Origin of the sequence: Streptomyces sp. PA03-3a, from assembly GCF_033792735.1 — a bacterium.
GTDB lineage: Bacteria > Actinomycetota > Actinomycetes > Streptomycetales > Streptomycetaceae > Actinacidiphila.
On sequence record NZ_JARAVM010000033.1, the window covers coordinates 1 to 92,013 of the forward strand.

Below are 92,013 nucleotides of genomic sequence, written 5' to 3' on the forward strand. Positions count from 1 at the left end.
AGTCGTTCCCATTCAGCATCGCTCAAGTCACCCCGCCCCATGTCCACATCAACGACGCGGACGGCGAGTAGTCACATGATCGTCCGGACAAGTCCTAGGTGGGCCTGCCGCCGCACACCCAGCGACCCATCGCCGCGATGGGGTGGCTGCACCAGGAGAACCGCTACGACCGCGTCGCCGACGGCGTGCACGCGTCACCGGCGTCGTTCCCCAGATGATCGAGGCGCTCGTCGCCGCCCGCAGAGAGTTCTACCTGGGCTGAACGACGCCGGCCGCCGGCCATGCCGCCGTGCCGGACCCGCGGCCTCCTCCGGCCTGCTTCGACGACCTCGAAGCAGGCCGGAACGGCATCGTGGGACAGGGCGACATGCCTGCTCAGAGGGGTACGGCACGGGGGGGCGCGTCGAGCGCCCGGCGTTTCATGCGGTGGGCACCGTGCTGTCTCCCAGGTGCGAGTAGGTGCTCGTATCATGGTGGGGACGTTCGGAGGAGACCATGACCGCAACACCTGCCACAGGCGACGCCCAGTGCAACAACCTTGCCCTGCGCAAGGCCGCCCGGTATTTGGGGGCGACCTACGACATGGCTCTAGCTCCGGTCGGTCTCCGCGGGACGCAGTTCAGCATCCTGCAGAAGCTCGCCGCCCGTGGCGAAATGACGATTTCCAACCTTGCCGAGACAATAGCCATGGACCGCACGACGCTGGCCTCGAACCTCAAGCCGCTCGCGAGAGAGGGCCTGGTGACCGTCGAGCCGTCCAAGTCCGACCGTCGCGCGAGGGTCGTCGACCTCACTGCGGACGGGCAGTCCCGGATGAAGGCGGCGCTGCCGCTGTGGCGGGAAGTGCAGTCCCGTTTCGAGGAAAGCTTCGGTGGCGCTGAGGCGGCCCGGTTGCGCGCGGCTCTCGGAGCCGTTCTCCAGACCGGCTTCGAGCCCTGGGCTGAGTAGGGCAGGTCGACCGTACCCGCGAGCGTTGTCCGACCCGCGCCGGACGGCACCCCTCCTGCGGACGGGTATCGAGAGGACGTGTGCGCGCCCGGCTCCGCTCAGGACTCGTCGGCGAGGAAGTGTCCGGCCAAGGGGGTGCCGGCGAACTTCTTGTGCATCTCGCGGGAGAACAGAAGCATCGCGTTGCGCGGCCGGTGGTTGACGACGAGCTTCTCGCACTCACCGGCGGCGTTGCGGGCAACGGTGACGACCACATGGAGCGTCTCGCCCCTGACTCGGGTGGTGTATTCCTCCAGGAAGCCGTTGTCGCCGTAGTCGCCGGTGTAGGTGAAGTCCTGGAACTCGTAGAGTTCGCGGGCGGCGGTCACGACCGAGCGGACGGCCTCGGGGCCCTCGATGGGGCCGTCGTCGATGAACGATCCCTGCCCGGTGACGTCGGCGGCCAGCCTGTCCAGCCACCAAGGGTAGTAGCTCAGTCCCCCGCTGTTGCCGTTCCCCGTGTTCACCATGGCGTACCTCCGTTGATGTTCCGGCTTCGGGCCGGGTGGTGGTGGGTGTGTGGGGTGGGTGGTGTCGATGCGGAGGTGTCCCGCGCGACATTTAGGAGCATATACACGTATCGGCAAAAGGCAAAGTAACCCGGATGGCATCGAAGGACCGGCGGCCGGGACCCTGCAAGTTCCGCGGCGGCGACAGGCCTGATCGCCTCGAGCGAGTCCGTGGCCTCGAAGCGGTGTACGTCGCGTGCGTCGGCGTCGGGACAGCCCAGTACGGCATCGGGGGTCTGCCCAGCGAACGACTCTGTCTCACATGTGGTGGTGACGGAGAGCTGTGAGGGTCGTTGACCTTCATGTGATGGATGTCAACCAGCTTGTGCCGATGGTGTTTTCGGGTCTGTCTCCGCTGGTCATGGAGGACGTGGCCGAGGAGGGTGACCGGAGCGACCTCGTCAGCCGGGCCGATGGGCAAGGCCGCCCATCTAGAGTGCGCCGCCTTCTTGTTCTCCGCACGCGGTGCGCCGAGAGGAGTTGTGGGCGCCTGCGTGCTTCGGGTCCAGGCCGCCGGGTGCTGGGGGTCGACTCGAATGCTAGTGGTTTGTCACGCAGCCTTGACCGGGTAATCGGTCCAGGTGCGGATCGGTGAGTCGGGGGCGAAGTTGGTCTTCGGGTCGGCGCGGGCGTTGCGCCAGCGGATGTAGGCGCCGATGGCGGCGTTCTGTTCGCCGTGGCTGCGGTGGTCGGTGCCGTTGAGGGCGAAGTAGCGCAGGGCCGCGAACTCGGATTCGATCCAGTTGAGCCACGATCCGTAGGTGGGCAGGAAGACCAGCTCGACCTGGTTGGCCGCAGCCCAAGCGCGGACGTTGGGGTGCTTGTGCGGGGAGAAGTCGTCGAGCACGACGTGCAGCTTCCCCGGGCCAGCGGGCACGCAGGGCCTTGAGGAGGCCGAGGAACTCCTGCCACCGTTTGCGCCGGCGGATCCGGTAGTAGATCTCCCCGGTGGCCAGGTCGAGAGCGGCGATCATGTGCATCACGCCGTCGTAGCGGTAGTAGGTGGCCCGCATCCGGCGACGCTTGCCGTGTGGCCGCCAGGCCTTGCCTTTGCGGGGTAACAGATTGAGCGGGCCGAACTCGTCCACGCAAATCACCCGGCCGTCGGCGGGTGGCGCGTCGTACAACTCCAGGACCCGGTGCATCTTGGCGATGAAGTCCGGGTCGCTGGAGGCCTTCCAGGTCGTGGTGGCCTGCCAGGAGACCTGACCCTCGCGCAGGATCCGGCGCAGGGTCTCCCGGCTGATGGCGGGCACGACCTTCCGCTGGACCAGGTGTTCGGCCAGTTTGGCCAGGCTCCAGGTGGAGAAGGCGGCGATGCCCCAGTCGCCGGGGGACGTCCGGGCGACCAGGCAGATGCGCTCACGCACCCGCTCACTGATCGCCCGCGGGCGTCCCCCGCTCCATTTTGGGTCCAGCGCGTCGAACCCCCGCTCGTTGAAGGCGTGGATGACATCGCGCACGTAATCCTCGCTGACCTGCATCAACGAGGTGATGTCCTTCACCGACTGGCCCTGGGCGGACATCATCACCACGATGGCCCGCCGCAGCCTGACCGGGTCCTTCGCGGTCCGACTTAGACCGACCGGCAAATGGTTGGCCGCTCGTCGGCTGAGGGGCACGGATGTGAGACAGGCACGGGCTCTGCGTGATCATGGAGTTCTCTACGCTCAGTGATCACACGGAGGACCCGTGCCTGCGGTGCCATCTTGCCTGCTCGAACCCCTGTGGGACCAGTTCGCCGCACTCCTGCCCGCGCGGGCGGCGTTCGTTGCCGACCATCCGCTGGGCTGCCACCGCCGCCGAGTCGCCGACCGGACCGTCTTCGAGCACATCGTGCTTGCGCTGGTCCACGGCTCCGGTTACGAGCGCATCTCCAGTCCCGGTGCTCCGACCGCACCATCCGGCGGCGTGTCAAAGAGTGGGCTGAACTGGGGATATCCGAGAAGGTTCATGCCCTCGCCCTGGAAGCCTATGACCGCATGATCCGGCTGGGGCTTACCGACATCTCGGTTGACGGCTGCATCACCAAGGCCCCGTCCGGTGGCGAGAAGGCGGGGCGGTCACCGGTGGACAGGGGCAAGCAGGGACTGAAACGCTCGGTCGCCTCCGACGCCTGCGGCGTCCCGCTCGGCCTCGTCTCCGACGGGGCCAACCGGCACGACTCACCCCTGCTCGGCCCGACCTTGGAGGCGGCCCGCACACAGCTCGGCGCGATGCCCGAAGACGTCAACGTCAACCGGGACCGCGGCTACGACAGCGCCAAGTCGCGGGCACTGATAACCGGTTTGGGCTTCACGGCCGAGATCGCCCGCAAGGACGTCCCGGCGCCGATCCAGGCCGGGAAACGCTGGGTCGTGGAGCGCACGCACTCCTGGATGAACGACTACGGCAAGCTGCGGCGCTGCACCGAGAAGCGCGGTGAGGTCGTGGACTTCTACCTCTCCCTCGCCGCCGCTCTCGTCACGCTCCGTATGCTCATCCGACGCGCGACCAAGCGCTACCGCTGGGACGGCCGCACGCAGAAGCGCTGTCCCGGCGGCTCGGACGTCTGGTGACAGCAGCCGAGCTCGGGCTACCGTCGGCAGATGGCGATCAGCACCGCCCACTCATCGCCGCCGACCCGGTGTCATCCGTCGTGGAACTAGGGTGCGTATCGAGTCGTGATCAATCCGCGGGATTCACCCTCGTAACGAAAGCTGATCACGCAGCGAACGGGCAGTCGCACTGGATGCCCATGCCGGTCAGCCTGTGGGCAGGCCGATCTGGTCGCGTTCGAGCCCGGAGCGCAGCTCCGAGAGGACTTGTACGGCGGCCAGTCCTGTGGGACCGCCGAGGACGTCTGCGGTCAGCTCAGCCAGTGCTTTGGTGAAGGTCGCCTCCGCCGCCTCGACGAGTTGCAGGCCTCCAGCGGTCAGGTCCAGCAGTGATGAGCGGCGATCCGATGGATTGGTTCGCCGTGCGACCCATGCCTGCTTCTCGAGGCGGTCGACGCCCTTGCTGGTCGCGCCGATCCCGATGGCGAATTCGGTGGCGAGGTCCGCCACCCGGGACCCGGGGTGGTCGCGCAGGAAGCGGAGGAACTCGAACTGCGAGGTGACGATCCCGTGCCGCTCGCGAAGGCGGTCGTTCAGCGCGTTGTAGAGGCGTGTCTCGCAGCGGACGAGATCGGCGAAGAAGCCCGGAAGGTCGATCGGGGCACGGCTTGACTTAGATGCCATGGCATATATTCTACCCTGCATGCCACGGAATTTAGTTCCTTGGCATGCACTTGCAATGGAGGCGACAATGAGCAGGCAACAGCGCGCGGAGATCGACGCGATGGTCCGACGGCCTCAGTCGGAGAGCCCTCGGTCGGTGGAGGAGCTCCGCGCCGGGTTCAGGGCGATGATGGGGGGAATGATCGTCCCGGCTGCGATCCGCACCCGGACTGCGACGCTCGGCGATCGGCGCGCGGTGCTCGTCGAGCCAGTCGACACTCCGAAGGCAGGGACGATCCTCTACTTTCACGGCGGCTCTTACGTGGTCGGTTCACCGGAGACGGCGATGTCGCTGACAGGGAACCTGGTGACCAGAACCGGGTTCAGGGCGTTCTCGCTGGATTACCGGCTTGCCCCTGAGTACCCGTTCCCGGCCGCGATCGAGGACGGGCTGAGCGCCTACCGCGCACTTCTCGACGGCGGCGAAGACCCGTCGGCGACCGTGTTCGCCGGCGACTCCGCCGGTGGCGGCCTCACTGTCACCACCTGCCTCGCCGCTCGCGACGCGGGCCTGCCCATGCCCGCCGCGATCGTGGCGTTCTCCCCAGGACTTGACGGGACCCGGACTGGCGAGAGCATGGACACCAAGGCGGGCATCGATCCGTTCTTCACGCGTGAGGGTCTGGAACACACCGGGGCCATGTATCGCGCGGGACAGGACCCCCACCAGCCCATGCTCAGCCCCGCGACCCTCGCCGACCTGACCGGCTTCCCCCCGATGCTTCTGCAAGCGGGCACCAACGACATGCTCCTGGACGACTCCACACGCATGGCCGTGCGCGCGAGAGACGCCGGGGTGGACGTCATCCTGGACATCACCGCTGACGTTCCACATGTCTTCCAGGCATTCACCGGCGTCTTGGACGAAGCCGACGAGGCACTGGACCGCGCCGCTCTCTTTCTCAGCCAGCACATCCGCACCAGGGACACGGCACGCACGTCGGCAGGCTGAAGCCCGCAGACGGTCTCATGCGGACCACGGTCCGTACCCCGAGCCCTGGCTCGCCGTTCCTAATCCTGGCGGCCTGCGCCCCACCTCGCCCCGAGGGCCGTTCAAGACCCCGGGGGTGCGTTCTCCGTGGGCGGTGGCTCACGTGGGGGTGCTAGTACTCCAGCAGGACTTCGACGTTTTGCCTGAATCAGAAGGCTGCGCGGTGAGCGTAGTGGGCTGGTGCCCGTCAGGGGCGGCCTTCCCGGGACCGCCCCTCGATCGTGGGCAGCCGGCGTTGGTCATGACAGCGGCGAGGGCAGCCTCCCGCCATGATCAACGAGCCTGCAGCCGAGAGCTGGGACCGCGAACTCGAAGACCTCTTCCTCCGCGTCGGCCACCGCTTCAGCCGCGTGGAGCCACGCCGACGAATGCGCGACTACGTCCGCGGTCTACTCGGCCCAGTCGGCCGCAAGAACGGCTGGCAACTGGCCGAATACGCAGGTCACACCACCCCTGACGGGCTGCAGCACCTGCTCGCCGGATCCCGCTGGGAAGCGGATGAGATCCGCGACGAGCTCCAGCACTACGTCGCCGAACGCCTCGGCGAGGACGACGGAGTCCTGATCATCGACGACACCGGCTTTGTCAAGAAGGGCACCACCTCCGCCGGCGTGCAACGCCAGTACTCCGGCACCGCCGGTCCCACCGAGAACTGCCAGATCGGGGTCTTCGCTGCCTACGCCTCCGCCCGGGGCCGTGCCCTGGTCGACCGGGAGCTCTACCTGCCCAAGTCCTGGACCGAGGACCGGGACCGCTGCCGCGCGGCGAAGATCCCCGACGACCGGGACTTCCACACCAAGGGCGACCTGGCCAAGGCCATGGTGCTGCGGGCACTCGCCTCCGAGCTGCCCATCGCCTGGGTCACCGCGGACTCGGCCTTCGGACAGGAAGGTCGCTTCCGGCGCCTGCTCGAGCAGTCCGGCGTCGGCTACGTACTGGCGGTGCCCAAGTCCCAGTTCAGCGTGGGCTGTCCACGCATCGACTGGCTGTTCGCCCAGGCCCCGGCCGAGGCCTGGGAACGGATCTCGTGCGGGGACGGCGCCAAGGGGCCGCGCGTCTACGACTGGGCGGCCATCCAGCTGCCCGCCGTGGCCGAGTACGACTACCAGGACGGGGCCCCGGTCCGCAGGCGATGGGCACTGGCCCGCCGCAGCCTGACCAAGCCCGACGAGATCGCCTACTACCTCGCGTACTCACAACTCGACACCACCGTCGAGCAGTTGGTGCGGATCGCCGGGACGCGCTGGGCGATCGAGGAGTGCTTCCAGGCTGCGAAGAACGAGTGCGGGCTGGACCAGTACGAGGTCCGCCGCTACACCGGCTGGATGCGGCACATCACCCTGGCCATGCTCGCCCACGCCTTCCTGGCCGCGATGGCGGCAGCCGCGGCATCAAAGGGGGCTGCAGAAACGGTTCCCGCACCCGGTCGACCTCACCGTGGCAGAGATCCGGCGACTCCTGGCGGGCGCCCGTTCCCACGACCCGCGTCCGCCACGGTGCTCGCCCCGCGCTCACGCCTTGAACCGGTCCACCTGGCGCCGACAACGCCAGGCCGTCGCCCGCCGCTGCCATTACCAACGCCGACTGCACACGATCGAGGGGCGGTCCCAGGAAGACCGCCCCTGACGGGCACCAGCCCACCACACTCACCGCGCAGCCCTCTGATCAGGCAAAACGTCGAAGTCCTGCTGGAGTACTAAGAATTGTCTGACCCCCGCCTGGCGTACTGGATACCGCTTCACAGACTCCGCATCGATCTCGAACCGGGTCACGTAACCGGGTCCAGAGGCGGACACGTTCCAGTCGCAAGCGATGCGCACCGCACAGTCCTCGTTCAGTACGACCTCGTCAAAGTTGGCGACCTGCGGGGTTTTGATCACTTCGATGCTCCGATCAGCTCGGCCAGGCCGAACCCATGACCCTCTCAACCATGCTGACGTGACGGAAACCGGGAATGAAGTGCACCAATACGTCCGAACTTATGGTGGCGTAGGTGGTGTCCGGGCGGTCTCTGGTTCCCTCGAGAAGGGCCTGCAGGAACCCGTTCTTGAAATCGCCGCGCGGATGAACAGCGGTGATCTCGTCTACCAGGCCGCGATCCAGCTCCTCCAAACCCACGCCCAGCACGTCGGTCAGCACGCCGTGGTTTGTGGCGGCGATCTCCGGGCCCATCCGGCCGGGAATACTCGGCGTGCTGTGCAGCGCGATCGCCTCCCAGACCACGTCGGCGGCCGTGGCCGAAAAGTCGCGGTCGAGCAGGAACTTGCGTGCGTGGTCGGCGCCATCGAGCTCGAAGCGCTGCTCCACGTCGGAGAAGGGCGTCAGCAGGCCGAGGTCGTGGAAAATGGCGGATAGGTAGAGCAGCTCCGGGTCCGGCCGCAGACCGACCTCGCAAGCATGAAGCGAGGCGAAGAAGAAGACGCGCCGGGAGTGATGGAAGATGAGGGGGCTGGTCATCCCCCGGATGTGGCGGGTGGCTTCGGCGACCGCCACCGTCTCGGGGACCTCCACCCCCGCGATAATTTCGGTCATGAGCTGTGCTCTTTCTGGTCTCGGCGCTGCGAGTGGAAAGTGCGTCCATCTGCATCAGGAGGTTGTGCGTTCGAGTTTTCTCGTCCAGGGGGACTTGGAGTTCGCCCGCCTGTTCTCCGAGCCCTGATACAGCCTCAGGTCGTGCATTCGACACGGATGGGGTGGGACAGCACCGGGTGATAGCAGTAGCCCAGGTCATTCCATGGGACGGTGTCGGGCTGGGTACGGCCCTGGTCGTCGGTGGCGCGTACCCGGATGGTGTGATCGCCGGGTTCGGGATCCCAGCTGAACTGCCAGCGTACCCACGCCCCCGGTATCTCCGGCGGAGCCAGGGACGCCTCCTGCCAGGAACCCTCGTCGATACAATATTCCACCGCTGTGACCTGGTTCTCTCCCGCGAACGCACGCCCCCGGATGACTTGCGGTACCGGCCGCAGCCTTGCTGGCCAGGTCAGTTCTACCAGGCTCGCCACCGGTATGCCGGTGATCGGCATACCGAGTGAGGGCGCCTGCGGAGGGTAGTCCGGACCGATCAGTACGTAGTCCTCGGTGTTCCACGGAACGTGCAGCGCATGTTCGGAGACTTCGATCCGGCCCACCCACTTGATGCTGGCGGCACCGAGCCATCCGGACACCACGACCCGAGCCGGGTACCCATGATCGAGCGGCAGCGTCTCGCCGTTCATGGTCAGCGCCAGCAGGGTGTCGTCGGCAAGTGCCTTGGCCAGCGGCATGGGCCGGCGGGCCCTGATCTCGTCGAGCGCTTCCGGCATGACCTCGCAGGCTCTCGGGGTGATCCCCGCCGGTTCGATCAGGTCGCGCAACCGGATACCGGTCCATTCGGCAGTACTGATCGCGCCGCGGCCCCACTGGGTACCTTGGAAATTATGTTTGTACTCTGCGCCGAACAGCACACGGCGGTTACCGGCGCACTCTATCGTTCGGACCATTGAGACCAGCGGAAAGTGATCCACCAAATCGGCGTAGGTGTAGGTGATCGGCTTCCGTACCCCGCTTCCTTCGATCCGGAGCGACCATCTCGCCGCGTCTAGATGGGGGGTCGGTGTGTGGCTGCGAAGGAAGAAGCGGTCGATAGGGGTGATGTAGCCAGGTATGCGGTCCGGCCGAATCCCGTAGTCTAGACCGGTCCCGGCGTCCTCCATGAGCTCGAGGGGAGTCGGCTTGACAACTTTTAGTTTTCTAACCCCCTCAAGTGAGGGATGATCAGGCTCGCTTCCGCGTAGGGGACCACTCAAGGCGCATCGCCTCCCAAGGCTGGCTTGAGTCTCTTCCCGAGGCCCCCACCTTGGCCTAACTTCTTATATTATTGTGCCATAGCGGATTACGGCTTGCCATTCGAAGAGATCAGAGACGGGCAGCGCGTCCGACTCCAGCGGGATACGGAAGACCGTCCATTGGGGTCCGGAGATCTCTTCAGGGAGCTCCGGCGGTGCGACGGGTTCCAGGGCGAGATCGGCGAACCGCACGTGGAAGGGGTGGCAGTAGACTTCCCAGGTTGTTGTGAGTGCTCTGAGCACGGGCGGCCTCAGGCATGAAGAAGGGGCGCCCCCGTCTCTTGGGGTACCCCTTCTGTCCAGCGCCTTCGCCGGCCTACTGCGGAGAGTGTGGGATTGAACCCACGGTGACATCGCTGCCACGACGGTTTTCAAGACCGCTCGCCGATCACGTACGAGAACAGCAAGGCGCAAGCCCTTTGGTCGGCTCGCCATAGGCACTTCCTGCGCTCGCACATGCTGGTCAGTCTCGGACGCTTCGTGTCTACCAAGCATTCCAGAGCCCGCCGTGACGGTGGCGGACCGGAGGAATATCTACGTCGTCAAGGTCGTGGCCGCCGTGGTGCAATCCGCGGATCCGCTGGGCTTCCAGTCGACCCTGGAGTCGGGCCCGGCCTTCAGCCGTAGCGATCTCGGTGGAGAATGAGCCATTTCTGCAGTAGAGCACCATCCACTGCCAGGAGGTGATCCGGCGCAGCGTCTTCGTCGGGGCAGGGCGACGGCCTTCGCGGGCGGCTTGGGCCAGTTCGGAGTGCGTGTAGCGCAGGTCGTACAGGGACATGGACTCCGAAGTGCCGTCTTGAACCCGGAGTTGCCTGGGAGTCGTGCGGACGGTTCGGGACATGGAGAGCCTCCGTAGGGCCCTCTGGGCTTTCCAGAGGTACCTACGGGGGGTGCGCAGTGGTCAGCACGACTCAGCCCCCTCGTCGGTCAGACGATCTACCAGCAGCACGGTAGCCGCGCGGAGGCGTGGGGGCCAGAAACTTCGGGACCGACAGCGGTCGTGCCGCATCCGTGCCAGAACGGACGGGGAGCCAGGGGGAATCGCGGTACGCAGGAGGAGTCGCCACTCACTACGTCCAAGGCCGGGAATCTGCAGGTCACACCACTGACCGCCCCACCTCGCTCCTTAGCTACGGAAGCTACACACAACCCCGGCCAAAAATCTCACCACAACCCAGAAAACCCCAGGCCAGCCCCCACCCCACCCGTCAAAAACCGATTCTCAATCAACAACCAAAACCCCAGCCCACACCCGACCCACCACACCACCTACCACCCCCTGGATCCACAGTAGTTCGACCATCACGCCGCGGCTCCTGCCCCGCCGTTCGGGGACGAGGAAGGTGGACTCGACCCATCGGCGCAGTCCGACCCGCATGCCGTTGCTCAAGACATCTGACAGCACCGCCGGACCGTCGAAGGCCCCCTTGATCCGGGCAGCCGTCTTCACGGCCTGTGACGCCGCGCCTCAGGACTTGGGACTCGACGCGGAATAGTCGCCTCGCCGCAGAGGGCACCCTGTCAGAACCCACCGCTGCACCTGTGGCGAGATGCAGACCCCGTAATCTCCAACCACCCCAACCACATCGCGCTCGCCCGCAGGCCCCATGACTTACCTGCGGTGGCGCAACGCCAACGCCTGAGATCCCAGAAGAACCACGAGTGGGAGGGGCAGTACGGCTGGCCAGTCGCAGCGTTTGACGGTGGGCCGAGAGGAGGCGCAGAACGGCGTAGGAATGGAGGCACCATCTGCACGCACTGGTTGACCGACACTAGCTACAGGCTTACAGTAGTGTCGCGCCCTGTGAGGAGGAGTGACTCGATGGCTCATACGCGCACTGACGTTGAATTCCGGGCGCAGGGGGATGTGACCCTGCGTGGTTGGCTGTATGAACCCGATGGGGTTGATTCGGTTCCGAACTCGCCCCCCGGACGAACACGCCTAAGCCATTGCTAGCCCTAGTAGCCTCTGCCGAACATGCGGCTCAGTGCGAACGGCTGTCGAAGTACGGAATTCTGTTGGCCTTAGGATCAACCTAAGTTGAGCGAGGTCTCACATGGTGCAGTGGATCGCTACAGAGCGAATTCCCGGACTGGTTCCGGCTCCAGGAGGATTGGCCTTTGTCCAGGACCTCTTGAACTCTTCCTCTGACGGCCTGGTAGGTCCCAGACACACTCACGATGATCTTCTGTCTGACATCGCATCTGCGCGGAACTGGCTGACTTCGGCGGGAAGGGCGCTGAGTGAGTCCTCCGGAATCGATTTCTCGCTGCCATCGTTGCCCGAGGAGGACCTCCCGGCTCTCAGGGAACTGCGAAGCGAGCTCCGACTACTCGTTTCCGGGCAAGCAGACGCAGACGCTGATCAATCCGCCCCTCCGTCCCGACTTCGCTCGGCCGCAGTGACAGTAGCGACGACATCGGGCCCTTCGTTTGTCGCCCTGCCGAACGGATACGGCTGGCACTGGGTAGCTTCTGCGGTTCTTGCGGAATCCTTCAATGCACAGAAGGAGGGTACGTGGCGACGGCTAAAAGCGTGCCGAAATCCCGCATGTGTAGCCGTTTTCTATGACCGTACACGGAACAACATTGGGGTCTGGCACAGCCTCCGGTCATGTGGAAACCCGGCTAACCTACGCGCCTCGCGGGCCCGCAAGCGGGCGTCCGCGGAAGATCATGCCATCTGAATTTCTAGGGTTCTGAGCAGGTCAAATCGCATATTCGACATCCGCTGCATCAGCCTCAAGACGTGTAGCACGCCCGGCCCACGGCATCACGTCAACCATAACCGTCGGACATATGGCTCGCCGGCCACGCCCTTGACGCCGGCGCAGCGGCATGAAAGTCCACCGTACATATCGCATGTCAACTGCGCGCCCCCATCGCCGCTCACCCACCCTGACCTAATGGTCCAAGGGCGATTTTACGCACCTTCACCTCGGCGCCAGGATCATTGGCGATCCAGATGCGAACCAGGTCCAGGACCATTCCACCTGTGCACCGCGCTTTTACTCATCGTGCGTCACCCGCTTCCGACTTTGCTATTACGCTCCTGGGTGTAAGTTGGCTATAGTTTCCATTAGTCAGGTTGGCGACTACGGCGCCCAGTCCTTCATACCTACTCCCTGGAGTAGTCCGAGCTCAGTGACCTTTCGTTATTGTCTACCTGCACGGATGACGTATGGAGGCCGCTGATCCATCTGGCTGGCTCGTCGACTGCGCCTCGTCGTCCGTTGTGTCGATTCCGACAGCGTTATTTGCTCGCATAGCTGTTGCGCCGTCGGCAGTCATCCCCAAAACCATCGATCACTCATTAAGAGGTAGTCATGTCTACAAACAGCGCTCTCGCGTACGAGGTTTTCACCGCCGACCCGATCCCGCTGAACGTTCCTGAACTCGTCCCCAACGGCGACCGGCGGATGTTCTCGCCCCTTTCCATCACACTCATCCACGGCGAGCACGACGCCGTACTCGTCGACCCGCCCATGACCACCGTTCAGGGCGAGGCGGTCGCTCAGTGGGTTGAGACCAGCGGCAAGAACCTGACCCATATCTTCGTGACCCACGGTCACGGTGACCACTGGTTCGCCGCCAACCTCCTGGCCGAGCGGTTCGGCGCCCAGGTCGTTGCGACGGAGGGCACGATCAAGCAGATGTACCACAACGTGGCGATCCGTCCGGGCTTCTGGGACAAGCTCCTCCCCGGCCAGATCCCCGACTCTCCCGTCACGGCTGTCACTGTGCCCAACAACCGCTTCACGCTCGAAGACCATGAGATGGTGATCGTCGAGGTCGGCCACACTGACACCGACGACACCTCCGTCCTGCATGTCCCCGACCTGGATCTCGTGGTCGCCGGCGACGTGATCTACAACGGCGTGCACCAGTTCCTGGTGGAAGCCAAGAACGGCGGCCTGGATGCATGGCGTCGCGCCATCGACACCGTCGAAGCCCTCCAGCCCCGGTGGATTGTCACCGGTCACAAGAACAAGGCACTCGACGACGACGCGACGCGCGCCATCAACGAGACCCGGCAGTACCTCAACGCCGCTGATGAGCTGCTCCCCCAGCACGACAGCGCTCTCAGCTTCTTCAACGCCATGCTGGAGCTGTTCCCCGAGCGCCTTAACCCCGGTGCTCTGTGGAACGGGGCGGCTGCACTTTACTCCTGAGCTCCTGGTCGCAGACAGCGGCCGCAGGAGTGCCATGACGTCCCGGCTTTGAGGTTGTCTCCTTCGGCCAGGCCAGCCAGTTGGTTGCGTGTTGACGGTCGAACGTCTGGTGCCTGACGGGCTGCAAAAGTTGCTCCAGCGGGTGGCGCCGGAACGGAGACCGCGAGGCGGAGAGGTGGTGGCCGCGATCACTTTCGGGGCCGCCACCGGCTGCACGGGCAGCCAAACGAACACGTCGGGCGTAGCGGTCGGTGCTCGAGCAGGCGTTGGTATTACCCGTCGTGATCGAAGCCGCGGTCGGCGAACAGTGGCCTCCTCGTCGTCGTCAGCGGCTGGCGCCGGCCACATCAGATGTCGCCGAACGCGAACAGCGGTGACCGCCTCGGGCTTCTCGCCGTTTACGCGCCGGCGCGACCTGGTAGGTCCGCTGATGGCCGCTGTCGTCAATCTCATCGACGCGCTTGCCATGAAGCAGGCGATCCAGGACTTCCACCGTGGTAGCCCGGCGTTCCCGCTCCGCCACGGCAGCCGTGCGTCCTTTCGCCAGCTCGAGCAGGATCTCCCACATACCCGTACCCGCGCCGACTCATCAGCCGCACGGTCAGTCCCAGCGCGAGCACCGCACCGGAGCCGATCATCGTGGCCGTCTCTCCGCCCATCCCCAACCCTACGGATGCGGGCGCGTTCTCGGCGTTGGGCGGCGAGGACGTCGGGGTGGCGTGCGTTGGTGTTGCGCCAGCGCAGGTAGGCGTGCAGGGCCCGGGTCTGGACGGTGTGGTTGGGGTGGTTCGAGTTGCGCCAGCGCAGGTAGGCGTGCAGGGCCCGGGTCTGGACGGTGTGGTTGGGGTGGTTCGAGTTGGCCAGGGTGAACTGCCAAAGCGGTCCGAAGTGGTCGATGGGGTTGGCCCAGGAGGCGTAGGTCGGGGTGAAGCACAGTTCGACCTTGTGTTTCTTCGCCCCGCGGCGGATCTTGGCTCCGGTGTGGGCGGACAAGTTGCCCAAGATGATGTAGATCGGGGCGGGCAGCGGGGAACACCTCGGCCAGCGCCCTCCACAAGCCCATCGCGCCGTCCCCGATCACCAGCTCGGGGTCGCGCATGCCTCGTCGGCGGCAGTCACGCAGCAGGTCGGCCCACGAATCCGTGGACTCCCGCAGCCCGTCGGCCAGTGCGACCAGCTCCTTCGTACCGTCCAAGCGGACGCCAAGCAAGACCAGCACGCACGAGCGCGCCTGGCCGAGCCGGACCTTGGCGCTGCTGGAATGCGGCGTGGTCGTCGCTCCACTGTTAGGTCAGCCGGGTCGCGGTCGCCGACGACAGGCCGGCCGCGCTGCCAAGGAACTGCTCCAGGGCCGGGACGAAGTCCCCTGACGACAGACCGTGCAGGTAGAGCAGCGGCAGCACCTCGGAGATTTTCGGCGACTTGCGGCACCACGGCGGAACGATCTTGGAGGAGAACCGCCTGCGTTCGCCGGTCTGCTCCTCGACGCGTCGGTCGTGACCCGCGGGGCCATCACCTCAACCGACCCGGCCGCGGTGACCACGGTCCGGGGCCGATGATGACCGTTGCGCACCACCAGGCGACGGCCGGTTACGTCCGTCTTGGCGGCCAAATCGGCTATGTACTGGTTGACTTCCGCTTCCAGCGCCGCGGCAAGCATGCGGCGGGCGCCCTCGCGAACGATCTCGTCGATCAGGGAGCCGGACTGGGTGGCGCCATCCTCGGTGACTACGCTGAGCACGGGCGTGCCTTCCCGACCCGCGCTGCGAACGCGGGCCTACTCGGTGACCATCACAGGATCAATCGGGAAGGTACGCCCTCCGCGTCCCTCCCAGGGCTGATCCACAGGTCCCGCCCCGATGCGACCGCCGCTCTCGCCTTCACTCCGCATAAGAGCCAGCAGCCCACAAACGTGTAGTCGTCGGGCCAAAAGATCTTGTGGATGCCGCAGGCCTTGTGCACTGCGTCCAGGTAAGGGGGCTATCCGCCATCGCTGCCCGGCATAGCCACCCGGCGCTCGGCTTGGTGCCCGCCGGAGTCTGAGCAGCCCGGGCCACCGAGGCTAGAGCGTGTCGTCAAACGATCTTGCCTGGTGGATCATGGTCTGGCGATACGTCGCCGTGAACTGTCGGACGCCGAGTGGGAGTTCGTGCGGCCGCTGCTGCCCCATGCCGAGACGGGGCGGAAACGGCTGGACGACCGGATGGTCCTAAACGGGATCGTGTGGAAGTTCCGGACCGGGTCCACCTGGCGGGACGTGCCCGAGCGCTACGGATCCTGGGCCACCTTGCACCCGGTTCCGCCGGTGGGCGGCCGACGGCACCTTCGATCGGATGCTGCGGGCCGCCCAGGCGAAGGTGGATGCGGCCGGTGCCGTCGACTGGATGGTGTCCGTCGACTCGACCATCGTGCGGGCCCACCAGCATGCCGCCGGGGCCCGAAGAGGGGGCTCCGCAACCCGGGGCTCGGACGGTCCCGGGGCGGCCTGACCAGCAAAATCCACCTCGCCTGCGACGGCCTGGGCCGTCCGCTCGGCTTCACGATCACCGGCGGCAACACCAACGACTGCACCCAGTTCACCGCCGTCATGCAGGCCATTCGCGTGCCCCGGGTCGGACCCGGCCGGCCCCGCATCCGGCCCTCGCACGTCATCGGCGACAAGGGCTCCAGCTCCAGAGCGATCCGCACCTGGCTGCGTGAGCGGGGCATCGCCCACACCATCCCCGAGCGGGCCGACCAGATCCGCAACCGGCTCCGCCGCGGACGCCGCGGAGGACGCCCGCCGGCCTTCGACAAGGCGGTCTACAAGCGCCGCAACGTCGTGGAACGCTGCTTCAACCGCCTCAAACATGGCGCGGCATCGCCACCCGCTACGACAAGACCGCCCAGTCCTTCCAGGCCGCCATCACCCTCGCATCACTGCTGATGTGGGCGTGACGTTTGACGACAGGCTCTAGATGGCCGGTCCGGGCCCGCCGGATCGTCGGGGTCGACCAGGTCGAGCCGATCGGCGACCTGGCCGATAAGGCGTCCGGTCTGCCTCCCGCTACCGCCGCCAGACTTGCCGCATGGACCGCGCTGATGGCCGGGATTGCTGCCTGCGACGGTGACGAGTCGCTACCCAGCGACCCGGCCGCACTGGGCGCGGTCTGGGTCCGCGATCACGGCCCCGACACTGTCGTCCTGGCCGAACACCACCACGCCCCCGGCATCCTCCGGCTCTGCCCGCCCCTCCCTTCCGAAGGTGGCCTCGGCCGGTTCGTCGGCAACGGCGCGCTCACCGCGCACGACGGCGCCTTCATCGAACCGGTTCGCAGGAAGCTAGCACCGAGGAAATCTCGTAGCAATACCTCTGACGCAAGCGAAGTCCGCCAAGCCCGTGGAGCGTTGGGGTGTCATGATCTTTGTAAGCAGTGTCGTTCCCGGTGTTGACAGCGCTCCCGCTTGTTCCTAACTTCACTTCACGCGAACCGGTTCGACGACCGGGCTGGTTCTCTCGAACTGGTTCGAAGAAGGAGCTCTTCGTGAACATCGGTGAGATCGCCCGGCGTGCCGGTGTCTCGCGGAGCACCGTGTCCTACGCGCTGAGTGGCAAGCGCCCGGTCTCGGACGGTACCCGCCGGAAGATCCAGCAGGTCATCGACGAGTTGGGCTACCGCCCGAACGCCAGTGCCCGCGCTCTGGCCAACGGCCGGACCAGCACGATCGGCCTGGTCTTCCCGCCGGCGGGCAACCACTACACCGGCATGCAGCTGGACTTCATCGGCAGCGTGGTCGAGGCCGCCGCGGCCTACGACTACGACGTACTGCTGTCGCCCAGCGGCGTGGACAGTGACCGTTCCTTCCAGCGGTTGCTGGGGGAACGGCGCGTCGACGGCGCCATCCTCATGGAGATCAGACTCGTGGACGACCGGGTCGACCACCTGGCCGAGCTGGGCTTCCCCTCTGTCGCCATCGGCCGCACCGCCAACCCGGAGAGCGGCTGGTGGGTGGGCCTGGACCACACCGCGCTGGTGGAGGCGTGCGTCCACCACTTGGCGGACCTCGGCCACCGCAGGGTCGCCTTCGTCAACCGTCCCGAGCAGCTGCTGCGGGCCGGATACGAGTCCGCCCACCGCGGCCTGGACGGCTTCACCAAGGCCGCGGCCGAACGCGGGCTGACCGTGCGGACGTACACCTGCGGGGACGACGCCGCCTCGGGGCAAGCGTGCCTGGAACGGATCCTGCGCGACGACCCGGCCACCACGGGGCTGGTCACGTTGAACGAGGCCGCGCTCGGCGGTCTCTACCGAGGGCTCGCCCAGGCGGGCCGCCATGTACCACGGGACTTCTCCGTCACCGGGGTCGTCGCCGGACGGTGGGCGGAGACGGTGACTCCGCAGCTCACCGCCGCCAACGTACCGGCGGAGGAGATGGGCCGTCTCGCTGTCGACCTCCTCGTCGAGCGGCTGGACGACCCCGGAGCTTCGGCCCGGAACCACCTGCTCGCACCGCCGATCTCCCTGCGGGCCAGCACCGGGCCCGTCCTTGGTACCTCCTGAGCCCGAAGGCGCCGCCTGCCGACTCCACACACTGCCGACCACGACCCACGGGCGCACAACCCACCACGACTCACGGGCACCTCCCTTCCAGCGCACCGAGCATCCGCATCCTTCACAGACGCCTTCAGCGTGCTCCGGCCTTCCCCGTCATCCCTGTCACGGCACATCCGTGCTCACAAGCGAAGGACCTGCCATGCACAGCACCTCCAGACAACGCCGTCTGACCGCCGTGGCCCTGACCATCCTGGCCGTGCACGTCAGCGCCACCGCCTGCTCCTCCGGCTCGGGCAGCTCCGGATCGGACGCCGCCGGCGGCATCTACACGGTCTGGGACCCGTACCCGCAGTTCGCCAAAGGCTCGGACTGGGCGAAGCTGCTGGACCAGTGCGGCACCAAAGCGGGCGTGAAGATCAAGAGGACGGCCTTCGACACCAGCGACCTGGCCAACAAGACCCTGTTGGCGGCCCAGCAGGGCAACTCCCCGGACATCCTCATCGTCGACAATCCGGTGGTGTCGACCCTTGCCGAGGCGGGTGTGCTCACCACGACCGACGACAACAAGCTCGACACCTCCAAGACCGATGCCAACCTGCTCGCAGCCGGCCAGTCCGGTGGCAAGACCTACGGCACACCGATCGGCGCCAACACCCTGGCCCTCTACTACAACAAGGGGGTGCTGAAGAAGGCCGGCGTGGACGCCTCCTCGGTCAAGGACTGGGATTCGCTGACGGCGGCGCTGGCGAAGGTCAAGAAGGCGGGGAAGAAGGGCATCACCTTCTCGGCGATCGGTACCGAGGAGGGCAGCTTCCAGTTCCTGCCGTGGTTCTGGGGCTCGGGCGCGAAGCTCACCGCACTGGACTCCGCGCAGGGCGTCACCGCACTGTCCCTGTGGAAGGGCTGGCTCGACAACGGCTACGCTCCGAACTCGGTGCTCAACAACACCCAGACCACCAGCTGGCAGGAGTTCGCCAGCGGTGACTATGCGTTCGGCGAGAACGGCACCTGGCAGCTCGCCAATGCCAAGAAGGCCGGCTTCGACTACGGGGTGATTCCCATCCCCGCCGCCAAGGGCGGCGCCGCCGCGGCCCCCACCGGTGGCGAGTTCGTGACCATCCCGGTCCAGAAGGGCTCCGCCCGCTACGGCACGTCCCAGAAGCTGGTCACGTGCCTGACCAGTGGCGATGCCCTCTACAAGACCGATACCACGCTGTCCTACGTGGCCCCCACCGGCGAGGTCCAGGCCAAGCAGGTGGCCGCGGACGCCGACCTGAAGCCGTGGGCCGACGCGGTCCGGGCGGCCAAGGGCCGTACCAGCGACGACCTGGGCACCAAGTACCCGAAGATCTCCGAGCAGATGTGGAAGGCCGTCCAGGCCGCTCTCAGCGGCTCCAAGTCGCCCCAGGATGCGCTGTCCGAGGCGCAGTCGGCCGTCAAGTAACCAGGGATTCGCGATCCGTAGATGAACGACACGAAACAGCGCTCGGACCGCCGGTCGGCGCTCGACCGGGTCGGGGCCGTCGCCGCCTCGACCCGGGCCGCGCGAGACCGGCGCCGTCCGGCCTCCCCGCAGTGGGCAGCCTGGGGCTTCCTCGCCCCGGTCACCGTCTATCTCGCCCTCTTCTACGCCTATCCGCTCTACCGCAACCTCGACCTGAGTCTGCGCGACTACACCGTCCGCTCCTTCGTCCAGGGTGACGCGCCGTTCACGGGCCTGGCGAACTACCGCAAGGTTTTCGACGACCCGGTCTTCGCCCCGGCCCTGCTGCACACGGCGGTCTTCACCGGCGTATGCCTGGTCTTCCAGTACGCCATCGGGCTCGCCCTCGCGGTCTTCTTCAATCAGAACTTCCGGCTCTCGGCCACCCTCCGAGCTCTGTTCCTGGTCCCCTGGCTGCTGCCACTGATCGTCTCCTCCTCCACCTGGTCGTGGATGCTCAACAGCGACTCGGGTGTGGTCAACGCGGTTCTGCAAGCCGTCGGCATCGCGCCGGTGCACTGGCTGACCTCGCCGTCCTGGTCGCTCATCTCGGTGATCATCGCGAACATCTGGATCGGCGTCCCCTTCAACCTGGTGGTGCTCTACAGCGGTCTTCAGTCCATCCCCGGGTCTCTGCACGAGGCCGCCGCCCTCGACGGCGCGAACGCCTGGCAGCGCTTCTGGCGCATCACTTTCCCGCTGCTGCGGCCGGTCTCCGCCATCACGCTGCTGCTGGGTCTCGTCTACACCCTCAAGGTCTTCGACATCATCTGGATCATGACCAAGGGCGGCCCGGCGGACTCGTCGACCACCTTCGCCTCCTGGTCCTACCAGCTCGGTTTCGGCAATCTCCTGCCGGCCTTCGGCCCGGGTGCGGCGGTCGGCAACCTGCTCGTGGTCGCCGCTCTGGTGTTCGGCCTGATCTACGTCCGTGTCCACCGAAGGCAGGCGCTGTCATGAGAACGGACGCTGTCACGAAGACAGGCTGGAAGACGGCCGTCGGCCTGCTGCTGACCGGGGTCATGCTCTTCCCGCTCTACTGGATGATCAACGTGTCCCTCACCCGCGACCAGGACATGCGCAAGAGCCCGCCGGACCTGTTCCCCACCCACGGCACCCTGGCCGGCTACCGCACGGTCCTCGACGAGCAGTTGCCCTACCTCGGCACCAGCCTCATGATCGCCCTCGGTACCGTCGTGCTGACCGTGGCCCTGGCCGCCCCCGCCGGCTACGCCCTGGCCAAGCTGCGTCCGCGCGGCGGGGGCCTGCTGAGCTTCGTCCTGCTGGCCGCCCAGATGATCCCCGGCATCATCATGGCGATGGGCTTCTACGCCGTCTACCTCCAGCTCGGCCTGCTCCAGTCCGTCCCCGGCCTGATCCTCGCCGACTCCACTCTGGCCGTCCCCTTCGCCGTGCTGATCTTCACCGCCTTTATGTCGGGCATCCCCGGCGAGCTGCTCCAAGCCGCGCAGATGGACGGAGCGAGAGCCCTGCGCACCTTCTGGTCGATCGTCCTGCCGATGAGTCGCAACGCCGTCGTCACGGTCTCGTTGTTCGCCTTCCTGTGGTCCTGGTCCGACTTCGTCTTCGCCAACACCCTCGTCAACGGCGGCGCTCAGGAGCCGATCACCCTCGGCATCTACCACTACATCGGCAACAACAACCAGGAGTGGAACGCCATCATGGCCACCGCCGTCGTGGCGTCACTGCCCGCCGCGGTCATTCTCGTCCTCGCCCAGCGCTATGTGGCGGCAGGTGTGACCACCGGCGCCGTCAAGGACTGAGCCCCCCGACCTGCCACGGCGACCGGCGCCCTCCCGCGCCGGCCGGCCGGAACCCCCTGACCGAGAAACGAGTCACGCCACATGACCGCCGCACTGTCCGGCCCGGCATTCTCCGTCCACGACATCCCGTTCAGCGTGTACGGGTCCTGGTTCGACATCTCGCCCGTAATCGCGGAGAAGACGTATGCCGAGGACCTCCACCTCGTCTCGCACCAGAACGGCATGCACGGCGTCCTGCGCCTGGTCCCCCTGGACCCGGTGGGAGGAGGGCGGGCCGAGACCCGCGTCGAGGCGATACCGGGCCTGCTCAGCTGGGTCGGAGAGAGCGGGCGCGTCGAGCTCGCCTATGAGGCCCCGGACGCCGTACGCCTTCGGGGCAGCGGTCTGGACTTCGGCGTCCTCGCCGCCGTACGGACCCTCACCCCGTTCAGCGGAACGTACTTCTTCCACGACCCGGCCGCCAAGGCGCACGTCTTCACCTCGTACGAGACCGGCCGCCGCTACCGGGTCACCGTGCTGTCCGGCACCCTGGCGGACGCGCCGGGAGACCAGGCCCTGGGCAGTAGCGATCGCGGTGTCACCGTGACCGCGCAGGCGGACGGCGGCTGGGAGGTCGCGGTCGAGGAACTCGACACCGCTCGCCCACCCTACGCATCCTCGGCGTCCTTCGACGACATCGCGTCGTCCGCACGGGGAGCGTTCGCGGCTTTCGCGGACGCGGTGGCGCCCTGGCGTTCGGAAGCCACCCCGGCCGCCGAACTCGCGGCCTACGTCGTCTGGTCGGCGGCCGTAGCGGCGAAGGGCCTGGTCACCCGGCCGGGCGTGCTGATGTCCAAGCACTGGATGGACAAGGTCTGGAGCTGGGACCACTGCTTCAACGCCCTCGCCCTGGCGCCGGGTGCGCCGGAGCTGGCCTGGGACCAGTTTCACCTGCCCTTCGACCACCAGGACGAGAGCGGCGCCCTGCCGGACTCGGTCACCCACTCCGAAGTCCTCCACAACTTCGTCAAGCCGCCCATCCACGGCTGGGCCTTCGGCCATCTGCGGCGCAGGCTGCCAACCCCCCTGAACCGGGCCGAACTGACCGAGGTGTACGAGCGCCTGGAGCGCTGGACCGGCTTCTGGCTCACCGTGCGGCGCGCCCCCGGCGCCGAACTGCCCTACTACCAGCACGGCAACGACAGCGGGTGGGACAACGCCACCACCTTCGACCCCGGCCGTGTGGTCGTCACCGCGGACCTCACCGCCTTCCTCGTCCTCCAGCTCCGCGAACTCGAGGCACTGGCACGAGAGCTGCACAGACCGGACGAGGCGAGCCGGTGGGCCGGGCTGGCCGAGGAACTCCAGGCGGCGCTGCTCGACCAACTCTGGACCGGAGAGAGGTTCGTCGCGCGATCGGCCGGTTCGGGGGAGACCTGGAGCAGCGCCAGTCTCCTCGACCTGATGCCCATCGCGCTGGGCGAGAACCTGCCCGCCGAGGTCACCAGCGCGCTGGCCGACCGCATCAAGGCCCACCTGACCCCGTACGGCCTCGCCACCGAGCTGACCACCTCCCCGCACTATTCGGCCGATGGCTACTGGCGCGGCCCGATCTGGGCCCCCGCCACCGTTCTCATCGAGGACGGGCTGCGCCGCGCCGGCCACCTTCGGCTGGCGGACGACATCAGCGCCCGCTTCCGCGCCCTATGCGAGACCCATGGGTTCGCCGAGAACTTCGACGCCCTGACGGGCACGGGACTGCGCGACCGCGCCTACACGTGGACCGCGAGCAGCTACCTCCTCCTCGCCCGCGACCACCAGCTCCGCCTTGCGGGCACCGGGACCGAAAACACCGTCGCCTGATTCGAAAATCCCCCGTCCCGTGTCCGTAGCCGCCGGTCAGGTAGCTCCTTCTGCTTGGAGGGTCACTTGATAACCGAGTTGGTTGAGCTGGCTCACCAGACATCGGGTCTGCCTGGCCCGGCTGGTGTGTTCGAGGAAGTACTGGCCGCCGAGGTCGGTGTATTCGGTGTCGTGGGTGAACATGTGCCAGACCGCGATGAGGATCGAGTGCTCCAGGGCGACCAGGGCACTCTTTTTGCCGCGGCGGGCGACGGTGCGCCGGTAGCGGGCGGCGAGGTAGGTGTCCTTGGTCCGCGCGGCGGAGACGGCGGCCTGGCTGAGGGCCGCTTTGAGCCAGGGGTCGCCGTGCCGGGTCTTGCCGCTGCCGGTCCGGCCGCAACGGCCGATGTCCGCACCGATCTCGGCGAGGATCACCTGCCCCGCGCGGGCCTGGACGCCGGCGATGGTCACGAGCAGCTCGATGCGGCGGCGAAAGGGCTGGAGCATCACCTCGATGTGCTCGCTCAGGCGGGTTTCGGTGGCGGTGCAGGCGTCGATCCGGTCCAGCATCGCCCGTGCCAGGAAGGCGTGGTGGGCGGTGAAGTTCCCGGTCAGCGCCTCGGCCAGGGCTTCGGTCTTGCGTCGCATGCTGCCCTTGGCCAGATCCGCCAGGACGTGCGGGTCGCGTTACGCGCCAAGGCCAGACGACGTCCGCCGGACGACCACACGCCGATTTTCACGCACACAGGGTGTCGCCGTCAGGCGACCGGATGACTGACCCGCACAGCGGACCACCGCCTGACGACTTCGACCGCATCGCGGGGGCCTGCCGAGAAGGAGCACGGTCGCCCTGCCGGGACACAACGCTCTTTCAGGTCGCAGGCCAGTCCTGGCCTGCTGTCACTTCGCGTGCGATACGACGCCACTGGTCCTCCCCGCCAGGCAAGGGCCAGGCCCAGGTCGGCTGTTCCACGGTGTCCAGGTCGTGGAGGAGACGAACGAACTGCGGGCCGGCGGTGGCGGCACCGTCCGGCACGCTGGGACCGTGGAGGGCGCGGAGTCCGGCGAAGCGTGCGAGTTCGTTCTCGTAGAACTGCACGGCCTCGTTGATGCGCGCGACGCGGTCATCGCCCGGCACCGTGCGGTGCAACTGCAGCAGTGGAGGCTCGACGGACTCGGCGATCGCCGCGGCGAGCCGCGCGTGACCGTCCAGGATCGGATGGCAGTCAAGGCCACTGACCCACCACAACAGAACGGGCGGGAGCGTCCCTTCACGGGCCTGCTTGCGGTACGCCTTGACCCGGCTGTCGTCGACGCCGGGCATCGGCCGCAGCGGAAGAATCTCCGGCTCCGGGGCCCCGCGGCGGCATGGGCGGCGCAGGTCCGCGGGATCCGCCAGATCCGGACCACCGAAAATCCGCGGTATGGCGGTCATGTAGAGGCGGCGATCGGCGCGGATGCGGGTGCAGTCGATGAGCGTCGGGGCCCGGTAGGTCCAGCATGCCGGCCCGAACGGTGATCCCGCTTCTGGACGAAGCCTCAGCCGTCGGGGAGGTTGTAGATCTTGACGCGGATCGCACCTCCGCCGGATGAGTAGTCGTGCGGACGGACACCTTGATCTGCTTCGGCATCGCGGCGAGCGGGGTGAGCGCGTCGATGATGGCGACGGCACCGGGGCGGGCTGCTCATCTGCCGGTCGACCTCGCGGGCCAGCTTGATTTCTTTGCGGATGATCTTCGCCATGCCGGTGAGAGACATGCCCTTGTCGCCGGCCGCGCGCTGCGCGCCGAGCTCACCACAGCCTCCCGCCGCGCCGCGGTCCGCCGCTACACCGACGGCATCCACCCCTGGGGCCGCGGCTTCCTCGACTCCTCGCACGAGTCCGCCCGCTACGCGGCCACCTAGGCGCAGGTCCGAGGGGCGAGAGGCTGTTTCCGGCCGCCGCGATGGCTTGTTAGGTTCGTAACCGGTTTCGGGGGCGGCGGTCGGTGACTGGGAGGGTTCTGATGGAGGGTGCTGCGCCGCTCGATCTGGTCGGGGTGGACTCCGAGGCGGAGAAGGCCTACCGCCACCTGCTGGCGCGCGGCGGCGGGACCGTAGACGACGTGGCGGCCGCGTTCGGGGTGACGTATTCCGAAGGGCTGGCGCTGCTGGAGCGGCTGCACCGCTTCGGGCTGGTCAGCCGCCGCACCTCGGGGGAGTTCCTCACCGTCGACCCCCGGCACGCGTTGCGCGCGCTGGTGGAGTCACGCGAACGGCAGCTGGCTTCGGTGCGCGACGCGGCGGGCGCGCTCGGCGCGCTCTTCGACACCGCGAAGCGGGCCAGAAACGGCGGCCATGGGACCCGTGTGATCAGCGGGCCGGAGACGGTCGGCGACCGCTACTACCGGCTGAAGCAGGATGCGCGCGCCGAGATCTGCTGCCTGGACCGGCCGCCTTTCCTGCTGGTCCCCAACGCGCCGATCGACGAGGCGGCGGTGGGCCGCGGCGTGCGGGTCCGCGCCGTCTACGCGGCCGCCAGCTTCGTCGCGGACGGTGACCGGCAGGAACTCGGCAGCCTGGTGTCACGGGGGGAGGAGGCCAGGATCATCCCGACGCTGCCGATCAAGCTCGCCATGGCCGACCGGTCGGCCGCGATGGTGTCGCTGAGCCTGGACCCCGGGAACACCGAGTGCCTCTACACTGAGGCGCCCCCGCTGCTGGAGGCACTCGCCGAACTCTTCGAGCGGTACTGGGCGGCCGCCTCCCCGCTGGCCGGCACCCCCGGTCCCGGCGAGCCGCCGCCCTCCCCGGCCCCTGCCCCGGAGCGGGAGGAACGCAGGCCCACGGATGAGGAACGCAATCTCCTCGCGCTGTTCGCGGCCGGTGTCAAGGACGAGGCGATAGCCCGGCAGTTCGGGATCTCGTCACGGACACTGCGCCGGCGTATTCAGGACCTCTACGCGGAATTGGGGACGACCAACCGTTTCGGCGCCGGCGTCGCGGCCGCGCGCCGCCACTGGGTCTGAGCGCGGCAGCGATTCCTCCCGTTCCCGCAGCTCAGACTATCTACTCAAACAACTTTTCGCACCTGGAGCGGAATTGACGACACGTCATTCCGAGGCAATATGTTCGTAACAAAGCGCGGGAATTGCCGTGGAGGAACCGGCTCCTGGCCAGTTGAGGCCATTGGCAGTCAAGGGACATGGCCTCTTCTTTACAACAAGGCAAAAGGATGGCTGACTACACACATCTTTCGCACGCCTAGCCTCTTGAGGTTCCCTTGCGCACACCTCCGTCCCACAGACGCGGGCTGACCGTCGCGGTCTGCGTCCTCGTGGCGCTGACGGCGACCGGGCCGGTCGCTTCGGCCGGGACCCGCACCTCTCCCACGCCGGCCACCGCGCCCAGCGCCGCACGCCCCGACGCGGCGGGCACCGTCACCCTGATCACCGGCGACAAGGTCGAGGTGACCGTCAGCAATGGCCGCACCACCGCGACCGTGTCCGATCCGCAGGGCAGGCCGGGCGGCGCCCATGTCATGTCGGTCGGCCCCGACACCTACGTGTACCCGGACCAGGCGCTGCCCTGGATCGCGTCGGGCGCGCTGGACGAGCGACTGTTCAACGTCAGCGAACTGCTCAAGGACGGCTACGACGACGCCCACAGCGACGGGCTCCCGCTGATCGTCACGTACACCGACGCCGCCGCCCGCGCCCGCAGCGCGAAGACCCCGGACGGCGCGCGGAAGACCCTGACGCTCAGCAGCATCCAGGGCTCCGCGATATCCGCCGAGCACGCGCGGGCGAGCGACTTCTGGTCCTCCCTCACCGGCGCAACCGCCAAGAGCGCGGCGGGTGCCCAGCCCTCCGGACGGCTGACGGGCGGCATCGCCAAGGTGTGGCTGGACGGCAAGGCCAAGGCGACGCTGGCCGACACCACCGCGCAGATCGGCGCGCCCGAGGTCTGGCAGGGCGGCGACACCGGGCAGGGGGTGGACGTCGCCGTCCTGGACACCGGCATCGACGCCGCGCACCCGGACTTCGCCGGCCGGATCGCCGCGTCGCAAAGCTTCGTACCGGACCAGGACGTCACCGACCGGAACGGCCACGGTACCCACGTCGCCTCCACGGTCGCCGGCACCGGCGCCGCGTCCGGCGGCACGGAGAAGGGCGTCGCCCCCGGGGCCTCGCTGCACATCGGCAAGGTCCTGGACAACGACGGCAGCGGCCAGGACTCCTGGATCCTGGCCGGCATGGAGTGGGCGGCCCGCGACCAGCACGCGAAGATCGTCAGCATGAGCCTGGGCGGTGCCCCCACCGACGGCACCGACCCGCTCAGCCAGGCCGTGAACAAGCTCAGCGCGCAGACCGGGGCGCTGTTCGTCATCGCCGCCGGCAACTCCGGCCCTGTGCCGTACTCCATCGGCGCGCCGGGCGCGGCCGACGCCGCCCTGACGGTGGGCGCGGTGAACGGCCCGGGCAAGGGCGTGGACCAGCTGGCGGAGTTCTCCAGCCGCGGTCCGCGCGTCGGCGACAACGCCGTCAAGCCGGACCTGACCGCCCCCGGTGTCAACATCCTCGCGGCCCGCTCCCAGTACGCCCCGGAGGGCGAGGGCGCGTACCAGACGATGAGCGGCACCTCCATGGCGACGCCCCATGTCGCGGGCGCCGCCGCCCTGCTGGCGGCGAAGCACCCCGACTGGACCGGGCAGCAGCTCAAGGAAGCGCTGGTCAGCACCACGTCGAGCACCCGGAGGTTCAGCCCCTACCAGGGCGGCAGCGGCCGGCTCGACATCGCCACGGCCGTGAAGGCCACGGTGATCGCCTCCGGCGCCGCGTTCGCCCAGGTCCACTACCCGTACACGCCCGGCCAGACGGTCCGCAGGGACGTCACCTACACCAACACCGCCGCCCAACCGGTCACGCTGGACCTGGGCCTGATCGCGGACGACATCCCCGCCGGCATGTTCACCCTCACCGACAACCGGCTGACCGTGCCCGCGCACGGCACCGCCACCGTCGGTGTCGTCACCCACCTCGACCTGGCCGCGGACAACGCCGCCTACACCGGCCAGCTCACCGCGGCCGGCCCCGACGGCGCGGTCCTCGCCCGTACGCCGATCGGCGTGAACAGGGAGGGCCGGCGCGTCAAGCTGTCGGTCACCGCGAAGGACCGTAAGCACGCCGGGCTGCCCGGCATGCTCGTGCTGAAGGACGTCGACCGTGACACCGACCCCAAGGTCTACGCCGTCGACTCCTCCGGCTCCCTGGACCTCAGCCTGGTCCCCAGCACCTACGCGGCCTGGATGTACACCGACGTCCCCGGCATCGACGGCACGCACGCGCTCGGCCTCGGCCTGTTCTCCGCGCCGCAGATCGATTTGAGCAAGGACCGCTCGATCCGCTTCGACGCCGCCGACCTCCGCAAGGCCGCGGCGTTCACCCCGCAGCCGACTGCCAACAGCTTCCTGCGGGTCGACCAGTACCGGTCGAACGGCGACCTGTTCCCGTTCGTGGACAGCTACATGCCGGAGTACTGGCGGTACGACAGCCTCTGGGCGGCCCCGACGTCCAAGGTGACGCACGGCTCCTACACCTTCGCCACGCGCTGGCGGCAGATCCAGCCGCCGCTGACATTCGCGTCGGGCTCGCAGACCTATGACGGCGTCACCGTGCAGGCCCTGTCTCCCGTGGTGCCCGAGGGCAGCCGCACGTACCGGGCGCTGTGGGCCGGGGACGGCACGGCCGCGGAGTTCGCCAAGGCCAAGGTCCGCGGCCAGGTGGCCGTCGTCCGCCGCAGCGACTCGGTGTCCGCGCCCGACCAGGCGGCCGCCGCCGCCAAGGCCGGCGCGAAGCTGCTGCTGATCCTGAACGACGGCTACGGCAAGCTGGACGCGTGGGCCGACCTGCCCGACGCGGCCCCGCTGCCGGTGGCCTCGCTCGGCACCGACGACAGCGTCCGCCTGCGCGCCCGGCTCGGCCGGGCCGGAACGGCGACGCTGAAGGTCGTCTCGCGCCCCCACCCGCGCTACCTGTACGACCTGGTCCGGCACTACAGCGGCGCGATCCCGCGGACGCTGACCTACCGGCCCGGCCCGGGCGACCTCGCCAGGATCGACGAGTCGTTCCGCGACACCAAGCAGGGCGAGGCGGTCGAAGGCCGCGACGACATGTCCATCGACGCCCGCTGGTCCATGCTCGGCCGGTCCGTCCCGGTCGCGGCGCAGGGCGCGCTCACCTCGTGGGTCACGGCGGGTCCCGGTGTCAGCTGGGTCTCGGGCGCGGGCATGGCGGATCTCGGTCAGGGCGGCGCCCCGCGCTCGTACAAGGCGCGCGGAACGTACCGGGAGACCTGGTTCTCACCCGTCCAGCACCCGCGGCTCCTGAACGACGCGGTCCACACGGCCCCGTTCCGGGTCGGCGACGTCATGAGCCCGTCGTCGATCAGCGCCTGGGGCGACTCCGCCGGCCACGCGGGCGTGGTCTGGGCCGACGGCGACACCTCGAAGGTCTCGCTCTACCAGGGCACCCAGCTGCTCGGTGAGACGGCCAACGACGGGATCTTCTCCGTCGAGGGGCTGCCCACCGAACGGCTGCCCTACCGCCTGGTGGTCGAGGGGAACCGGAACCTGCCGGGTCGGCCGTACTCGACCCGCACCCGCACCGACTGGGGATTCACCTCCGGCACCACGGACTACACCGTGCTGTCTCCCCTGCCGCTCATCCAGCTGGACTACGCGGTGGCCACCGACCTGTCCGGCCGGGCGGGCAGGCGCTCGGCGGTGTCCGTCACCTCCTCGCACCTCAAGGGCGTGACCGAAGGCGGCACGATCCGCACGGTGACCCTGGACGTCTCCTACGACGACGGCGCCACCTGGCACCGGACCACATCGCGCCACAAGGGCGCGGCCTGGACGGCGTCGCTGAACGCCCCGCCCAAGGCCCGCTTCGCGAGCCTGCGCACGACCGCGAAGGACGCCAAGGGCAACACGGTCAGTCAGACCGTGATCCGCGCCTTCGGCCTCAAGTAGCGCCGCCGGTACGACCCGTGGGCCCCTGTCCGCCACCGTGCGGGCAGGGGCAAGAGTCATCTCGGGCTGCGACTACCAGCGGACGTGACACCCGCGAACCTCTGCACCGCAGTTGGCCCCGCTGGACGACTCCGGTGCACAACCGCAGCCCGGTTGCTCAGAACAGGGAGTCCATAAGGACCGTTTCGGGGTCGGGTTCTTCTGGGTGGAGCATGCAGCGTCTGCAGCGCAGGAGTCCTGGTTCGTTGGTGCCGGAGGCGGCGCTCATCCACGGCAAAGGGCCTCCTCCATGGCGTGTGCGCGCTCGTCGTCGGCGAGGGCGTCGACGGTTCGGCGGAGCTCCTCGGGTGCGGATTGGTCGGTGAGGCAGAGCCAGGCGATCGCCGCCGCCAGGCGGGTTTCGGGGGCCTCGGTCCGGTCGTGCCACCGTTCGCGCAGCCACGTGACGGTCGGCGGGTGCGGGTGTGCCCGGGTGAGCTCGGCGGTGGCCAGGAGCAGGGCGGCACGGACCATGGCGTCACCTTCGGCGGCGATCCGCCTGCCATGGCGGTCCGGATGATGTGGTCGGCGGCGGTCGCCAGGGCATAGGCGGCGTTGACGCGGACGGTGGGGTCGGAGTCTGCGAGCAGGAGTGCGGAGGTGTTGGTGGTGATCGCGGCTCGGGCGGCGGCCACCGACGAGCCGGCCGGGTAGCCGGTCACCTCGTATCCGTAGTCGTCGTGGGTGTCGGGGGCGTGGCGCCGGGGATCGTTGCGGTGGAGGAGGAGTGCCTCGCGGGAGGCGACGCCTTGGTGCCGGGCACGGGCGGGGGCGGAGAGTACGGCGAGGGCGGCGGCGCGGTGCGGGTGGTGGGCGTCGATGGCCAGGGGGATGAGGAACGGCACGGCGAGGGCGGCATCGGCCCGGCTGTCATTGGCGCACAGGCCCCACAGCACACCCGTCGGGTCCACGCCCGGTTCGCCGTCAGCGCGCAGGAGGCGGACGACCTTTCGGACGTCGTGCCCATGGGCGAAGTTGCCCCACGGGACGGCATCGAGGTCCGAGCCCGGTCGGGGTGCTCGCAGGATGCCGGCCACCACCGCCCGCACGTCGAACGGGCCGCCCGAGAGCAACGCCAGGTCTACCCCGCCCACCACTTCCCGGCACATCGCGAACGTCGGATCGGTCCGCCAGTCCTTCACAGCACACCCCCACCGGTCAACCACCGGAACTTGATCATGACGGGCCCGGTGGCCCACCGGAAGCCGCTCGCCCTACCAGTTCGAATTCTCACGCTGTCGGCGTGCCTCCCGAACCGATGGGCAAGTGCTGTCCCTACTCGTGGACAGAGCCGGTTCTTCCACAGCGCCCCCGGTGGCGATCTGGGAACGCGCCCGTACCCACACGGACCCTGACGGACCTTGGTCGTCGGCGGCGGCACGGATCATCGGCAGGGTCTGCGGACGCAGGTTCGACCGCGTGCGGGTCAGCCGCCCGTCAAGAACCGGTCGGCCTGCAGCAGAGAGCCCATCACGGACTGGTTCTGGTGCCCGGATGTGCTCGAGCGGGTCGCCCGCGAGGCGCGCCGGGCACGACGCTGGCTGATCGGTCGCCGACTGTGACGAGAGTGCCAGGAATCCCGGGCCGAGCAACTACACCCCGTCACTTCTGCCTCGTGGTCGTTCCTGCGGCCGCAAGCCCACCTGCCTGCGCCTGGTGATCAAACTCGGCGTGGCAGCGAACGACTCGCGCGGACTCGGTGTCCACAGGAAGCGGGTCGAAAAGACCGCGGAGCGGAATCGGGGGCACGAGGCGATCACTGACACACGGCCGCAGCCAGCACGGGCCCGGGGGCACCTGTGGGCCAGCGGGGCAGAGTCAGGATGTTCGGGGCGCCGACGCACATGCAGTAGGGGTACGGCTCCCACCGGACGGGTCGTACCCGGCACAGGTAGTCACAGTGCCGCCCAAATCAGATCGAGCTGAGGCTGATCTCAAGCGGGAAAGGAACTGCGGTCTTCACGATATCGGTGAAGACATCGCCGTCGCGGTAGAGCCCCGCGGCTGGATCGAGCACGTAGGTGTACACCAGGGGCACTCCGTTGGCTGTCTGCTCCACACGCCAGTAGAAGGAGATCCCAGCCTTGGCGTACTGCTCCATCTTCACGATCCGGTCGGTTGTCTCCGAGCCGGGCGAGACCACCTCCACGACCAGGAGCACATGCTCCGGCCTGGTGGGGGTGATGTCGATCGTGTCTGCCCGGTACACCACGACGTCCGGACGGCGGTTCGTCAGCGGAACATCCTGCAGGCGGACATCGACGTCCGTGTCCGCGTTCCATTCGGGCGACGCCGCAGCATCCAGGGCATTAGCCAGAAATCGGGCCAGGCGATTGTGGCGTTTGGACGCGCTCGGACTCACCACGACCATCCCGTCGACAATCTCGATGCCCCTGCACTGCTCCGGAGACCAGGAGTCGTACTGTGCCGCGGTGATCGGTGTGTGCATCCACTCCGGAGCAATCATGTCAGCAGTCACGGCGTACCTCCCTCGAAGCAGCAACGGTCCTGAGGCGACCACGCTCAGTCTATGAGACCAGCGTGTACCGCTGTCCATCGTTGCCGACACCACTCCAAACGAAACTCGGCAGGTCCAGGCACCAGGCCCGCGCTCCGGCGCCGCCGGCCACCGCGCCGGGGGTGCAGCCGGAGCCCGTTCGTGCCGGCGACGCCTCTCGTGCCGGCGGAAAACCGGGTTGTCAGGTGTCTAGGGTCGCGGCCATGACGAGGCAATCGGTGCGGTCCATCACGGGCGGCGGCTGTGGAAAGGTGCGGTTGCCCTCCAGCCAGACGCCCGCCATACACCCGTAGCAGCCGCATGACGCGCTGGGCCGGACTCCCCCGCTGGTGAGCCCGGCCCGGTCTCGGGCGGTGGTAACCCACGGACGCCGCGTCGCAATCCCGCCCCAATCCTTGATACAAGGCGGCACACGGCCGCCTAGGACTGGTGTAGCCCGGTCTGCGGCGACATGGCGCTGCGGCAGTCGCCTCAGCTGCCGCGGTTCTCCTGCCTGGCTCCTAAATCCCATCTCGGACGCCAGGAAAACGAACCCGAAGGGGCCCGGGGAACCCGGGCCTCTTCAGGTCAGTAGGCGACGGACCCGTAGTCGAACCCGTCAGCGAACTCCAGGTAGAACTTGGTGCCGTCCTTGACGTCGGTCGCTGCCAGCCCCCATTCCGACCCGATGTAGCGCCAGCTATTGCAGGAGGTGCCGCCGCCGCTGGGCAAGAAGCAAGTGCGCACATCGCTTCCGTAGGTGCCCTTGACGTTGATGTCGTTGCAGTTGGACGTGGTGGTGACCGAGCCGGACGCGGGCCACCTGCTGTACTGACCGACGGGGGTGGTGCGGAATGGCTTTGCGCTGCCGAGGCAGGACTGGACCGCAACGGGTGCTGCAGTGGCCGTGGCAGTGGTTGCGGCCGTCAGTCCACCAGCCGTCAAGGCAGTAGCCGTGAGAACCCGGATGGTGCGTGAACGGATATGCATGCATCCCCCTCTGAGTGAAGTGATGTGTGCTGATGGTGTGACGTGCCGCACATGGTTTTGGTTGTGCTCTGGAGTCAGTGATTCCCAGTGGTGTTTGTCAAGGGTTTCGGTGACGTCTGGCGATCAGGTCATGCTGCTGCGGGTTCGCGTTGGGGTGGCTCGGTGGTGAGGTGCGTTGGTCTCGGATGAGGGCCCGGAGCACGTCGAGTCGGTGTCGGGCGAGGGCGCGGATTGCCTGTTTTTGGCATGTGCCCCTCGCTTCGTTCGCGCTGGTAGAAGGCCTGGGACGTGGGGCAGCAGCGGGCGGCGGCCTGGGCGGAGAGGTAGACACGCGCAGCAGGCGGCTCACCCTGCAGCCACAGTCCGGCCCGTACGGCGTGGCCGTAGCGCGGCGGCGGGCGCGGTATCCCGTCCGGATCGGTGAGTGGGGTCGCCTCTTCCTCGAGGGCGGTGAGTTCTGTCGGGGGCGTCAGCGTCGGTCAGTTCCCGGCAGTAAGCGGCCAGCGCCGCCTCCACGATGCGGTGGTCCAGGCCCAGGGCGCGAGGCATGCCGCGGAGGGTCTGGGCGAGGTGGCGGCAGGCCTCGGCGAGCAGGTGCTGACGACGGAACCGATCGTGCTGCATGACCGCCACCACGCCGGTGACGTATGCGGCCGCACCGGCAGCGTCCACCACGACGTCGCGCAAACGGCGACGACTCCTGCAGGAGCTCGATCGCGATGTTCCCGGACGAAGCACCCCCGCACAGTCGGGGACGACCGGATCCCGGGGTTGTCGGCGACGCGTGGATCGGATTCAGGCACGGATTCCGTGAAGTTGATCAATGGGCGTTACGGTCTGTCCTCGATGGCTGAGACTTCCTCGGGCGGCTGTGCCGAGCAGGCCCAGTGGGACAGAATGCTCGGCATGACGATGTGAAGAGCGCCGGCCGAGAGGCAGCACTGGCGCAAGACCAGGACCGACTGGTCCGTTCCGGACGGCGAACGCCGAGTCTGCGCTGCGTGCGGGACCCCCGTCCGCTCGTACCAGTACCGCTACTATCCGCCCACGTCCTCCATGTTTCACCGTTGCATCGGGTTCGCCTGGTGCTCAACCTGCAGGATCTACTCCGGACACATGGTCCACGTCCCCCGCAAGCGGGTTCTGGTCGATGCCCTCGCATCCCTTCCGCCCGAGCAACGCGAACAGCTACTCCGCTCGGAAACGCGACTGATCGAGTTCCTCGACCGCCAGACCCAAGGCCTGGATGGACAACCCTCCCCAGGCAAACACCCATAAAAGTCGATCAAGGACTCCTTGGCCCGGTCCCTGGTCAGCGGCCGGCGGCAATCAGGTGAAGCCGCTTGCGCGGAAGCAACGGGCTTCACTCGGCGGAACATGCCGGGGCGCGGCCGGTGAGTGTAGATCTGGGGCGGCACCGTCCCACGCACGGTCACAGGCCGCCGGCTGGCAACCCGTTACGCGCCGGTCGGACCACCATCGCCAGAACCGGGGACTCCGCCGACGGCCGGCAGGCGCCTATCCGCCAGTACCCCCACGACTTGTAGAGCCCCCAGCACTTTCCCACCCCTCGCGGCAGGGTTCACCATCAGCGACGTCCACGGCAGACCCGGGTAGCCCAGCCCGGGGCGTCTGAGGAAAGTTCGCGTACGGTCTGTCGAATTCGCGGCGCCTGTGCGACGTAGAGGCGTACCGACCTGACCCACAGCCAAGGAGAGCATTCATGGCCCAGTACGCGATCCTCATCTTTGACGACGCAGCGGCCGGCGATTACAGCCCCGAGCAGCGGGCGGCGAGCAAGCGGCACGCTGACGACCTCATCGACTCGGGCGCCATGATCGCGGCGTATGCGCTGCAGTCCACCGACACCGCCACCTCGCTGCGCGGCGACGTGGTCACCGACGGCCCGTTCATCGACTCCAAGGAGGTGATCGCCGGCATCTGCGTCATCGAGGCCCCGGACCTGGATGCCGCCCTGGAGTTGGCGCGTGGTAACCCCGCCGTGCGGTGGGGCCGCGGCGGGGTCGAGGTGCGGCCCGTCGCGGGCGGCATCGCGCCCATCTCCCGATGACGGCCAAGACGGACGCGAGGGGGGCGGTCGCCGACGCGCACCTGCGCGAGTGGGCCTTCGTGCTCGCCGCGACGGTGCGCGTCGCCCGCGACCTGGACCTGGCCGAGGAGTGCGTACAGGAGGCGTACGCTGCGGCGCTGTCAGCCTGGGAACGTGGCGGGATCCCCGGCAACCCCGCAGCGTGGCTCACCACCACGGCCAAGCGGCGGGCGATGGACGCGATCCGCCGGGAGCGGACGTTCCGCTCGAGGCTGCCGCTGCTGGTGGAGCCCGAAGAGGCCGTCGACGAACTCGCCCCGGCCACGTTGGGCGAACACGGAGAGGGCGAGGCTGTGGACCTGGAGGATGTCGTACCCGACGAACGATTGCGGCTCATCTTCACCTGCTGCCATCCCGCGCTCGCGCAGGAGGCACAGCTTGCGCTCACGCTGCGGCTGGTGTGCGGACTGCCCACGCCGGATGTCGCCCGGGCGCTGCTGGTGTCGGAACAGACGATGGCTGCCCGAATCACCCGGGCGAAGAAGAAGATCTCCGCCGCCCGCATTCCCTACCGGATGCCGCGCCCCGCGGAGCTGCCGGACCGGCTGACATCCGTTCTCGGCGTGCTCCACCTGCTCTTCACCGCCGGGCACACGGCCCCCTCAGGCCCTGTGCTCATGCGCACCGACCTGGCCGATCGCGCACTGCACCTGGCCCGCACGCTGCGCGCCCTCATGCCCGACGAGCCCGAAGTTGGCGGACTGCTTGCGCTGCTCCTGGTCACCGACGCCCGGCGCGCCACCCGGACCGGCGCCGACGGCCGGCTGCTGCGACTTCAGGAACAGGACCGCTCGCGGTGGGACCGCACAGCGCTGGCCGAGGCGTACGAGCTGATCGTGGCCGGGCTGCGCGGCGGCCGTGCGGGGCGCTACCTGCTCCAGGCAGCGATCGCCTGCGTGTACGCGCAGGCACCCACGTACCAGGAGACGGACTGGCCGCAGATCGTGGCTCTCTACGACAGACTGCTGTCGCTATGGCCTTCACCGGTGGTCGCGCTGAACCGGACCGTACCGCTGTCGATGGCCCAAGGACCGGCCGTCGCGCTGGCGCAGGTCGAGGCCCTGGAGCAGGACAGCCGACTCTCCGGGTACCAGTACCTACCGGCTGTCAAAGCCGACCTGCTGCACCGCCTCGGCCGGAGGGAAGAGGCGTCGGCCGCCTACCGGCGGGCACGGGAGCTGACCCGCAACGAGGCCGAGCGGGCGTTCCTCACCGCGCGCCTCACCGAACGAGAAACCCCACCCGCGTAAGGAATCCCGTAAACGCCGGCGCAGGGATCCGGTACGACCCGACGCCCGTCACAAAGCCGCGACGGGGGTCGTTTCATGGATGAACCGGACCCCGCTGGGGGCGAGGCCCGCCGAGTACGCGCCTGCGTCGTGGCACGACCTCGCACATGTGCACACTTATGTAAGGTAGCGTGCATGACGCAGACGACGTACTCGATCGTGGAGGCCCGGGCCCGCCTGGGTGCCATCGCCCGCGAGGTCAGCGCCACCCGCGAACCGGTCGCCATCACCGACCACGGCCAGACCGTCGCCATACTCGTCAGCCCCGCCGACGCCCTGGAACTGCAGGAACTGCGGGCCCTGGCGTCCTACCGGGCGCGCCAGGCCCGGGGTGAGGACGCCGGTGTCCCGCACGACGAGGCCTACCGGCGGATCTTCGGCGAGGGCACGGCGTGAGCTACGAGGTCATCTGGGAGCCCGAAGCCCTCGCCCAGGCAGAACGCCTCGCCAAGGACGACCCCGACGGGGTACGCCAGGTGTTCGCCGCCGTCGACCATCTCGCCGTCGACCCACGCCCCGACGGCGCATTCGGCAGCGCCGACCTGCTGCGCATCCACATCGGCGCCTACCGCGTGATGTACGAGATCAGCGAACAGCAGGTCCGCATCACCGTCATCCACCTCGGACGCGTGCGCTGACCGAGGACCGGCCAGGCGGCCACGCCCACAGCCGGGCCGCGCCGGGGCCGGTGTGGGGCGCCGAAGGCGGCTCGGCGCTGAGCCACCCGGACCCCGCCCCCCATCGCGGGGCGGTTCGCCGGCCGTGGACCGTCCGCGCGTGGACGAGACGGCGGACCAGGAATGGGAGCACTGGGTGGTGGTCCCCGCGCCGCCGCAGCACAAAGAGCAGGCGTGAGATTCGTGCAGCTACGCGAGCATCAGGTCGAGGCGCAGTCCCGCATCCGTACGTGGGTGGGATTTCCCGCACGCTCCCCCGTGCCCGCGCAGGGGGCGCGGGCCACACTGGTGTCCGCTACCGGGTCGGGCAAGACGATCACCGCTGCCATGGCTGCACTGGACCTGTTCCGGGACGGCCGGATCCTGGTCATGGTGCCCACGCTCGATCTGCTGGTGCAGACCGCGCAGGCGTGGCGGCAGGTCGGGCACCGCGGGCCGATGGTCGGCGTGTGCTCGCTGGAAGGCGACGAGGTCCTCGAGCAGCTCGGGGTGTGGGCCACGACCAATCCGGTCCGGCTCGCCCTGTGGGTCGGGGTCGGGCCGGTGGTGGTCCTGGCCACGTACGCGTCGCTGGTGGACCGCGACGACATCGACGACCCATCCGGGCTGGGGCGGGTACGGGGTCCGTTGGAGGCCGCTCTGGCGGGCGGAAAGCGGCTGTACGGGCAGCGCATGGACGGCTTTGATCTGGCGGTCGTCGACGAAACCCACGGCACGGCCGGGGACCTGGGGCAGGCCTGGGCCGCGATCCACGACAACACCCGCATCCCGCGTATGCACCGCGCCCTCGCGATCCTGGTCCGGCTGGCTGCGGCCGCGAACACGCCTCGGGTAACTGAGCCGCCGGCCGCTGCGTCCGTAGCGGCCGCCGGTCTCCCGCCCGGCAACGGCGCGGAAGGCGTGGCTGAGGTCCTGCACATCGCACTCCGGCTGTTCCGGAACCTTGTCGGCCAGGACTACGCCGGTACAGAGCTCGAGTCGTCCCGTGAGGTGCTGGGCGCGGCCCTGCCGCAGGTTGTCCGGCGCGACTACACGCAGAGGCTGGAGTCCTTCGCCGCTCAGCACCAGGAGCGTCTTGAGCAGCGCGACGGTGATCCCATCGATCGTGAGTCGCGACGCGATACGCGGTCGAGGTGCGCGGTGACGTCCACGGTCTCCCCGGGCTCATGGCGAGCGTGGCACGCAAGTTCATGCTTGTGGCACTGTCCTTCCAGTGCTCCACCAACGGTTCGCCGACGTCGTGCCCGGACGGGTATCACGGGCGTACCCCCATCGGCCTGGCACGGTCCGGCTGCCCGGCACGCTCCCGCCCCACGGAATGACGCCTGCCCCGGCCGGACCGGCGTCTAGGGTGGCCCGCATGTACTCCACACAGGTCTCGTGCCGCGTGCGGGCGACCCCCGCCGCCGTGTACCGGGCGCTCCTTGACCCGCGGGCGGTGGCACGGTGGCGCGTCCCGGACGGTATGAGCGGCCACGTCCACGCCTTCGAGGCCCGCGAGGGCGGCCGCTTCAGGGTGTCCCTGACGTACGACGGGCAACAGGGCGAGGGGAAGTCCGGCGCGCACACGGACACCTACCACGGGCACTTCGCGCGCCTCGTCCCGGACGAACTGGTCATCGAGGTCATCGAGTTCGAGACCGAGGACGCCGCGTTGCACGGCACGATGACGATGACGACGTCGCTCACCGCGGTGGACGGCGGGACCGACGTCGTCGTCGTGCACGAGGGCATCCCCGATGTCGTGCCCCGCGAGGACAACGAGACGGGCACACGGATGGCCCTGGAGCACCTCGCCCGGCTGGTCGAGGGCGCAGGGGGAGAGTGACGGGGCCGCCGGGCCGTCGTGCGCGGCCCGGCGGGATCAGGCGCCGGTGCCCGCCTGCAGCGGGCCGAGCCGCGGCACCGAGGCCTTGCCGGTGTTGGAGACCTTGCCGCCGTTCCACGGCACGCGCAGGGACGTGCGCTCGTCCGGCGGCGTGACGAGTACGGCCGCCGGGACCACCGTGGTGACCCCGGTGATGTCCGGGTTGCTGAACGACATCGGCGACCAGGCGCTCGCGCCCGGCGCCAGGGTGACCCGCCGCTTCGGCAGGCCGGTGTCCCGCTCGGGGTCCACCGTCACCTGCTGTCCCGCGCTGTTGACGAACGCCAGGCCCGGGAACCCGTAGACGGTGCAGGTGCGGGAGGACCGGTTGGTGAGGACCACCGGGAAGTTCTCCTGGCCCGCGCCCGGGTCGTTCGGGCCGATGGCGGCGCGCAGGTCCGCGGTGTGGCAGCGGTCGGTGCCGGCCCCTGTCGCGCCGGTGCCACCGCTGCCGCCGTTCGCGGTGGTCGTCGTGCCGGACGTGCCGGGCGTGCCGGTGCTGCCTGTGGCGCCGGTTGCGGGGGAAGCGGTGGTGCCCGGCGCCGCGGCGGAGGACGTGTCCGCCGGGGCGGAGTCCGTCGCGTCGCCGCTCGCCGGGTTCGCCGAGCCGGGGAGCGTCCGCGGGGCGCTCACGTCGCCGCTGCCGCCGCCCTTCGCGCAACCGCTGAGGACCGCCGTCGCGAGGGCGGCGCCCAGAAGGACGGGGATACCGGTCCGGCGTGCGCGGCGGCCGGCGAGCGCCGGGCGGCCGCCGTGCTGCCCCGCCGGGGATACGTCGTGGTGCTGGTTCGCCACGTCTGTTCCTCTTTCCGTCCTGTGGTGCGGCCGCGACGCCTCGCGCGGCCGGCGGGCCTCGGAGTGGAGGGCGACCCTCCTCATAGTGGGATGCCACCGGTCCGGCAGAAGTTCACGGTCCTTCCGCGTGATGATCAATCGACGTCGAGGCCGCCGAGGACGGTGTCGGTCATGTCGGCGCCACCGTCCTGCCTGACCTGGACGTACACCTGGGGCTGGTCGGCGCCGTCACGTCCCAGGCTGATCTCGTCGATCGACCCGCCGGCGGTGCCGCACCCGGTCCAGTGCCGGACCCGGCCGCGCCACTTCGTGCCGTGGTAGCCGCGGGACTCCTGGCGGCGGCAGAGGTCGTGCCGGACGGCGCCGACGCGTCCGGCGAGGTCGCCGTGCTCGCTCAGTCCGACGAAGACGCCGTCGACCCGCGCCTCCAGGTCCGGCCAGCGGGAGGCGTCCGCGGCGATGACGAGCCCGGGCTCCTGGGCACCGGGCAGCCCCAGCGCCTTCGGGTTCCACCCGCCCCCGACCAGTTCGCGGCTCCACGCCGCGGGCACCGTCACCGTGATCCGCCCGGTGGCGTCGCTCACCGCGACCGTCGCCGGGGTCCGGGGCGGAGCGGTACGGGTGGCGAGCAGGCCGGCGCCGGTCGCCGCTGCCGCCAGCACGGCGCACAGCGCGAGCACCGAAGCGCGCCGGTGCTCCCCGAGCCGCCGCAGTGCCCCGCCGGTGACGGGACGGCCATGACGTGCTGCCAGTGCCTCCAGTTCGGCTGCGAAATGCCCGGCGTCCGGCCAGCGCTTCCTGCGGTCGGTCCGCAGAGCGCGTAGCACCGCCCGCCGTACCTCGGCCGGCAGGCCCGGGCGGAGCCGGTCGGGCCGGGTGATCCGCCCCGCGGGGCCGGGCACCGTCCCGGTCAGCAGGTGGTAGAGGACGGCCCCGAGCCCGTAGACGTCGGCCCGCACGTCCACGCCCCCGTCGGGGGTCGCCTGCTCCGGCGCCATGTAGCCGGCCGACCCGGCGACCATCGTCAGGCCCGACGCCTGGGCGAGCGCCTTGGCCAGACCAAGATCGGCCACCAGGATCCGCTGCGTGCCGTCCCGTGCGGTGCCGATCAGGACGTTGGACGGTTTGATGTCCCGGTGCACCACGCCCGCCTTGTGCAGGGCTGCCACACCGCGGGCGGCCTCCGCGGTCAGCCGCAGTGCGTCGTGGAGGGGCAGCGGGCCGTCGGCGAGCAGGTCCTCCAGCGTGCCCCGGTCCGCGTACTCCATTACGAAATAAGGGCGTTCGTCGGGAAGTTCTCCCATGTCGAAGACCTGCACCAGGCGGCTGGAGGCGGCCTTGCGCAGCAGCCGGGCCTCGGCGAGGAAGCGCTCGCGCAAATCCATGCGGTACGCCCAGTTCTCCGCCATCACCTTGACCGCGACGGGGGCTTCCAGGGTGTCGTCGTGCGCGAGCCACACCATCGCGAACGCCCCTGCTCCGAGCGGCCGCACAAGCCGATAACGGCCGATCTGATCAGGTGGGGGCATAGGCATATCATGCACCGGGCGCCCACCGACCTGAGGAGGACCCCCGTGACGTCCGACCAGGGGACAGAGGAACTCGCGGCGCGCGCGGCGGCCGGCGACTCCGCGGCCCTGGACCTGTTGCTGGGGCGGATCCGGCCGGAGGTGCTGCGGCGATGCGGCCGCTTCCTGGTGCACCGGGAGGACGCCGAGGAGGCGGCACAGGACGTCCTGTTCCAAGTCGCCCGCAAGATCGGCACCTTCGAGGGCCGCAGCCGGTTCCACACCTGGCTGTACACGGTGGTCGCCAACTGCTGCCGGCAGAAGTACCGCGAACTCAAGCGCCGGCGCGGTGAGCAGTCGCTGTCCGTGACGGACACCGACACGCCCGATCCGCGCCGGACGAGCGTGATCGCCGGCACGCGCATCGACCTGCTGGAGGCGCTGGAGCGCCTGGAGAGCGTCAGTCCGGAGCTCGTCGCGCCCCTGGTGTACCGCGACATCTGTCAGATGGAGTACCGGGAGATCGAGGAGCAGCTCGGCGTCCCCATGGGCACGGTGAAGTCCCGCCTGCACAACGCGCGGCGTCAGGTGCGGGGCTGGCTGGTGGACCCCGGCTGAGAGGGTCCGGCGGCGTCCGGAGAGAATTTCCCGAAGAAATATCGAGAGTTCGGTGAACTTTTCCGGTCCGCCACGCAACTCATTGATCCAGGGGCGGTGTGTGCCGCCGCGCAGGATGTACACAGGAGTTGTGATTTGTCCATATTGAACTGGATCACTCCGCGACGGGGGCGACGGTCGCCCTCCCGTGCGGGGACGGCCAGCGTGACGGTGATCGCCGCGCTCGCCGCGCTGGGCGCCGCGGGACCGGCTCCGGCGGCCGCCGCGGAGTCCGCCCTTCCGGCCCCGAAGGCGTCCGCCCGTACCCAGCCGGGCCACGTCGAGCCGCTCTGCGGACCGGCAAAACCGCATGAATTCACCTGTTTCGGCCTGCGACGCACCGACGTCCCGGCCCGGAAGGGGTTCCGGACGGCCGGACAGGCCCCCGACGGCTTCGGGCCGTCCGAACTGCTCAGCGCCTACGACCTGCCCGCGAACGGCGGCGCGGGACGCACGATTGCCATCGTCGACGCCTACGACAACCCCAACGCCGAGGCCGACCTGGCCGTCTACCGCGCCCAGTACGGCCTGCCCGCCTGCACCACCGCCAACGGCTGCTTCACCAAGGCCGACCAGCGCGGCGGTACCGCCTACCCCGACCCCGATCCGGGCTGGGCCACCGAGATCTCCCTCGACCTCGACATGGTCTCCGCGATCGCCCCGAACGCCCGCATCGTCCTTGTCGAGGCCGACACCCCGACCAGCGACGACCTCGGCGCCGCCGTGGACCAGGCCGTGGCGCTCGGTGCGCAGTACGTCTCCAACTCCTACGGTTCCAACTACGCCTTCTACCCGGAGGACCCGGCCGAGTCCGCCCTCGACGTCCACTACGACCACCCGGGCGTCGCGATCATCGCCTCGTCCGGCGACTCCCGCTACGGCGTCGCCTACCCCGCGGCCTCCCCGTACGTCACGGCGGTCGGCGGCACTTCGCTCACCAAGGACGCCACTACGTCCCGCGGCTGGACCGAGTCGGTGTGGGACCACGACGGCGGCGGCGCCGGCTCCGGTTGCTCCCTCCACGAGCCCAAGCCTGCCTTCCAGCAGGACACCGGCTGCCCCGGCCGCACCGTTGCCGACGTCTCGGCCGTGGCCGACCCCGCCACAGGCGTCGCGGTGTACGACAGCTACGGCTCCGGCGGCTGGGGCGTGGCCGGCGGTACCAGCGCCTCGGCGCCGATCATCGCCGGTGTGTACGCGAACGCCGGCGCCCCGGTCGCCGGTACCCACCCCAACGTCTACCCGTACGCCGCGGGCGGCCTGAACGACGTCACCGAGGGCAGCAACGGCCGCTGCGCGCCCGCCTACCTGTGCACCGCCGGCCCCGGCTACGACGGCCCCACCGGCCTCGGCACCCCCCACGGCCTCAACGCCTTCCGCATGGGGCCGCACGGCACGCTCTCCGGCACCGTCACCGACCGGTCCTCGCACGCACCCGTCGCCGCGGCGACGGTGAGGAGCGGCCTGTTCTCCACGACCACGGACAGCACGGGCCACTACACCCTCGCGCTGCCCGCCGGCCGCCACGAACTCGCCGTCACCGCCTACGGCTACGCGCCGGGCACGGCCACGCAGGTCGACGTCGCCGACGGCGCCTCGGCGACCCGGGACCTCGCGCTGCTCAAGCTCGCCACCCACCGCGTGTCGGGCGCCGTGACCGACGCCTCCGGGCACGGCTGGCCGCTGCACGCGAAGATCACCGTCGACGGCGTTCCGGGAGCCCCCGTGTGGTCCGACGCCGTCACCGGCGCGTACCGCCTCGATCTGCCCGAGAACCACACGTACACCCTGCACGTGGTCGGCGACGACCCCGACTACCTGTCCCTGACCCGCACGGTGGACGTGCGCCGGACGGACCTGAAGGTCGGGCTGGGGCTGCCCGCCGACACCTGGGCCACCGACAACCCGGCGTACCGGCTGCGCGTGGACACGCTGGGGACCGAGCCCTTCGACTCCACGTCCGGCGCGCCCAAGGGCTGGAGCGTGACCGACCTCGCGGGCACCGGGCACGGCTGGTCGTTCGGCGACCCGGGCGGCCGGGGCAACAACACCGGCGGCTCGGGAGGGTTCGCCGTCGCGGACAACGACCACGCCGGCTGGGACGTGGCCATGGACACCGTACTGACCGGCCCGGTCTGGGACTTCGGCCGCGCCGGCGATCCGGAACTGGCCTTCAGCACCGACTACGAGGGTTCCGCTGAGCAGAGCGGTGACGTCGAGGTCACCGCCGACGGCGGCAGGAACTGGACCACGGTGTGGCACCAGGACCAGGGGTGGGGCAGCGGACGGGTGGAGATCCCGCTGACCGCCTGGGCCGGCGAGCGCGCGGTACAGGTCCGCTTCCACTTCACCGGTCCCGGCCAACTGTGGGCCATCGACGACGTGACGGTCGCCGAGCGCGTCCTGACCCCGGTCCGGGGCGGGATGCTCACCGGTCTCGTCACCGACGCCAACACCCGGCGCGGGCTGATCGGCGCCCAGGTACGGTCCGGTTCCGGCGACGGACCGGTGGCTCCCACCCTGGCCACCGCGGGTGACCCGCGGGTCGGCGACGGCCTGTACCGCCTGTTCGTCCCCGGCAACGGCGGCCACAAGGTGGCCGCCGGCAAGCCCTCCTACAGCACGGCCTCCCGCACGGTCGCGGTTCCCGCCGACCGGACGTCGCAGGCCTCGTTCGCGCTGAAAGCGGGGCGCCTGTCGACACACGTCACGGGCATCGACGCGACCACGACGCCCGGCGGCACGGTCACCCGGAAGGTCACCGTGCGCAACACGGGCACCGCTCCGCTCACCCTCCGGCTCGGCGAGCGCACCGGCACCGGTCCGGACACCGCCGCGCCCGGCACCGCCTGGCGTTCCCTGCCTGACCTGCCGGTCCCGGTGATGGACAACGCGGTGGAGAGCCACGGAGGACGGCTGTACTCCGCGCTCGGCACGGGCGACGGCGACACCCCGACCGGCGACCTGTACGTCCTCGACCCCGCGGCGGGCACCTGGAACCGCGGCACGAGCGCGCCCGAACCGCGCCAGGCCACCGCGCACGGCTTCATCGGCGACCTCCTGTACACCGTGGGCGGCTGGGGACCCGGCGAGCAGGTCAGCGCGACCACCCAGGTCTACGACGCGGCGCGGAACACGTGGTCGAAGGGCCCGGACATTCCCGAGGGCCGCTACGGCGCCGCGGGGGCCGTGCTCGGCGGCCGCCTCTACGTGGTCGGCGGATGCACCAACACCGACTGTTCCAGCACCGTATCCGTGCTGGACCCGGCCACCGGCACGTGGTCCCGGGCGGCCGACTACCCGCAGACCGTCAGCTGGGAGTCGTGCGGCGCGATCAACGGCAAGCTGTACTGTGCCGGCGGTAACCACGAGTACGTCGAGACGGGCGCGGCCTACGTCTACGACCCGGCCTCCGACAGCTGGCAGCCCGTCGCCGCGATGCCCACGGGCCTGGCGACCGCCTCGTACGCCGCCGCCAACGGACGGCTCCTGGTCTCCGGCGGCTTCAAGCGGGTCGGCATCAACCGCGTCCTCACCCCCGAGGGTTACGCCTACGACCCTGGCACCGACACCTGGACCCGTCTGCCGGACTCCCCCACCGCGCTCTACCGCGGCGGCGGGGCCCCGGGGATGTACCAGGTCGGCGGCAGCAACCAGAGCCGCTTCCCGGTCCCGGTGGCCACCGCCCGGCAACTGCCGGGCTGGGACCAGACGGAGACCGATGTGTCCTGGCTTTCGGAGAACCCCGGGTGCCTGACGCTGCGCCCTGGCGCGAGCGCGACGTTCACGGTCACGCTCGACGCCCGCGGCCTCCGGACTCCCGGCGACTGGACGGCGTCGGTGATCCTGCGCACCGACACGCCGTACTGGGTGCCGCCGATCCCGGTCGCCCTGCACGTCAGGAACTCCGCGGGCCACTGACGCGGTCGTCCCGCAGCACCGGGCCTCTCGGGCAGGTCACCCGACCTGCCCGAGGGGCCCCGCCTGTGTCGTCTCCGCCGTTCCGGGGCGGGCGAATTGGTCCGGACTTCCGTCGCGGAATGGACCGCATCGGCACGCCGCCGCGCACGTACGGTCGGCACCATGACGTCGACCGTTCCCCCCGCCTTGAACATCAGGGTCTTCCTGTCCGCCGCCGACCTCGACGAGCGTTGGACCCGGCCGGCCCGTGAGTTCGCGGAACTGCTCGGCAGGGGCGGCCACACGCTGGTGTGGGGAGGGTCCGACGCCGGGCTGACGAAGGTCGTCGCCGACGCGGTGCGCGAGTCCGGAGGCCGGCTCGTGGGGATCTCGGTCGGCCTTCTCCGCCATTGGGCCAGGGAGGACGCCGACGAGATGGTGTTCGCCGCGGATCTCACCGGACGGAAGGCGCTGCTGCTCGCCCGGTCGGACGCGGTGGTGGTGCTGCCCGGCGGCCTGGGAACGCTGGACGAGGTGTCCGAGGTCCTGGAGCTGAGGAAGCACGGACTGGACGGCAGGCCGGTGGTCCTGCTGAACATGGGCGGCTTCTACCACGGTGGTCGCGCCCTTCGGGGAGCAGCGCAAAGCCGCCGCCTGAGCCGAACACGGCGGGAGCGCTGTCGGGCGCGTCGTCGAAGGTGAACTCGGCAAGCGAGGCGAAGGGATTCGGCCCGGGCGCCTGGACAGCCCGGACGACGTCCCCGATCCCCCTGCAGCGTGACGGCAGGGCCGCCGAGCAGTACAGCATTGACGGCAAAAAGGTGGCCTCCCCAGCAGACAGCGGAGACGGGTCCGGATTGCGGTCCAACTCCACGATTTCCTGCGGCAGCCACTCCAACCCGCGTGTCCGCAGGGCTTTGCAGATGTGCTCATCGACACGCCGGACCACGGCCGGCACCAAACGCACGAGCCGTCCGGAATCGACCTGCCGGTCGGCGATCCTCCCGGCCCGCGCCTCGGTATCCTCCGGGCCCGTGGCGGCTTCCGCCGGCAGCGTGGACTGTCGGCAGAGCCGGCTGCGTTCCGGCCTTCGCGTCATCCGATTGCAAGATGCCCGGCACAGCTGCGCCACGCTGCTGACGGCGGCCGGCGTCGCGCCCCGCGTGGGCCTGTACCGGGTAACGTCGCAAGCCAGCAGGGGTTTAAGGTGCCGCCATGAAATCCATGCCCTGGGCCGTTTTCGCCGCCGCTCTCAGCCTGATCACCGTCGCGCCGACTGCCCTGATCCTCCGCGCCGTTGTCATCGTCGGTGACCGAATCGGTCCTGCTGAAGTCATTCCCGCTGCGATCATCTTCGGCCCCATCACTGTCGGGCTCGGCTTCGGTGCCCGCAGCGCATGGCGAAGAGCCCTGGGCCGTGGGCCTGCCCCGACGCAGCCTGACCCGACGCAGCCCGGCCCCATGCGGAAGGTTCTGTGGATCCTCCTGGCTCTGTTCCTCGGTTTCAACGCTCTTGGCGGCCTCATCGCAGTGTCCAAGGCCACCGATGGGCCCAGACTGATCGGCAGCCTCGTCTTCAGCGGCCTTCTTATGTGGGGTGCAATAGCCAGCTGGCGCAAGGCTGACGGTCCCGCCCACCCACTGGCCGCCCATACCGAGCGAGGGCAGTGGCAGCCATGGGGGCGCAAGCAGTAGTCCGCTGGAGACTCGTCCGGCAGCGCGTCCACTGGCCCGGTTGGTCGGGCACCACTCGGTGATTCCGGCCCCGCCCGCAGCATCAACGGCACCTCGGTTCCGCAGAGCGGACGCGCCCGCCAGTTGCGCCAGTCACGGCGGCTCTCGCCTCGTGCTCCGGTTCGTCCTCACCGGCGCGGCGGACGACTGCGCCGAGCGGGACGGATGCGGGGACCTGCTCCAGGTGCCCTGAGTCACCGGGCCCGGGAGCCTTCGCCACGTATGTGCCACAGCGACCCGCAGAAACCCGGTGAGAGCCGACAGCGCCGGACCCTACCGCGATCACAGTGACCAGCGTCGTTTTGCATGGGGCCACACATGCCCTCAGCAGCCGAAAACCCCCTCCCTGGGGGAGAGGCGTGCGGTGCCCCCAGGACTCGAACCTGCGGCCAAGCGCTTACTGATCGTTTCAGAATGGGATCGGCGCGTCGGCTGGCAGTCGGAGATCTTCGTCGGCAGGGTCTGCGAGGTGTCTGATGATCTTGTCCCCGATGACCTGTGGGAACGCATAGCCCCCTCTGCTGCCGCAGCAGCCCGCCCGAAGGCATAGGAACCCAAGCCGGCTTCGGGTGCCTGACCGTGTTGCACGTGCGGGCATCGTCTATGTACTGCGCGAGGGTGTGGTCTGGCGGGACATCCCCGCCGGCGTGGTGGGCTGCTGGGGCGTCACCGCCTGGCGCCGCCTGCGGGACTGAAACGAAGCCGGAGGCTGGCCCCGGCTGCCCACGGAACTCCTCGTCGAACTACGCAAGGCCGGCTTGCTCGAGATGGACCACTGCGCGATCGACGGCTCCCATGTCAGGGCCCCCAAAGACATCTCAGGGGGCTAAGAAGTCAAGCCCACCCCCGCTCGGTTGGGGGTGACAGGAGCGGTGCGAAGGCGGGCCGTTCGTCGAATTGCTGTCGGGTCTTGAGGCGGTAATAGAGCTGGCCGAGGAAGCGGTTCAGCAAGTGCCTTTGTGCGGCGGCATGCCAATCACCATGCGCGCGTCGGCGCCGGTAGTGCGCGTTCGCTCCCGGCGAGGCGGTGAGGGCGGCGAAGGCCCCGAGGAAGAGCGTTGATAATCGATTGTTCTTGACGAACCGGCGGCCGACGAAACGCTTCTTGCCGGAGGCCCGGGTGATGGGCGCGGATCCCGTGCTCGGGGCCCGCGTGCTCGCCGAGCTGGGCGACGACCGGGCACGGTTCCCCGACGCGAGGGCGCTGAAGTCGTATGCCGGATCTCGGGCCGCACCCCAGGAGACCGCGAGCCAACGTACATGGCTGCTGAATCCTCCGGGCCGCCCGCCCATCCGGCCCCGGCCCGCGCCCTGCGCCCTGCGCCCCACGACCTGTTCTGTCCAAGTCCGTCTCGATGACGCACACTTCGCGCACCCGGACTTGCCGATGTCTTGACGATACGTTCAATGGCCATTCAACCGACCGTCCCTGGCGGGGGCCCACATCCTCCCTAAGGTCCATGGGCGTTGAGGAAGAAGGGACTCATGGACACACTCCTCGCGGTCCGTGCTCGCGGAATCACGAAGTGCTTCGGGGACGTCGTCGCGCTCGACGGCGTCGACCTCGACGTGACACAGGGACAGATACACGGCCTGGTCGGACCGAACGGCGCGGGCAAGACCACGTTGCTCGGCCTGCTGCTGGGCCTTGCGGTCGCCGACGGCGGCGGTCTCGAGATCCTGGGCACGCCGGTCGGGCGGGCGCTCGCCGCGCCCGACGGTGTCGCCGGCTTCGTGGACGGGCCCGGCCTCTACCCGTCGCTCACCGCCCGGCAGAACCTGGCCGCGCTGGCCGCGCTCCGCGGGCAGGACGCGCGGACGGCCGGGATCGACGACGTACTGGCCCAGGTCGGCCTCACTGACGTCGCCGACGACCGGGTCCGCGGGTTCTCGCTCGGCATGCGCCAGCGGCTCGGGCTCGCCGCCGCCCTGCTCACCAGGCCCCGGCTGCTCGTGCTGGACGAACCGTCCAACGGCCTGGACCCGGCGGGCAAGAAACACGTTTACGAAGTCCTCACCCGGCTCGCGGACAAGGGGACCGCCGTCGTGCTGTCCAGCCACCGCATGGATGAGCTGGAGGCGCTGTGCTCCGAGGTCACCATCCTCGCCACCGGGCGGGTCGTCTTCTCGGGCCCGCTGGGCAAACTGGCCGCCGAGAACCGTGAACTCGACTACCGGCTGCTCACCTCCGACGCGCACGCCGCCCGCGAACTGGCCCTCGCCACGGACGGCGTCCGCGTCGTCGACGACGCCGGCCCGCGGAACGACGCCAATGTGCTCGTCGTGCGCGCGCTGGTGCCCGCCCTCGACGACCTCGTGGTGGCTCTCGTGCGGGCGGGCATCGCTCTGCGCGAACTCGCACCCGTCGTCTCCCCGCTCGAGGCGGCTTTCCTCGCCCTCACCCAGCCGCAGGAGGCCGGTCGATGACCGCCGCGACCGTCGTCGCCGACAACGTTGTCCCCACCCGCCGCGTCCCGGTGTCGCGCGGCTACCGCTTCGAGCTGGTCAAGCTGGTCTCGCAGTGGCGGATCCGCCTGCTGGTCCTGGCCTGCTGGATCGCGCCGGCGCTCTTCGTCGCCGCGGTGAGCCAGCAGGGCACGCTCCCCGTCGACACCCTCTTCGGCCGCTGGATGCACGCGACGGCATGGGCCGGGCCGCTGGTGGTGCTCGGCTTCGCGGGCACCTGGGCGCTCCCGCTGCTGACCTCGTTGGTCGCCGGCGACGTGTTCGCCTCCGAGGACCGGCTCGGCACCTGGCGCCACCTGCTGGTGGCGGTCCGCTCGCCGGGCCGGATCTTCGCGGCGAAGGCGCTGGCCAGCCTCACCGTCCTGCTCCTGCTCGTGATGGGGATGGCCTGCTCCAGCGCGGTCGGCGGGGTCGTGGCGGTCGGCAACCAGCCCCTGGTGGGTCTCGACGGCCACCTGCTGACGCCGTCCGACGCCGCCGGGCAGGTCTTCCTCGCCTGGGCCTGCGCCCTCGCCCCGACCCTGGCCCTGGCCGGGATCGGACTGCTCGGCTCCATCGCCCTCGGGCGCTCCCCGATGGGGCTGTTGCTGCCCGCGCTCGTCGCCCTCGCGATGCAGCTCGCGCAGATGATGCCGCTCCCCGTCGCCGTACGCCTGGCCCTGCCCGGATACGCCTTCATCTCCTGGAACGGCCTGTTCACGGGCCCCCAGCAGCTCGCACCGCTGCTCATCGGCATCGCGGTCAGCCTGGTGTGGGCCGTGACCGCGACGGTCCTGGCCTATCTGCTCTTCCTGCGGCGCGACTTCACCAACCTGACCGACGACGGTTCGGCGCGCCGCGCGCTCCTCGTCGGAGCCCTGCCGCTGGCCGGGCTGCTTGCGGCGACGGTCGCCGTCGTCACCGTCGCGACCCCGGCCACGGGCTCCGGGATCGAGCAGGAGAAGGTGCAGCGCTCGGTCGCCACGGCCTTCGCGCACCTGTACCGCATGCAGACCGACCAGCTCAACCGCCCCGCCGTCACCGAGAACCAGCTCAAGACCACGGCGGCGTGCACCAAGGGCGGCGTCGCGAACGGCGCCGAAGGCGCCGGCAACGACTGGCGCTGCGTCGTCTCCTGGCACCTCCCCGACGTCGCGACCACGGGCCAGGCCATCTACCAGCTCGACGTCACTCCGGACGGGCGGTACGTCGCCGACGGCGACGGACCGAAGGAAGTCAACGGCTACTTCCTGGTGCGGACCCCCGTGGGGGACGCGCCGAACCCGCTCTGGCAGTTCGACGGCAACGTCGAACTGCTCGCCACCTCCCCGAAGGGATAACTCAAGATGCAGGTCACTCGCCGCCGCCGCACGGGCGCCGAGAGGGACACCCACGCCCTCCTCGGCCGTCGGTTCGGCAGCCGCAGAAGCCTCACGCTGGCTGCCGCGACCGCCGTCGTCCTCGCCACCGGCACCGGGATCGGGTTCGCGCAGACCACCCAGTTCGACCACGACCAGGTCGGCCAGGTCACCGACCGCGGTCAGGTCGTCTCCAGCGACCAGTACATCGCCCCGTACGGTGAGCGCCTCGTCATCGACAACGGCAAGATCATGTCGTCCTCGGTCAGCCCGGACGGCACCCACCTCGCGGCCTCGGTCACCGACGGCGGCGTGGCGCTGGCCGTCGTGGACCTGAAGAGCTGGAAGGTCCAGCAGCTCGTCGGCAACTCCGCGTCCGCGAACCTGCGCATCGCCAGCAACAGCGTGGGGCAGGAGGGACCCACGTACTCGCCCGACGGCACGCAGCTGTGGCTGGGCCAGACCGACGGCTACACGCGGTTCACCGTCAACCCCGACGGCAGCCTCGCCAACCCGACGTCCGTCACCATCCCGGCTGACGGCTCCAAGCACGCCCTGGTGGGCGAGCCGGTGTTCTCCTCCGACGGCTCCACCGTGTACGCGGCGGTCAACGGCCAGAACCGCGTGGTCGCCATCGACGCGGCCACCGGGACCGTCAAGCAGAGCTGGGCCGTGGGCAACGCCCCGCGTGACATGGTCGTGGTCGGCTCCAAGCTGTACGTCAGCAACGAGGGCGGCCGGCCGGCGAAGCCCGGCGAGACGACGATCAACTCGTACGGCACCCAGGTGCCGGCCGACCCCAAGACCGGCGCGACCACCACCGGCACAGTCAGCGTCATCGACCTCGCCGACCCGGCGGCCGCCGTCGCGAGCATCGACGTGGGTCTGCACCCGACCGCCCTGTACGCCAAGAAGGGCGCGCTGTTCGTCACGAACACCGCCACCAACGACGTGTCGGTCATCGACACCCGCAAGAACAAGGTCGTGCAGACCATCGCCACCCAGCCGTGGCCGGAGTCGTCGGTGGGCTACGAGCCCAACGCCGTCACGCTCACCGACGACGGCCACCTGCTGGTGACGCTGGGCCGCGCCAACGCGGTCGCCGTATACCGGTACGACTCCCCTCAAGAGCCGGTCAGCTACGTCGGCCTCCTCCCGACGGACTACTTCCCCGCGGAGATCGCCACCGTCGGCGACCAGGTCGTGGTCTCCAACACCCGCGGCATCGACGCCCGCCGGCCCACCGGCAGCGCCGGGCGCGGGACCCACGACACCACCTCGAGTGTCCAGCGGTTCACGCTGCCGAGCGAGAAGGTCATCAAGGCGCAGACGGCCAAGGTCTTCCAGCAGAACGGCTGGACCAACGGCTCGGTCAAGCTCGCGAAGGACAAGGGCAAGGACAAGGGCCACGCGAAGCCGGTGGCCGTCCCGAAGCGGCTCGGCGACCCGTCGACGATCAAGCACGTGTTCATGATCGTCAAGGAGAACCGGACCTACGACCAGGTCTTCGGTGACATCCCGCAGGGCAACGGCGACCCGTCGCTGGCGGAGTTCGGCGAGAACGTGACGCCGAACCAGCACGCGCTGACCCGGCAGTTCGGCCTGTACGACAACACGTACGACATCGGCACGAACTCCGCCGAGGGCCACAACTGGCTGATGCAGGCCGACAACCCGGAGTACACCGAGTCCTCCGCCGGTGAGTACGCGCGCAGCTACGACACCGAGGACGACGCCCTCGGCCACCAGCGCACCGGCTTCATCTGGAGCGGCGCGCAGGCGGCCGGCAAGAGCGTGCGGGACTTCGGCGAGTTCCACCAGTTCCTCACCAAGCCGGCCGGCGCGACCTGGCAGAACCTGTACTGCGACACCAAGAACATGCGGGCCACCGGGCAGGACACCGCCTACAACCTGGTGTCGTCCTCGCCCATCCCCTCGCTCAACAGCGTCTCGGTGCCCGGCTTCCCGAAGTTCGACACCAGCGTCCCGGACGTCTACCGCGCCGAGATATGGAAGCGGGACTTCGAGAAGAACGGTCCGGCGAACCTGAACATGTTCTGGCTCTCCAGCGACCACACCGGCGGAACCGCGGGCCCCGCCGCCCAGGTCGCGGACAATGACCTCGCGGTCGGCCGGATCGTCGACGAGATCTCGCACAGCAAGTACTGGAAGGACTCCGCGATCTTCGTGGTCGAGGACGACTCCCAGGCCGGCCTCGACCACGTCGACGGCCACCGGGCCCCGATCCAGATCATCAGCCCCTGGGCCCGGCACGGCACCGTCGACAGCCGTTACTACTCGCAGATCACGATGATCCGCACCATCGAGCAGATCCTCGGGATCCACCCGATGAACCAGAAGGACAGCGCGGCCACCCCGATGTTCGGCGCGTTCACCAAGAAGGCGGACTACACCCCCTTCACCGCGCTGCCCAACCGGACCCCGCTGACCGACGGCGTGAAGACCGCACCCGCCTGCGGCCTGGACACCCCGGCCCCGCAGGACCCGAACGCCGCGGCCGTCCCGTCGACGAAGGTGCCGGCAGGCAAGAAGGCCCTCGCGGAGCAGTGGGAGGACTGGCAGTCCCGGCAGCGACTGACCGGCCCCGACGCCAGGCCCGACTTCGCCAACCCGGCGCAGCTGAACCACCTCACCTGGTACCGGACGCACGCTTGGACGGAGCCGTACCCCGGCGAGCACGAGATCTTCGCGCCGGACGACGTACCGGGCGCCTACATCCCGTCGGCGGAGAACGACGGCTGAGGCACGCGGCCCGCACGTACCGCACGCGAGGGGCCTCCGGCCGGCACCGCCGCCGGCCGGAGGCCCCTTGCGTTCCCCGGGTGGCACAACAGGACGAGCATCGTCCGGCGGCAAGCTGCTTCGTCCCGGCGTGGTACAGGGTTCCACATCCCTGGTCACCGCCGGGCTGGCTTCATGACGCAAACACGACAACCTTTGTGTCCATCTGCTTGACCTGCTGCTGCACCTGCTCCAGCTCGGCCAACAGCGCCCGCTCTCGTGCGCCGACCCGTGTGCGTGCTTCGGTCCGTTTGACGGTCTTGCCGACGTCGTGGTGCTTGGCCCGGTGCTTGTTCTTCGTGCCGGGAGGCCGTCCTGGGCCCGGCTTGGACGGTTTCGGTGCGGCTGCGGGACGGGCTGCAGTCGTGCGGACGTTGCGAAACCCCCTCCGTGCTATGGCGGGGGTGAGGCGGCGAGGCTCGGCGGATCGCTCCCAGGGTCGGCGCAGGTCCACAGTGAGGGGGCGGGCGAGGCGGAGCTGAGTGTGGGCGGCAATGACGAGCCAGCTCCACAGATCAGCGCTGTCGGCGTGACGGTGGCTCAAGCACGACTCCCTCTTCCGCAAGGCGAACGAGAGCTGGCGGCAGTGCATGCTCACCAACCGCGTCCAGGCCGAAGACCCCCTCGACCTGATCAGAGCCTTGCCGCCCGACGCGGACATCCGCGCCCACCCCGCAACCAAGGCGGCAAGCAGGACACCGGATACCTGCGCACCGCCTACGCCAGACTCGCCGTGATGCAGCAGCGCTGGCTCGACGATCACCCCGACCTGCTCAAGGACCGCAGCGCGCTGCGGGACAGGCAGCTGAGGATCGCCCGCCAGGTCCTCCAGGGGCAGACCGGCTGAGGAACCCGGCGCACCCGATCTGCCCCGGCCCGGCGGCACCGGGTCTCACGGCTGGGTGCGGTAGCGGAGGTAGACCACGCCGCTGGTCAGCCGGCGTTCGTCCAGGAGCTCGAAGCGGAGCCGGGCCCCGTCGGGGAGGAAGGGCTTGCCGCCGCCCAGCACGGCGGGGCCGACGAACAGGTGGTACTCGTCCACCAGCCCTGCGGCGATCGCGTGGGCGGCGAGGGCGGCCCCGCCGACGGCGAGGTTACGTTCGGAAGATGCCTTCAGCCGCCGAACCGCCTCGGGGTCGAAGTCCCGTTCGACCCGGGTCCGGGTGGTGCAGGCCGACTCCAGCGTCCTGGAGTACACGACCTTGTCGGCCGCCTGCCAGATCCCCGCGAACGCCCGCGCCCCGGGCGACTGGCCCGCGATGGAGGGGTCGGTCTCCCAGACAGCCATCATTTCGTACAGCCGGCGCCCGTACAGGTAGGTCCCGACCGGCCGCAGCACGTCGTTGATGAAGGAGTAGTACTCCTCGTCCGGTACCGCCCAGTCGAAATTGCCGTCCGCGTCAGCGATGTAGCCGTCCAGGGACACATTGAACATGTAGATCAACTTGGCCATGCGAGCCTTCTCCCAGGTTGGGGCTACCTGTGGGTCCCGCAGCACACTAGCCCGCGCCTGTGACAATGCCCGGCGACGGCACGGTCATCGCTGCGAAGGGCTGCGTCTGGGACTGCCGCGGCTCCGGCGGTTCCGCCCGACCGGTTCGCGGACCCGGCCGCGCAGCCGGTGGTGCAGCTCGGTGACCAACGCGCCGTCGCGCCAACGGCGGAAGAAGGCATACCCCTGGTCCCACGCCGGGGAATCTGCGGGCATCGCCCGCCACTTGATGCCGTTGTGGACCAGATAGAACACGGCATCCGGCATCTCCCGGTGGCAGTACCCCTCCGGGCGGCCACCGCGGCCTTCCAGACAGGCCAGCACCGACAGAGCCGTGCGCACCAACGCCCACTCGAAGTCCGTTCGATCCGACGGATACCGGCGCACCCGCACCGGATGGTCGCGGCGGCATTGCCGAACGGTGCGCGAGATAGTCACACGAGCGCGCCGAGGAGTCGGACTCCACGGGCCCTGGTCGCGCTGGTGTACCTACGCAAGCACGACACACTCGCGCAGATCGCAGCCGGCTTCCGGATCAGCGTCGGCACAGCCCACGCCTACGTGCACGCGGTCATCGACCTCCTGGCCCACCGCGCGCCAGGCCTGACCCGCGCCCTGCGCGAGGCAGACACGGAGTACCTGCTGGTGGACCGCACGCTCGCCGAGTGCGACCGGGTCGACGACGGACGCGCCGACTACTCCGGCAAACATCGCCGCCACGGCGTGAACCTCCAGGCCATCACCGACCCACAAGGCGAGATCGTGTGGATCTCCCGCGCTCTTCCAGGCCGCACCCACGATCTGACCGCGGCCCGCACCCACCGCATCGTGGCCACCTGCGTCCGCCTCGGCATCCCCGCTCTGGCCGACCTGGCCTACCTCGGCGCCGGCGGCACCTTCACCACGCCAACCCGCGCCCAGCCCGCAAAGAACACACCGCCCGGCAAAGATCGCTGAACCGGGCGCACGCACGGCTCCGGTATCCCGTGCGGCATGGCCACCCCCAAGCGCTGGCGCATCTTCCGTCACGCCCGCTGCAGCCCCAACCGCCTGTCGTCAGCAGCCAAAGCCATCCTCACCCTGGAAAGCAACGCTGAAAATACTCACTGATCCTTTCAAAATTAGATCAGCGTGTCGGCTGACAGCTGATGATCTTCGTCGGCAGGGCCTCCGGGTCCGACGTCTTGTCCCTGATCACTTGTGGAAACGTATGGCCCGTTGCTGCCGCCGCAGCCCGCTCGAAGGCACCGACACTCAGGCCGGCCTCGGGTTGTCCGTGCGGCGCAAGAGTGTGGCCTCGGTGGGACGTGCCCGCCGGCGTGTGGGCAGCTCGGGCGTGACGGCCTGGCGCCGGCTGCGGGACCGGACCCAGGCCGACGTCTGTCCGCGGCTGCACGCGGAACTCCTTGAACTGCGCAAGGTCCGTCGTGCCGGCCTCTCCCAGGATGCGGTAGCGGTGGGCCCAGCGCTGGGCGGTGGTGGGCCAGACCCGGAAGCGTTTCGGCGGGGCCCGGCGAAGCGGCCAGCCGCTCTCGACGACGCAGCGGGCCAGGCGCAGCCGTCCTGTCTCCGTCGGGGTGCCTTACGGCGTGGCACGAGGGCCTTTTGGTCGCCGGTGCGGAAGTGGCAATCCACACCAGGCCAGAAGGCCCTCAACCATGCCAAGATTCTTCACCCGAGACCTGCGTCACCCGTCCATACATTCCCGAGACAGAACAGCTAGCCCTTGAGGCCGGATCGGGAGACTCCTTCGATGACCCAGCGTTGGGCCACGATGTACAGCAGAAGGACGGGGACGCTCGCGATCACCGCTCCCGCCATCAGCAGGTCGTAGTGGATGTTGTTGGCGTTCTGGAAGTTGGCAAGGCCGGCGGGCAGGGTCAGCGACTCCGGGCTGAGCAGCACGTACAGGGGCCATAGGAAGTCGTTCCAGTTGGCGAGGAAGGCGAGCATGCCCAGCGTGGTAAGTGCCGGCTTGGACAGGGGCAGGACCACCCTGACGAAGATCTGCCAGCGGTTGCAGCCGTCGAGTTCGGCTGCTTCTTCCAGTTCCAAGGGCACGGTCAGGAAGAACTGGCGAAGGAAGAACACGCCGAACGCGCTTGCTGCGCCTGGCACGATCACCGCGGGGAGGCTGTCCACCCAGGCGAGCTCGTTGACGATCAGGAAGTTCGGGATCAGCAGGACCATGGGGGGCACGAACAGGGTGGCGACGATCGACGTAAAAATCACTCCTCGCCCCCTGAACCGCAACCGTGCGAGTGCGTAGGCGGCGGGGGTCGCCGTCACCAGGACCAGGGCGGCGTGCGCTGTGGCGGCCAGGACGCTGTTGAACAGCCACCGCAGGACGGGGCTGTCGGTGGCGCCCAGGACGTCCTTGTAGGCCTGCACGGTGAAGGGGGAAGGGATCCACTGGGGATCCGTCGACCCGGCGGCTTCGCCGGTCTTGAACGAGGTGACCAGCATGTACAGGAGAGGACTCAGGTACAGGGCCGCCACGATCGCCAGGACGAGGTGGAGCAGGGAGCGGCGCATCCGACGGGCCGCCGGGGACGGTGTCGCGGAGGGCCGCTCTCCGCCGTACTCCGTGTCCACCGCCCGCCGGGTTGCGGTCTGGCTGTTGGTCATCGGTCCTCCTGGCGTTCGCGGAAGACGCGGAAGACGACGGCACTGGCCGCCATCAGAGCCAGCGCCAGGATGAAGCTCATGGCGGACGCCGACCCCATCTCGAAGCGGCGCAGACCGGTCTCCGCGATGAGGAAGATGGCTGTCTTGGTCTCATCTGCCGGCGCGCCGCCGGTAATGATGTACGACTGGCCGAACATATTGGCCGAGGCCAGCAGGGTGGAGTTCACGACGAACAGGGCCACCGGTCGCAGGCCCGGCAGTGTGACGTGCCGGAAGCGTTGCCATGCGTTGGCCCCGTCGACCCGTGCGGACTCGTACAGCTCCGCCGGGATGTCCTGCAGACCGGCGAGGTAGATGACGGAGTTCAGTCCGAGGGTCCACCACACGGTCACCAGCACGAGTCCCCACCATGCGGCCGGCGTGTCGGTGGTCCACTGGACGTCGTCCGGCAGGCCGAGCACGCCCAGGTAGTGGTTGACCAGGCCGATGTTGCCGTCCAGTAGGAACCGCCACAGAAGTCCCACGACGGCCACGCCGAGCACGTACGGTGCGAAGTAGACAGCCCGGTAGAGGTTGCGTCCGCGGAACCTGCCATTCATGAGCATGGCTGTGAAGAGCGGCACGATGAGCAGCAAGGGCGTCGAGAGCAGGGTGAAGATGCCGGTGGCGCGCATGGCTTGCCAGAACCGGGGGGCGTCCACGCCGTCGGGGTCGAACAGCTCTCGGTAGTTGTCCAGCCCGACGAAGGGTTTCGCCGGCAGGTTGATGTCCCAGGCGTGCAGGCTGATCCACAGTCCGAAGCCGATGGGGGCCACCACGAAGGTGATGAAGAGCACCAGGTACGGTGCCATGAACACGTAGGGCGTCCACCACTGGTAGGACCGTGAGACGGCCCGGACCGCGGTGCGGTCCGGGACTCGCGGTTCACTCGTGCTGGACGGCGGGGTTTTCAGCCGTCGCACCCGGATCGCCTCACTTCGCGTACTTCTGCTTGTTCTCGGCCAGGATCTTGTTGGCGGTCTTCACGCCGTCGGCAAGGGCTTCGGCGGGTGACTGATGCCCCAGGACGGCCTTTTGGACAGCCAGTTCGAGGGCCTTGCTCTGCACGTCACCGAGGCCGGGAAGCGCCGGGAGGAAGCGGAAGACGTCGACGTTGGCGGCGAGTGGCGTCTGGGGGAGCCGGGCCACCTCGGCCTGGGCGCGCACACTGTTGCGCGCGGGGATCATGCCGGCCTGCGCCCACTCCGTGGAGCGCTCGCTCATGTAGTCGATGAAGAACTTGGCGGCCTGGACCTTGTTGTCGTCCCGTCCGGCCTGGGAGGTCAGTACGAAGTTGTGGCTGGCCGTCCACACGGCGGGAGTGGACCCGATCGTGGGGATGGCGGACATGTCCCACTTGATCTTCGATGCGGTGGACTTGAGGTCGTTGATCTGCCAGATGCCGTCCCAGGTGAAGCTGACCTTGTTGTTCTTGAAGGCGTTGTACTGGGAGTCCTGAGCGACCTGGGCCGGGCTGTAGCCCTTGCGGATCTGTTCCACCATCCAGCCCAGCGCCTCCTCCCCCGCGTCCGAGCCCCACAGCGCGGAGGTGCCCTCCTGGTTGTAGAGCTCGCCCCCGAACTGCCACAGCAGGCTCATGAACATCAGGTGCGCCGGCCACTTGTTCGGCATCCAGAACGGGTGGTCGACCCCTGCGGACTGCAGCTCCTTCAGGGCCCCCTCGTAGCCCGCCCGGTCGCCGGGGGCCTTGTCGAGTCCCGCGCGGGTCAGGTGGGAGCTGTTCCAGTAGTCGGCCAGGCAGTGCACGTCAAGCGGGACGCTGTAGCGCTTGCCGTCGAAGACACCGGCCTGCCAGACCGCCGGTATGAAGTCCGACTCGGTCAGTTTCAGGGCGGACACCACGTCGTCGAGCGGCATCAGGGTGCCGCGTACCGCGAAGGTCGCGATCTGGTCGTTGTGGATGACGGCGACGTCCGGGCCCTTGCCCGCGCTGATGGCCGTGGGCAGTGCGGGGTACAGGTCCTCCCAGCGCCGGGTGGTGTTCTTGACGGTGATGCGGCCCTCGTACTTCTTGTTGAACGCGGCCACCATGGCCTGCATGTGCGGGCCGTCTCCGCCGGTGAAGCCGTTCCAGTACTCCAGCGTGACCTTGGGCCCCTTGTATTCACCGCCGCTGAACGTCGGGGCGTTGCCGGCCTTGTTCTGGCCGGCGCCGACCTTCGTTCCGCCGCCGCACGCGGTAAGGAAGCCGGTGGCCGCCACTCCGGCGGCCGTGCCGAGGAAGGCTCTCCGCTCGACCGGGCGGATGGACGAGGTAGTGCTGCGCATTCTCTGCTCCTTGGATTCGGGCCCGCCATTGGACCCGTGGACAGCGGTGTTGGCTTCGCTTAGGCAGCGGTCAGGCGGATCATGGTCCAGCTCACGGGCGGCAGGTCGGTGCTGAGCGCCAGGTCGTCGATCCTGGTGCCGGCCACGTCGACGGGCTGCACACGGTCGGGAGCGGCCTCGGTGTTCGTCGCCGAAGGGTCAGCGTCGTGCAGGAGCACGTGCTCGGCGACGCGGTGCCTGGGGAAAGCCCGCAGATCGACGGCGAGGGCCAGGTTGTCGTGCCGGCTGCGGTTCACAGCGAACAGCACGACCTCCCCGGTCTCCTCGTCGTGGGTCGCGGTGGCCCACAGGGCGGGCACGGGTCCGTACTTGGCCGTGTCCACGAGGGGGGACTGCGGTTCCACGCGCAGCACCGTGCCGCGGGCGTGGCGCGCGGTGCGGGCGAAGGGGTGGAAGATCGTCTGCCGCCAGGCCGGCCCCTGGGCACGCGTCATGATCGGCGCGATGACATTTGCGAGCTGCGCCTGGCAGGCTGCCCCTACCCGGTCGGCGTGCCGGAGCAGGGTGATCAGCAGGCTGCCGACCACCACCGCGTCGGTGACGTCGTAGACGTCCTCGATGATTTCGGGGGCCTCTCGCCACGCAAGCGAGGACTCACCGCCGAATCGGCTCTGGTACCAGACGTTCCACTCGTCGAAGGACAGCTTGATCTTCTTGTCGCTGCGGACCTTCGCCCCGACGTGGTCGGCGGTGGCCGTGATCGCGGAGATCATACGGTCCATTTCCTCGCCGCTGGCCAGGAACGAGTCGAGGTCTCCGTTCTCGGGCTGGTAGTAGGCGTGCAGCGAGATGTAGTCGACGAACTCGTAGGTGTGCTCGAGTACCGTCGCCTCCCAGGAGGCGAAGGTGTCGATGTAGGCGTTGGAGCTGCCGCAGGCGACGAGCTGGAGGGCGGGGTCGAAGCGCTTCATCGCGCGGGCCGTTTCCGCCGCCACCCTCCCGTACTCGTGGGCCGTCTTGTGGCCCATCTGCCATGGTCCGTCGAGTTCGTTGCCCAGGCACCACATGCGTACGTCGTGCGGCTCGGCCACACCGTGGGAACGGCGCAGGTCGGACAGCGCGGTGCCCGAGGGGTAGTTGCTGTACTCCAGCAGGTCCAGCGCCTCGGCCACCCCGCGAGTGCCCAGATTGAGCGCCATCATCGGTTCCACGCCGGCCTTTGTGGCCCATGCCATGAACTCGTTGAGGCCGAAGGCATTGCTTTCCAGGCTGCGCCAGGCGAGGTCCAGCCTCCGGGGCCTGTCGGACACGGGCCCTACCCCGTCCTCCCACCGGTAGTTGGACACGAAGTTGCCGCCCGGGTAACGCACCGTGGTGACGCCGAGCTCGCGGACCAGCTCCAGGACGTCGGTCCGGAAGCCCTGCTCGTCTGCTTCAGGGTGTCCGGGCTCGAAGATGCCGGTGTAGACCGATCTGCCCATGTGTTCCACGAAGGAGCCGAACAGCCGGCGGTCGATGCCGCCGACCTGGAAGGCCGGATCGAGGGTGAGACGGGCAGTGACCATGCGGGTTGCTCCTGGATCTTGCAGGTGAAGAGGCCGAGTGCCGCCCGCCTGGCGGCTGGTGGGGACTCCAGCCCGGAGGCGGACAGCGATAGCGCGGCGAGGCGCGTCTTCTGTGAGGAGTACGATTACATCGTTGAAACAGCGTCGTAAAGTCTTCGTAGGATACTTTTTCGCATCGCGACCTCAACCAGGTGGTCAGCGGTTGCCGGCCCCCGGGGGCGCGATGTGCCAGTGTGGGCCTCGGCGCCCTAGCGACAGCGCCTTCCGCGGCGTAATGGAGGTGACTTGGTGGGAGCCAGTCTCAAGGACGTCGCGGCCCTGGCCGGAGTCTCGGTCAAGACCGTGTCGAACGTGGTCAGCGGAAACACATACGTCGCGCCGCCGACGCGGGAGAAGGTTGAACTCGCCCTGGCGGAGCTGAACTACCGCCCCAACCTCTCCGCCCGGAACCTGCGCCAGGGCCGTACCGGGGTCATCGCCCTGGCACTGCCGGAACTGGACGCGCCCTACTTCGCGGAGCTGACACGCTTTGTCATCGACGCGGCGACCGAGCAGGGGTGGACCACCATCATCGAACAGACCGACGGGCGACCGGAACGCGAACGCGAGGTCCTCCAAGGCATCCGCGAACAGCGCATCGACGGCCTCATTTTCAGCCCCATCACGGTGGGAGCCGACGAGTTGGCCGACCGCACCGACACCACCGCACTCGTGCTGCTCGGCGAACGCGTCATCGACGGTCCCACCCACCACGTCGCCATCGACAACCAGCGAGCCGCGCGGGAGGTCACTGAGCACCTCATTTCTCTAGGGCACACCCGCATCGCCGCGATAGGACGCCAGACGAACCCCAGCGCAAACACCGCCCACCTGCGGCTCGCCGGATACAAGGAAGCTCTGACGGCAGCCGGCCTGCCCTACGACGAAGCCCTTGCCCCGCCCACCGACTCCTACCACCGCTCCGACGGTGCTGAAATCATGGCAAGCCTGCTCGCCACAAATCCTCCCCCACAAGCAGTCTTCTGTTTCAACGACCTCCTGGCACTGGGAGCCCACCGAACCGCGCTCGCCCAGGGCCTGCGTATCCCCCAGGACATCGCGATCGCCGGCTTCGACGACATCGAGGACGGCCGGTACAGCACGCCAACCCTCACCACCGTCGCGCCCGACAAGGCACAGATCGCCCGGGCCGCCGTACAGATGCTGGACCAGCAGATCCACGGCCGGCGTGGCACGCGAAGGTATGACTTGCGCGAAGTAACCGCCGCCCATCGGCTCCTCGTCCGGGAGAGCACGACGTCTTCACGAACGAGTGAGTGATTACGTGTCTCGGGTGACGGTGAACGACACGACTTCACACCAGCGCGCCGTCGACACATCCTCCGCTACGTCCCGCCGCCCGCCCAAGGTACGGGCCAACAGCCATGAGCAGCGACCTGGACACATCACCAGCCGATGATCTGCTACTCCTGTTGCGACGCGCCGCCGACATCACCACCCCGGAAGCGATCACCACGACCGACCCCGAGTTCGACCGGCGGGGTGGTTTGGCAATGCAGTCGCTACCCGCGCGTCAACCTGCGGTGGCTCAGTTGAAAACGACAGGCACCGGTACTGATCGTTGGACGGGCATGGACGACACCACGGCTACGCCAGGACCGCCCACCGCTCCACCCCGCACCATTCAGCCTGACGCCGGACGAACTCATCACCGACCGACAACATCCAACCCCGGAATAGGGCCATCCCCGCAGACGCGAGGAGCAGCACCAGGCCGTCCAACCCCAGTTCCTGATCCTGGGACCACCCCCGCGAGCGCGAGGAGCGGTTCGCATCGAGAGCCGCCGCCCCTCGCGGCAGTCCGGGTCGCCGGTGTGCGGCCTCATGAGCAACCACACCCACGGCTCCAGCACCACAGCCAGTAGCGCCGCCCGATCCCACGCATCCAGGCCCCTGACGCCCGCGTGCGGGGAGCCGACAGCCTTGATGCGCGCGGCGGCCACACAGGTGGCAACTGTCGGCGTAGCCGCGAAACATTCCACGCTTCGTCCCGACCTCGACGAGCAGCGCGTACCTGGCAGGGGCCGGTCAGGTCGACCTCCTGAGAGGTGGCCGCGGTCACGAGGTGCTCGTCTTCAGCGGTCTGTGCGGTCGGGCCGGCCGGGCCGTCGGCGGCAAGTCGGCAGGGTGGGGAACAGGTCGGCCAGGCAAGGTCTCCAGCAGCGCTGGGAAGGCGGGGGCCCTCCCGCGGTAGCCAACGCAGGCCTCAGTCGGCTGGGACAGCTTCAGGCAGCTCTGCCGGCACATCGCGCACGCCCATACGCAGGTGCTCGACGTGGTACAGGGCCTGGTCGAGGAGCTCGGCGACGTGGTTGTCGTAGAGGGTGTAGATGATCGACCGCCCCCGCCGCTCGCCGGTGACCAGGCCGAGGTTGCGCAGCAGGCGCAGTTGGTGGGAGCAGGCTGAGGCTTCCATGCCGGCCGCTTCGGCGAGGTCGCTTACCGAGCAGGGGCCTTCCCTGAGCCGGGCCAGGATGTGGAGCCGAGACGGGGTGGCGAGGGCTTGGAGGGTGGCGGCGACGTCGGCGGTGCCGACGGCATCCAGGCGCTCGCGAGTGGTGGCTCTGCTGGTGTCGTCGCGTCCGTGGCCCATGGCGCCATCATACTGATGACACATGAAGACCTCTTCATATGTTCCTGTATGGTGAATGTGTTGCCCCCTCCGCCCGTGAAGGGTCTCTTTGTCATGCCTTCTGTTCTGGATCAGCGGCCTGCACCGGCCCTCCCCGAATCTCGGCCGGCAGCCCCTGTCCGCCGCCGCACCTGGGTCCTGGCGCTGCCGGAGGCCCGGTGGGCGCTCGCCGCGCTGGTCCTGTTCCTGGTCGCGCTGCTTCTGTATCTCCTGGGGGCGCCGACGTGGCTGTGGGGGTCGCTGTTCGCCGCCACCTACGTCACCGGCGGGTGGGAACCGGGCTGGGAGGGCTTGAAGGCCCTCAAGGACAAGACGCTGGACGTGGATCTACTGATGGTGGTGGCGGCGCTGGGTGCCGCCGCGATCGGCCAGGTCCTCGACGGGGCGCTGCTGATCGTCATCTTCGCCACCTCTGGTGCCCTGGAAGCGGTCGCCACCGCCCGCACCGCAGACTCCGTGCGCGGTCTGCTCGGCCTCGCCCCGTCGACCGCAACCAGAGTTCTGGCCGAGGGCGGCGAGGAAACCGTCGATGCGGGACGCCTCATGGTGGGAGACACCATCCTGGTGCGTCCGGGCGAGCGGGTCGGCGCCGACGGGCAGGTCCTGGAAGGCGCCAGCGACGTCGACCAGGCCACCATCACAGGCGAGCCGCTGCCTGTCGCCAAGCAAGTCGGTGACGAGGTGTTCGCTGGCACCACCAACGGCACCGGCGCCCTTCGGGTACGGGTCGAGCGGGACCCTTCGGACTCGGTGATCGCCCGGATCGTGAAGATGGTCGAGGACGCCTCCGAGACCAAGGCCCCGACGCAGCTTTTCATCGAAAAGATCGAGCAGCGCTACTCGATCGGCATGGTCCTGGCGACCCTGGCCGTCTTCGCCGTGCCCCTTGCCTTCGGCGACCACCTGCAGTCGGCGCTGCTGCGGGCCATGACGTTCATGATCGTCGCATCGCCCTGCGCGGTCGTACTGTCCACCATGCCGCCCCTGCTGTCCGCGATCGCCAACGCCGGCCGACACGGCGTCCTCGTCAAGTCAGCCGTCGTCATGGAGCGCCTCGGCCAGATCAACACCGTCGCCCTCGACAAAACCGGCACCCTCACCGAGGGCACGCCCCGCCTTAACGACATCCGCCCCCTGCCCGGCAGCGCTCTGGATCAGGCCGCCCTGCTGCGTCTGGCAGCGTCGGCCGAGCACCCCAGCGAGCATCCCCTCGCCCGTGCCGTCGTCGACGCAGCCCGCGAGCGCGATCTCGTCCTGGCCGCCGCCGACGATTTCGCCTCCATGCCCGGCCAGGGCGTCACTGCGATCGTCGACGACTGCATTATCCAGGTCGGCTCCCCCGCACGGCTTCTCGCCGCCCTTGGGCCTCACACGGAGGTCATGACCGAACTGGAGAACGCCGGGAAGACCGCAGTGGTCGTGCTGCGCGACAGCTGGCCGGTGGGCGTCCTGGGCATCGCCGACCGGCTGCGCCCGGACGCCGCCGTAACCGTTGCCGCCCTCAACGGCCTGACGGGCCGCACCCCGGTCCTGCTGACCGGCGACAACGAACGCGCCGCGCAGCACCTGGCAGGACAGGTGGGCATCACCGACATCCGCGCCGGGCTGCTGCCCCAGGACAAGGTGTCCGCCGTCCAGGAGTGGGAGGCCGCGGGGCAGCAAGTGCTGGTGGTCGGGGACGGAGTCAACGACGCCCCCGCACTGGCCGCCGCCCACTCCGGGATCGCCATGGGCAAGGCCGGCTCGGACCTCGCCCTAGAAACCGCCGACGCCGTCATCGTCCGCGACGAACTGGCCACCATCCCGGCCGTCATCTCCCTCTCGCGCACCGCCCGCCGACTCGTCGTCCAGAACCTCGCCATCGCGGGGCTGTTCATCACCGCGCTCGTCGCCTGGGACCTGATCGGCACCCTGCCACTGCCCCTCGGCGTCGCCGGCCACGAAGGCTCAACCGTCATCGTCGGACTCAACGGACTGCGCCTGCTCCGCGAGACCGCCTGGCCCCGCCACACCGACCGTCCCGGCACGTCCGCGGACACCGCCGACCTCGAAAGTCAGGACGCCGCATGACCCCCGAACCGAGCCCCCAGCCCATACCCACCGACCTCCGCATCTGCGGGCTCGGACTCATCCTCAGGGAATGGCACGACGACGACCTGCCCGCCATGGTGACACTGTTCGACGACTCCGCAGTGGACCGCTTCACCCCACTGCGCTCACCGTTCGACCTCCAGGCCGCCCGCGCCTATCTCACACGGGCTCGCCAGCGCCGCGCCGAGGGCCGCGTCCAGCTCGCCATCACCACCGACGGACAACAACCGCTCGGCGAGATCCTGCTCTTCCCGACGGACACCGGCCCCACCGACGCAGAACTCGCCTACGCCGTCGGCCCACAACACCGCCGCCAGCGCCTGGCCACCCGCGCCGTCCAACTGATCAGCACCCACGCCCGCACCCACCTCGGCGTGCACAACGTCATCCTCCGGATCGCCGCACAGAACACCGCCAGCTCGGCCGTCGCACGCGCCGCCGGCTTCCACCTGACCGCCACACCGCCCACCACCCGCGAAGGAGCCCAAGACCCCCTGCACACCTGGCAGCACACCCGTTGAGCATCCCTCAACACAGGTCCCTCACCGCTCTGGAGACGGATCGACGCGCGGGTTCAGGCGCTTACGGCTTCAGGAATTCGCGAACCCACGCGGTTCCAACCGGTCCACGTCGGACCAGGACGTTGCCGGGTGGCTGCCACCGTACACAGCCGCACGCTGCCGGTACCTGGCCGACTGGGTGACGGTGAAGGCACGCTGGCACCTGGCGGTCGACGACACGAACGCGGCGCCTTGGTCCGCGAAGCCGCAGTGTGTCCGGACGTACCGATCGTCACCACACCCGCGGACACCCGCTGCCGAACTGACCCTGGCAGCGCAGAGCAGCCATCTTCCGACCCCACGCCCATCAGCGCTCTTGCCGCCCGGCAGCGCCCGCTACCGGTGCCAGACATGGCCACCTCGGCGGTCGCGGCGATGGCCTCCGCCCATCCCGGCCGTGGCGGCATCCGCGTCGTCCCCGACCATCATCAGGCGGTTCGCGCCTTCCTCGACCCGCTGCCGGTCGGTGACCTGTACGGGTTGGGGCCGGTGCAGGCGGCGACGCTCAAGCAGTACGGGCAGAGGACCGTGGGCCGACTGGCCCACCAGCCCCTACAGACCATCCAGCGGATCCTAGGCGGCCGGGAGGGGCGGCTGGGGCACGAGCGGGCACGAGGCATCGATTCGCGCCCGGTCACCCCGTCCGAGCTGCCGCAGAGCATCAGCGTCCAGCGGATCCTGGACCGCGACACCTTCGACCCGTACCTGGTGCGCACCGAAATCCTCGACGCCGTGGTGGACCTCGCCCATCAGCTCCGCGAGCGCCATCAGGTCGCCCAGGGCATCACTCTCGGCGTGTCCTGCTCCGGTGGCAGCAGCGTGTCCCGACCCCCGGACCCGGGCCGAGCCGAGCGCATTCCCAGACGACCTACGGGACACGGCGATGGCAGTGGTTCGAACCTCTCGGACTGGAGCGGGCCCCGGTGCGCACTCCATCCCGCTCTCCGTGCATGCGCCCTCGGCGGATTGCAAAGGTCGCATGGCCATGCGTGCCGTATCCGGTCGGTGAGCCGCGGTCACCCACCCGGGTGACCTCCGGTGGCGATCAGGGGCAGCTTGGCGCGGCAGATTGATCCACTGCGAACTGTTGCCTTGACTCCGTGCACGTGGTGACCAACGGTTCTTCCCGTACGTCGCAGCCTCTGGGGGCGGCACTGGACGGTGCGGCGATGTCGCGCCTGCACATGAGGTTCTGGCTGCTGGCCGGGCTGGGGATCCTGCTCGACGGGTTCGACTTCTTCATCATCGCGGTGGCGAACCCGCTGATCGCCAAGGACTTCGGAGGCAGTGCAGCGGAGCGGGGACTGCTGTCGGCTGCGGCGATCGTGGGGGCGGTGTTCGGTGCGGCGCTGCTGGGGCCGCTCGGCGACCGGATCGGGCGGAGCCGGATCTTCAAGGTCGACCTGTGGCTGTTCGTGGTCTTCTCGGTGGCGTGCGCGTTCGCCTGGGACATGTGGTCGCTGATCGCGTTCCGGCTCCTGCTGGGTGTCGCGGTGGGGTTGGACTACCCGATCGCGGCGAGTTACGTGGCGGAGATCCTGCCGTCGCGGAACCGGGGGCGGTGGCTTGTCGGCGCGTTCAGCCTGCAGGCGGCCGGGATCCTGCTGGGGGCGGTGGCGGGGGTGGTGATCCTGCTGGTTCTGCCGGAGACGGGGTCATGGCGGCTCATGCTGGGCTTCGGGGTCCTGCCGGCGCTGCTGATCATCGTGCTGCGTCGGAACGTACCGGAGAGCCCCCGGTGGCTCGCGCAGAACGGGCGCGAACGCGAGGCCTGCGAGATCGCGGAGGCCATGACCGGGCGGCGCTGCCATGTGACAGAAGCGGACCGTGCACGGGGCGAGCCGCCGCCGGAAGGCCTGACGGCATTGGCGCAGCCCCGATTGTTCGCCAAGCGGCTACGAAGGCGGACGGTGTTCACCGCCGTGCCCTGGTTCCTCATGGACATCGCAACGTACGGGGTGGGGATCTTCACCCCGACGCTGCTCGCAGGGCTCGCGCTGGGCGGCGCGAACGCCACGTTCATCGCCGAGGACATCGCCTCGACCGAGGGCACGGCGTTCCTCGACGTCTTCCTGGTGCTCGGTTTCGTGCTGGCCATCCTGCTCGTGGAACGGGTCGGGCGGGTACCGCTCCAGCTCGCCGGCTTCGCCGTGATGGCCGTGGCGCTGTGCCTGCTGGCCGTCGCCGAGTCGCTGCGCGGTGGCGGCGATGGCCATCTGCCCCTGGTCTTTGTGGGCTTCGCTCTCTTCAACACCTTCATGAACCTGGGCCCGAACGCCACCACCTTCGCTCTCCCCGCCGAGGTGTTCCCCTCCGAGGTGCGGTCCGCAGGCCACGGCTTCGCGGCCGCCTGCGGCAAGCTCGGCGCGGCGCTCGGCACCTTCCTCTTCCCGGTGGCGCTGGACGCCGTCGGGACCGCCGCACTGCTGTACGCCGTGGCCACCACCAGTGCACTGGCCTTCATCGTGACGTGGGTCTTCCGCATCGAGCCCCGCGGCCGCTCTCTCGAGGATCTCTCCGGCGCCGACACGGCGACGCTCGCACCGCGCGTCACCCCGCCATGACGGCCGGGGCGCCCGGTGGCAGCAGGAACCTGCATGCCTCCGTGCGCAGCTTGTCCAGTTCCACGGGCATCGATGAGGGCACCTCAAGCACTGCAGTCAGCCTGACCTGGACAGGACATCGCCGCCAGCCCAACGTGGCACACGTGTGGCTGGATGAACCCAATGCTCGTACTCCTTGCTTTCCCTGGGCGGTAGGAGGGGTGGACCCTGTCGCGGCAAGCCGCCCTGCAAGGCATTCGACTTCGCCCGAACGGACCGACACAGGTCGCGTCGCCCGGCGCCACCTCTTGGGATGGCAGGAGAACTCCCGTTGACAGTCCTGCTGAGTCCCCGCCCGCCCTGTGAATTGAGATGCGATGGCCGCCGACGGCAGTACCTCCGGACGCTGTGAGACTGAGGAAGAACGCGCGGACCGCAAGTGGGCCGACCTCATTCAGGAGGTGCGCGTCGCCCAAACGGGGGTTCAGATCTTGTTCGGCTTCCTACTGACTGTGGTGTTCACTCCGCGCTTTGCGCAGCTGGAGAACGCGGACAGAGTCATCTACATCGTCACTGTCGTCCTAGGAGCCTCGGCCACCGGCGCCCTCATCGGGCCGGTGTCGTTCCACCGCTTGGTGTCGGGGCTGCACATTAAGCCGCAGACGGTGCGATGGGCTTCCCGCCTGACATTCATCGGTCTGTTGCTACTCCTTCTGACAATGACCGCGGCGCTCTTGCTGGTGCTGCGCGTGGCCACGCACGACTCCTTCGTCCCCTACCTAGTCTGCGCGGTCCTGGCCTGGTACTTCCTGTGCTGGTTCGCGTTGCCTTGCTGGGCGCGGGTTCGCTTTGCTCGTCACCGGCATAAGTGACTGACGCAGACCACGGCCTTCCTCGACCAGTGAGTGAGCCTTTTCAGCGTTGCCTCTCCAGGGTGAGTACGGCTCTTGCCTGGTGTACCTGCGCAAGCACGACACCCTCGCCCAGATCGCGGCCGGCTTCCGGCTCAGCGTCGGCACCGCCAACTCATAGCAGCACTGGACCTCGACGAAGAACTCCTCGGTACCGCCCCTCACATGCTGGGTCCGCACAACAGCGAGCGCCCCGCGCGGACGCAGCGCCTTGGCAGCCTTCGCCATCGGCCGACCATTCCTGAAAAGGGACCGCGCCGGTCACCAGCGCGGCGACAGTGAAGCACACGGGCGCAGCGGCGCGGCGGTACAGCCCCATCGCGTGGCGGCGCTCCCGACAGGTGCCTGCGGTGCCCGCATCTCCGCAAGGTCGGAGAGGACGGCGCTCGAATGGCGGTGCAGAGGCAACGCGGCGCAGAGGCAACACGGCGCAGGCGGCGATCACCGACCAGGTGAGCTCGGGAGGCAGCTCCAACTCGCAGCTCATCATGACCTTCCGCCAGTGGTTGTCGACGACCTGCGGCCACACTCCGGTCAGGTCGAAGGTGTCCGAGACAGGAAGGGCCGACGCCTCCCGGCTCGGCCGTGCACTGCCCGCGAGGACCCGCGCTGGCGTGCATCCGAGGGGCCTCGGTACCGAGCCGGCCTGCCGAACGACCCGCTACGGGTCCCGGGCGGCCCGATGCTGAGCGGTGCGGGCCCGTGCTGTCCGCCGCTGCCACGGTTTCGGACCGTCGGAACATCAGGCCGACCGGCCCGGATCGGTCAGGACGCGACCACTCACGAGGCCTCTGGCCCAGGCTGCGACGCGTTGTCCACACGGTTCCCACGTCGATGCCAAGTGCCGCTGTCAGCATGAACGGCAACGGGGGACCGATTCGCTCCAGAGCACGGTCGTCCGAGTACATGTCTACGAACGGAGAATCCCATGAACATCGAGATCGCTTACGACGACAACATCGACCTCCTCGAGGCCCTGACCCGTCTGCCCGAGGAGCGCCCCGAGGAGACGCGGGCCATGCGGTCCTGCTGGAGCAGCAACCTCAGCCGCCGCTGGACCATCTGACCCACCGCAGTCGGCTCGTTGGCCCTCCCTGATGGGAGGTCAACGAGCCGAACCGCACCGCGGCGGAATGTCGGGCGGACCCGAACGCCGGGACCGCCCGTCCCGAACCTCCGCCCCGTCTTCGGCCCTCGGCCCAGGGTGTGCACCAGTGCCGCAGCCCGCGCGTACGGCCCGTCATAGGCCCGGCTGCTCCAGCAGCTCCGTTGCGGAAGGCGGTGCGGGCTTCAGCGTGCTCGTTCCACTGGGCGCTGGTCCGGCCGCTGTCCTCGGTCTCGATCAGCTCTTGCAGCATGCGCTCGGCGACGTTGCGGACGAGTCGATCCCGTCCCCCGTGCGTAGTGGCTCCAGCAGGCGTTGTCGGTCAGTCTGGGGCAAGGCCATCGGGCACCTCCAGGGTTGAACTGGCCGTTCACCAGGGGGATTACGCGGCGGCTTGCCTCATGCGCAGGGAGCGGAGACGGTCAGCGGGCACCCGCCCGCGCACACCCGCACAGTGATCGCCTACGCCACCACGTGCGACGTCATCTCGGCGCACCCTGACATCCCGGGCGATCACGTCATGCGGCGGACCGGGACGCGATGGGCGCGATTCCACAGGGATGCCATACCGCTGCGATGGCTCGTGGTGACACTGGATGTCGTACCCGGACCAGGTACCCGGCGTTGTCTCCCCGGTGGGCCAGTACCGGGCATGCCCCCCACGGAGAGTAGGACCGCAATGAAGAGCGACGGAGAGCACATCAGCGTGTTCGCGAGCATCGTGGACGACGTGCTGGGTGACGAGCGTGGTGGCTGGGAGACTCACGACGGTTCGCACTGGTACGAGCTGACGCCGTCACACTCGCCCCGCAGGCTCCAGGGCTGGAAGATCCATCTCTCGGCTGAGCCGGGCAGCGCCGAGGAGGTGCTGCGCCGGGCCGCCTCCATCCTTGTGGTGGAGCGCTGCGCGTTCAAGTTCACCCGGGATCCGTCCGCGTTGCGCCGCTCGTTGGGCCGCGGCTTCGACCGGGCCGGAAGCGGCAAGTTCCTGACGGTCTACCCGGCGGATGACGACCGCTTCCGGGTTCTGGCGAAGGAGCTTCACGAGGCGACAGCCCGGCTCTCGGGACCGCGCATCCTCTCGGACCGCCCCTATGCGCCGGGCAGTCTGGTCCACTACCGCTACGGAGGCTTCTCGCCCGTCTCGGAGGTCGGTGAGGACGGCATGCGCCGCGACATGCTGGTCCGGCCTGACGGAACGATGGAACCGGACCTGCGCGTACCGTGGTTCCGGCGCCCCGATTGGGCGCAGGACCCGCTGGAATCCACCGGAGAACCACGGGCCGCCAGGGAATCGCCCCCTTCCGTCCTGCTCAATGACCGGTACCGGGTGACCGGGGCGATCCGTCACACCAATCGCGGCGGCGTCTACCGAGCCTTGGACACCGCGGCGGGCGACGCCCGCGTCATCATCAAGCAGGCGCGCCCGTACACCGACATGCAGTCGGACGGTCGCGACGCCCGGGAGATGCTCCTCAATGAGGCGGCCGTCCTGACCGGTCTCCAGGACATGGGTCTGTGCGCCCGCTTCGTGGAGGCGTTCACGATCCACGACGAGCAGTTCGTGGTGCAGAGCGAGGTGGACGGTCAGACGCTCGAGAACTGGGTGCTGGACAGGACGGCGCAGGGCGACGAACTGCCCCTCGACGTCTCACTTGCCTGCGTCGACGCGCTGCTCGAACTGCTGGGGCGGGTCCACGCCGCGGGTTTCGTACTGCAGGACTTCTCGCCGGGGAACGTTTTGCGTCGCGCGGACGGGAGCCTGACGCTGATCGACCTGGAGACCGCCACGCGTGTGGGCGAGCTCGGCGGCGACCTGATGACTCCCGGGTTCAGCGCTCCCGAGCGGCGATCGGCCCGGCACCGCGGCGCCTCCCGAACGGCTGAGTTCGCGGATGACCTGTACAGCCTCGGCGCCGTCATCTGTTTCCTCGCGGTCGAGCAGCCCCCCTTGCTGGTTCCTGACCGGGGAGCGGCGACGCGTCCGGACAGTCGGCGACTGAGAGGCTGGCTGGACGCGGCGGCGGCGGCCGGGCGGCCGCTGGCACGCCGGGTGCGCGCCGTCGTCGAGGGATTGACCCAGGAGGAACCGGGTGAGCGATGGGGCATCGACCGGGCGCGTTCCGTCCTCTTGTCCGGGGCGCAGGTCGCGGACGTAGCCGCCGACGCCCCGGGACCCGAGAGCCTCCTCCTTGGCACCCTCCGGCATCTCCTGGCATCCGCGGGCGCCCACGGACGCGAGATGTGGCGGCCGGACCCTCGCATCGACGGCATCGTGCCGGGAACGGTCATGCACGGCACGTCGGGCGTCGTGTCGGTGCTCCTGCGAGCCTGGTCGCACCGGGCATTCTTGCCCACCGCCGATCGCGAGCGGCTCGAGCGGGCGCTGGAGCGCGCCGACCGCTGGTTCGACGCAATGCTGACGGCGCCGGGCCCGGCCCATGCCGGCCTGTTGGGGGGGCACGCCGGCGCCTTGTGGGTCGCCCATGACCTCGCCCGGGTCGTGGGCGACCGGACCAATCAGGAACGAGCCCTCGCCATGGCGGCGCGGCTGCCCCTGGACGGGAAAGTGCCCGATCTGTACCACGGGGCGGCGGGCACGGGAATGGCGCTTATCCACTTGTGGCGCGTCACGGGTGACGAGCGGATGCGGGCGGGCGCCCTCGCCTGCGCAGATGCCCTTCTCCGGCAGGCGGTCACCGTGGGTTCGGCACCCGCTTGGCCTACGACGTCGTCCGGGGGGCACACGCCCGGTTCGGGGGGAGCGGAGAGGATGTACCAGGGCTACGCCCACGGAAGCGCGGGAATCGGGGCGTTTCTGCTGGAGGTGGCGTCCGAGTGGGACGACCCGGCCTGCCACGGCGCCGCGATGGCGGTGGGGGCGTCACTGGTCGACAGCGCCCACCTCGTGGAGACCGGCGCGGGACAGGCGGCGTGGTGGGACATGGAGGCCGAGCGTCCCGGTGAACGTCAGTCCGGTTGGTGCCAGGGCTCCGCCGGCATCGGATCGTTTCTGCTGCGCCTGGGGGAGGCGACCGGGGAGAACGGCTTCCGAGTTCTCGCGCGGCAGGCGGCGGCGGCGGTGGGCCGGACGCTCCCCCACCTGGGGCCGGGGCTGTGCCACGGCTTCGCCGGCTCCGGCCATTTCCTGCTGGACATGGTGGCCGCGGATCCCGGCGACGCCCGGATCAAGGAGGCGGCACAGTCCGCTCTGCCGTGGCTCGCGGTCCGCGGTACGGTCACCGACGGTGACGAGTACGTCCTCGCCGGAGAGGCCACCCAGGACAGCCGGGGACAGGTCCTCGGCGTCGGTTTCGGCGTCGCGGGTGATCTCGACTTCCTTCTCCGCTCTGTCCACGGCGGGTCCGGCCCCTGGCGCCCCTGACCACCGTCGGGCCTGCCGCGTCGGGTGTTCGCGCGCGGCCGGGCTGCCCAGGCACGTCGAGACCTACCACCAAGAAGGAATGCCACCCGTGTCCCACCACGATATTCATGGCCGCTCCCAGGGCGACGCACCCGTACCGCTGTCGGTTCTCGATCTCCTGCCCATCGGTGCCGGCCAGTCGGCCGCGGACGCGGTGCGGGCGAACGTCGCCCTCGCGAGGCTGGCCGAGTCCCGCGGGTACCACCGCCTTTGGATAGCGGAGCATCACAACTCGCCGGCGATGGCCAGTTCTTCTCCCGCGGTGCTCCTGGCCCACCTCGCGGCTCACACCAGCACGCTCCGGCTGGGCTCCGGCGGCATCATGCTGCCGAACTTCGCACCGCTCGTGGTGGCCGAGCAGTTCGGTACCCTCAACGCCCTGATTCCGGGCCGGGTTGATCTCGGTGTCGGCCGGGCTTTCGGCACCTCGAAGGGAGCTGCGGCGGCACTGCGCCGTGATGGCAGGCCGCAGGAGGGAAACGACTTCCCCACCCAGGTGGACGAACTCATCCGCTATCTCGACGGTGAGGTACCAGATGTCTGGCGCGATGTCGACGCGCGAGCGGTCCCCGGACCGCACCGGCCCGGGGGCGGGCCGGGACAGCGCCCTCCCCTGTGGATTCTCGGCTCCTCGGTCGGCAGCGCGCGGATGGCCGCGACCCTCGGTCTGCCGTACGCGTACGCGCACCACATCGCTCCCGAGGACACGCGGGAGTGCCTCGCGGCGTACCGTGAGTCGTTCCTCGCATCGGACTGGCTGACCAGGCCCTATGTCGCGGTCGCACTGACGGCGTTCGCGGCTGAGGACAGGCGGCGGGCCCTCGCCCAGCTCCTCACCGGCGCACTGGCGACTTTGTGGTGGCAGCGCGGCAGGCTGGAACCTCTTCCCACCCCGGAGGAGGCGGCGGCACACCCCCTCACGGACGAAGACAAGTCGGCGCTAGCGGCCGCCCTGCGACATGCCGTCTTCGGGACCCCGGAGGAGGTCCGCGCGGGGATCGACGGGTTCGTGGACGACACCGGAGCGGACGAGGTCCTGCTGACGTCGCTCGTCCACGGAACCGATGCCCGGCTGCGCTCGTACGAGTTGATCGCGGACGCCTACGGGTTTCCCAAGGAGCGAGCGGAGACCCGCTGAAGGACGGGAGTTGGGAGCCCCAGCCGGCGGGAGCCTCCGAAGGGGGTTCGTGGGCCGCTCTCGGGGTCGCCCGCGATCTTCCGGGCCCGGGTCCCTCGCCGCTATCGCCGGACCGGCCACCAGAATCAAGAGGACGGGTCAGTTCCCGGAGAAGCCAGCCTCCCCGCAGGTCTCTTCGCGCACGAAGTGACGTTCTGCCGGCTCCGTCAGCGGGCCGGACGCCTCCGCGACGGGGCGGTCGGCCGCCGACGGCGCGGCGGAACCGGCCGTGGAGCTTTCGTCACCTGGGTTGGAGACCCGGACGAGAGGCTGTCGCACCCGGCGGCTCGGCGACGTGAACGACGTCTCGAAGAGTCGGTCCGGGCTCAGAGCGCGATCCTGCGCCCGCCCGAAGCGGGACGCGCGCAATCGCGCGGCGACGGAGCGGAGCGAGGGACCGGAGTCGTCGTGGGAAAGGTAGATCGCGACCGTGAGGTTCAGGGGGATGCCCCCGCACAGTTCGAGGATCGCGCGTGTCGCCGGCAGGTCGTTCTCGACGCGGCGCACTCCCAAGTGCCGCACCAGGAATTCGCGGGCCTCCGCGTCGGTGAACGGCCGCACGTACAGGGGCTGGATCTGGTAGGCGGTCTCCACCTGCGGCAGTCGGGTCTGGCTAGTGATCAGGGCGGATGATCCCGGGGTGCCGGGGATGAGATCGGTCACCTGGTGTGAAGCCGCCATGTCGTCGAGCACCACCAGTATCCTCCTGCCCGCCAGCAGGCTGCGGTACAGACTGGCGGCCGCGTCCTGGGTGGGGGGCAGACGATCGGGGCCCACTCCTAGCGCCATCAGAAAGTCGTTCAGCACGGATTGGACGGACCTCGCCTCACCATCCCGGCCGAGGGAGCCACGGAAGTCGGCGTACAGCTGGCCATCGGGAAAACTGCCGATCATCCGGTGCGCCCATCGCAGCGCCAGAGCGGTCTTGCCGACGCCCGGTACGCCCACGAGGAGTCCGACGATCGGCTGCGACGGGGCCGGGCCGACCGTGGCGTCGAGGCGCTCCAACATGGTTGAGCGGCCGACGAACGTGTACGTGGGCGCCGGGAGCTGCATCGGTCTGATGGACGCGGTCTCCTGCTCGGGAGACTCCCCGCGGGAGCGCGCGCCCATGCCCGGCGGCAGCGACTCCTCGTTCCTGAGGACGCGCAGATGCAGTGCCTTCAGTCGCGGAGTGGGGTCCAGACCGAGCTCACTTCGCAGGCGGTCCTGCAGCTGGACGTACACCTCCAGCGATCTCGCCTGTCGACCGGACTGGTGGAGCGCGAGCATCAGCAGCTCATGCATTCCTTCGTGGAGAGGGTGGTGAATCACCAGAGAGGCCAACTCGGCCGCTGCTTGTCCGGCATGACCGAGCGCCAGCAAGCATGTCATCCGCCGTTCGGTGGCGGCCAGCAGGAGCTCCCTGTGCAGCTCACGCTGCTGCTGCGCGAAGGGGCCGGGCACGCCGACCAGCGCCTCCCCCGCCCCCACCTCCAGCGCTTGCTCCAGTAGGCGGAGTTCAGCGGCGGTGTCCGCGGTGTCGCGGGCGGCAACCGCTTGCGCGTTGAGTTCCTCGAAGCGCCAGGTGTCGACCTCCCGGACCGCCGAAAGCAGGTAACCGCCGGGGATGGAAACGATGTTCGGACAGTACGGGGCGAAGACTCGGCGAAGCCGGTACACATAGCTGCGGACGGATGTGCCGGCGGCGGAGGGCGCTTCCTCGCCCCATACCGCACTGATGATCCTCTCCATGCTCACGGGCTTCCCGCGGGCGAGGAGCAGGGCCGCCAGGACCGCCTTCTGTTTGGCGCCGCCGAGCGGCAACTCTCCATCTGGTGACCAGGCTCGCACGGTTCCGAGAACGGCGAATCGAATCTGCATGTGCTGTTCCACTTCAGTTCACAAGACCCCGGGAGCCGATCACAGCGCCCCGAGGGACGATCGGAGAGCCGGCCGGGGGCGTTCATGCACTCCGGTCGGCGGTGTTCGCCGTCCTATGGCGCCGCACCTCGGTGCGCGCCCCTTCACGGGCGGTTTGAGGGCGACAGGGCCTGGCGTTTCCGAACGGAAGCGAGCGCCTACGGGCGTCGCGCCTCGTATCCGTTCGGATGCCCGGGTCTCACACAGCAGTCGGCACGCTCCCCCCGCCGTCCGCCGTTGCCGCGGGCTCCGCCTCCGGGTCCCAGTTGCCGACGAGCTCCGCGTAGCGCGGAGACACCGCCATCAGGTGGTCGTGGGAGCCCGCAGTGGTCGCGCTCGCGTCGATGACGAGGATGGAGTCCGCTCGCAGGGCGGAAGAGATCCGGTGGGCGATCACCAAGAGGGTGCCCGGACGCTCGCGGAAGGCCGCTTCGGCCGTCTCCTCGACATCAGGGGCGACGTTGCTCGTCGCCTCGTCAAGGATGATTACCGAAGCCTCACTGAGATAGATCCGTGCCAGGACGAGTATCTGCTGCTCACCCGGTGCGAGCCCCTGACGGGAGATCTCGGCGTCGAGCCCTCCCAGGCGCGTGACCGTCTCCGTGGCACCGACCGCGTGAACCGCTCGCCACACCTGCTCGTCGTCGGCGCCGGGGGCCAGATAGCGCAGGTTCTCGCGCACTCGGCCGGCGAAGATGTACGGCTCCTGCGGGACGACCGCGATCTCCTTCCGCAGGCGGCTGCTGTCGAGTTCGGCGAGCGGAACGCCCCCGAGGGTCACCGACCCGGTGGTCGGGCGGAGAAGCCCCGCGATCAGGTGTGCCACGGTGGATTTCCCGGCTCCGCTGGTGCCGACCACCGCCAGATGCGTGCCGTAGGGGATGTCCAGGGTGAGGCCGTACAGGACGGGCGCCGCATCAGGGCGGTAGCCGAAGCCGGCCTCCTCCAGCCGGACATCGCCACGCCGGGGCACCCTGACGCCCGTGGCCGCCGCGGGTGCTCCCCCCGCGGTCGACCACGAGCTGAGCCGTCTCATGGCGGCTCCCAGTGGAGCGGCGGTGCTGCTGGCGCTCTGGGACAGCGCTCTCAGGCCCGGTACGAGACCGGCGTTCACATACGTCACGAGCCCCACCACCCCGCCGGCGCTCAAGGTGCCGGCGGAGGTCAGTGAGGGCGCGAGCAGGAGAACGAGGAGGAGCGGGCCGTATCCCCCCACCGCGACGACCAGGCCGCGCGCGACTCCCGACCGTGCGAGATCCCGCAGTACGGAGGCGTTGTCCGCGACCGCGCCGTGGAGGTCCCTCTTGGCACGTTCGGTGGCGCCCGCCGCCAGTACGTCGCGAAGCGATTCGGTGACAGCACCGGTGAGACGGGACAAGGTCTCGTCGGTGCCGAGGACGCGGTCGTTCACGGCCGCCAGCGGTCGCACTTGCCACCGCAGCAGCGCCACGGCGCCGATCGTCAGGGGGAGGCACAGGACGAAGGCGGTCACATTCAGCAGAGCCAGGCCCGCCATCGCGGACACCAGGCTCAGTGTCGCGTTCAGGCCCGATATCAGCAGCGCACCGGCCAACCTGCGCAGCGACTCGACCTGGGACACGAGCTTCGCGACGACATCGTGGCGAGTACGGTCACCGCCGTTGGCGACGGCCCCGCTGACAGCCGCCGTTACGACTTTCACGGTGGCGAGATGGCGTATCGCCTCGGAGACCTCGGCCTGGTACCGGACCGAGTACGCGTTGGCGAGCACGCGCAACGCCAGGGCTGCCAGGGCGGACAGCAGCCAGCAGAACCCGACGGCGGGGCGGTGGGCCAGGAATCCCTCGTCCAGTGCCTTGGAGACCGCGTACCCGGACACCAGCACGGGCGCGGTCTCGGCGACGGACCCCAGCAGGAGCCTGATCGCAGGGCCGCGCTCCGCTGCCAGTTCGCTTCCCGTGAACAGCCGGTTCACTCAGCACCTTCCTTGCTCGCGAGTACCTCGGCCACGCCGAACAGCGCTCGGTATTCGGGATCGGGCCACAACTGCCGGTGCGGGGCCAGAGCCCGGACCTTCCCGTTCTCGAGCCACACCACCTGGTCCGCCGCCGCGGCGATCATCGGTCGCCGGGCGATCAACAGGCGGATCCGCCCGGACAGCGCGGCCCCGAGTTCCCTGCTCACGTCGACCTCGGTAGCCGCGTCGAGGCTGGAGAGCGCGTCGTCCAGTACCACCACCCGCGCGTCCTGCACCAATGCCCGCGCGATACCCAGTCGCTGGACTTCTCCGCCGGACAGCCGCACATCAAGCAGGGGTGTCTCGTACCCGTCCGTCAGTTGTTCCACGAAATGTGAGGCGTACGCCGTACCGGCCGCCTGCTCGATCCGCGCCAAGGGCGTGTCGGGCCGCCCGTAGGCGAGGGCGTCGCGAATGGTGGTGCCGACAAGCCCCGGCCTCTCGAAGGCGAACGCCGCATCACCCGGTCCGACCCGTACCCCGCCGAGGCAGACCGATCCCGACACGGGCTGGAGCAGACCGCCGGCGACCAACGCCAGTGTGGTCTTCCCCGATCCGGGCGCTCCCACGAGAGCGAAGGCCCGACCCGGCGGCACGCGCAAGGAGACACCGGTCAGTGCGGGGGTATCCCCGCGCCGCACGCTGACGTCCGTCAGGACGAGTCCCGGCTCCGCGGCCGCGGCGGCCTCCGCGTCCGCGGGGCGCGGCACCGCCGGGCTGAGGATCTCGGCGACCCGAAGGGCGCTGGCCAGGATCTGCGGTATCGCCGCGAACCCGGCCGCCTCACTGAAGAAAGGGATTCCCACGGCCAGATAGCCGGAGGCCGTGACGAGCGCACCGGACTCCAGCCTGCCCGCAGCCACCGCCGCGCCGGCCACGGCGAGCACGGCGACCTCCGCGGCTCCCGCGACCGCGAAGGCCACCCGCCCGGCCCGTCCCATGGCGACCCAGTTCTGTCGTCCGGTGACGCCCAGTTGTTCCAGGGGGTCCAGGACGCGGGCTATTTCCCGGTCCCTCGTCCCATTGGCCCAGATGGTGCGGGCACCGAGCAGAGCGTCCGTGAGACGCCCGGCCACGCCACTGAGCGTCGCCTGGTAGTCCTGGTATCCCTGGAGGGAGCCCATCGAGATTCCGCGCACCACCACGGAAGAGAGCACCAGGGCGCAGAGGAAGATCACGGCCAGCGGCCAGTAGAGGAGCAGCAGCGCCACGGCGATGTAGAGGGAGCCGATCGCCGCGATGGCCGTCGCGATGGCGTCGTAGGACGCCCGTGCCACGTCCATTGTGGAACCGATGAGCCGCGCCGTGAGGTCACCGACGGCGAAACGCTCGTGGATCGCCAGTCCTTCGTCCAGGACGCGGTCCACGACTCGTCCGCGGAGCCACCGCGCTGTCTCGCCCACCGAGCGGTTCCTGGCGTAGCTGGCGATCATCGTCGCACCGGTGTTGACGACAAGGACGGTCAACAGCAGCCCCCAGGAGCCGACCCGGCCGTGCTCCATCACATCCTGTACTAGCTTCCCCAGGAGATAAGGCAAGGCCAGAACGGTCAGGGTCACCAGGCAGGACGCCAGGGCCGCAGTAACATTCCAACCGGGACAGACCAGTACGGACTTCCGCAGGAGCGCCCAGGCGGCGGCTCGTTCCTGCCGCCGTTCCGATTCCCTCTCCCGGAGGGCCGTGTCTTTCATTCGTTCATCCAGTCATCGCAGTAGGCACGGTCTGCTGGCCGCTCGAAGCGGGGCGATGGTCACTACGGAACCGATGCGCCGACCCCGTGCCTGCCCTCGGCGGGCGCGCCGACCAGGGCCATGAAGTGCTCCCAGTCCCAGCCGTCGGCCGGGTCCCAGTGCATGCCGGACACGGTCGCCGACGACGGGCCGACAACGTTGTCGTAGCCCACGATGTGCTGCCGGTCCAGCGGGATGACGGCCACCGAAACCGCGACAACCAGCGCATCGGCCGCGGCCGGCAGGCCGGTCCCACGTCGCTTGGCATGCCGGCGGGTGGATGTACCTGATGTCATCAACCATCCCAACTCCTGAACGACGGCCTGCTGCGTAGCACGCCGTCAACCAACGCCCCGACCTGCAAATCACCTTCGCCGACGCCTTGAGCCGCTGCGAGACCCCGCCTTCCGAACCGCCCATGAGGTTCGTTCCTGTCTTCGTGTGCGGATGATGATTCGGCACATCGGATCTCGGGTCTCGTTCGACGCTCAAGCCCGATGAACGGCAGGCCAAAACCGCATCGAGGAGCCTACGCATCACCGCATGGCCGGGCATGAGTCATATGACCTGTCTGCTGCGGGGCAGCTACCGTCATGTTTCCCTCGGTGAACCGCACTTGTGGCCCTGGAGCCTCGCCGAAGCAATGGGAGGGGCGGAGGAGGCGGCGGGCGACGAGAAGCATCCGGGGCACCGAGGTGCTGGGGACGGGCGAAGTCCGACAGCTGCCGTCGGCTTTCCGCGCGCCACACCAGACGGTTGAGGGGGCTGAGAAGCTGTTGTCTTTCCATAGGCGATCTCCGCGTTTTTGCTGGTCAGGCATGATGTTGGCGGCTCGGCGGCAGGGATGACGTGTCGTGTCGTCTCTTCGATGGGGGTGCCGGATGCCGTCGGTGATGCGTCTGTTGGAGGAGCGGGAGCGTGCTGCCCGGCAGCGGGTGGAGGCGCTGCAGGCAGAGTTGCGGGATGCGGAGGCCGCGCATGGGAGCGGTTCGTGATCGCCCGTGAAACGGTCGGCAGGTCCTGACGGAACCAAGCGGTCGCGGATGGCGAAGCCCCAGCGGCGCGCGATGGCTGCCACGGTCTGCCCCGCCGCAAGGTCAGGGCGTACGAGGTCCCTCTGGCAGGCCTCGAGCCGCAGGCGCTGGATCCACCGGCTGACGGAAATGGGTTCGCCCTGGAAGAGGCGATAGAGGTGGCGGACAGGGATGTTGTGCGCCGCCGCGACGGACGCCGAGAAAGGTGGGAGGTCATGGAGGTGAGTGCGGATGTAGGTGCGCAGGCTCAGCAGCAGGGCTGCCTCCACGGCGGACGTGGTCGCCTCCTCGACGTCGTTCCCCTCCAGCACGACCAGGGGCGTCAGCACGCAGATGATCCCTCGCCTGGGGAACCCACTGCGCGGCACCGCACTCGACGCGGATTCCACTCGCTTGGTCGTCGGACGCCTGGTCGGCCTGGCGGTCAACGAATCGGTGGCCATGGTCCGCGAGTCCGCCCTGAACTCGATCAGCGAGGCGTTCAACCACCACAGCCTGCCCCTGGACCTTGTCGAACCGCTGGCCGCCGCCATGCCGACGATGGCACGAGAACTCCTCGCGCACACCGTCTACATCTTCGGCGCCATGCACGATCCGCAGGCCCACCCACTGATCGAGCCCGGCGGCCTGAACCGGCCGGGTCGGTCGTCCGTCGACTCCGGCGGTGCCGCGGCCACGAAATGCCACGGCGCGAGGTGCGCTCGGGTCGGTAGCCTCTGCCCGTGCGAAGCATCGAGCTACTGGCGCCGGCCGCTCGGCAGGTCGACGCCGCCGGCCTGCGCGAACTGGACGCCGACGAACTCGCCCGGTACGTGGCCGATCCGGCCCACCCGTGGTGGCGGCGCGAGCCGTGCGTGCGGGCGCTGGCCGGTCGAGTGCCGGAGGGGCGGGTCGCCGAGCTGATCGCCCGCGTCCAGGATCCGGACGACACGTCCGAAGTCCGCATCGCGCTGCTCGACCTGCTGGGGACCCGGGCGGAGTTGCTGCCCTGGCTGCGGCACGAGGACCGACGGGGAGACGACGACTTCGGCATGCGCGAGGCCTTCCTCGCTGCCCGCGGCCGGCTCGGCGACCGCTCGGCCCTACCAGAGCTGGCAACCCTCGCCGCCTCCGAGTGGCCGCGTCAGCAGGCGGTCGGCAAGGCCGGGCTGTACGCGCTGGCCCGGCGGTACGGGAACGAGGCGATCCTGGCCGACCTCGGCGACGAGCGGCCCGAGGACCGGGCGGCCCGCCTCCGGCTGCAGGACGAGGAACTGAATGTATTCGCGCTGGCCGACCCCGACCGTTCCGTCGCCTTCCTGGCCCAGTCTCTGCTGACGGACGAGCACAGCCTGCGCGCCTACCTGAACGAGGCGCCGACCACAGAGGCGAAGCTCTGGGCCGCGTACGCGCTGTACCACCTCACGGAGGACGCGGCCGAGGCCCGAGCGATCTACGACCGCCTGGGCCGCCCCCGGGTCGAGGTGGCCGGCCTGGACGAGGAACTGCGTGGCGTGATCGTGCACGAGTACGCCGGGGGCTGCAAGGAGCGGAGCGACCCGCGTTGGCGCGTCGAGGTGCTCTGCACCGAGCCCCCGGCCCGGCCCGACCAGGACGAGCAACTCGGCCGGGCCATGGCCGCGCTGACCGCCGCGGGCTTCGAACCGGCGTCCCCGGTCTCCGCCGGCAACCACCACCAGCAGGGCGAGGGGACCTACCACGTGATCGCGTGCCGGGGGAGCCTGGTGCACGTCAGTACCCTCGGCCGGTTCGCCACCAGCTACGACGCCGACCACTCGGCCCGTCAGGCCCTGGAAGCCGCCGGGTTCCGCTGGATCGACGACGAGACCGGTGCGATCAAGGTCACCGACCTCTGCGTCTACTACTTCGGCGGGCGGGTGCCCCTCACCGTGGACACCCTGCTGTTCTCCTGGCAGGACTAGCGAAACAAGCCCTACCCAGGCCGGCCCATCCACACATGTGTTCGCGCTGGGAGCGTTGCGTCGCGGCAAGGGGGTTGAGCAGTTGCTCGGACCGGTGGAGCGGGGCGGCCGGCGCGGCGTGCGCTGGATCGCATCCAGCCCTGGCCGTGCTGGCGTCGGGGGGCAGGCTGCCCCGTGGGCGGGCAACGCCTGCGCCGGCCTCAAGTGACGCCGCCCTTGTAGGAGGAGAAGGTGATGGCGGCGGGCGTCGTTGCGGCGGCGGCCGGGGCGGGGACGATGACGCGATGCCCGTCAGGGACGCGCCGGATCGGCTATCGGCCGACGATCACCGACCTCGCTCCGCGGCGGGCCTCCGGGCGGGTCCTCGGCGCTCTGAACGCTCGCGACCACCCCGACGGAGTGCAGCAGCCGTGGCGCGCCTCTGCGGATAACCCGCAGTGTTTCCGTCGCGTGGCCCGCACGCGACGAAAGCGATCTACCGTTCAGGTGTCGGTTTCCGGCCACCTTGGGGATCGCGCAGGGGTGCTCCAGGGCGTCTTCGTGATTCGGCTCTCACTGAAGCGGAGGCATCATGATCGAGGCGTTCCGCACCGACGCCCACCCACCCGGCGAAAGAACGGAGTACTGGGTGGAGGCAGTCCGTCAAGCTACCACCCGGTTCGAGATACGGCCCCGCGACGACACCGCCCTTTGCGGGTCCCTCTGGGCGGCGTCGGTCGGGGAGATCCATGTCGGCCATGTCGACGCGGGCCCTCAGCGCATGGCCCGCACCCGGACGATCATCTCCGACGAGTCCGACGCCCCTCTGCTGCTGAGCCTCCAGGAGGCGGGCAGCAGCGTCGTCGCCCAAGGCGGACGAGAGACGCTTCTCACCTCGGGATATCTGGCCGTGTTCGACGCGCGGCGGCCCTTCCTGCGGGCTCCCCGGCCGTTTCCGCCAGAACGTCGCTGCCGTCCCCTTCCAGATACTGGACGTTCCCGGCTCGTATCTCGCCGCGCTCATCGGCCAGGTGTATCCCCCTACGCACTACATCGGGGGAATCCTCTCCTCCTTCGTGAGCCGGCTCGCCGCGGCGGCCGAGTCCGGGACTGCCTGCCAGGCGCGGAACAGCACCTGCAGCGGGGGGCTCACCGACGTGCTCATCGCGCTGGCCGCCCACAAGGGGCGGCTGCACAGGGACCGTCACGCCGACTGCCGCGGAGACCCAGCGGCTGCTTGTCCGGGACTACACCACAGCACACTTGCACCGGCGGGACCTCTCCCCGGCCACGATCGCCGCGGCTCACCGCATGTCCGTGCGCTATCTGCACAAGCTGTTCCAAGACGAGGACATGTCCGTCAGCCGGTGGATCAACCACAAGCGGCTGGAAGCCTGCCGCGAGGTTCTGCGCGTCCCGCCGCGGCCGGCTCGACGGTGGGAGAGATCGCGCGGAGATGGGGCTTCGTCAGCCCCGCGCACTTCAGCCGGAGCTTTCGTGCCGCCTACGGCCTGTCCCCTGGCGAGTGGCACCGCACGGCCAGCGACCGACCCCCTGAGCGTGCGTGACCGGTCGCCAAGGCGACATGCCGCCGGCAGCCGCGCGCGACGCGTCCTCGCCGCGGCCGTCCTGCCGCCCCCGACCGATCCTGGGCCGTGACACGCCGCTGCGGCCATGAAAGCCCCGTGAGGAGCCTGGCACAGCGGCCCGCGCCCGGCACAAAACGCCGGCAATGGCCATTCAGAGGACAGTGGGCGCCTCACCGGCCGGCGCGAACAGCGTCCGGTCCGGGATCACGTCCTCGGCAGGCGTTCACCGGACGCCGGACCCGTTGCGGCTCCGCCGCAACGGCGGGACAACCAGAGCAGCGGGGCGGACCGATACTGTGCACCCTGCGTGACCGGAAGTTGTTGGGAGACGTTCGTGAGCCGCGATCACCATGTCTATGACTGCGAACCGGAGAATTTGGTCGGGCGTCGGCAGGACCTGGAACTGATCGACGACCTCCTCGACCGTCCGGCGGACGCCCCGGGGGCCTTGCTGCTGTCGGGCGAGCCCGGGGTGGGTAAGACCGCCCTCCTGAACGCGGTCGCTCAGCGCGCTTCGGCGGCCGGTGTCCGGATCCTGCGGGCGGCGGGCGCGGAATACGAGACGGACACGACGTATTCCGGTCTCAACCAGTTGCTTCTCCCCCTCCATGAGGAGATCGAGGCCCTCGACGACCTCTACCGTCAGTCGCTCCAGGTGGCCCTCGGTTTCGGTACAGGGCCACCGCCCCAGCGTCTCGTCGTCGCCAACGCCACACTGGCGTTGCTGCGTCGGGCGGCCGTGCAACAGCCGCTGGTACTGATCGTGGACGACCTTCCCTGGATCGACCGGGCCAGTGCGATGATCCTCGGTCTTGTGGCGCGCCGCCTCACCGGTACCGGTATCACCTTCCTTGCCGCGGCTCGCGCGGAAAGCGGAGGCTTCTTCGAGAGGACCGGCCTGCCCACGCACGAGGTCCTTCCGCTGGACGACCGATCGGCACGCCAACTCGTCGGTATCCGTCATCCGGGCCTGGTGTGGAGCGTGGTGCACAGGGTTGTCACCGCCGCCCAGGGCAACCCGCTTGCGCTTCTGGAGCTGCCCACCGCCCTGACCGGACCCCAGCGTGCCGCGCTGGAACGGCTCCCGGAGGTTCTGCCCTTGGGCCAGCGCCTGGAAGCCCTCTTCGCCGCACGTGTGGCGGGCCTGCCGTCGGCCTCCCGCCGTCTGCTCCTGATCGCCGCGCTGGACGGGACCGGCGACCTGGCCGTCCTGCAGCGCGCGGGAGAACTTCCTTCCGTCCAGGCCACCCTGGTGGACCTTGGCCCCGCTGAACAGGACGACCTGGTCCGGATCGATGAGGGCGACCACCGGCTGCGCTTCCGGCACCCTTTGATCCGCTCGGCGGTCGTCGGAGCCTCCACCGCCGCGGAACGCCGTGCGGCACACTGCACCATCGCCGAGGTTTTGCATGATCGGCTCGAGCGCCGGGCATGGCATCTGGGCGAAGCGTCGGTGGAACCCGACGAGGATGTCGCCGCCCTCCTTGAACGCAGCGCTCACCTGGCAAGCACACGCGGTGACTCCTATGCAGCCATTCGCGCTCTCACACGAGCCGGACACCTGAGTCCCGCGGTACACGACCGCGCACGCCGGCTCGCCCGGGCAGCCTTCATCGGCGCCGACGCGACCGGCGAGCTGGTCAACGCCTCCCACCTTCTCGAAGACGCCCGGCAGGCGGGCACCGACGACCACGCTTCCCTCTACTCCGCGGCGGCCACGGTCCACGTGATGCTCAACGGCACGGGGGACATCGACATGGCTCATCATGTGATCGTCAACGCCATCGAGGAGACACTGAAACGAAGCGATGCCTACGATCCCGCGCTCGACGAAGCCCTCTATGTGCTCATGCTGCTGTGCCACTTCGGCGGCCGGCGGGAACTGTGGCAGGCCTTCCACAAGGTCGTCGCACGCCTGCCCGCCCTGCCTGCCGTGATGAGGGTGTCCGCGGCGGCACTCGGCGATCCCGCCCGCGTCAGCGTCGCCGCGCTGCGCGAGCTGGACGAACTCCTCGCCGGGCTTGCCCATGAGAGCGATCCGACGAGTATCGTCCGCATCGGTACCTCGGGTGTCTACGTGGACAGGCTGTCCGGTGCGCGCGACGCGGCCCGTCGTATCTGGCGCCAGGAACGGGATGCGGGCCTGGCCGTCAAGAAGCTGGGCGTCCTTCCGCTGCTGTGTCAGGACGCCTTCAACACCGGCCGGTGGGACGAGACGATCCGCTTGGCCGACCAAGGGCTTCTCTTGCGGGAACAGGTCGACTACCCGTTCTACACCTGGTATTTCCGGTACGAGAAGGCGCTGGTCGCGGCGGCACGCGGTGACGTCGGTTCCGCCGTGGAGACAGCCGACGCGATGACGTCCTGGGCCGTCTCCCGCGGTGCGGGCCAGATGATGACCGCTGCCACGCACATCCGGGTGCTGAGCGCTTTCGCGGACGAGGACTTCGAGAGCGCCTTCCGGTACGCGGAGGCCATCAGCCCCGCCGGCACGCTGCCGTGCTATGTCCCCCATGCGATCTGGGTGGTGATGGATCTGGTGGAAGCCGCCGTGCTTACGCACCGCCGGGCAGCGGCGACCGTCCATGTGCGGGCCGTCCAGGAAGCGGGGATAGCGAACGTCTCGACACGCCTCGCGCTGCTCGTCGGCGGAGCCGCGGCCGTGGCTGCCACGGCGGACGACGAGGCGACGGCGCTGTTCGAGCGGACTCTGTCGCTTCCGGGCATCGACGACTGGCCCTTTGAGCGGGCGCGTGTGGCCCTGGCCTTCGGCGAACGGTTGCGGAAAGCGAAAGTGACCAGCGCCGCCAGAGAAGCACTGTTGACGGCGCTGCCCATCTTCGAGGAGCTCGGCGCGCGCCCGTGGGCCGACCGGGCCGGACGCGAACTCAGGGCGACCGGGTGGGCAGTCCTGCGTGAGTCGGGCTCCGCCGGGCTCACGCCACAGGAATCGGAGGTAGTCCACCTGGCCGCCTCCGGACTCACCAACAAACAGATCGCCGAGAGGCTTCACCTATCCCCCCGCACTGTGAGCGGCCACCTCTACCGGGTATTTCCCAAACTTGGAATCACCACCCGCGCGGCTCTACGCGACGCCCTGGCCGACCTGGACGGGCAATGATCTCGTTGCGTCGGCTCCCTCCAGCCTGAACCCGGCAGCAGGGTGAGCTTGCCAGCAGAGGGACTTCCTCCCCGAGGCGATCCGCTCTGAGCGTGGAGAGTGGGACGGCCATCGCTCCGCTGTGACTCGCTCCCCTGGCAATGGAAAAGGCGGGACCGTTGGATACGGTCCCGCATCGGCGGGGTAGCTCAGAGTTGACTTGGTGGGCGCTCGCTTCAGGCTCAGGTCCCGGCTGATCGTCTGTGTGTCGTGCTTGCCTGATTGTCCGCGGCGCTGGTGCGCAGCGTGACGGACTTCGCTTTGGCGGGGGCGTTCAGGAGAGTGCTCGAGCCCGCTGTTCCATGGGTCAGGAAGCTGCTGCCAGGTGGCGTAGGCGTTGTAGACGTCGCCCGGCCTCCTGGTGCCTTCAGGAGACGGCGACGACGCCCACGGCCGCCGAGCCGGTCTTCGCCCGCAGCAGGACGTCGTAGAGGTACCGGTCGCCGGCCCGCGGGGCCACGGTCGCCCGCGCCCCGGTGGGCAGCGCGCGGGAGACGGCCTCGTGCCGCTCCCCCGGCGCCGAGCCGCTGACCGCCACGAGCCGCACCAAGGTCCTCCCGATGTTCTCGAACGTCACGGAACGGGTCCGGGGGCATGGGCCGTCGTGCTCACCGGCGCAGTGGAAGCGGACGTCGCCGAGGCCCACCAGGCCGCAGGAGACGTCGGTGACGAAGGCGAAGTGCGAGGAGCAGACGGCCCCCACCCGCAGGTCCTGCGCGGGCGTCTCGGCAGTCGTTCCGGCGGGGTGGGGGGCGTCCGCGCAGGAGACGGCGGACAGACCGAGGGCGGTGGCGAGTGCTGCGGGCAGGAGTGCTGTGCGCACCTGTGGCTCCAGATGTGGTGCGGTCGGTGAGTCGGTGCTCACCGCGGTGCCCCGCCCGTGCGAGACCGGCGCGGGCGAAAGGCGGAAGGGGCAGGGTCCCGGACGCGGGTGGGGCCCGGAAGCCGTGGCTCACGGGCCCCACCCTCAGGCGTCGGACGGGTGTCAGCGACCGTCGTGCGCGGGGCGCTGCGTGGCGATGACGTCGTTCGCGTAGACCAGCGCGGTGCGGTGGTTGTACTGGATCGTGTACATCTTCTTGGCGCCGAAGACGACCTTGCCGTCGGCCTTGAAGTAGTCGTCGGTCAGGGCC

The 92,013-nt window shown here is 69.2% G+C and carries 64 protein-coding genes and 15 pseudogenes; 46 read left to right on the forward strand and 33 right to left on the reverse strand.

Annotation, left to right across the window (positions count from 1 at the left end):
* The first annotated feature begins 495 nt into the window (after positions 1-495).
* On the forward strand, positions 496-948 hold the full coding sequence (locus PV342_RS31730) for a MarR family winged helix-turn-helix transcriptional regulator (protein ID WP_400805143.1): 453 nt from the start codon (positions 496-498) through the stop codon (positions 946-948).
* A gap of 98 nt (positions 949-1,046) precedes the next feature.
* On the opposite strand, the gene PV342_RS31735 is transcribed toward PV342_RS31730, so the two are convergent.
* From PV342_RS31735 to PV342_RS31745, 3 genes and pseudogenes are all read right to left on the reverse strand, one after another.
* Positions 1,047-1,457 carry a hypothetical protein gene (locus tag PV342_RS31735; RefSeq protein WP_500319659.1) on the reverse strand — a complete coding sequence of 137 codons (411 nt, stop codon included), beginning with the start codon at positions 1,455-1,457 and terminating at the stop codon, positions 1,047-1,049.
* A gap of 589 nt (positions 1,458-2,046) precedes the next feature.
* Positions 2,047-2,373 (reverse strand): transposase, encoded by a 327-nt coding sequence (locus tag PV342_RS31740; RefSeq protein ID WP_500319661.1) that lies wholly within the window; start codon positions 2,371-2,373, stop codon positions 2,047-2,049.
* Between the two features lie 40 nt (positions 2,374-2,413).
* A pseudogene (locus PV342_RS31745) lies at positions 2,414-3,118 on the reverse strand (IS630 family transposase); the annotation flags it as partial.
* Positions 3,119-3,188: 70 nt separating this feature from the next.
* Here PV342_RS31745 and PV342_RS31750 point away from each other — a divergent pair.
* Positions 3,189-4,054: pseudogene (locus tag PV342_RS31750) on the forward strand (IS5 family transposase).
* A 186-nt stretch (positions 4,055-4,240) separates the two neighbouring features.
* On the opposite strand, the gene PV342_RS31755 reads toward PV342_RS31750, so the two are convergent.
* On the reverse strand, positions 4,241-4,717 hold the full coding sequence (locus PV342_RS31755; RefSeq protein ID WP_500319663.1) for a MarR family winged helix-turn-helix transcriptional regulator: 477 nt from the start codon (positions 4,715-4,717) through the stop codon (positions 4,241-4,243).
* A gap of 67 nt (positions 4,718-4,784) precedes the next feature.
* On the opposite strand from PV342_RS31755, the gene PV342_RS31760 reads away from it, so the two are divergent.
* Both PV342_RS31760 and PV342_RS31765 read left to right on the forward strand, forming a co-directional pair.
* Complete coding sequence (locus PV342_RS31760; RefSeq protein WP_500319665.1) at positions 4,785-5,708, forward strand: alpha/beta hydrolase; 924 nt, start codon at positions 4,785-4,787, stop codon at positions 5,706-5,708.
* A gap of 308 nt (positions 5,709-6,016) precedes the next feature.
* Positions 6,017-7,165, forward strand: a pseudogene (locus PV342_RS31765) (IS701 family transposase); the annotation flags it as partial.
* Between the two features lie 475 nt (positions 7,166-7,640).
* Here PV342_RS31765 and PV342_RS31770 read toward each other — a convergent pair.
* From PV342_RS31770 to PV342_RS31780, 3 genes are all read right to left on the reverse strand, one after another.
* Positions 7,641-8,279, reverse strand: coding sequence for an HD domain-containing protein (locus tag PV342_RS31770; protein ID WP_400805133.1), 639 nt, complete (start codon positions 8,277-8,279; stop codon positions 7,641-7,643).
* Between the two features lie 134 nt (positions 8,280-8,413).
* Positions 8,414-9,442, reverse strand: coding sequence for a sulfite oxidase (locus tag PV342_RS31775; protein WP_500319666.1), 1,029 nt, complete (start codon positions 9,440-9,442; stop codon positions 8,414-8,416).
* A gap of 616 nt (positions 9,443-10,058) precedes the next feature.
* Positions 10,059-10,355 carry a hypothetical protein gene (locus PV342_RS31780; RefSeq protein ID WP_500319668.1) on the reverse strand — a complete coding sequence of 99 codons (297 nt, stop codon included), beginning with the start codon at positions 10,353-10,355 and terminating at the stop codon, positions 10,059-10,061.
* A 1,279-nt stretch (positions 10,356-11,634) separates the two neighbouring features.
* On the opposite strand from PV342_RS31780, the gene PV342_RS31785 reads away from it, so the two are divergent.
* Together PV342_RS31785 and PV342_RS31790 are read left to right on the forward strand one after the other, a co-directional pair.
* Entirely contained in the window at positions 11,635-12,264 is a 630-nt protein-coding gene (locus tag PV342_RS31785; RefSeq protein WP_500319670.1) for a CGNR zinc finger domain-containing protein, read from the forward strand.
* Positions 12,265-12,903: 639 nt separating this feature from the next.
* Complete coding sequence (locus PV342_RS31790; protein WP_500319672.1) at positions 12,904-13,749, forward strand: MBL fold metallo-hydrolase; 846 nt, start codon at positions 12,904-12,906, stop codon at positions 13,747-13,749.
* A gap of 325 nt (positions 13,750-14,074) precedes the next feature.
* Here PV342_RS31790 and PV342_RS31795 read toward each other — a convergent pair whose 3' ends face one another.
* The 3 genes and pseudogenes from PV342_RS31795 to PV342_RS31805 all read right to left on the reverse strand — a co-directional run.
* Positions 14,075-14,317, reverse strand: a complete 243-nt coding sequence (locus tag PV342_RS31795; protein ID WP_500319673.1) for a hypothetical protein — start codon at positions 14,315-14,317, stop codon at positions 14,075-14,077.
* Positions 14,318-14,418: 101 nt separating this feature from the next.
* A pseudogene (locus PV342_RS31800) lies at positions 14,419-14,778 on the reverse strand (transposase); the annotation flags it as partial.
* Positions 14,768-15,490 (reverse strand): annotated as a pseudogene (locus PV342_RS31805) (transposase); the annotation flags it as partial. The pseudogenes PV342_RS31805 and PV342_RS31800, both read right to left, overlap by 11 nt.
* A 369-nt stretch (positions 15,491-15,859) precedes the next feature.
* Between PV342_RS31805 and PV342_RS31810 the strand changes: the two are divergent.
* From PV342_RS31810 to PV342_RS31835, 6 genes and pseudogenes are all read left to right on the forward strand, one after another.
* Positions 15,860-16,686, forward strand: a pseudogene (locus tag PV342_RS31810) (IS5 family transposase).
* Between the two features lie 587 nt (positions 16,687-17,273).
* Complete coding sequence (locus PV342_RS31815) at positions 17,274-18,290, forward strand: LacI family DNA-binding transcriptional regulator (protein WP_500319675.1); 1,017 nt, start codon at positions 17,274-17,276, stop codon at positions 18,288-18,290.
* A gap of 193 nt (positions 18,291-18,483) precedes the next feature.
* Entirely contained in the window at positions 18,484-19,728 is a 1,245-nt protein-coding gene (locus PV342_RS31820; RefSeq protein WP_500319677.1) for a sugar ABC transporter substrate-binding protein, read from the forward strand.
* 21 nt (positions 19,729-19,749) lie between these two features.
* Complete coding sequence (locus PV342_RS31825; protein WP_500319678.1) at positions 19,750-20,727, forward strand: carbohydrate ABC transporter permease; 978 nt, start codon at positions 19,750-19,752, stop codon at positions 20,725-20,727.
* Positions 20,724-21,551: a carbohydrate ABC transporter permease gene (locus PV342_RS31830; RefSeq protein WP_500319680.1), complete on the forward strand. Its 828-nt coding sequence runs from the start codon at positions 20,724-20,726 to the stop codon at positions 21,549-21,551. Before PV342_RS31825 ends, PV342_RS31830 begins: the two co-directional genes overlap by 4 nt.
* Positions 21,552-21,632: 81 nt before the next feature.
* Positions 21,633-23,393 (forward strand): amylo-alpha-1,6-glucosidase, encoded by a 1,761-nt coding sequence (locus PV342_RS31835; protein WP_500319682.1) that lies wholly within the window; start codon positions 21,633-21,635, stop codon positions 23,391-23,393.
* Positions 23,394-23,429: 36 nt separating this feature from the next.
* On the opposite strand, the pseudogene PV342_RS31840 reads toward PV342_RS31835, so the two are convergent.
* A pseudogene (locus tag PV342_RS31840) lies at positions 23,430-24,059 on the reverse strand (transposase); the annotation flags it as partial.
* Positions 24,060-24,243: 184 nt separating this feature from the next.
* Entirely contained in the window at positions 24,244-24,696 is a 453-nt protein-coding gene (locus tag PV342_RS31845) for a hypothetical protein (protein ID WP_500319684.1), read from the reverse strand.
* Between the two features lie 275 nt (positions 24,697-24,971).
* On the opposite strand from PV342_RS31845, the gene PV342_RS31850 reads away from it, so the two are divergent.
* The 3 genes from PV342_RS31850 (at position 24,972) to PV342_RS31860 (ending at position 30,384) form a co-directional block, all read left to right on the forward strand.
* Entirely contained in the window at positions 24,972-25,277 is a 306-nt protein-coding gene (locus tag PV342_RS31850) for a hypothetical protein (RefSeq protein ID WP_400805109.1), read from the forward strand.
* A 101-nt stretch (positions 25,278-25,378) separates the two neighbouring features.
* A complete protein-coding gene (locus tag PV342_RS31855) occupies positions 25,379-26,380 on the forward strand; it encodes a LuxR family transcriptional regulator (RefSeq protein ID WP_400805107.1) in 1,002 nt (333 codons plus the stop codon).
* A gap of 254 nt (positions 26,381-26,634) precedes the next feature.
* Entirely contained in the window at positions 26,635-30,384 is a 3,750-nt protein-coding gene (locus tag PV342_RS31860) for a S8 family serine peptidase (RefSeq protein WP_500319686.1), read from the forward strand.
* 264 nt (positions 30,385-30,648) lie between these two features.
* On the opposite strand, the gene PV342_RS31865 is transcribed toward PV342_RS31860, so the two are convergent.
* The 3 genes from PV342_RS31865 to PV342_RS31875 form a co-directional block, all read right to left on the reverse strand.
* A complete protein-coding gene (locus PV342_RS31865) occupies positions 30,649-30,897 on the reverse strand; it encodes a hypothetical protein (RefSeq protein WP_400805103.1) in 249 nt (82 codons plus the stop codon).
* A 1,438-nt stretch (positions 30,898-32,335) separates the two neighbouring features.
* Entirely contained in the window at positions 32,336-32,902 is a 567-nt protein-coding gene (locus tag PV342_RS31870) for a Uma2 family endonuclease (protein ID WP_500319688.1), read from the reverse strand.
* Between the two features lie 606 nt (positions 32,903-33,508).
* Positions 33,509-33,667 (reverse strand): hypothetical protein, encoded by a 159-nt coding sequence (locus PV342_RS31875; RefSeq protein ID WP_386996325.1) that lies wholly within the window; start codon positions 33,665-33,667, stop codon positions 33,509-33,511.
* A 1,966-nt stretch (positions 33,668-35,633) separates the two neighbouring features.
* On the opposite strand from PV342_RS31875, the gene PV342_RS31880 reads away from it, so the two are divergent.
* The 6 genes and pseudogenes from PV342_RS31880 (at position 35,634) to PV342_RS31905 (ending at position 39,814) form a co-directional block, all read left to right on the forward strand.
* Complete coding sequence (locus PV342_RS31880; RefSeq protein WP_400805099.1) at positions 35,634-35,981, forward strand: YciI family protein; 348 nt, start codon at positions 35,634-35,636, stop codon at positions 35,979-35,981.
* Positions 35,978-37,270 carry an RNA polymerase sigma factor gene (locus PV342_RS31885; RefSeq protein WP_500319691.1) on the forward strand — a complete coding sequence of 431 codons (1,293 nt, stop codon included), beginning with the start codon at positions 35,978-35,980 and terminating at the stop codon, positions 37,268-37,270. The genes PV342_RS31880 and PV342_RS31885 overlap by 4 nt, the downstream gene beginning before the upstream one ends.
* Positions 37,271-37,444: 174 nt before the next feature.
* A complete protein-coding gene (locus tag PV342_RS31890) occupies positions 37,445-37,705 on the forward strand; it encodes a type II toxin-antitoxin system Phd/YefM family antitoxin (RefSeq protein ID WP_386996320.1) in 261 nt (86 codons plus the stop codon).
* Positions 37,702-37,947 carry a type II toxin-antitoxin system RelE family toxin gene (locus PV342_RS31895; RefSeq protein WP_500319693.1) on the forward strand — a complete coding sequence of 82 codons (246 nt, stop codon included), beginning with the start codon at positions 37,702-37,704 and terminating at the stop codon, positions 37,945-37,947. Before PV342_RS31890 ends, PV342_RS31895 begins: the two co-directional genes overlap by 4 nt.
* Positions 37,948-38,160: 213 nt before the next feature.
* Positions 38,161-38,764: pseudogene (locus PV342_RS31900) on the forward strand (DEAD/DEAH box helicase family protein); the annotation flags it as partial.
* A 582-nt stretch (positions 38,765-39,346) separates the two neighbouring features.
* Positions 39,347-39,814, forward strand: coding sequence for an SRPBCC domain-containing protein (locus PV342_RS31905; RefSeq protein WP_500319695.1), 468 nt, complete (start codon positions 39,347-39,349; stop codon positions 39,812-39,814).
* Between the two features lie 36 nt (positions 39,815-39,850).
* On the opposite strand, the gene PV342_RS31910 is transcribed toward PV342_RS31905, so the two are convergent.
* Together PV342_RS31910 and PV342_RS31915 are read right to left on the reverse strand one after the other, a co-directional pair.
* Positions 39,851-40,648: a DUF4232 domain-containing protein gene (locus PV342_RS31910; protein ID WP_500319697.1), complete on the reverse strand. Its 798-nt coding sequence runs from the start codon at positions 40,646-40,648 to the stop codon at positions 39,851-39,853.
* Positions 40,649-40,782: 134 nt separating this feature from the next.
* Positions 40,783-42,177, reverse strand: a complete 1,395-nt coding sequence (locus tag PV342_RS31915) for a serine/threonine-protein kinase (protein WP_500319698.1) — start codon at positions 42,175-42,177, stop codon at positions 40,783-40,785.
* Between the two features lie 9 nt (positions 42,178-42,186).
* Here PV342_RS31915 and PV342_RS31920 point away from each other — a divergent pair, with 9 nt between their 5' ends.
* From PV342_RS31920 to PV342_RS31945, 6 genes and pseudogenes are all read left to right on the forward strand, one after another.
* Positions 42,187-42,774, forward strand: a complete 588-nt coding sequence (locus PV342_RS31920) for an RNA polymerase sigma factor (protein WP_500319700.1) — start codon at positions 42,187-42,189, stop codon at positions 42,772-42,774.
* Between the two features lie 204 nt (positions 42,775-42,978).
* On the forward strand, positions 42,979-46,734 hold the full coding sequence (locus tag PV342_RS31925; RefSeq protein WP_500319701.1) for a Kelch repeat-containing protein: 3,756 nt from the start codon (positions 42,979-42,981) through the stop codon (positions 46,732-46,734).
* Between the two features lie 186 nt (positions 46,735-46,920).
* Positions 46,921-47,415 carry an LOG family protein gene (locus PV342_RS31930; protein WP_500319742.1) on the forward strand — a complete coding sequence of 165 codons (495 nt, stop codon included), beginning with the start codon at positions 46,921-46,923 and terminating at the stop codon, positions 47,413-47,415.
* Positions 47,416-47,795: 380 nt separating this feature from the next.
* Positions 47,796-47,879, forward strand: a pseudogene (locus tag PV342_RS31935) (tyrosine-type recombinase/integrase); the annotation flags it as partial.
* A 49-nt stretch (positions 47,880-47,928) separates the two neighbouring features.
* On the forward strand, positions 47,929-48,408 hold the full coding sequence (locus PV342_RS31940) for a hypothetical protein (RefSeq protein ID WP_500319703.1): 480 nt from the start codon (positions 47,929-47,931) through the stop codon (positions 48,406-48,408).
* Positions 48,409-48,968: 560 nt separating this feature from the next.
* Positions 48,969-49,142, forward strand: coding sequence for a hypothetical protein (locus PV342_RS31945; RefSeq protein WP_500319744.1), 174 nt, complete (start codon positions 48,969-48,971; stop codon positions 49,140-49,142).
* 139 nt (positions 49,143-49,281) lie between these two features.
* On the opposite strand, the pseudogene PV342_RS31950 reads toward PV342_RS31945, so the two are convergent.
* Positions 49,282-49,587, reverse strand: a pseudogene (locus tag PV342_RS31950) (IS110 family transposase); the annotation flags it as partial.
* Here PV342_RS31950 and PV342_RS31955 point away from each other — a divergent pair.
* The 4 genes from PV342_RS31955 (at position 49,571) to PV342_RS31970 (ending at position 55,013) form a co-directional block, all read left to right on the forward strand.
* Positions 49,571-49,843 (forward strand): transposase, encoded by a 273-nt coding sequence (locus PV342_RS31955; RefSeq protein WP_400805185.1) that lies wholly within the window; start codon positions 49,571-49,573, stop codon positions 49,841-49,843. The pseudogene PV342_RS31950 and the gene PV342_RS31955 overlap by 17 nt on opposite strands.
* 89 nt (positions 49,844-49,932) lie before the next feature.
* Positions 49,933-50,874, forward strand: coding sequence for an ABC transporter ATP-binding protein (locus PV342_RS31960; RefSeq protein ID WP_500319705.1), 942 nt, complete (start codon positions 49,933-49,935; stop codon positions 50,872-50,874).
* Positions 50,871-52,232: an ABC-2 transporter permease family protein gene (locus PV342_RS31965; protein ID WP_500319707.1), complete on the forward strand. Its 1,362-nt coding sequence runs from the start codon at positions 50,871-50,873 to the stop codon at positions 52,230-52,232. Before PV342_RS31960 ends, PV342_RS31965 begins: the two co-directional genes overlap by 4 nt.
* Positions 52,233-52,238: 6 nt before the next feature.
* Positions 52,239-55,013 carry a bifunctional YncE/alkaline phosphatase family protein gene (locus PV342_RS31970; RefSeq protein WP_500319709.1) on the forward strand — a complete coding sequence of 925 codons (2,775 nt, stop codon included), beginning with the start codon at positions 52,239-52,241 and terminating at the stop codon, positions 55,011-55,013.
* 172 nt (positions 55,014-55,185) lie between these two features.
* Here PV342_RS31970 and PV342_RS31975 read toward each other — a convergent pair.
* The 3 genes and pseudogenes from PV342_RS31975 to PV342_RS31985 form a co-directional block, all read right to left on the reverse strand.
* Positions 55,186-55,587, reverse strand: a pseudogene (locus PV342_RS31975) (hypothetical protein); the annotation flags it as partial.
* Positions 55,588-55,944: 357 nt separating this feature from the next.
* Positions 55,945-56,505, reverse strand: a complete 561-nt coding sequence (locus PV342_RS31980; RefSeq protein WP_500319710.1) for a dihydrofolate reductase family protein — start codon at positions 56,503-56,505, stop codon at positions 55,945-55,947.
* An 84-nt stretch (positions 56,506-56,589) separates the two neighbouring features.
* The gene (locus PV342_RS31985; RefSeq protein ID WP_500319712.1) at positions 56,590-56,982 is read right to left on the reverse strand and encodes a transposase; all 393 of its coding nucleotides are present in this window, start codon (positions 56,980-56,982) and stop codon (positions 56,590-56,592) included.
* Positions 56,983-57,009: 27 nt separating this feature from the next.
* On the opposite strand from PV342_RS31985, the pseudogene PV342_RS31990 reads away from it, so the two are divergent.
* Positions 57,010-57,654, forward strand: a pseudogene (locus tag PV342_RS31990) (transposase); the annotation flags it as partial.
* A 310-nt stretch (positions 57,655-57,964) separates the two neighbouring features.
* Here the strand turns inward: PV342_RS31990 and PV342_RS31995 are convergent.
* The 5 genes and pseudogenes from PV342_RS31995 to arfA all read right to left on the reverse strand — a co-directional run.
* Positions 57,965-58,102 (reverse strand): annotated as a pseudogene (locus tag PV342_RS31995) (IS481 family transposase); the annotation flags it as partial.
* A gap of 161 nt (positions 58,103-58,263) precedes the next feature.
* Positions 58,264-59,172 carry a carbohydrate ABC transporter permease gene (locus tag PV342_RS32000; protein ID WP_500319714.1) on the reverse strand — a complete coding sequence of 303 codons (909 nt, stop codon included), beginning with the start codon at positions 59,170-59,172 and terminating at the stop codon, positions 58,264-58,266.
* Positions 59,169-60,023 carry a carbohydrate ABC transporter permease gene (locus PV342_RS32005; RefSeq protein ID WP_400805183.1) on the reverse strand — a complete coding sequence of 285 codons (855 nt, stop codon included), beginning with the start codon at positions 60,021-60,023 and terminating at the stop codon, positions 59,169-59,171. The genes PV342_RS32000 and PV342_RS32005 overlap by 4 nt, the downstream gene beginning before the upstream one ends.
* 121 nt (positions 60,024-60,144) lie before the next feature.
* A complete protein-coding gene (locus PV342_RS32010) occupies positions 60,145-61,500 on the reverse strand; it encodes an ABC transporter substrate-binding protein (protein WP_500319716.1) in 1,356 nt (451 codons plus the stop codon).
* Between the two features lie 59 nt (positions 61,501-61,559).
* Entirely contained in the window at positions 61,560-63,065 is a 1,506-nt protein-coding gene (arfA, locus tag PV342_RS32015) for an arabinosylfuranosidase ArfA (RefSeq protein ID WP_400805073.1), read from the reverse strand.
* Between the two features lie 288 nt (positions 63,066-63,353).
* Here arfA and PV342_RS32020 point away from each other — a divergent pair, with 288 nt between their 5' ends.
* Positions 63,354-64,385, forward strand: a complete 1,032-nt coding sequence (locus PV342_RS32020) for a LacI family DNA-binding transcriptional regulator (RefSeq protein WP_500319719.1) — start codon at positions 63,354-63,356, stop codon at positions 64,383-64,385.
* A gap of 946 nt (positions 64,386-65,331) precedes the next feature.
* Here the strand turns inward: PV342_RS32020 and PV342_RS32025 are convergent.
* Positions 65,332-65,718: an ArsR/SmtB family transcription factor gene (locus tag PV342_RS32025; protein WP_400805069.1), complete on the reverse strand. Its 387-nt coding sequence runs from the start codon at positions 65,716-65,718 to the stop codon at positions 65,332-65,334.
* A 93-nt stretch (positions 65,719-65,811) separates the two neighbouring features.
* Between PV342_RS32025 and PV342_RS32030 the strand changes: the two genes are divergently transcribed.
* The 6 genes from PV342_RS32030 to PV342_RS32055 all read left to right on the forward strand — a co-directional run bounded on the left by PV342_RS32030 (position 65,812) and on the right by PV342_RS32055 (position 71,983).
* Complete coding sequence (locus PV342_RS32030) at positions 65,812-67,827, forward strand: heavy metal translocating P-type ATPase (protein ID WP_500319746.1); 2,016 nt, start codon at positions 65,812-65,814, stop codon at positions 67,825-67,827.
* Positions 67,824-68,369 carry a GNAT family N-acetyltransferase gene (locus PV342_RS32035; RefSeq protein ID WP_400805067.1) on the forward strand — a complete coding sequence of 182 codons (546 nt, stop codon included), beginning with the start codon at positions 67,824-67,826 and terminating at the stop codon, positions 68,367-68,369. Before PV342_RS32030 ends, PV342_RS32035 begins: the two co-directional genes overlap by 4 nt.
* Positions 68,370-68,759: 390 nt before the next feature.
* Positions 68,760-69,440 (forward strand): DinB/UmuC family translesion DNA polymerase, encoded by a 681-nt coding sequence (locus PV342_RS32040; protein ID WP_500319722.1) that lies wholly within the window; start codon positions 68,760-68,762, stop codon positions 69,438-69,440.
* Between the two features lie 137 nt (positions 69,441-69,577).
* Positions 69,578-70,972, forward strand: a complete 1,395-nt coding sequence (locus PV342_RS32045) for an MFS transporter (RefSeq protein WP_400805065.1) — start codon at positions 69,578-69,580, stop codon at positions 70,970-70,972.
* Between the two features lie 356 nt (positions 70,973-71,328).
* The gene (locus PV342_RS32050; protein WP_400805063.1) at positions 71,329-71,823 is read left to right on the forward strand and encodes a DUF6328 family protein; all 495 of its coding nucleotides are present in this window, start codon (positions 71,329-71,331) and stop codon (positions 71,821-71,823) included.
* An 82-nt stretch (positions 71,824-71,905) separates the two neighbouring features.
* Complete coding sequence (locus PV342_RS32055; RefSeq protein ID WP_400805177.1) at positions 71,906-71,983, forward strand: hypothetical protein; 78 nt, start codon at positions 71,906-71,908, stop codon at positions 71,981-71,983.
* Here PV342_RS32055 and PV342_RS32060 read toward each other — a convergent pair.
* Positions 71,977-72,084 (reverse strand): annotated as a pseudogene (locus PV342_RS32060) (class I SAM-dependent methyltransferase); the annotation flags it as partial. The gene PV342_RS32055 and the pseudogene PV342_RS32060 overlap by 7 nt on opposite strands.
* A 706-nt stretch (positions 72,085-72,790) precedes the next feature.
* On the opposite strand from PV342_RS32060, the gene PV342_RS32065 reads away from it, so the two are divergent.
* The 3 genes from PV342_RS32065 (at position 72,791) to PV342_RS32075 (ending at position 77,529) form a co-directional block, all read left to right on the forward strand.
* Positions 72,791-72,928 carry a hypothetical protein gene (locus tag PV342_RS32065; RefSeq protein WP_361007722.1) on the forward strand — a complete coding sequence of 46 codons (138 nt, stop codon included), beginning with the start codon at positions 72,791-72,793 and terminating at the stop codon, positions 72,926-72,928.
* A gap of 718 nt (positions 72,929-73,646) precedes the next feature.
* Complete coding sequence (gene lanL, locus PV342_RS32070) at positions 73,647-76,352, forward strand: class IV lanthionine synthetase LanL (RefSeq protein WP_500319725.1); 2,706 nt, start codon at positions 73,647-73,649, stop codon at positions 76,350-76,352.
* A gap of 79 nt (positions 76,353-76,431) precedes the next feature.
* Positions 76,432-77,529 carry an LLM class flavin-dependent oxidoreductase gene (locus PV342_RS32075; protein WP_500319727.1) on the forward strand — a complete coding sequence of 366 codons (1,098 nt, stop codon included), beginning with the start codon at positions 76,432-76,434 and terminating at the stop codon, positions 77,527-77,529.
* Positions 77,530-77,667: 138 nt separating this feature from the next.
* Here the strand turns inward: PV342_RS32075 and PV342_RS32080 are convergent, their stop codons facing one another.
* The 4 genes from PV342_RS32080 to PV342_RS32095 all read right to left on the reverse strand — a co-directional run bounded on the left by PV342_RS32080 (position 77,668) and on the right by PV342_RS32095 (position 83,492).
* On the reverse strand, positions 77,668-79,431 hold the full coding sequence (locus PV342_RS32080) for an AfsR/SARP family transcriptional regulator (RefSeq protein ID WP_500319729.1): 1,764 nt from the start codon (positions 79,429-79,431) through the stop codon (positions 77,668-77,670).
* Between the two features lie 238 nt (positions 79,432-79,669).
* Positions 79,670-81,424 (reverse strand): ATP-binding cassette domain-containing protein, encoded by a 1,755-nt coding sequence (locus PV342_RS32085; RefSeq protein ID WP_500319731.1) that lies wholly within the window; start codon positions 81,422-81,424, stop codon positions 79,670-79,672.
* The gene (locus PV342_RS32090) at positions 81,421-83,157 is read right to left on the reverse strand and encodes an ABC transporter transmembrane domain-containing protein (RefSeq protein WP_500319733.1); all 1,737 of its coding nucleotides are present in this window, start codon (positions 83,155-83,157) and stop codon (positions 81,421-81,423) included. The genes PV342_RS32085 and PV342_RS32090 overlap by 4 nt, the downstream gene beginning before the upstream one ends.
* Positions 83,158-83,219: 62 nt before the next feature.
* A complete protein-coding gene (locus tag PV342_RS32095; protein ID WP_500319735.1) occupies positions 83,220-83,492 on the reverse strand; it encodes a hypothetical protein in 273 nt (90 codons plus the stop codon).
* Between the two features lie 1,460 nt (positions 83,493-84,952).
* Here PV342_RS32095 and PV342_RS32100 point away from each other — a divergent pair.
* The 4 genes and pseudogenes from PV342_RS32100 to PV342_RS32115 all read left to right on the forward strand — a co-directional run bounded on the left by PV342_RS32100 (position 84,953) and on the right by PV342_RS32115 (position 90,841).
* The gene (locus PV342_RS32100) at positions 84,953-86,152 is read left to right on the forward strand and encodes a hypothetical protein (RefSeq protein WP_500319736.1); all 1,200 of its coding nucleotides are present in this window, start codon (positions 84,953-84,955) and stop codon (positions 86,150-86,152) included.
* A gap of 571 nt (positions 86,153-86,723) precedes the next feature.
* Positions 86,724-87,053 (forward strand): annotated as a pseudogene (locus tag PV342_RS32105) (AraC-like ligand-binding domain-containing protein); the annotation flags it as partial.
* A gap of 514 nt (positions 87,054-87,567) precedes the next feature.
* The gene (locus tag PV342_RS32110) at positions 87,568-87,699 is read left to right on the forward strand and encodes a helix-turn-helix domain-containing protein (RefSeq protein WP_500319738.1); all 132 of its coding nucleotides are present in this window, start codon (positions 87,568-87,570) and stop codon (positions 87,697-87,699) included.
* A gap of 355 nt (positions 87,700-88,054) precedes the next feature.
* On the forward strand, positions 88,055-90,841 hold the full coding sequence (locus PV342_RS32115; protein ID WP_400805058.1) for an ATP-binding protein: 2,787 nt from the start codon (positions 88,055-88,057) through the stop codon (positions 90,839-90,841).
* A gap of 406 nt (positions 90,842-91,247) precedes the next feature.
* On the opposite strand, the gene PV342_RS32120 is transcribed toward PV342_RS32115, so the two are convergent.
* Positions 91,248-91,703, reverse strand: a complete 456-nt coding sequence (locus PV342_RS32120; RefSeq protein WP_500319741.1) for a hypothetical protein — start codon at positions 91,701-91,703, stop codon at positions 91,248-91,250.
* Between the last annotated feature and the right edge of the window lie 310 nt (positions 91,704-92,013).

Bases quoted from the DNA above. Each gene is read 5' to 3' on its own strand.
- PV342_RS31735 (WP_500319659.1), bottom strand. From the start codon at position 1,457: ATGGTGAACACGGGGAACGGCAACAGCGGGGGACTGAGCTACTACCCT.
- PV342_RS31845 (WP_500319684.1), bottom strand. From the start codon at position 24,696: ATGCCCGGCGTCGACGACAGCCGGGTCAAGGCGTACCGCAAGCAGGCC.
- PV342_RS32035 (WP_400805067.1), top strand. From the start codon at position 67,824: ATGACCCCCGAACCGAGCCCCCAGCCCATACCCACCGACCTCCGCATC.
- PV342_RS31955 (WP_400805185.1), top strand. From the start codon at position 49,571: ATGGGCGCGGATCCCGTGCTCGGGGCCCGCGTGCTCGCCGAGCTGGGC.
- PV342_RS31775 (WP_500319666.1), bottom strand. From the start codon at position 9,442: ATGGAGGACGCCGGGACCGGTCTAGACTACGGGATTCGGCCGGACCGC.
- PV342_RS31970 (WP_500319709.1), top strand. From the start codon at position 52,239: ATGCAGGTCACTCGCCGCCGCCGCACGGGCGCCGAGAGGGACACCCAC.
- PV342_RS32090 (WP_500319733.1), bottom strand. From the start codon at position 83,157: ATGAAAGACACGGCCCTCCGGGAGAGGGAATCGGAACGGCGGCAGGAA.
- PV342_RS32030 (WP_500319746.1), top strand. From the start codon at position 65,812: ATGCCTTCTGTTCTGGATCAGCGGCCTGCACCGGCCCTCCCCGAATCT.
- PV342_RS31905 (WP_500319695.1), top strand. From the start codon at position 39,347: ATGTACTCCACACAGGTCTCGTGCCGCGTGCGGGCGACCCCCGCCGCC.
- PV342_RS31880 (WP_400805099.1), top strand. From the start codon at position 35,634: ATGGCCCAGTACGCGATCCTCATCTTTGACGACGCAGCGGCCGGCGAT.
- PV342_RS31760 (WP_500319665.1), top strand. From the start codon at position 4,785: ATGAGCAGGCAACAGCGCGCGGAGATCGACGCGATGGTCCGACGGCCT.
- PV342_RS32000 (WP_500319714.1), bottom strand. From the start codon at position 59,172: ATGACCAACAGCCAGACCGCAACCCGGCGGGCGGTGGACACGGAGTAC.
- PV342_RS31820 (WP_500319677.1), top strand. From the start codon at position 18,484: ATGCACAGCACCTCCAGACAACGCCGTCTGACCGCCGTGGCCCTGACC.
- PV342_RS31785 (WP_500319670.1), top strand. From the start codon at position 11,635: ATGGTGCAGTGGATCGCTACAGAGCGAATTCCCGGACTGGTTCCGGCT.
- PV342_RS31980 (WP_500319710.1), bottom strand. From the start codon at position 56,505: ATGGCCAAGTTGATCTACATGTTCAATGTGTCCCTGGACGGCTACATC.
- PV342_RS31830 (WP_500319680.1), top strand. From the start codon at position 20,724: ATGAGAACGGACGCTGTCACGAAGACAGGCTGGAAGACGGCCGTCGGC.
- PV342_RS32025 (WP_400805069.1), bottom strand. From the start codon at position 65,718: ATGGGCCACGGACGCGACGACACCAGCAGAGCCACCACTCGCGAGCGC.
- PV342_RS32065 (WP_361007722.1), top strand. From the start codon at position 72,791: ATGAACATCGAGATCGCTTACGACGACAACATCGACCTCCTCGAGGCC.
- PV342_RS32010 (WP_500319716.1), bottom strand. From the start codon at position 61,500: ATGCGCAGCACTACCTCGTCCATCCGCCCGGTCGAGCGGAGAGCCTTC.
- PV342_RS31795 (WP_500319673.1), bottom strand. From the start codon at position 14,317: ATGTGGGAGATCCTGCTCGAGCTGGCGAAAGGACGCACGGCTGCCGTG.
- PV342_RS32050 (WP_400805063.1), top strand. From the start codon at position 71,329: ATGGCCGCCGACGGCAGTACCTCCGGACGCTGTGAGACTGAGGAAGAA.
- PV342_RS31855 (WP_400805107.1), top strand. From the start codon at position 25,379: ATGGAGGGTGCTGCGCCGCTCGATCTGGTCGGGGTGGACTCCGAGGCG.
- PV342_RS31920 (WP_500319700.1), top strand. From the start codon at position 42,187: ATGCACCGGGCGCCCACCGACCTGAGGAGGACCCCCGTGACGTCCGAC.
- PV342_RS31755 (WP_500319663.1), bottom strand. From the start codon at position 4,717: ATGGCATCTAAGTCAAGCCGTGCCCCGATCGACCTTCCGGGCTTCTTC.
- PV342_RS31835 (WP_500319682.1), top strand. From the start codon at position 21,633: ATGACCGCCGCACTGTCCGGCCCGGCATTCTCCGTCCACGACATCCCG.
- arfA (WP_400805073.1), bottom strand. From the start codon at position 63,065: ATGGTCACTGCCCGTCTCACCCTCGATCCGGCCTTCCAGGTCGGCGGC.
- PV342_RS31915 (WP_500319698.1), bottom strand. From the start codon at position 42,177: ATGCCCCCACCTGATCAGATCGGCCGTTATCGGCTTGTGCGGCCGCTC.
- PV342_RS31865 (WP_400805103.1), bottom strand. From the start codon at position 30,897: ATGGTCCGTGCCGCCCTGCTCCTGGCCACCGCCGAGCTCACCCGGGCA.
- lanL (WP_500319725.1), top strand. From the start codon at position 73,647: ATGAAGAGCGACGGAGAGCACATCAGCGTGTTCGCGAGCATCGTGGAC.
- PV342_RS32080 (WP_500319729.1), bottom strand. From the start codon at position 79,431: ATGCAGATTCGATTCGCCGTTCTCGGAACCGTGCGAGCCTGGTCACCA.
- PV342_RS31890 (WP_386996320.1), top strand. From the start codon at position 37,445: ATGACGCAGACGACGTACTCGATCGTGGAGGCCCGGGCCCGCCTGGGT.
- PV342_RS31940 (WP_500319703.1), top strand. From the start codon at position 47,929: ATGAAATCCATGCCCTGGGCCGTTTTCGCCGCCGCTCTCAGCCTGATC.
- PV342_RS31790 (WP_500319672.1), top strand. From the start codon at position 12,904: ATGTCTACAAACAGCGCTCTCGCGTACGAGGTTTTCACCGCCGACCCG.
- PV342_RS32005 (WP_400805183.1), bottom strand. From the start codon at position 60,023: ATGGCACCGTACCTGGTGCTCTTCATCACCTTCGTGGTGGCCCCCATC.
- PV342_RS32040 (WP_500319722.1), top strand. From the start codon at position 68,760: ATGGCCACCTCGGCGGTCGCGGCGATGGCCTCCGCCCATCCCGGCCGT.
- PV342_RS31965 (WP_500319707.1), top strand. From the start codon at position 50,871: ATGACCGCCGCGACCGTCGTCGCCGACAACGTTGTCCCCACCCGCCGC.
- PV342_RS31730 (WP_400805143.1), top strand. From the start codon at position 496: ATGACCGCAACACCTGCCACAGGCGACGCCCAGTGCAACAACCTTGCC.
- PV342_RS32075 (WP_500319727.1), top strand. From the start codon at position 76,432: ATGCCACCCGTGTCCCACCACGATATTCATGGCCGCTCCCAGGGCGAC.
- PV342_RS32095 (WP_500319735.1), bottom strand. From the start codon at position 83,492: ATGACATCAGGTACATCCACCCGCCGGCATGCCAAGCGACGTGGGACC.
- PV342_RS32045 (WP_400805065.1), top strand. From the start codon at position 69,578: ATGTCGCGCCTGCACATGAGGTTCTGGCTGCTGGCCGGGCTGGGGATC.
- PV342_RS31770 (WP_400805133.1), bottom strand. From the start codon at position 8,279: ATGACCGAAATTATCGCGGGGGTGGAGGTCCCCGAGACGGTGGCGGTC.
- PV342_RS31780 (WP_500319668.1), bottom strand. From the start codon at position 10,355: ATGTCCCTGTACGACCTGCGCTACACGCACTCCGAACTGGCCCAAGCC.
- PV342_RS31885 (WP_500319691.1), top strand. From the start codon at position 35,978: ATGACGGCCAAGACGGACGCGAGGGGGGCGGTCGCCGACGCGCACCTG.
- PV342_RS31825 (WP_500319678.1), top strand. From the start codon at position 19,750: ATGAACGACACGAAACAGCGCTCGGACCGCCGGTCGGCGCTCGACCGG.
- PV342_RS31960 (WP_500319705.1), top strand. From the start codon at position 49,933: ATGGACACACTCCTCGCGGTCCGTGCTCGCGGAATCACGAAGTGCTTC.